The organism is Streptococcus sp. Marseille-Q6488 (genome assembly GCF_946902925.1).
Classification (GTDB): domain Bacteria; phylum Bacillota; class Bacilli; order Lactobacillales; family Streptococcaceae; genus Streptococcus.
In genome coordinates, this window is record NZ_CAMPPZ010000009.1 from 114,461 (window position 1) to 223,352 (window position 108,892).

Annotated in this window: 104 protein-coding genes and 2 pseudogenes; 88 read left to right on the forward strand and 18 right to left on the reverse strand. The window is 40.4% G+C overall.

The window, feature by feature from the left end; all coding sequences use genetic code 11:
• Nucleotides 1-152 precede the first annotated feature (152 nt).
• Complete coding sequence (gene sstT / locus OVN23_RS05140; RefSeq protein ID WP_173262016.1) at nt 153-1,358, reverse strand: serine/threonine transporter SstT; 1,206 nt, start codon at nt 1,356-1,358, stop codon at nt 153-155.
• 138 nt (nt 1,359-1,496) lie between these two features.
• Between sstT and OVN23_RS05145 the strand changes: the two genes are divergently transcribed.
• The 29 genes from OVN23_RS05145 (at nt 1,497) to OVN23_RS05285 (ending at nt 31,618) form a co-directional block, all read left to right on the forward strand.
• Nucleotides 1,497-2,057: a mechanosensitive ion channel family protein gene (locus OVN23_RS05145; protein WP_172922536.1), complete on the forward strand. Its 561-nt coding sequence runs from the start codon at nt 1,497-1,499 to the stop codon at nt 2,055-2,057.
• A gap of 60 nt (nt 2,058-2,117) precedes the next feature.
• A complete protein-coding gene (locus OVN23_RS05150; RefSeq protein ID WP_173226867.1) occupies nt 2,118-3,023 on the forward strand; it encodes a magnesium transporter CorA family protein in 906 nt (301 codons plus the stop codon).
• 17 nt (nt 3,024-3,040) lie between these two features.
• Nucleotides 3,041-3,568 (forward strand): YqeG family HAD IIIA-type phosphatase, encoded by a 528-nt coding sequence (locus OVN23_RS05155; protein WP_173226865.1) that lies wholly within the window; start codon nt 3,041-3,043, stop codon nt 3,566-3,568.
• A gap of 2 nt (nt 3,569-3,570) precedes the next feature.
• Complete coding sequence (gene yqeH, locus OVN23_RS05160) at nt 3,571-4,677, forward strand: ribosome biogenesis GTPase YqeH (RefSeq protein WP_267240734.1); 1,107 nt, start codon at nt 3,571-3,573, stop codon at nt 4,675-4,677.
• A gap of 212 nt (nt 4,678-4,889) precedes the next feature.
• Entirely contained in the window at nt 4,890-5,201 is a 312-nt protein-coding gene (gene yhbY, locus OVN23_RS05165) for a ribosome assembly RNA-binding protein YhbY (protein ID WP_000060169.1), read from the forward strand.
• 50 nt (nt 5,202-5,251) lie between these two features.
• On the forward strand, nt 5,252-5,881 hold the full coding sequence (locus OVN23_RS05170; RefSeq protein WP_173219938.1) for a nicotinate-nucleotide adenylyltransferase: 630 nt from the start codon (nt 5,252-5,254) through the stop codon (nt 5,879-5,881).
• Entirely contained in the window at nt 5,881-6,474 is a 594-nt protein-coding gene (gene yqeK / locus OVN23_RS05175) for a bis(5'-nucleosyl)-tetraphosphatase (symmetrical) YqeK (RefSeq protein ID WP_173219935.1), read from the forward strand. The genes OVN23_RS05170 and yqeK overlap by 1 nt, the downstream gene beginning before the upstream one ends.
• Nucleotides 6,475-6,975: a cysteine hydrolase family protein gene (locus OVN23_RS05180; protein WP_173219932.1), complete on the forward strand. Its 501-nt coding sequence runs from the start codon at nt 6,475-6,477 to the stop codon at nt 6,973-6,975.
• Between the two features lie 12 nt (nt 6,976-6,987).
• Complete coding sequence (gene rsfS / locus OVN23_RS05185; protein ID WP_050230861.1) at nt 6,988-7,341, forward strand: ribosome silencing factor; 354 nt, start codon at nt 6,988-6,990, stop codon at nt 7,339-7,341.
• Nucleotides 7,342-7,450: 109 nt separating this feature from the next.
• Nucleotides 7,451-8,191 (forward strand): class I SAM-dependent methyltransferase, encoded by a 741-nt coding sequence (locus OVN23_RS05190; protein WP_319946281.1) that lies wholly within the window; start codon nt 7,451-7,453, stop codon nt 8,189-8,191.
• A gap of 9 nt (nt 8,192-8,200) precedes the next feature.
• Nucleotides 8,201-9,298 (forward strand): nucleotidyltransferase, encoded by a 1,098-nt coding sequence (locus OVN23_RS05195; RefSeq protein ID WP_173219926.1) that lies wholly within the window; start codon nt 8,201-8,203, stop codon nt 9,296-9,298.
• A 131-nt stretch (nt 9,299-9,429) separates the two neighbouring features.
• Nucleotides 9,430-9,684: a type II toxin-antitoxin system Phd/YefM family antitoxin gene (locus tag OVN23_RS05200; protein WP_000388572.1), complete on the forward strand. Its 255-nt coding sequence runs from the start codon at nt 9,430-9,432 to the stop codon at nt 9,682-9,684.
• A 3-nt stretch (nt 9,685-9,687) separates the two neighbouring features.
• Nucleotides 9,688-9,942: a Txe/YoeB family addiction module toxin gene (locus OVN23_RS05205; protein ID WP_173219923.1), complete on the forward strand. Its 255-nt coding sequence runs from the start codon at nt 9,688-9,690 to the stop codon at nt 9,940-9,942.
• Between the two features lie 215 nt (nt 9,943-10,157).
• Nucleotides 10,158-12,266 carry a type I restriction-modification system subunit M gene (locus tag OVN23_RS05210; protein WP_173219920.1) on the forward strand — a complete coding sequence of 703 codons (2,109 nt, stop codon included), beginning with the start codon at nt 10,158-10,160 and terminating at the stop codon, nt 12,264-12,266.
• The gene (locus OVN23_RS05215) at nt 12,259-13,509 is read left to right on the forward strand and encodes a restriction endonuclease subunit S (protein WP_173219917.1); all 1,251 of its coding nucleotides are present in this window, start codon (nt 12,259-12,261) and stop codon (nt 13,507-13,509) included. Before OVN23_RS05210 ends, OVN23_RS05215 begins: the two co-directional genes overlap by 8 nt.
• On the forward strand, nt 13,509-14,414 hold the full coding sequence (locus OVN23_RS05220; protein ID WP_173219914.1) for a hypothetical protein: 906 nt from the start codon (nt 13,509-13,511) through the stop codon (nt 14,412-14,414). The genes OVN23_RS05215 and OVN23_RS05220 overlap by 1 nt, the downstream gene beginning before the upstream one ends.
• A 60-nt stretch (nt 14,415-14,474) precedes the next feature.
• Entirely contained in the window at nt 14,475-17,447 is a 2,973-nt protein-coding gene (locus OVN23_RS05225) for a type I restriction endonuclease subunit R (protein WP_173219912.1), read from the forward strand.
• 123 nt (nt 17,448-17,570) lie between these two features.
• Nucleotides 17,571-19,184: a ribonuclease Y gene (locus OVN23_RS05230; protein WP_173249593.1), complete on the forward strand. Its 1,614-nt coding sequence runs from the start codon at nt 17,571-17,573 to the stop codon at nt 19,182-19,184.
• A gap of 138 nt (nt 19,185-19,322) precedes the next feature.
• Nucleotides 19,323-19,949, forward strand: coding sequence for a guanylate kinase (gene gmk / locus OVN23_RS05235; RefSeq protein WP_000775041.1), 627 nt, complete (start codon nt 19,323-19,325; stop codon nt 19,947-19,949).
• Nucleotides 19,950-19,973: 24 nt separating this feature from the next.
• Nucleotides 19,974-20,288 (forward strand): DNA-directed RNA polymerase subunit omega, encoded by a 315-nt coding sequence (gene rpoZ / locus OVN23_RS05240; protein ID WP_000979235.1) that lies wholly within the window; start codon nt 19,974-19,976, stop codon nt 20,286-20,288.
• A gap of 65 nt (nt 20,289-20,353) precedes the next feature.
• A complete protein-coding gene (locus OVN23_RS05245; protein WP_267240748.1) occupies nt 20,354-22,750 on the forward strand; it encodes a primosomal protein N' in 2,397 nt (798 codons plus the stop codon).
• Between the two features lie 12 nt (nt 22,751-22,762).
• Nucleotides 22,763-23,698, forward strand: a complete 936-nt coding sequence (fmt, locus tag OVN23_RS05250; RefSeq protein WP_267240749.1) for a methionyl-tRNA formyltransferase — start codon at nt 22,763-22,765, stop codon at nt 23,696-23,698.
• On the forward strand, nt 23,691-25,004 hold the full coding sequence (gene rsmB, locus OVN23_RS05255; protein WP_173219900.1) for a 16S rRNA (cytosine(967)-C(5))-methyltransferase RsmB: 1,314 nt from the start codon (nt 23,691-23,693) through the stop codon (nt 25,002-25,004). Before fmt ends, rsmB begins: the two co-directional genes overlap by 8 nt.
• 14 nt (nt 25,005-25,018) lie before the next feature.
• Nucleotides 25,019-25,759 carry a Stp1/IreP family PP2C-type Ser/Thr phosphatase gene (locus tag OVN23_RS05260; RefSeq protein WP_000406237.1) on the forward strand — a complete coding sequence of 247 codons (741 nt, stop codon included), beginning with the start codon at nt 25,019-25,021 and terminating at the stop codon, nt 25,757-25,759.
• Nucleotides 25,756-27,735, forward strand: a complete 1,980-nt coding sequence (stkP, locus tag OVN23_RS05265) for a serine/threonine-protein kinase StkP (RefSeq protein WP_267240750.1) — start codon at nt 25,756-25,758, stop codon at nt 27,733-27,735. The genes OVN23_RS05260 and stkP overlap by 4 nt, the downstream gene beginning before the upstream one ends.
• 114 nt (nt 27,736-27,849) lie before the next feature.
• Nucleotides 27,850-28,608 carry a threonine/serine exporter family protein gene (locus OVN23_RS05270; protein WP_218764350.1) on the forward strand — a complete coding sequence of 253 codons (759 nt, stop codon included), beginning with the start codon at nt 27,850-27,852 and terminating at the stop codon, nt 28,606-28,608.
• A gap of 1 nt (nt 28,609) precedes the next feature.
• Nucleotides 28,610-29,059: a threonine/serine exporter family protein gene (locus OVN23_RS05275; RefSeq protein ID WP_000176934.1), complete on the forward strand. Its 450-nt coding sequence runs from the start codon at nt 28,610-28,612 to the stop codon at nt 29,057-29,059.
• Between the two features lie 112 nt (nt 29,060-29,171).
• The gene (locus OVN23_RS05280) at nt 29,172-30,344 is read left to right on the forward strand and encodes a hydroxymethylglutaryl-CoA synthase (protein ID WP_267240787.1); all 1,173 of its coding nucleotides are present in this window, start codon (nt 29,172-29,174) and stop codon (nt 30,342-30,344) included.
• Nucleotides 30,344-31,618, forward strand: coding sequence for a hydroxymethylglutaryl-CoA reductase, degradative (locus tag OVN23_RS05285; protein ID WP_267240751.1), 1,275 nt, complete (start codon nt 30,344-30,346; stop codon nt 31,616-31,618). Before OVN23_RS05280 ends, OVN23_RS05285 begins: the two co-directional genes overlap by 1 nt.
• Before the next feature lie 56 nt (nt 31,619-31,674).
• Here OVN23_RS05285 and OVN23_RS05290 read toward each other — a convergent pair whose 3' ends face one another.
• Genes OVN23_RS05290 through OVN23_RS05300 form a run of 3 tightly spaced genes read right to left on the reverse strand, consistent with a single transcriptional unit; the run spans nt 31,675 to nt 34,207 of the window.
• Nucleotides 31,675-31,800, reverse strand: a complete 126-nt coding sequence (locus tag OVN23_RS05290) for a hypothetical protein (RefSeq protein WP_033689216.1) — start codon at nt 31,798-31,800, stop codon at nt 31,675-31,677.
• A gap of 6 nt (nt 31,801-31,806) precedes the next feature.
• The gene (locus OVN23_RS05295) at nt 31,807-32,772 is read right to left on the reverse strand and encodes a LacI family DNA-binding transcriptional regulator (RefSeq protein WP_267240752.1); all 966 of its coding nucleotides are present in this window, start codon (nt 32,770-32,772) and stop codon (nt 31,807-31,809) included.
• Complete coding sequence (locus tag OVN23_RS05300) at nt 32,753-34,207, reverse strand: glycoside hydrolase family 32 protein (RefSeq protein WP_267240753.1); 1,455 nt, start codon at nt 34,205-34,207, stop codon at nt 32,753-32,755. Before OVN23_RS05300 ends, OVN23_RS05295 begins: the two co-directional genes overlap by 20 nt.
• Nucleotides 34,208-34,586: 379 nt before the next feature.
• On the opposite strand from OVN23_RS05300, the gene OVN23_RS05305 reads away from it, so the two are divergent.
• Both OVN23_RS05305 and scrK read left to right on the forward strand, forming a co-directional pair.
• On the forward strand, nt 34,587-36,473 hold the full coding sequence (locus tag OVN23_RS05305; RefSeq protein ID WP_267240754.1) for a sucrose-specific PTS transporter subunit IIBC: 1,887 nt from the start codon (nt 34,587-34,589) through the stop codon (nt 36,471-36,473).
• A gap of 149 nt (nt 36,474-36,622) precedes the next feature.
• Nucleotides 36,623-37,510: a fructokinase ScrK gene (scrK, locus tag OVN23_RS05310; RefSeq protein WP_000164310.1), complete on the forward strand. Its 888-nt coding sequence runs from the start codon at nt 36,623-36,625 to the stop codon at nt 37,508-37,510.
• A 319-nt stretch (nt 37,511-37,829) separates the two neighbouring features.
• Here the strand turns inward: scrK and OVN23_RS05315 are convergent, their stop codons facing one another.
• Together OVN23_RS05315 and OVN23_RS05320 are read right to left on the reverse strand one after the other, a co-directional pair.
• Nucleotides 37,830-38,447 (reverse strand): TVP38/TMEM64 family protein, encoded by a 618-nt coding sequence (locus tag OVN23_RS05315; RefSeq protein ID WP_267240756.1) that lies wholly within the window; start codon nt 38,445-38,447, stop codon nt 37,830-37,832.
• A gap of 360 nt (nt 38,448-38,807) precedes the next feature.
• Nucleotides 38,808-39,072 (reverse strand): annotated as a pseudogene (locus OVN23_RS05320) (IS30 family transposase); the annotation flags it as partial.
• 335 nt (nt 39,073-39,407) lie between these two features.
• Between OVN23_RS05320 and OVN23_RS05325 the strand changes: the two are divergent.
• From OVN23_RS05325 to OVN23_RS05335, 3 genes are all read left to right on the forward strand, one after another.
• Nucleotides 39,408-40,301, forward strand: coding sequence for an ABC transporter ATP-binding protein (locus OVN23_RS05325; RefSeq protein ID WP_267240757.1), 894 nt, complete (start codon nt 39,408-39,410; stop codon nt 40,299-40,301).
• Nucleotides 40,298-41,497, forward strand: coding sequence for an ABC transporter permease (locus OVN23_RS05330; protein ID WP_267240758.1), 1,200 nt, complete (start codon nt 40,298-40,300; stop codon nt 41,495-41,497). Before OVN23_RS05325 ends, OVN23_RS05330 begins: the two co-directional genes overlap by 4 nt.
• 273 nt (nt 41,498-41,770) lie before the next feature.
• On the forward strand, nt 41,771-41,953 hold the full coding sequence (locus tag OVN23_RS05335) for a hypothetical protein (protein ID WP_267240759.1): 183 nt from the start codon (nt 41,771-41,773) through the stop codon (nt 41,951-41,953).
• Between the two features lie 28 nt (nt 41,954-41,981).
• Here OVN23_RS05335 and OVN23_RS05340 read toward each other — a convergent pair whose 3' ends face one another.
• From OVN23_RS05340 to OVN23_RS05370, 7 genes and pseudogenes are all read right to left on the reverse strand, one after another.
• Entirely contained in the window at nt 41,982-42,677 is a 696-nt protein-coding gene (locus OVN23_RS05340; RefSeq protein ID WP_267240760.1) for an LrgB family protein, read from the reverse strand.
• Nucleotides 42,674-43,048: a CidA/LrgA family protein gene (locus OVN23_RS05345; protein WP_000781325.1), complete on the reverse strand. Its 375-nt coding sequence runs from the start codon at nt 43,046-43,048 to the stop codon at nt 42,674-42,676. Before OVN23_RS05345 ends, OVN23_RS05340 begins: the two co-directional genes overlap by 4 nt.
• Nucleotides 43,049-43,232: 184 nt before the next feature.
• A pseudogene (locus OVN23_RS05350) lies at nt 43,233-43,526 on the reverse strand (ATP-binding cassette domain-containing protein); the annotation flags it as partial.
• Nucleotides 43,527-43,753: 227 nt separating this feature from the next.
• The gene (locus tag OVN23_RS05355; protein ID WP_267240761.1) at nt 43,754-44,836 is read right to left on the reverse strand and encodes an N-acetylmuramoyl-L-alanine amidase family protein; all 1,083 of its coding nucleotides are present in this window, start codon (nt 44,834-44,836) and stop codon (nt 43,754-43,756) included.
• Between the two features lie 12 nt (nt 44,837-44,848).
• Nucleotides 44,849-46,069 (reverse strand): caspase family protein, encoded by a 1,221-nt coding sequence (locus tag OVN23_RS05360; protein WP_267240762.1) that lies wholly within the window; start codon nt 46,067-46,069, stop codon nt 44,849-44,851.
• A gap of 373 nt (nt 46,070-46,442) precedes the next feature.
• Nucleotides 46,443-47,525, reverse strand: a complete 1,083-nt coding sequence (locus OVN23_RS05365; RefSeq protein ID WP_267240763.1) for an N-acetylmuramoyl-L-alanine amidase family protein — start codon at nt 47,523-47,525, stop codon at nt 46,443-46,445.
• 12 nt (nt 47,526-47,537) lie between these two features.
• Nucleotides 47,538-48,776: a caspase family protein gene (locus tag OVN23_RS05370; RefSeq protein WP_267240764.1), complete on the reverse strand. Its 1,239-nt coding sequence runs from the start codon at nt 48,774-48,776 to the stop codon at nt 47,538-47,540.
• Between the two features lie 98 nt (nt 48,777-48,874).
• Between OVN23_RS05370 and OVN23_RS05375 the strand changes: the two genes are divergently transcribed.
• The gene (locus OVN23_RS05375) at nt 48,875-49,729 is read left to right on the forward strand and encodes a helix-turn-helix domain-containing protein (protein ID WP_267240765.1); all 855 of its coding nucleotides are present in this window, start codon (nt 48,875-48,877) and stop codon (nt 49,727-49,729) included.
• 107 nt (nt 49,730-49,836) lie between these two features.
• Here the strand turns inward: OVN23_RS05375 and OVN23_RS05380 are convergent, their stop codons facing one another.
• Genes OVN23_RS05380 through OVN23_RS05390 form a run of 3 tightly spaced genes read right to left on the reverse strand, consistent with a single transcriptional unit; the run spans nt 49,837 to nt 51,686 of the window.
• Nucleotides 49,837-50,604: a hypothetical protein gene (locus OVN23_RS05380; RefSeq protein WP_267240766.1), complete on the reverse strand. Its 768-nt coding sequence runs from the start codon at nt 50,602-50,604 to the stop codon at nt 49,837-49,839.
• Between the two features lie 16 nt (nt 50,605-50,620).
• Nucleotides 50,621-51,316: an ABC transporter ATP-binding protein gene (locus OVN23_RS05385; RefSeq protein WP_267240767.1), complete on the reverse strand. Its 696-nt coding sequence runs from the start codon at nt 51,314-51,316 to the stop codon at nt 50,621-50,623.
• A gap of 4 nt (nt 51,317-51,320) precedes the next feature.
• Nucleotides 51,321-51,686: a GntR family transcriptional regulator gene (locus tag OVN23_RS05390; RefSeq protein WP_000119147.1), complete on the reverse strand. Its 366-nt coding sequence runs from the start codon at nt 51,684-51,686 to the stop codon at nt 51,321-51,323.
• Nucleotides 51,687-51,825: 139 nt separating this feature from the next.
• On the opposite strand from OVN23_RS05390, the gene nrdR reads away from it, so the two are divergent.
• From nrdR to OVN23_RS05420, 6 genes are all read left to right on the forward strand, one after another.
• Nucleotides 51,826-52,299 carry a transcriptional regulator NrdR gene (gene nrdR, locus OVN23_RS05395; RefSeq protein WP_001203672.1) on the forward strand — a complete coding sequence of 158 codons (474 nt, stop codon included), beginning with the start codon at nt 51,826-51,828 and terminating at the stop codon, nt 52,297-52,299.
• Nucleotides 52,300-53,469: a replication initiation and membrane attachment family protein gene (locus OVN23_RS05400; protein ID WP_267240770.1), complete on the forward strand. Its 1,170-nt coding sequence runs from the start codon at nt 52,300-52,302 to the stop codon at nt 53,467-53,469. It begins immediately after the preceding gene.
• Nucleotides 53,470-54,366, forward strand: a complete 897-nt coding sequence (dnaI, locus tag OVN23_RS05405) for a primosomal protein DnaI (RefSeq protein ID WP_267240771.1) — start codon at nt 53,470-53,472, stop codon at nt 54,364-54,366.
• A complete protein-coding gene (locus tag OVN23_RS05410; protein ID WP_267240772.1) occupies nt 54,363-55,076 on the forward strand; it encodes an NADPH-dependent oxidoreductase in 714 nt (237 codons plus the stop codon). The genes dnaI and OVN23_RS05410 overlap by 4 nt, the downstream gene beginning before the upstream one ends.
• 13 nt (nt 55,077-55,089) lie before the next feature.
• Entirely contained in the window at nt 55,090-56,400 is a 1,311-nt protein-coding gene (der, locus tag OVN23_RS05415) for a ribosome biogenesis GTPase Der (protein WP_001207696.1), read from the forward strand.
• 81 nt (nt 56,401-56,481) lie between these two features.
• Nucleotides 56,482-56,832 (forward strand): hypothetical protein, encoded by a 351-nt coding sequence (locus tag OVN23_RS05420; protein ID WP_054367326.1) that lies wholly within the window; start codon nt 56,482-56,484, stop codon nt 56,830-56,832.
• Between the two features lie 221 nt (nt 56,833-57,053).
• On the opposite strand, the gene rgg1518 is transcribed toward OVN23_RS05420, so the two are convergent.
• Nucleotides 57,054-57,905, reverse strand: a complete 852-nt coding sequence (gene rgg1518 / locus OVN23_RS05425; protein ID WP_050973728.1) for an Rgg/GadR/MutR family transcriptional regulator Rgg1518 — start codon at nt 57,903-57,905, stop codon at nt 57,054-57,056.
• A 336-nt stretch (nt 57,906-58,241) separates the two neighbouring features.
• On the opposite strand from rgg1518, the gene OVN23_RS05430 reads away from it, so the two are divergent.
• The 34 genes from OVN23_RS05430 (at nt 58,242) to OVN23_RS05595 (ending at nt 92,285) form a co-directional block, all read left to right on the forward strand.
• Nucleotides 58,242-58,634 carry a hypothetical protein gene (locus OVN23_RS05430; RefSeq protein WP_000850412.1) on the forward strand — a complete coding sequence of 131 codons (393 nt, stop codon included), beginning with the start codon at nt 58,242-58,244 and terminating at the stop codon, nt 58,632-58,634.
• A gap of 21 nt (nt 58,635-58,655) precedes the next feature.
• The gene (locus tag OVN23_RS05435) at nt 58,656-59,447 is read left to right on the forward strand and encodes a hypothetical protein (protein ID WP_000701267.1); all 792 of its coding nucleotides are present in this window, start codon (nt 58,656-58,658) and stop codon (nt 59,445-59,447) included.
• Nucleotides 59,440-60,081 (forward strand): hypothetical protein, encoded by a 642-nt coding sequence (locus OVN23_RS05440; RefSeq protein ID WP_000475785.1) that lies wholly within the window; start codon nt 59,440-59,442, stop codon nt 60,079-60,081. Before OVN23_RS05435 ends, OVN23_RS05440 begins: the two co-directional genes overlap by 8 nt.
• 3 nt (nt 60,082-60,084) lie before the next feature.
• Nucleotides 60,085-60,735: an ATP-binding cassette domain-containing protein gene (locus OVN23_RS05445; protein WP_267240774.1), complete on the forward strand. Its 651-nt coding sequence runs from the start codon at nt 60,085-60,087 to the stop codon at nt 60,733-60,735.
• 10 nt (nt 60,736-60,745) lie between these two features.
• On the forward strand, nt 60,746-61,036 hold the full coding sequence (locus tag OVN23_RS05450) for a hypothetical protein (protein WP_000940698.1): 291 nt from the start codon (nt 60,746-60,748) through the stop codon (nt 61,034-61,036).
• A gap of 145 nt (nt 61,037-61,181) precedes the next feature.
• A complete protein-coding gene (gene secA, locus OVN23_RS05455; protein WP_267240775.1) occupies nt 61,182-63,695 on the forward strand; it encodes a preprotein translocase subunit SecA in 2,514 nt (837 codons plus the stop codon).
• An 80-nt stretch (nt 63,696-63,775) separates the two neighbouring features.
• Nucleotides 63,776-64,807, forward strand: a complete 1,032-nt coding sequence (locus OVN23_RS05460) for a 3-deoxy-7-phosphoheptulonate synthase (RefSeq protein ID WP_267240776.1) — start codon at nt 63,776-63,778, stop codon at nt 64,805-64,807.
• 1 nt (nt 64,808) lies between these two features.
• Nucleotides 64,809-65,840: a 3-deoxy-7-phosphoheptulonate synthase gene (locus OVN23_RS05465; RefSeq protein ID WP_050222442.1), complete on the forward strand. Its 1,032-nt coding sequence runs from the start codon at nt 64,809-64,811 to the stop codon at nt 65,838-65,840.
• Between the two features lie 44 nt (nt 65,841-65,884).
• Entirely contained in the window at nt 65,885-66,247 is a 363-nt protein-coding gene (gene acpS / locus OVN23_RS05470) for a holo-ACP synthase (RefSeq protein WP_000635003.1), read from the forward strand.
• Nucleotides 66,237-67,340, forward strand: coding sequence for an alanine racemase (alr, locus tag OVN23_RS05475; protein ID WP_267240777.1), 1,104 nt, complete (start codon nt 66,237-66,239; stop codon nt 67,338-67,340). Before acpS ends, alr begins: the two co-directional genes overlap by 11 nt.
• 18 nt (nt 67,341-67,358) lie before the next feature.
• Nucleotides 67,359-69,374: an ATP-dependent DNA helicase RecG gene (gene recG / locus OVN23_RS05480; protein ID WP_267240778.1), complete on the forward strand. Its 2,016-nt coding sequence runs from the start codon at nt 67,359-67,361 to the stop codon at nt 69,372-69,374.
• Nucleotides 69,375-69,953: 579 nt separating this feature from the next.
• A complete protein-coding gene (locus tag OVN23_RS05485; protein ID WP_173276530.1) occupies nt 69,954-70,934 on the forward strand; it encodes an acetylxylan esterase in 981 nt (326 codons plus the stop codon).
• A 618-nt stretch (nt 70,935-71,552) separates the two neighbouring features.
• The gene (locus OVN23_RS05490) at nt 71,553-71,780 is read left to right on the forward strand and encodes a hypothetical protein (RefSeq protein WP_050234264.1); all 228 of its coding nucleotides are present in this window, start codon (nt 71,553-71,555) and stop codon (nt 71,778-71,780) included.
• 288 nt (nt 71,781-72,068) lie between these two features.
• Complete coding sequence (locus OVN23_RS05495) at nt 72,069-72,257, forward strand: YSIRK-type signal peptide-containing protein (RefSeq protein ID WP_267240779.1); 189 nt, start codon at nt 72,069-72,071, stop codon at nt 72,255-72,257.
• A 164-nt stretch (nt 72,258-72,421) separates the two neighbouring features.
• The gene (locus tag OVN23_RS05500; RefSeq protein WP_319946280.1) at nt 72,422-75,400 is read left to right on the forward strand and encodes a sialidase domain-containing protein; all 2,979 of its coding nucleotides are present in this window, start codon (nt 72,422-72,424) and stop codon (nt 75,398-75,400) included.
• A gap of 1,051 nt (nt 75,401-76,451) precedes the next feature.
• Nucleotides 76,452-77,351, forward strand: coding sequence for an Rpn family recombination-promoting nuclease/putative transposase (locus OVN23_RS05505; RefSeq protein WP_173218885.1), 900 nt, complete (start codon nt 76,452-76,454; stop codon nt 77,349-77,351).
• A gap of 1,102 nt (nt 77,352-78,453) precedes the next feature.
• On the forward strand, nt 78,454-78,906 hold the full coding sequence (locus tag OVN23_RS05510) for a YhcH/YjgK/YiaL family protein (protein WP_164227051.1): 453 nt from the start codon (nt 78,454-78,456) through the stop codon (nt 78,904-78,906).
• Between the two features lie 18 nt (nt 78,907-78,924).
• Entirely contained in the window at nt 78,925-80,262 is a 1,338-nt protein-coding gene (locus OVN23_RS05515) for an ABC transporter substrate-binding protein (protein WP_267240780.1), read from the forward strand.
• A gap of 78 nt (nt 80,263-80,340) precedes the next feature.
• Nucleotides 80,341-81,225, forward strand: coding sequence for a carbohydrate ABC transporter permease (locus tag OVN23_RS05520; RefSeq protein WP_000237988.1), 885 nt, complete (start codon nt 80,341-80,343; stop codon nt 81,223-81,225).
• The gene (locus OVN23_RS05525; RefSeq protein ID WP_172925310.1) at nt 81,225-82,058 is read left to right on the forward strand and encodes a carbohydrate ABC transporter permease; all 834 of its coding nucleotides are present in this window, start codon (nt 81,225-81,227) and stop codon (nt 82,056-82,058) included. The genes OVN23_RS05520 and OVN23_RS05525 overlap by 1 nt, the downstream gene beginning before the upstream one ends.
• A gap of 6 nt (nt 82,059-82,064) precedes the next feature.
• Nucleotides 82,065-82,409 carry a hypothetical protein gene (locus OVN23_RS05530; protein ID WP_250849836.1) on the forward strand — a complete coding sequence of 115 codons (345 nt, stop codon included), beginning with the start codon at nt 82,065-82,067 and terminating at the stop codon, nt 82,407-82,409.
• Nucleotides 82,322-83,368 (forward strand): Gfo/Idh/MocA family protein, encoded by a 1,047-nt coding sequence (locus OVN23_RS05535; RefSeq protein ID WP_267240788.1) that lies wholly within the window; start codon nt 82,322-82,324, stop codon nt 83,366-83,368. The genes OVN23_RS05530 and OVN23_RS05535 overlap by 88 nt, the downstream gene beginning before the upstream one ends.
• A gap of 179 nt (nt 83,369-83,547) precedes the next feature.
• On the forward strand, nt 83,548-84,246 hold the full coding sequence (locus tag OVN23_RS05540; RefSeq protein WP_001135655.1) for an N-acetylmannosamine-6-phosphate 2-epimerase: 699 nt from the start codon (nt 83,548-83,550) through the stop codon (nt 84,244-84,246).
• A gap of 114 nt (nt 84,247-84,360) precedes the next feature.
• Entirely contained in the window at nt 84,361-85,689 is a 1,329-nt protein-coding gene (locus tag OVN23_RS05545; protein ID WP_267240781.1) for an ABC transporter substrate-binding protein, read from the forward strand.
• Between the two features lie 251 nt (nt 85,690-85,940).
• Complete coding sequence (locus tag OVN23_RS05550) at nt 85,941-86,807, forward strand: carbohydrate ABC transporter permease (protein WP_162278974.1); 867 nt, start codon at nt 85,941-85,943, stop codon at nt 86,805-86,807.
• A 15-nt stretch (nt 86,808-86,822) separates the two neighbouring features.
• Nucleotides 86,823-87,662 (forward strand): carbohydrate ABC transporter permease, encoded by an 840-nt coding sequence (locus tag OVN23_RS05555; protein ID WP_001192006.1) that lies wholly within the window; start codon nt 86,823-86,825, stop codon nt 87,660-87,662.
• A 272-nt stretch (nt 87,663-87,934) separates the two neighbouring features.
• Complete coding sequence (locus OVN23_RS05560; protein ID WP_050222347.1) at nt 87,935-88,387, forward strand: YhcH/YjgK/YiaL family protein; 453 nt, start codon at nt 87,935-87,937, stop codon at nt 88,385-88,387.
• A gap of 85 nt (nt 88,388-88,472) precedes the next feature.
• Nucleotides 88,473-88,637 (forward strand): hypothetical protein, encoded by a 165-nt coding sequence (locus tag OVN23_RS05565; RefSeq protein ID WP_173228713.1) that lies wholly within the window; start codon nt 88,473-88,475, stop codon nt 88,635-88,637.
• Between the two features lie 9 nt (nt 88,638-88,646).
• A complete protein-coding gene (locus OVN23_RS05570) occupies nt 88,647-88,841 on the forward strand; it encodes a hypothetical protein (protein WP_025169385.1) in 195 nt (64 codons plus the stop codon).
• A gap of 82 nt (nt 88,842-88,923) precedes the next feature.
• A complete protein-coding gene (locus OVN23_RS05575) occupies nt 88,924-89,568 on the forward strand; it encodes a YesL family protein (RefSeq protein ID WP_173228769.1) in 645 nt (214 codons plus the stop codon).
• Nucleotides 89,569-89,741: 173 nt separating this feature from the next.
• The gene (locus tag OVN23_RS05580; protein WP_267240782.1) at nt 89,742-90,659 is read left to right on the forward strand and encodes a dihydrodipicolinate synthase family protein; all 918 of its coding nucleotides are present in this window, start codon (nt 89,742-89,744) and stop codon (nt 90,657-90,659) included.
• Nucleotides 90,660-90,676: 17 nt separating this feature from the next.
• Complete coding sequence (locus OVN23_RS05585) at nt 90,677-91,561, forward strand: ROK family protein (protein WP_267240783.1); 885 nt, start codon at nt 90,677-90,679, stop codon at nt 91,559-91,561.
• 96 nt (nt 91,562-91,657) lie between these two features.
• Nucleotides 91,658-91,945, forward strand: coding sequence for a hypothetical protein (locus OVN23_RS05590; protein ID WP_173276629.1), 288 nt, complete (start codon nt 91,658-91,660; stop codon nt 91,943-91,945).
• Nucleotides 91,935-92,285 carry a type II toxin-antitoxin system RelE/ParE family toxin gene (locus OVN23_RS05595; protein WP_173276630.1) on the forward strand — a complete coding sequence of 117 codons (351 nt, stop codon included), beginning with the start codon at nt 91,935-91,937 and terminating at the stop codon, nt 92,283-92,285. The genes OVN23_RS05590 and OVN23_RS05595 overlap by 11 nt, the downstream gene beginning before the upstream one ends.
• Nucleotides 92,286-92,346: 61 nt before the next feature.
• Here the strand turns inward: OVN23_RS05595 and OVN23_RS05600 are convergent, their stop codons facing one another.
• Nucleotides 92,347-93,198, reverse strand: a complete 852-nt coding sequence (locus OVN23_RS05600; RefSeq protein ID WP_267240784.1) for a MurR/RpiR family transcriptional regulator — start codon at nt 93,196-93,198, stop codon at nt 92,347-92,349.
• Nucleotides 93,199-93,391: 193 nt separating this feature from the next.
• On the opposite strand from OVN23_RS05600, the gene pbp2b reads away from it, so the two are divergent.
• The 13 genes from pbp2b (at nt 93,392) to ileS (ending at nt 108,604) form a co-directional block, all read left to right on the forward strand.
• Entirely contained in the window at nt 93,392-95,449 is a 2,058-nt protein-coding gene (pbp2b, locus tag OVN23_RS05605; RefSeq protein WP_267240785.1) for a penicillin-binding protein 2B, read from the forward strand.
• A gap of 10 nt (nt 95,450-95,459) precedes the next feature.
• Nucleotides 95,460-96,056 (forward strand): recombination mediator RecR, encoded by a 597-nt coding sequence (gene recR / locus OVN23_RS05610; protein WP_000966754.1) that lies wholly within the window; start codon nt 95,460-95,462, stop codon nt 96,054-96,056.
• Between the two features lie 175 nt (nt 96,057-96,231).
• Nucleotides 96,232-97,275, forward strand: coding sequence for a D-alanine--D-alanine ligase (locus tag OVN23_RS05615; protein ID WP_000814698.1), 1,044 nt, complete (start codon nt 96,232-96,234; stop codon nt 97,273-97,275).
• Between the two features lie 83 nt (nt 97,276-97,358).
• Complete coding sequence (locus tag OVN23_RS05620) at nt 97,359-98,732, forward strand: UDP-N-acetylmuramoyl-tripeptide--D-alanyl-D-alanine ligase (protein WP_173253161.1); 1,374 nt, start codon at nt 97,359-97,361, stop codon at nt 98,730-98,732.
• 94 nt (nt 98,733-98,826) lie between these two features.
• Entirely contained in the window at nt 98,827-99,531 is a 705-nt protein-coding gene (locus OVN23_RS05625; RefSeq protein WP_173220112.1) for a TIGR02206 family membrane protein, read from the forward strand.
• 218 nt (nt 99,532-99,749) lie between these two features.
• A complete protein-coding gene (ftsA, locus tag OVN23_RS05630) occupies nt 99,750-101,123 on the forward strand; it encodes a cell division protein FtsA (protein WP_000090392.1) in 1,374 nt (457 codons plus the stop codon).
• A 16-nt stretch (nt 101,124-101,139) separates the two neighbouring features.
• Nucleotides 101,140-102,399, forward strand: a complete 1,260-nt coding sequence (gene ftsZ, locus OVN23_RS05635) for a cell division protein FtsZ (RefSeq protein WP_000144272.1) — start codon at nt 101,140-101,142, stop codon at nt 102,397-102,399.
• A 4-nt stretch (nt 102,400-102,403) separates the two neighbouring features.
• A complete protein-coding gene (locus tag OVN23_RS05640; protein WP_173220115.1) occupies nt 102,404-103,075 on the forward strand; it encodes a YggS family pyridoxal phosphate-dependent enzyme in 672 nt (223 codons plus the stop codon).
• A 9-nt stretch (nt 103,076-103,084) separates the two neighbouring features.
• Complete coding sequence (locus OVN23_RS05645; RefSeq protein ID WP_172931413.1) at nt 103,085-103,624, forward strand: cell division protein SepF; 540 nt, start codon at nt 103,085-103,087, stop codon at nt 103,622-103,624.
• Complete coding sequence (locus tag OVN23_RS05650) at nt 103,624-103,887, forward strand: YggT family protein (RefSeq protein WP_000576512.1); 264 nt, start codon at nt 103,624-103,626, stop codon at nt 103,885-103,887. The genes OVN23_RS05645 and OVN23_RS05650 overlap by 1 nt, the downstream gene beginning before the upstream one ends.
• Nucleotides 103,884-104,669 (forward strand): RNA-binding protein, encoded by a 786-nt coding sequence (locus OVN23_RS05655; RefSeq protein WP_050207847.1) that lies wholly within the window; start codon nt 103,884-103,886, stop codon nt 104,667-104,669. The genes OVN23_RS05650 and OVN23_RS05655 overlap by 4 nt, the downstream gene beginning before the upstream one ends.
• A gap of 8 nt (nt 104,670-104,677) precedes the next feature.
• Complete coding sequence (locus tag OVN23_RS05660) at nt 104,678-105,559, forward strand: DivIVA domain-containing protein (protein ID WP_310732657.1); 882 nt, start codon at nt 104,678-104,680, stop codon at nt 105,557-105,559.
• A gap of 252 nt (nt 105,560-105,811) precedes the next feature.
• Nucleotides 105,812-108,604 carry an isoleucine--tRNA ligase gene (gene ileS, locus OVN23_RS05665; protein ID WP_196314625.1) on the forward strand — a complete coding sequence of 931 codons (2,793 nt, stop codon included), beginning with the start codon at nt 105,812-105,814 and terminating at the stop codon, nt 108,602-108,604.
• Nucleotides 108,605-108,892: the final 288 nt, after the last annotated feature.

A 108,892-nucleotide genomic window follows, 5' to 3' on the forward strand; every position in this document is an offset into this window, starting at 1 on the left:
AATGAAAATCAAAGAGCAAACTAGGAAGCTAGTCGTAGGCAGTACTTGAGTACGGCAAGGCGAAGCTGACGTGGTTTGAATTTGATTTTCGAAGAGTATAAGTTAGAATAAAAGAGCAAAAGACAAAACCTGAGCAGGCTTGCCTTTATGAGTTATTTTTTACGGGCTGCTGCGTATTCGGCAACGGCGGTAAAGAGAACATCTGTAGAAGAGTTAAGGGCTGTTTCACATGAGTCTTGGATGACCCCAATCACAAATCCAACCCCAACAACTTGCATGGCAATATCGTTAGAAATACCGAAAAGGCTACAAGCAACTGGGATAAGAAGGAGGGAACCTCCAGCAATACCAGAAGCACCACAGGCTGAGATAGCTGCTACCACACTGAGGACAAAGGCTGTGGCAAAGTCAACAGGAATTCCAAGAGTATTAACTGCAGCAAGGGTCAAAACGTTAATGGTAATCGCTGCCCCTGCCATGTTGATAGTAGAACCAAGTGGGATAGAAACAGAATAGGTATCTGGGTTGAGTCCAAGGTCATGGCAGAGTTTCATATTGACAGGAATGTTAGCCGCAGAACTACGAGTGAAAAAGGCTGTCACACCGCTGACACGGAGGCAGTTCCAAACTAGAGGGTAAGGATTGCGTCTCATAAAGAAGAAGGCAATCAAAGGGTTGACCACAAGGGCGACAAAAAGCATAGTCGTTACTAATAGAACCAATAAAATACCGTAGTTGGCAAGGCTTCCGATTCCCTTGTCAGAAATGGTTTTAAAAACAAGACCAAGGATTCCAAATGGAGCCAGATTGATGATCCATTCGACAATTTTAGAAGTCACGTCAGCGATAGTTTTTAGTAATTCTTTACTATTTTTGCTGGCCTCTCTCATAGCAATTCCAAAAATGACTGCCCAAGATAGTATACCGATGTAGTTGGCAGTAAGCAGGGCGTTGACTGGGTTGTCAACCAGTTTGAGCAAGAGGTTGCTGAGGACCTGCCCAATCCCATCTGGTGGTGCAATTTCAGTATTGGCACTATTTAGGGTAATTTCAATAGGGACGATGAAACTAGCTACAACAGCTACAAGAGCAGCAGCAAAAGTTCCTAGGATATACAAGAAAACAACAGTTTTCATATTGCTATCTTGCCCCTTTTGATGTTGGGAAAGGGCATTGGCAACGAGGGCAAAGACTAGGATAGGAGCAACAGCTTTTAGACCTCCGACGAATAAATCCCCGAGTAGACCAATTCCTGAGAGATTAGGAAGGGTCAGTCCTAGGATTCCCCCACAAAGCATACCAATCAAGATACGCTTGACAAGGCTTGCCTTGTTCCAAGCATGAATGATTCTTTTCATAATAATCTCCTTTTTGTGTAGTGATTATGATTATAGTATAAATAATAGACAAAATCAAGAATTTTCTGTCTATTTTTTGAATATTTATGGAGAATGAGACTGATGAAAATATGGTATAATGAAATAAAGGAGTTTTATATGCAAAAATTTATTCAAGCTTATATTGAAAAGCTAGATGTGACAACCATTATCGAGAATATTCTAACCAAGGTCATTTCTCTTTTACTGCTTTTGATTGTATTTTATATTGCTAAAAAAATGCTTCATACTATGGTGCAGAGAATTGTCAAACCTTCTCTAAAAATGTCTCATCATGATGTCGGACGCCAAAAGACTATTGCGCGTTTACTAGAAAATGTGTTTAATTATACGCTATATTTCTTTTTACTCTACTGTATTTTATCGATTTTAGGCTTACCTGTATCTAGTTTGTTGGCTGGGGCTGGAATCGCTGGGGTGGCGATTGGGATGGGAGCCCAAGGCTTTCTATCTGATGTCATCAATGGCTTTTTCATCCTCTTTGAACGTCAACTGGATGTGGGAGATGAGGTCGTTCTGACAAATGGCCCCATTACTGTATCGGGCAAGGTCGTCAGCGTGGGAATTCGTACGACCCAGCTTCGTAGTGAGGAGCAAGCCCTTCACTTTGTCCCTAACCGAAATATCACGGTTGTTAGCAATTTCTCACGCACAGACTAGACCTGTTATTTTAAGTAATTTGTGGTACAATAGAAAGAGTTTAATAAAGGAGAAAAAAAGATGGTTTTAGAAAAGCAGTTGGGCAATGGTTGTATTTGGATAGACCTTGATGTGGATAAGATTAAAAATATGGAAGATCTTTCTGACATCTATGGATTGGACAAGGAAACCATTGAGTATGCTCTGGATAGAAATGAACGAGCTCATATGGATTATAACCGTGAAACGGAGACGGTAACCTTTATTTATAATGTTCTTGATTTAGAAAAAGACAAAGAATATTATGAAGCGATTCCCATGACCTTTATCGTCGAAAGACAACGAATGATTACCATCAGCAACCATAAGAATGCTTATGTCATTGATCAGATGTCAGCTTATCTGGATAGCCATGAGTCGCTTTCTATTTACAAGTTTCTCTTTGCTGGTTTAGAGATTATCAGTAACGCTTATTATCCTGTCATTGAAGAGATGGATAAAAGTAAGGACGAAATTAGTGCCTTGCTACGTCAAACTACAACAAAGAAAAATCTCTTCGCTCTCTCTGACTTGGAGACTGGTATGGTTTACTTGACAGCAGCAGCAAAACAAAATCGACTCCTCTTGGAACATATCCAGGGCCATGCTCTTTATCGGAGATTTAATGATGTCGAACGAGAGCAGTTTGATGATGCCATGATTGAAGCCCATCAGTTGGTGTCTATGACAGACTTGATTTCTCAAGTCTTGCAACAACTCTCAGCTTCTTACAACAACATCCTAAACAATAACTTGAATGATAGTTTGTCAATTTTGACTATTATCTCCGTCTTACTAGCAGTACTTGCGGTTATTACAGGTTTCTTCGGAATGAATGTTCCTCTACCATTTACAGAAGAGCCAAATGCTTGGATTTATATCTTAATGGCTAGCTTGATTTTATGGGCAGCCTTATCTCAATGGATGAAGAAAATTACTAGAAATTAAAAAGAAAAGGAGCCAGAATGGCGATTGAAAACTACATGCCAGATTTTGCTGTGGAAGCAGTTTATGATCTGACAGTTCCAAGCCTGCAGGCGCAGGGAATCAAGGCTGTTTTGGTCGATTTGGACAATACCCTCATTGCTTGGAACAACCCTGATGGGACGCCAGAGATGAAACAATGGCTACATGATCTTCGGGACGCGGGCATTCGCATTATCGTAGTCTCAAATAACACTAAGAAACGCGTCCAAAGAGCAGTTGAGAAGTTTGAAATTGATTACATTTATTGGGCCTTGAAGCCCTTCACATTTGGGATTGATCGTGCTATGAAGGAATTCCACTATGAGAAAAGTGAAGTGGTCATGGTCGGCGACCAGCTTATGACCGATATTCGAGCAGCCCACCGTGCTGGTATTCGCTCGATTTTAGTCAAACCCTTGGTCCAACATGACTCAATCAAAACGCAGATTAACCGAGCTCGTGAGCGCCGTGTTATGAAGCAAATAACGGAAAAGTACGGACCGATTACATATAAAAAAGGAATTTAACTATGGAAGAAATTCTCTGTATTGGTTGTGGAGCAACCATTCAGACGACAGACAAGTCTGGTCTTGGTTTTACCCCCCAGTCGGCACTTGAAAAAGGTTTGGAAACTGGCGAAGTCTATTGCCAACGTTGTTTCCGTCTCCGCCACTACAATGAAATTACGGATGTCCAGCTGACGGACGATGATTTCCTCAAGCTCTTGCATGAGGTGGGAGACAGTGATGCCTTAGTGGTCAATGTCATTGATATCTTTGATTTTAATGGCTCTGTCATCCCAGGCTTGCCACGCTTTGTATCGGGCAATGATGTCCTCTTGGTGGGAAATAAAAAAGATATTCTACCTAAGTCAGTTAAACCGGGCAAGATTAGCCAGTGGCTCATGGAACGTGCCCATGAAGAAGGGCTTCGTCCTGTTGATGTCGTCCTAACTTCAGCTCAAAATAAACATGCCATTAAGGAAGTCATTGACAAGATTGAACACTACCGTAAGGGCCGCGATGTCTATGTGGTCGGTGTAACCAACGTTGGAAAATCAACTCTTATCAATGCTATTATCCAAGAAATCACGGGTGACCAGAATGTCATCACGACTTCGCGCTTCCCAGGGACAACCTTGGATAAGATTGAGATTCCGCTTGACGACGGATCTTATATTTACGATACGCCGGGAATCATCCACCGTCACCAGATGGCCCACTACTTGACGGCCAAAAACCTCAAGTATGTCAGCCCTAAAAAGGAAATCAAACCTAAAACCTATCAGCTCAATCCTGAACAAACCCTGTTTTTAGGAGGTCTCGGACGTTTTGACTTCATTGCGGGTGAGAAGCAAGGTTTCACTGCCTTCTTTGACAATGAACTCAAACTCCATCGTACCAAGCTAGAAGGAGCTAGTGCTTTCTACGATAAGCATCTCGGAACACTTTTGACACCACCAAATAGCAAGGAAAAAGAAGATTTCCCAAGGCTAGTCCAGCATGTATTTAACATTAAGGAAAAGACAGATTTAGTCATCTCTGGACTCGGCTGGATCCGCGTAACAGGCACAGCAAAAGTCGCCGTCTGGGCACCAGAAGGCGTCGCCGTCGTCATACGAAAAGCAATAATTTAAAATAAAATCGCTGAGCGAACAAAGTGAGCTCATAAAAAGATAGTTATTGCCGTGGTGTCTTGCCAATCGATAGATTGGCAAGGGGCACAATTGAGACCAAGGCTCAATTGTGAGGTCAGGAAATCCATTTTTCAAAGATGAGATCTTTGGAAAATTAGTTCCGATCGTCCCTCACCACCTAAAATAACTATCAAAAAAACAAGGAAGAAATTATGTCATTAACATCAAAACAACGTGCCTTCCTCAACAGCCAGGCACACACTCTCAAACCCATCATCCAAATCGGGAAAAATGGTCTCAACGACCAAATCAAAACCAGCGTTCGTCAAGCTCTTGACGCCCGCGAATTGATTAAGGTAACTCTCTTGCAAAATACAGATGAAAATATCCACGAAGTCGCTGAAATCTTGGAAGAAGAAATCGGTGTGGATACAGTCCAAAAAATTGGACGCATCTTGATTTTATTTAAACAATCTAGCAAGAAAGAAAATCGCAAGATTTCTAAAAAAGTCAAAGAAATCTAAAAACCTACTCCAAATAACTGTTTTTACAGAGAAATAAAGGAGACTAGCCTATGGCAATTGAACTATTAACTCCCTTTACCAAGGTAGAGTTGGAGCCAGAAATCAAGGAGAAAAAACGCAAACAAGTCGGGATTTTAGGGGGCAATTTTAACCCCGTTCACAATGCCCATCTCATTGTTGCGGATCAAGTGCGCCAGCAGTTGGGACTAGATCAAGTTCTGCTTATGCCTGAATACCAACCTCCTCATGTAGATAAAAAGGAAACAATCCCTGAACACCATCGTCTCAAGATGCTTGAGTTGGCGATTGAGGGGATTGAAGGTCTGGACATTGAAACCATTGAGTTGGAGCGCAAGGGCATTTCCTATACCTACGACACCATGAAAATCTTGACAGAGCAACATCCAGATACGGATTATTACTTTATCATCGGTGCCGACATGGTGGACTATTTGCCTAAGTGGTATCGAATTGATGAACTGGTTGATATGGTTCAGTTTGTGGGAGTTCAGCGCCCACGCTATAAGGCTGGCACTTCCTATCCAGTTATCTGGGTGGATGTGCCTCTCATGGATATCTCATCTAGCATGGTGCGTGACTTCCTGGCCCAAGGTCGGAAACCCAACTTTCTCCTACCTCAGCCTGTGCTAGATTTCATCGAGAAGGAGGGGCTCTACTGATGGCCTATCAAGACTATATCAACTGCTCCCGTGAGGCTTTGTTAGAAAAAATGGCAGAGCTTCTACCTGAAAAACGCTTAACCCATTGTCTAGGTGTGGAGCGTGCAGCCATAGAACTGGCGGAGAGATTTGGAGTCGATGCCGAGAAAGCAGGCTTAGCAGGGCTCCTTCATGACTATGCTAAAAAGCTGTCAGATCAGGAATTTTTAGACTTGATTGACCGTTATCAGCTAGACCCTGACCTCAAAAACTGGGGCAATAATGTCTGGCATGGGCTGGTTGGTATCTACAAGATTCAAGAAGATTTGGATTTGCATGATACAGAAATCCTGCGAGCCATTGAAATCCATACAGTCGGTGCTGGTCAGATGACAGATTTAGATAAGGTCATCTATGTCGCAGACTATATCGAGCACAATCGAGCCTTTCCTGGAGTAGACCAGGCGCGTGAGATTGCAAGTCAATCGCTCAATAAGGCGGTGGCCTATGAAACAGCTCGTACCGTGGAGCATCTAGCTCATCAGGGATTTCCCATCTATCCCCAAACCCTTGAAACCTATAACGCCTTTGTGCACTATTTGAAAGAGGACTAAATGAAGACGGCTTTTATAATCATTGATGTTCAGAATATTTTAGTGGAAACCGGTTTTCAGACAAATAGTCTATTGGAAAAAATTTCTTATTTACAAAACCAGGCTAGAAGTAAGAATATCGAAATTATTTATGTTCAACATATTGAGAACGCTGAAGCTCAAACATCAGAAGATTGGCAGTTATCTGAGCTTTTAAACCGAAAACCTGATGAAAAGGTCTTTCAGAAGAAGTATAACAGTATTTTCAAAGAAACTGGTTTAAAAGAATATTTGGATAAACAGGGGATTGAAAAATTAGTTTTATGTGGTATGCAGACAGAATATTGTGTGGATACCTCTGTCAAGGTTGCTTTTGAATATGGCTATCAGCTTATTATTCCAGAAGGAACTTGCACAACGTTTGATGGGAAAGACATTCCAGCAGAAACGATAAATGAATTCTATGAGGGTATTTGGGAGGGGCGCTTTGCAGATGTCCTAGATTACAAACATATTTTCTAGAAAGAGGACTAAATGAACGAAAAAGAATTACTAGAACTAGTCGTGAAAGCGGCTGATGAGAAACGTGCGGAGGATATCCTTGCACTCGACGTACAAGATTTGACCAGCGTGACGGACTACTTTGTCATCACGAGCTCGATGAATAGCCGTCAGTTGGACGCTATTGCTGATAACATTCGTGAAAAAGTAGCCGAAGCTGGTGTTAAAGGCAGCCATGTCGAAGGCGATGCGGCAGGAGGCTGGGTCTTGCTAGACCTTGGTGGTGTCGTTGTGCATATCTTCTCAGAAGAAATGCGTGCCCACTATAACTTAGAAAAACTATGGCATGAGGCGAATTCAGTAGATATTTCAGAAGCTCTTGCTTAGAAGATGAACTCAGTTGTAGTCAACTGGGTTTCTTTGCTTATTTTAGAAAAATTGATAGAAAGGTAAAGAGCTAGTGGTGTTTGCCATTGAGGCTCTTGGTATCATGATTATGGCAACTTATGAAACCTTTGCGGCTGTTTACGATGTTGTGATGGATGATAGTTTATACGATAAATGGACGGATTTTTCGCTGCGTCATTTGCCTAAGACCAAGGAGAGAAAGAAACTCTTGGAACTGGCTTGTGGAACAGGAATTCAATCGGTGCGCTTCTCTCAGGCTGGTTTTGATGTGACTGGACTGGACTTGAGTGCTGATATGTTGAAAATTGCCGAAAAGAGAGCTGCTTCAGCCAAGCAAAAGATTGATTTCATTGAAGGAAATATGCTGGATTTGTCCAAGGCAGGTCAATATGATTTTGTCACTTGTTATTCGGACTCAATCTGCTACATGCAGGATGAAGTGGAAGTAGGGGACGTTTTTAAGGAAGTCTATAATGCTCTTAATGAAGACGGAGTTTTCATCTTTGACGTGCATTCGACTTACCAGACAGATGAAGTTTTTCCAGGCTATTCCTACCATGAAAATGCGGAAGATTTCGCTATGCTTTGGGACACCTATGAGGATTCAGCACCACATTCTATCGTACATGAGCTGACCTTCTTTATCAAGGAGGATGACGGTTCCTTTAGTCGTCACGATGAAGTGCATGAGGAGCGGACCTATGAGGTCTTGACCTATGATATTTTGTTGGAACAGGCTGGATTCAAGTCCTTCAAACTCTATGCGGACTTTGAGGACAAGGAGCCAACAGAAACTAGCACCCGTTGGTTTTTTGTGGCGCAGAAGTAGGAGATCACTATGACCATCACGGGTATTATCGCGGAGTTTAATCCTTTTCATAATGGACACAAATACCTGCTGGAACAGGCTGAAGGACTGAAAGTCGTGGCTATGTCTGGAAATTTCATGCAGAGAGGCGAGCCTGCTATTGTAGATAAGTGGACACGGACCCAGATGGCGCTGGAAAACGGAGCAGATCTGGTAGTGGAATTGCCCTTTTTAGTCAGTGTTCAGGCAGCTGATTTCTTCGGTCAAGGAGCTGTGGATATCTTGGCTCGCTTGGGCATTGATAATCTAGCTTTTGGGACAGAGGAAGTTCTGGATTACCAGGAAATCGCTGACTTATACACAGAGCAAGGTGCTGAGATGGAGAAATTTGTGGAAAATCTGCCTGATTCCCTTTCCTATCCCCAGAAAACCCAAGCCATGTGGAAGGAATTTGCTGGTCTTGATTTTTCAGGTAATACCCCCAATCATGTTCTTGCTCTCGCTTATGCCAAGGCGGTTGCGGGACGAAATATCAAGATGCATCCAATTCAACGTCAGGGGGCGGGTTACCATTCTGTGGATAAAGATGTGGACTTTGCCTCGGCTACAGCCCTCCGTCAGCACCAGAGAGATACAGATTTCTTAGAACGCTTTATGCCTTCTGTTGCTCTATTTGAGCAGGCTAATAAGGTGAGCTGGGAAGACTATTTTCCCTTGCTCCGCTATCAAATCTTATCAAATCTCGACCTAACCACCATCTATCAGGTCAATCAAGAAATGGCAGTGCGCATCAAGGATGCTATCAAGATAGCCCAATCTGTGGAAGACTTGGTTGAAGCGGTTGCGACCAAGCGTTACACCAAGGCGCGTGTCAGACGCCTCTTGACCTATATCTTGGTGCAAGCTAGAGAAGGTGACTTGCCAGAAGCCATTCATGTCCTTGGATTTACTGAAAAAGGCAGGCAACATCTCAAGTCTTTGAAAGGTCAGGTCAGTCTAGTCAGCCGAATTGGCAAAGAACCTTGGGATGTCATGACTCAAAAGTCAGACCAGATTTACCAACTAGGAAATCCAAGTATAGCAGACCAGAATTTTGGAAGAGTGCCGATAAGAATAGAAACAAACTAAGTCTACTGAAAGGTGGACTTTTTGAGATTTTTTACGAATAAATAGATAGAAAAGAAAATCTTGTACAAGTTCCTGACAATTTCTTTCTTTTTGTGTATAATAGTGGAAAAGAGGTAAAACGAGGTATGGTTATGGAAGCAGTTCTTTACTCAACATTCCGAAATCATTTAAAAGACTACATGAAGAAGGTCAATGATGAATTTGAGCCTTTAACGGTGGTTAACAAAAATCCAGATGAGGACATTGTAGTTCTTTCAAAGAGCGAATGGGACAGTATTCAGGAAACCCTGAGAATCGCTCAAAATAAGGAGTTATCAGACAAGGTTTTGCGAGGAATGGCTCAAGTCCGTGCTGGAAGCACTCAAGTCCATGTTATTGAGGAGTGAGGAATGCTGCTCAAGTTTACAGAAGATGCCTGGGTTGATTATTGCTACTGGCAAAATCAGGATAAGAAAACCCTAAAACGAATAAACAAACTAGTCAAGGATATTCAACGTGATCCCTTTACAGGAATAGGTAAGCCAGAACCACTCAAGTATGACTACCAAGGAGCCTGGTCACGTCGTATCGACGCAGAAAATCGCTTGATTTATATGATGGATGGAGATAGCGTGGCTTTCTTGTCCTTTAAAGATCATTACTAAGTCTACTGCGAAGTAGGCTTTTTATTTTTTAAATTTTTATTAGTAAGTTTAAGATAAAGTTTTTTGGAAAATGACAGAAGCCCTAGTACAAAAGACAAAAACTCAGTAAAGAAATTTAGTATATGAACTTCTATCTTTACCCTTGAATACGCTTTATAACTCGTATTTTGTGGTATAATGAAGAGAATTGTTAATAATAAAAACAGGGGAAGTAAATGTCTAATTTCAAAGAAAAATTACCACTATTCCAAGCAAATGACATCCAAATTTCTAATGATGTCAATACGGTTTGGTCTATCGCTAACACCCTTAGAGGAGCTTATCGAGCAGATAAGTATCGCGATGTCATCATTCCAATGTTTGTCCTGACTCGTTTAGAAGCTGCCTTGCTGCCAACCAAGGATCAGGTGGTAGCACAATACAAAGCAAATCCCAATACACCTGAGAAAGTGTTGGAGAAACTTTCAGGCTATCGTTACTACAATGTTAGTCCTTTTACGTTGGCAAATCTTCAAAACGATCCAAATGCAATCGAGGAGAATTTTCTAGCCTATCTGGATGGCTATTCCTATCGTGTCAAGGACATCATTGAAAACCTAAAATTTAAAGAGCAAGTCCGTACCCTAGCCCAGAGTGGTCGTCTTTTCACGGTTATTAAAAAGTTCTCTCAAATTGATTTGTCTCCAAGTTCAGTTGATTCTATGCGTATGGGATACATGTTTGAGGATATCATCCGCCGATTTTCTGAAAATGAGGAAGCGGGGTCTCACTATACCCCTCGTGAAGTTATCGCTCTGATGGTCAACCTACTCTTGATTGAGGCAGACGAAGAACTTTTTGTTGATAAAAAAGAGTTGAAAATACTAGACATGGCCGCTGGAACTGGGGGAATGCTGGCTACAGCTAAAAGCTATATCCGTCAGTTGAATACGGGAGCCACTGTCCGTCTCTTTGGTCAGGAAGTTTTGCCTGAAACCTTTGGGATTGGTCGTGCAGATATGCTAATTCGTCAGGAAGACTCTGATTATTTTGTGAAGGTGGATACCTTAAAAGATCCAGATCCTTTCCCAGATACTAAGATGAGCTTTGTCATCGCTAACCCTCCCTTTGGTCAAGCTTGGGGTGGTAAGGATGCGGATGATGGGGTTGAGGATGCAGTTAAGAAAGATCATCAACTCTTTGATAAAACAGAAGGTCGTCAAGGTCGTTTTGTTGCGACTCCAGGAACTGGAGATGCTCAACTACTCTTCCATCTTCATGCTCTTGCAAAATTAGAAGAAAATGGCCGTGCAGCCATCATTTCAAATGGGTCTCCCCTCTTTTCAGGTGGGACGTCATCGGGAGAAAGTCAGATTCGCCGTTATATCCTTGAGAATGATTTGCTAGAAGCTATAGTCGCCCTTCCAGGTCAATTTTTCTATAACACAGGAATTGGGATTTATATCTGGATTTATAATAAAAACAAGTCTCCTGAGCGCCAGAACAAGGTTCAGTTTATCGATGCGACGGAGGAGTTTATTCCTCTACGTAAATCTCTAGGTCAAAAACGCCGTGAGTTGTCCCAAGATAATATCCGTCAGATCCTTCACTGGTACGATGATTTTCAAGAAAATGACCATGTAAAAATCTTTGACAATCAAGAGTTTCTCTATCGAGAGTTTACAGTTATGCAACCTCTGCAACGTCGTGGCCATATAAGTGAAGAAACAATTGAGAAAGCGAAAAGTGTTCCTTTCCTAGCTAAACTATTTGATGAATACAAGTATCAAGAATTGCTAGAGATGGAACCACGTTCAGCCAAGGATGAGAAAAAATTACAGGATCTTGTAGCTGGTAAGATCAAGCAAGAAGCTATCCTGACAGCTCTTGCTAAGGGAAGCTCTGATAAGACCTATCCTAACTTTGAGAACTTTGCCCAAGTCATCAAGGACTTGCTGGGAGAGTTTAAGCTTACGCCTGCCAATGTCAATGCGCTAGCCTTAGCTATGAGTGAAATGGACAAAACAGCAGAAGTTATCCGAACCAAGAGGAAAGACAAGGCAAATGAGATTGCCGATGGGATTGTCTATGATAAGACCACCAAGGACAGTGAAATCGTTAAGCTGACAGAGGATGTGGAAACCTACTTTGCGCGTGAGGTCTATCCCCATGTACCTGACGCCCACTACTGGTTTGATGAGGAAAAGGGCTATGGAGCCGAGATTCCTTTTACCCGCTATTTCTATCACTACCAAGCACCAGAGAGTGCTGAGAAGTTATTGGCAGAGTTCTATGACTTGGAAGCAGAACTACAGACTCTCTTGGAGGAACTAAAACATGACTAGGATGAAAGAGAGTGGCATTGACTGGATCGGACAGATACCAGAAGAGTGGGAGATTTCTAAAATAAAATTCACAACACAGCTTAATGGTAGAATTGGTTGGCAAGGATTAACATCAGCTGAATATAAAGAAGAAGGACCATATTTAATTACTGGAACTGACTTTCACAATGGAACAATTAATTTTGAAACAGCTGTACATATTGATGAAAAACGTTGGTCAGAAGCTTCACAGATTCAAGTTGAAAATGGTGACTTACTAATTACGAAAGATGGTACGGTAGGTAAAGTAGCTATTATTTCAGGGCTTGATGATAAAGCTTCGTTAAATAGTGGTGTGTTAAGAATCCAAACAATTGATGAGATTGATAGAAAATTTTTATACTATGTTTTATTATCAGATGAATTTTGGATGTGGTTTAACTATACAAATTCAGGGGCTAGCACCATTTTACATTTGTATCAAAATGTATTTGATGAATTCACTTTTACATTTCCTCAAAAAAATGAACAACAAAAAATTGCTGATTTTCTAGATAAGAAAACCGCCCAGTTAGATAAAGCTAAAGCATTACTGGAGGAGCAGATTCAAAAGCTCAAAGATTACCGCTCTAGCTTGATTTATGAGACTGTCACAAAAGGACTGGATAAAACAGTCCCAATGAAAGATTCGAGTATCGACTGGATTGGAGAGGTGCCTGAAGGGTGGGGAGTGAAACGATTAAAATATTTGGTAGAAATTTCAACTGGAACAAGTAACACTCAAGATAGGACTGTAGAGAGCGAAGGATATCCTTTCTTTGTTAGATCTCAAAATGTTGAAAAACTTCCGACATATACTCATGATACAGAGGCTATTTTAACAGCTGGTGATGGGGTAGGAGTAGGGAAAGTTTTCCATTATTATAAGGGGAAATTTACTGCTCATCAAAGAGTGTATATTTTATCAAATTTTAAAAATATTGAAAGTAAATTTTTATTTTACTATGTATCAATTAATTTAAAAAATGAAGTATCATTAGGGGAAGCAAAATCAACTGTAGATTCTATACGAATGCCTATGTTATCGAATTTTATGGTATCAATACCTTCATCTACCGAACAACATAATATTTCTAATTATTTAGATTGTGAAATTAAGCGAATTCAGGCAATGATTGAAATCAAACAAAATCAAATTGAAAATATTGATAAACAACGACAAACTCTTATTTATGATTATGTGACAGGGAAGAGGAGGGTGTAATGGATACAGAAATAGGAGAATATAGTTATTCTATTCGATGGATTTTTGAGGATTCTAAAAAACATGAGTTAGATGCTAAGACACTATTAAAATCTGAACAAAATTTAGCTGATTTTTTATATGAAATAACCAATCAATTTGGTCTCTCAATTGAAATTAGAGCATTGGCGAGAGATAAAGGCAGTTTTAAATCGGAGTTTAAAATTTTATGGAAAAAGAATCTAGACAAAATTTTTATAGCTGGTATTACGTCTATTATTTCAATAAGTCTTACTGCTTTTTTTCAACAAGTTCAAGAACCTAAAAGTACAACGTTAGATCGTGAAAAATTAGTACTTGATTTACAAGAAAAAATAAATAAGGGAGATCTGACACTAGAGCAGGCAAAGATATACATTGAAGAATTTTCTAGCCTTGCTAAGTACAAAAATGCTTTTTTTAAAGCAAATAAAATTGATAAAGAGATTTCAGAAATCGAGATAACACAAGAAGGAAAAGTAACCAGTAATATAGGTAGTGGCGAATTTGATAATTACATTTCTAATAATCAGACTAGTGAGACAGTTATTTACGATGCTAAAGTTTATATTATATCTCCTGTGTTAGTAGCTGGTGTAACAGAAAAGTGGACAGGTGAGTATGAAGGGGATAAAATACGTTTTAGTGTCAAAGACAAGGACTTTTTAGAAAAATCACAAAACAAAGTTATTTCGTTCAACACAGGTTTTTTCATAAGATGTAAATTACGAAAGATTGATAAAAGTATTGCTGGTAAGGAGCAGTGTGCATGGGAAGTTCTGGAAGTTACTCATTATGCTGTAGATGATGAACATGTCGTCGAATTTGAACACCGTATAAAATCTAAGAATAAAGAAATTTCTGGTCAAATGACCTTATTTGACTGATAGAAATTTGATTGGAATGTATCGAATAATATAATTTTAAAATCAAGAAAGTGAGAAACTATGGCAAATTTGGGCTTAAAGGAGCGCTATGATTTCCAGCAGTGGATTATCAAAGACTTGAAAGAAAAAAATGGCTATATCCAGCGGGACGCTACTTGCTACGATCCTAGATTAGCCATGGATGTGGAACTCCTGTGGGATTTTCTGATGGAGACCCAGGAGGAGACCATGGACTATCTCCTTAAAAAACTGAGTAAGGAGACAATCGTCAATCTGATTAATAAAGAAATCGTCAAGGGTGGCTTTTTATTCGCCTTAAAAGAGGGAATCTTTATTGAAAATAAACAACTTCGTCTTCTTTATCGTAAACCTGCGACTAGTTTTAATGAAAAGACTGTTCAACAATACCAAGCCAATTGTCTATCTGTTATGGAAGAAGTGGTTTATGAGGAGAGCGACCGCATTGACCTTGTTATCTTTATCAATGGATTAGCACTATTTGCTATCGAACTTAAGTTTAATCCCAGTGGTCAGTCTGTACAGGATGCTATCAGGCAGCTCAAGGGACGCAATCCTAAGAATCGTCTTTTCCGTTTTGAACAGGGAGTCTTGGCTTCCTTTGCAGTGGATACCCTAGAAGTCTATATGACGACGCAATTGAAAGGACAAGAAACCTATTTTCTACCTTTTAATGTGGGGAAAGGGGAAGGTATTGAGATGGGAAGTGGCAACCCTCACAACCCTGATGGTGTCGATACAGACTACTTGTGGCTTGATGTCTTGACCAAGGATAGTATTCTCCAGTTAATAGAGAGTTTTATCTTTTTTGAGATGGATAAGCATAAAAAGAAGACCCTGATTTTCCCGAGATACCATCAGCGAAGAGCAGTTAGCCGTCTCCTAGAGGACATGAAAGTCAACCATACTGACAGTAATTATCTGATTCAGCATTCGGCTGGTTCTGGTAAAACCAATACCATAGCATGGTTGGCTCATAGTTTGGTATCGCTCCATGATGAACAAAATCAAAATATTGTGGATACTGTATTAATCGTTACAGACCGTATCGTAGTTGACCGTCAATTACAAGAAGCGGTCAAGGAAATCTCCCACAAGCCTGGAGTGGTCAAGGTAATGGGCGACAAAGAAACCTCCAGTGACTTAGCGGATGCGATTGCAGGAAATACAAAAATCATAGCTACGACTATTCATAAGTTTGCCCAAATCAACCAATCTAACTGGATGTCTGTAGGGAATACTGCGAAAAAGAAATTTGCCATCCTGATTGATGAAGCTCACAGTTCAACGACAGGATCCTATATGAGTTCGGTTAGTCAAGTCTTGACAGAAACAGATACAGAAGATGGAACTATCGATGAGATTCAAGAAGTAAGTGTTGCGGACGCTATCGAGAAGGAGATTGCTCGGACAGGTAAGCAGGACAATGTCTCAATCATTGCCTTCACTGCAACTCCCAAGGCGACAACTCTACAGCTATTTGGTACAACACAAGCAGATGGTTCTAAAGCTCCTTTTGATGTTTATAGTATGAAGCAAGCTATTGAGGAAGGTTTTATTCTAGATGTTTTAGATAACTATACGACTTATAAGACCTATTACAAGCTCAATAAAGCAGTCGAAGAAGATCCTGAGCTAAAAACGACTCTTGCCAAGCGTAAGATTGCAAAGTTTGTAGAATTATCTGATGAAAATATCAATCAAAAGGTTGAAATTATCATGGATCACTTTATCAGTCATGATATTATGGCTGAATTGGGTGGTCAAGGTAAGGCTATGATTGTGACTTCGGGTCGTGAGGCAGCAGTTAAGTATCAATTGGCCTTTCAAAAGTACTTCAAAGACCACAGTATCACCAGTATTGGAACCCTGATTGCCTTTTCTGGCAAGGTTGATTACCAAGGTAGTGAATATACTGAGTCGCAAATGAATCAGGTCAAGGAAGATTATTTGAAAGATCATTTTGATACGGAGGACTACCAAATCCTGATTGTGGCAAATAAGTATCAGACAGGGTTTGATCAACCAAAACTGGTTGCTATGTATGTGGATAAAAAGTTGCGAAGTGTTGCTGCGGTGCAAACATTGTCTCGTTTGAATCGTATCTATAGAGGCTACAACAAGAAGACCTTTATCCTTGATTTTAAAAATACTTATGACGATATTCGCTCAGCTTTTTCTCCCTACTACCGTGAGACTATTTTAGCAGATACAGTCACACCTAGCGATGTCTTGACCTTGGATCGGAAAATTGATGAGTATGGTATTTTGGACAGTGATGTTGTTCATGAGTTTAATCAATTCTTATACCAAGAAAAGAGAAACAGCAGAGAAAAACAAAAGATGGTTTCTCTGTTAAATCAAGGTTATGATAGAGTTAGACGGTTTGATGAGAAAGAACAACTTTCTATTCGAAAGGTTATTCGAGGTTTTCTTAGAATGTATACTTTCTTGATTCAGGCAACTGCTTATCAAAATGAAGTTCTGCACGAACGTTATAATTATCTGCAAAGCCTTGTCAAGATGATTGATGTTCGCATTGGAGGAAATGATTTTACAATAGCAGATAAGATCGTAGTGGACTATATGAAACATAAGCAAACAGGTTCTTTCAGGTCAGTTTCTGAATTGGAATATCATCCAGAGTTAATACTTACCAAGCCAAGTACTGGAGGTGTTACGACTGACCAGGAGAAGCGTTTATCTGAAATCTTAGATGAAATTAACGAACAGTTGGATTTGGATATTGATCACCAAGTCGGTCTAAGTGGAGCGGTATCCATTCGTGAATTGATGAAAAAGAATCCGAGACTAAAGCAATCTGCTCGTGTCAACTCCAGAGAAGACTTCGTTTTTGCTTTTGAAGAAGAGATTGACAATGCTCTCATAGAAGGATACTCTCAGAGTCAAGATTTATTTGGTGCTCTATTAAATAATGATTCTTTCAAGAAGAGATTAGCAGATATATTTATTGATGATGTGTTCAAAAGTTTGAAGGGATCCGAAGAAGTGTAATCCTAAAATTCAGACTAATTTCCCCAAAACATATTCTATTTTAGGTTTGTGAAAATCACTTTTTTATGGTAGAATGTAAAAGAATGTATGTCATTCGGAATAACAATAAAATGAGGTAAAAACATGGAAATCATGTCGCTTGCGATTGCTGTTTTTGCCGTCATCATTGGTTTAGTCATTGGATATGTCAGCATCTCAGCTAAGATGAAATCATCTCAGGAAGCTGCGGAGTTGATGCTTTTAAATGCTGAACAAGAAGCAACTAATTTACGTGGACAAGCTGAGCGTGAAGCGGATTTACTTGTTAATGAAGCTAAGCGTGAAAGCAAGTCTCTTAAAAAAGAAGCACTATTGGAGGCCAAAGAAGAAGCCAGAAAATACCGTGAAGAAGTGGACGCTGAATTCAAATCAGAACGTCAAGAACTCAAACAAATCGAAAGTCGTTTGACAGAGAGAGCTACTAGCCTTGACCGTAAGGACGACAATTTGACGAGTAAAGAACAAACACTTGAACAAAAAGAACAAAGTATTTCTGATAGAGCGAAAAACCTTGATGCGCGTGAAGAGCAATTAGAGGAAGTCGAAAGACAAAAAGAAGCAGAACTAGAGCGTATTGGTGCCCTGTCTCAGGCAGAAGCACGAGATATTATCTTGGCTCAGACAGAGGAGAACTTGACCAAGGAGATTGCCAGCCGTATTCGTGAAGCTGAGCAAGAGGTCAAGGAACGTTCTGACAAAATGGCCAAGGACATCCTGGTTCAAGCTATGCAACGTATTGCTGGTGAATATGTAGCGGAGTCAACAAACTCAACAGTTCATCTACCAGACGATACTATGAAGGGACGCATTATTGGTCGTGAAGGTCGTAACATTCGTACCTTTGAAAGTTTGACAGGGGTCGATGTGATTATCGACGATACACCAGAAGTGGTGACCTTGTCAGGATTTGACCCGATTCGTCGTGAGATTGCCCGTATGACTATGGAAATGTTGCTCAAAGATGGTCGTATCCACCCAGCTCGTATCGAAGAGTTGGTTGAGAGAAACCGTCAAGAGATCGACAATAAAATCCGTGAATACGGTGAGGCCGCTGCCTATGAGATTGGTGCGCCAAACCTTCATCCAGACTTGATGAAGATTATGGGTCGTTTGCAATTCCGCACTTCTTATGGACAAAATGTTTTGCGTCATTCGATTGAGGTTGCTAAGTTGGCTGGTATTATGGCCAGTGAGCTTGGTGAAAATGCGGCTCTTGCCCGTCGTGCTGGCTTCCTTCACGATATCGGGAAAGCCATTGACCGTGAGGTTGAAGGTAGCCACGTTGAAATCGGTATGGAATTGGCTCGTAAGTATAAGGAACACCCAGTTGTGGTCAATACGATTGCTAGCCACCATGGCGATGTTGAAGCTGAGAGCGTGATTGCAGTGATCGTCGCTGCAGCAGATGCCTTGAGCGCAGCCCGTCCAGGTGCTCGTAGTGAGTCTCTTGAAAGCTACATCAAACGTCTTCATGATTTGGAAGAAATTGCTAACGGCTTTGAAGGAGTACAAACTAGCTTTGCCCTTCAAGCAGGACGTGAAATTCGTATCATGGTCAATCCAGGACAAATCAAGGACGACAAAGTCACAATCTTGGCTCACAAAGTTCGTGAGAAAATTGAAAACAATCTCGATTACCCAGGAAATATCAAGGTAACCGTGATTCGCGAGCTTCGTGCAGTAGATTATGCTAAATAAATAAGAAAGAGCAGTTGAAAAATTACTGCTTTTTTGTTACACTAGATAGAAAGACTGTAGAAGGATAGTTTGTGTAAAATGCTACTATCTGAAGGAAAATTTTATTTTATTTTTACAGACTGACTAAAAGGAGACACAATGGCAGACCGAGGCTTACTAATCGTTTTTTCTGGTCCTTCAGGGGTTGGAAAAGGAACGGTTAGAAGAGAGATTTTTGAGAGTTCTGAAAACCAATTTCAATACTCTGTATCGATGACGACACGCGCACAACGTCCTGGAGAAGTGGACGGTGTTGACTATTTCTTCCGTACTCGTGAAGAGTTTGAAGAGCTGATTCGTCAAGGACAGATGTTGGAATACGCAGAATATGTCGGCAACTACTATGGAACTCCTCTGACCTATGTCAATGAAACCTTGGACAAGGGAATCGATGTTTTCCTTGAAATTGAGGTTCAGGGCGCTCTTCAGGTCAAGAAAAAGGTTCCAGATGCTGTCTTTATCTTCCTGACACCACCAGATTTGGATGAATTGCAAGATCGTTTGGTAGGACGTGGAACAGACAGTGCAGAAGTAATTGCTCAGCGAATCGAAAAAGCCAAGGAAGAAATTGCCCTCATGCGTGAGTATGATTATGCGATCGTCAACGATCAGGTGCCCCTAGCTGCTGAGCGTGTCAAACGTGTGATCGAAGCAGAACACTTCCGTGTGGATCGTGTCATTGGTCACTATCAGGAGATGTTACCAAAATCTCCAACTACTCGATAAAATTTAGAAAATAGGTACAAGTAAATGATGTTAAAACCCTCTATTGATACCTTGCTCGACAAGGTTCCTTCAAAATATTCACTCGTAATCTTGGAAGCAAAACGTGCCCACGAATTGGAAGCAGGTGCGCCAGCAACTCAAGGTTTCAAGTCTGAAAAATCAACTCTTCGCGCTTTAGAAGAAATCGAATCAGGAAACGTTACAATTCACCCAGATCCAGAAGGAAAACGTGAAGCAGTGCGTCGCCGTATCGAAGAAGAAAAACGCCGCAAAGAAGAAGAAGAAAAGAAAATCAAAGAGCAAATCGCTAAAGAAAAAGAAGATGGTGAAAAGATTTAAGGTTGGGGGGACTCAATCTTATTTTTTCTATTGCAAGAATGTACTGACAAGGAGGAGGTGAGAAGATGACCCTAGCTAAGATTATCGTAGATGTGCCCTTGATGCAGACGGACCAGCCCTATAGTTACAGAATTCCTGAGGAATTTGAGGGAATGTTGGAAGTTGGAATGCGGGTACATGTGCCTTTTGGTAAGGGGAATCGCCTGATTCAAGGAATTGTTCTTGGTTTGAAGTCTCAATCAGAAGGAGAAGAGATAGAGCAAGATTTAAAAGATATTGCCGAGGTGCTGGATTTTTCTCCTGTTCTCACGCAAGAACAACTCTGGCTGGCTGAGGAGTTACGCAAGTCCGTCTTCTCTTACAAGATCTCCATCCTCAAGGCTATGTTACCGGGATTTCTGAACTCTAGCTATGACAAGATTCTCTATCCTATGGCAGGTCTGAGTCAGGAAGACCGAGAGCGCTTGTTTGGTTCAGAAGATTCGCTTGCCTTTTCTTCTCTGGATTTAGCTAAGCAAGCTGAAATGATGCGTTTGACTAGAAAAGGACTGCTTGGGCTAGAATATCAGGCAATTGATCAAAAGAAGGTCAAGACCCAGTCTTGGTATGAGGTGAATCTTGCTCAATTAGAAGATGTCGAGATTTCTGCACGTGCCAAGAAAAAGTTAGAATTGAGAGATTACTTGCTTTCTCATCCTGAGAGTGCTTCCTTGGCTAGTTTGCTAGAGTTCTATTCGAGGGACCAAGTTAACTTCTTTGTGGAACAAGGTGCTGTGACCATAGTTCAAAAGGAAGTTCAACGTTCGGCTGCTTATTTTGAAGGCATTGAGGCAAGTCAGCCTTTGGAGTTGAATCCAGAGCAAAGACAGGCGCGTGATGCAGTTGTCAGTGCGATTGGCAGTCATCAGCCTCCCTTCCTCCTTCAAGGGATTACAGGAAGTGGGAAGACCGAGGTTTACTTACAAATAATCCAAGGAGCCTTGGACAAGGGCAAAACAGCTATTTTGCTGGTGCCTGAGATTTCCTTGACTCCGCAAATGACAGAGCGTTTTATTGCACGTTTTGGAGGCAAGGTAGCCATTCTTCACTCAGGCCTATCCAATGGTGAAAAGTACGACGAATGGCGCAAGGTGGAGAGAGGTCATGCCCAAGTTGTGGTTGGCGCCAGATCGGCCATCTTTGCTCCGCTGAAAAATCTAGGTGTTATGATTATCGATGAGGAGCATGAAGCGACTTATAAGCAGGACAGCAATCCACGCTACCATGCCAGAGAGGTGGCTATTTTACGGGCACAGTGTAATCAAGCGGCTTTAGTCCTTGGTTCTGCAACGCCGAGCTTAGAGAGCCGTGCGAGGGCTGGCAAAGGCGTCTATCAACACTTACATCTAACCCAACGTGCCAATCCTTTGGCTAGGATCCCTGAGGTTCAAGTGATTGACTTTCGTGACTATATCGGACAAAACGAGACGTCAAACTTTACGCCTCCTTTGCTAGAAGCCATCCAAGACCGTCTGGCTAAAAAAGAGCAGGTGGTTCTCATGCTCAATCGTCGTGGTTATTCTAGCTTTGTCATGTGTCGGGAGTGTGGGACGGTGGATACGTGTCCTAACTGTGACATTTCCTTGACCTTGCACATGGATACCAAGACCATGAACTGCCATTATTGTGGTTTCTCGAAGGACATTCCTCAGGCCTGCCCTAACTGTAAGAGTCGCAGTATTCGTTACTACGGGACGGGAACTCAGAAGGCCTATGACGAGCTGGCAGAGCTTTTTCCTCAGGCACGCATTCTGCGCATGGATGTGGATACGACTCGCAAGAAAGGGAGTCATCAAGCTCTGCTTGACCAGTTTGGACAAGGGGAAGCGGATATTTTACTAGGTACTCAGATGATTGCCAAGGGATTGGATTTTCCCAATGTGACCCTAGTCGGAGTGCTCAATGCGGATACAGCCTTGAATCTGCCTGATTTCCGTTCTTCTGAGAGAACCTTCCAGCTCTTGACTCAGGTGGCAGGCCGTGCAGGCCGGGCTGAAAAAGCTGGTCAGGTCCTGATTCAGTCTTACAATCCTCAGCACTACGCTATTCGATTTGCCAAGGATCAGGACTACGAAGGCTTTTACGCTTATGAAATGGGAATCAGACGACAACTTGGTTATCCACCTTACTATTTCACGATTGGCATTACCCTTTCTCACAAGAAAGAAGAAGAGGTTGTCAAACGTGCCTATGAAGTTATGAACATTTTGCGATCAGGCTTGTCAGAGACCAGTCACATTCTGGGGCCAACGCCCAAACCCATTGCCCGTACCCACAACCTCTATCATTACCAGATTTTAATTAAATACCGTTTAGAAGATGAGCTGGGGCCGACCCTCAATCAGGTTTTGGCCCTGACTCAAGAACGGGAAAATAGTGAGCTCCGTCTCAGCATTGACCATGAGCCACAGCAATTTTTATAAGAAGGAGAAGATATGACAAAATTAATCTTTATGGGGACACCCGACTTTTCAGCAACAGTTTTAAAAGGGCTTTTGACAGATGACCGTTACGAAATTCTAGCCGTTGTGACCCAACCAGACCGTGCTGTCGGTCGTAAAAAAGTGATCCAAGAAACCCCAGTCAAGCAGGCTGCCAAAGAGGCAGGACTTCCTATCTACCAACCTGAAAAACTATCTGGAAGTCCAGAGATGGAAACTATTATGCAGCTAGGAGCAGATGGAATTGTGACTGCTGCTTTTGGGCAGTTTCTCCCAAGTAAACTCCTTGATAGCATGCACTTTGCGGTCAATGTTCACGCCTCCCTTCTTCCAAAACACCGAGGTGGTGCGCCTATCCATTACGCCTTGATTCAAGGGGATGAGGAAGCTGGCGTGACCATTATGGAAATGGTTAAGGAAATGGATGCAGGGGATATGATTTCTCGTCGCAGTATTCCTATCACAGATGAGGACAATGTTGGAACCTTGTTTGAGAAATTAGCTCTTGTTGGTCGTGACTTGCTTTTGGATACTTTGCCTGCCTACATTGCTGGTGACATCAAACCGGAACCGCAGGATCCGAGTCAGGTTACCTTCTCTCCAAATATCAAGCCAGAGGAAGAAAAACTGGACTGGAACAAAACCAATCGTCAACTCTTTAACCAAATCCGAGGCATGAACCCCTGGCCTGTTGCCCATACTTTCCTTAAGGGTGACCGCTTTAAGATTTATGAAGCCCTACCAGTAGAAGGTCAGGGAAATCCAGGAGAGATTCTCTCTATCGGCAAGAAAGAATTGATTGTCGCAACGGCAGAAGGGGCTCTATCCCTCAAACAAGTTCAGCCTGCTGGTAAACCTAAGATGGACATCGCTTCCTTCCTCAACGGAGTTGGACGGACATTGACTGTAGGAGAACGATTTGGTGACTAAAGTAGAAACGGCTAGAAGTTTAGCCCTAGCAGTATTAGAGGATGTTTTTATCAATCAAGCATACTCAAATATCGCCTTAAATAAACACCTCAAGGGGAGTCAGCTCTCTGCAGCAGACAAGGGCTTGGTAACCGAGTTGGTCTATGGAACGATAACCCGTAAACTGACTCTGGAATGGTACCTATCCCACTTTATCGAAGACAGAGACCAGTTAGACAGCTGGCTTTATGTCCTGCTTCTCATGAGTGCCTACCAGCTTCGCTATTTGGATAAGATTCCAGACCATGCTGTGGTCAATGAAGCAGTAGAATTGGCCAAAGTCCGTAAAAAAGGCAGTGAAAAATTGGTCAATGCCCTCCTTCGTCGTATCTTGCGTGAAGGCTGGCCAGATATTGCTAGCATCAAGCGAAAAAACAAGCGTGATTCCATTGCCTATTCTCTCCCGGTTTGGCTAGTTGCCAAGCTCAAGGAAGAATACGGAGAAGAGCGAGCACAAGCTATTTTTGAAAGCCTTTTGGTGCGAAACAAGGCCAGTATTCGTGTAACAGACCTAAGTCGAAAAGAGGAAATCCAAGCCTTGTTGGAGGCTAGTGATTCGTCCTTGTCTTCTTCTGGTCTGGTTAAGGAGCAGGGGCATTTTGCAGGCCATGATTTGTTTTCAGAAGGGGCTATAACCATCCAAGACGAATCCAGTCAATTGGTTGCTCCGACGCTTGATTTAAAAGGTGATGAACGAGTGCTTGATGCCTGTGCGGCTCCGGGTGGAAAAACAGCCCATATAGCCTCTTATCTCACGATAGGTCAGGTCACTGCTCTGGACTTGTACGACCACAAGTTGGATTTAATCCAAGAAAATGCCCAACGTTTAGGAGTTGCAGATCGGGTTCAAAGGCAAAAATTAGATGCCAGAAAGGTGCATGAGTTTTTTGGTCAGAATTCCTTTGATAAGATTTTGGTGGATGCTCCTTGTTCAGGAATCGGTCTTTTGCGCCGAAAACCAGACATCAAATACAATAAAGAAACGGCAGATTTCGCGTCATTACAGGAAATTCAGCTAGAAATATTAGGTAGTGTTTGTCAAACACTAGGCAAAGGTGGTATAATAACTTATAGTACCTGTACTATTGTCTCAGAGGAGAATTTTCAAGTCGTTGAAGCGTTTTTAGAAAGTCATCCTGAGTTCGAGCAGGTAAAGCTAGAACATGAATGTAAGGATATCATGAAAGACGGCTGTATCCTCATTACACCTGAATTGTATGGAAGTGATGGATTCTTCATCAGTCAATTTCGCAAGATATCGGATTAGGAAGGAACTGACACATGGAAATTTCATTATTAACAGATGTTGGTCAGAAACGGACAAATAACCAAGACTATGTCAACCACTATGTCAATAGAGCTGGACGTACCATGATTATTTTAGCTGATGGGATGGGAGGTCATCGCGCAGGGAATATCGCTAGTGAAATGGCGGTAACAGACCTAGGTATAGCTTGGGTCGATACCCAAATCGATACAGTCAATGAAGTGCGTGAATGGTTCGCCCATTACCTAGAAATTGAAAATCAAAAGATTCACCAGCTTGGTCAGGATGAAGCTTACAGAGGCATGGGAACTACTTTGGAAGTCCTTGCTATTATTGATAATCAGGCTATCTATGCTCATATTGGTGATTCGCGTATCGGCTTGATTCGTGGAGAAGAATACCATCAGTTGACGAGCGACCATTCCTTGGTCAATGAGTTGCTCAAGGCTGGTCAATTGACACCAGAAGAGGCAGAAGCTCATCCTCAAAAAAATATTATCACCCAGTCTATCGGGCAAAAAGATGAAATTCAGCCTGATTTTGGGACAGTTATCCTTGAGTCAGGTGACTATCTCTTGCTCAATAGTGACGGCTTGACCAACATGATTTCAGGCAGTGAGATTCGTGATATTGTAACCAGTGATATTCCTTTAGCAGATAAAACGGAGACACTTGTTCGTTTTGCTAACAATGCAGGAGGTTTAGACAACATTACGGTTGCCCTTGTTTCTATGAACGAGGAGGATGCAGAATGATCCAAATCGGCAAGATTTTTGCCGGACGCTATCGGATTGTCAAACAGATTGGTCGAGGAGGCATGGCGGATGTCTACCTAGCCAAAGACTTAATCTTAGATGGGGAAGAAGTGGCAGTGAAGGTTCTGAGAACCAACTACCAGACGGACCCGATAGCTGTAGCTCGTTTTCAGCGTGAAGCGAGAGCTATGGCAGATTTAGACCATCCTCATATCGTTCGGATAACAGATATTGGTGAGGAAGACGGTCAACAGTACCTAGCTATGGAGTATGTGGCTGGACTTGACCTTAAACGCTATATCAAGGAACACTATCCTCTTTCTAATGAAGAGGCCGTCCGTATCATGGGACAAATTCTTCTCGCCATGCGTTTGGCTCATACCAGAGGAATTGTTCACAGGGACTTGAAACCTCAAAACATCCTCTTGACACCAGATGGGACTGTCAAGGTTACAGACTTTGGGATTGCAGTAGCCTTTGCTGAGACGAGTCTGACTCAGACTAACTCGATGCTGGGTTCAGTTCATTACTTGTCACCAGAGCAGGCGCGTGGTTCGAAGGCGACTGTACAAAGTGATATCTATGCCATGGGGATTATTTTCTATGAGATGCTGACAGGTCATATTCCTTATGACGGGGATAGTGCGGTGACCATCGCCCTCCAGCATTTCCAGAAACCACTGCCGTCCGTTATTGCTGAGAATCCATCTGTGCCCCAGGCTTTGGAGAATGTTGTTATCAAGGCAACTGCTAAGAAATTGACAGATCGCTATAAATCAGTTGCTGAAATGTATGTGGATTTGTCTAGTAGTTTGTCTTATAATCGTCGTAATGAACCAAAGCTGGTCTTTGACGATGCGACTAAGGCGGACACCAAGACTCTACCAAAAGTATCCCAGAGCACCTTGACCTCGATTCCTAAGGTTCAAGCGCAGACAGAACACAAACCAATCAAAAAAACAAGTCAGGCTGTGACAGAGGAAACTTACCAACCACAAGCACCGAAAAAACGTAGATTTAAGATGCGTTACCTGATTTTTTTGGCCAGCATTGTATTGGTGGCAGCTTCTCTTATTTGGATACTATCCAGAACTCCTGCAACCATTGCCATTCCAAATGTGGCAGGTCAGACAGTTGCGGAAGCCAAGGAAACGCTCAAGAAAGCCAATTTTGAGATTGGCGAGGAGAAGTCAGAGGCCAGTGAAAAGGTGGAAGAGGGGCGGATTATCCGTACAGATCCTGGCGCTGGAACTGGTCGAAAAGAAGGAACGAAAATCAATTTGGTTGTCTCATCAGGCAAGCAATCTTTCCAAATTAGTAATTATGTCGGCCGGAAATCCTCTGATGTCATAGCGGAATTAAAAGAGAAAAAAGTTCCAGATAATTTGATTAAAATTGAGGAAGAAGAGTCGAATGAGAGTGAGGCTGGAACGGTCATGAAGCAAAGTCTACCAGAAGGTACGACCTATGACTTGAGCAAGGCAACTCAAATTGTTTTGACAGTAGCTAAAAAAGCTACGACGATTCAATTAGGGAACTATATTGGACGGAACTCTACAGAAGTAATCTCAGAACTCAAGCAGAAGAAGGTTCCTGAGAATTTGATTAAGATAGAGGAAGAAGAGTCCAACGAAAGCGAACCAGGAACGATTATGAAACAAAGTCCAGGTGCAGGTATCCCTTATGATTTGAGTAAACCTACTCAAATCGTCTTGACAGTAGCTAAAAAAGTTACAAGTGTTGCCATGCCGAGTTACATTGGTTCCAGCTTGGAGTTTACTAAGAATAATTTGATTCAAATTGTTGGGATTAAGGAAGCCAATATAGAAGTGGTAGAAGTGACGACAGCGCCTGCAGGTAGTGCAGGAGGCATGGTTGTTGAACAAAGTCCTAGAGCAGGTGAAAAGGTAGACCTCAATAAGACAAGGGTCAAGATTTCAATCTACAAACCTAAAACAAGTTCAGCTACTCCTTAAAATCAGATGGATAATCAAAATGAGTAATCAATCTTTGTCATGTTTTCATGGCAAAGATTTTTTTTGACTCCGGATTTGTGATAGAATAGAAGAAGTTGATAAAAGGAGGAAAGCATGGAAGAATCAAAAGAATTAAACGCTGTTATCGATGTGATTATGCTAGCAGGAACCATTCTCCTTAAAAGTGGTTCAGAGATTCATCGTGTAGAAGATACCATGATTCGTATTGCGCATTCGCAGGGGATTGTGGATTGCAATGTTCTTGCCATGCCTGCTGCTATCTTTTTCTCCATTGAAAACACCAATATTTCGCGCATGAAGCGCGTGACCTCCTCTTCTTATAACATCGAAAAAGTTTGCGATGTCAACCAGATTTCTCGTCAACTGGTTGGGGGGCGGATTGATTTAGAGACAGCCTTCAAGCAATTGACGGCTTTGCAAGCCCAACCCCTTCCCTATACTAAGTTGCAGGTAACTCTGGCTGCGACCTTAAGTGCTCCTTTCTTTTCGGTTATGTTTAGTGGAAATATCTACGACGCACTTGGGGCAGGAGTGGCGACCTTATTTGGTTTTGCCTTTTCCCTTTATGTGGAGAAGTTTATCCGAATTCCCTTTGTGACAGCCTTTGCTGGAGCCTTTGTCTTTGGGATGATTGCCCAGTTTTGGGCTCGCTACACAGGCTTTCCTTCAACGGCAGATTTGATTATAGCTGGTGCGGTCATGCCGTTTGTTCCAGGAATTGCCTTGACCAATGCGGTTCGTGATATTATGACCAACCACATAAACTCTGGTATGAGCAAGATGTTTGAATCCCTACTCATTACCCTTGCTTTAGGGGCAGGAACTTCTGTCGCCTTGGTATTGATGAACTAATATGACACTAACAACCTTTTTATTACAAGCAGTGGCAAGTCTTCTTGCTATTATCACTTTTTTAATCGTACTCAATGTGCAACGCTCTATGCTCTTACCTGGAGGGATTTTGGGCATGGTTGTCTGGCTAATCTATCTCTTGCTCAAGGAACCGACCAATGTTATTGTTGCTACCTTCATTGCCGCCATTATCGGTTCTTGTGTCAGCCAGATTTTAAGTATTCTTTATAAGACTCCTGCTGTGGTCTTTATCTTGGCCATCTTGGCACCCTTGGTTCCGGGTTATCTCTCCTATCGGACAACTGCCTTTTTTGTGACAGGAGACTATAATAAAGCGCTGGCAAGTGCGACCTTGGTTGTCATGCTGGCTTTGGTGATTTCCATTGGAATGGCTAGTGGAACAGTGATTCTTAGACTTTATTCTTACTTACGAAAACAGCATAAAAGTTAGATTCATAAGAGGCTTGATTTGGTGAATCAAGTCTTTTTTCTCTCTTTTATTGCCATTTGTGATAAAATAGTACTGAACGATTTTTTACATGAATGATAAAACAGAGGTAAATATGACAATCGGTATTGATAAGATTGGTTTTGCGACCAGTCAATATGTCTTGAAGTTACAAGACTTAGCAGAAGCGAGGGGCATTGACCCTGAAAAATTAAGCAAAGGACTCTTACTCGAGGAATTGAGTATTGCGCCCCTAACTGAGGATATTGTGACCTTGGCGGCTAGTGCAAGTGACTCTATTTTAACTGAGCAAGAAAGACAAAAAATTGACATGGTCATTGTGGCGACCGAGTCAGGAATTGACCAGAGTAAGGCTGCGGCCGTCTTTGTGCATGGCTTGCTGGGCATCCAGCCTTTTGCTCGTAGTTTCGAGATTAAAGAAGCCTGCTATGGAGCGACAGCTGCCCTTCATTATGCCAAATTGCATGTGGAAAATTCTCCAGAGTCCAAGGTCTTGGTCATTGCCAGTGATATTGCCAAATACGGTATTGAAACTCCAGGAGAACCCACTCAGGGTGCTGGAAGTGTGGCCATGTTGATTACACAAAATCCACGCATGATGGCCTTTAATAATGACAATGTAGCTCAGACTCGTGACATCATGGATTTCTGGCGTCCAAATTACTCAACAACTCCTTATGTAAATGGTGTCTATTCTACCCAACAATATTTGGATAGTTTGAAAACGACTTGGATTGAATACCAAAAACGCTACCAGCTTACTTTAGATGATTTTGCGGCTGTTTGTTTCCATTTGCCTTACCCTAAATTAGCGCTAAAAGGCTTGAAAAAAATCATGAATAAGAACCTACCCCAAGAGAAAAAAGACCTCTTGCAAAAGCATTTTGACCAGTCTATTCTCTACAGTCAAAAGGTGGGGAATATCTACACAGGTTCACTTTTCCTTGGACTTTTGTCTCTCTTGGAAAATACAGAGAGCCTGAAAGCTGGAGATAAAATTGCTCTTTATAGTTACGGAAGTGGTGCTGTGGCTGAGTTCTTCAGTGGTGAATTGGTTGAAGGATATGAAGCATATCTAGATAAAGACCGCTTGAACAAGCTCAACCAACGAACTGCCCTATCCGTTGCAGAATATGAAAAAGTCTTCTTTGAGGAAGTAGAGTTAGATGAAACAAATTCTGCCCAGTTTGCTGGCTATGAAAATCAAGATTTTGCCTTGGTTGAAATTGTTGACCACCAACGCCGTTATAGCAAGGTTGAAAAATAATGAAGATAAGTTGGAATGGATTTTCTAAAAAATCATACCAAGAGCGCCTCGAGCTGTTAAAAGCTCAGGCGCTCCTTAGTCCTGAGAGACAAGCGAGTCTGGAGCAGGATGAACAGATGAGTGTGACTGTGGCAGACCAGCTGAGTGAGAATGTGGTGGGAACTTTTTCACTGCCTTATTCGCTGGTTCCAGAGGTTCTAGTTAACGGTCAGGAATACACAGTTCCCTATGTGACAGAAGAACCCTCAGTGGTTGCTGCGGCCAGCTATGCCAGCAAAATCATCAAGCGAGCAGGTGGTTTTACTGCGCAAGTCCATAAGCGCCAAATGATTGGGCAGGTAGCTCTTTATCAAGTTGCTAATCCTGAACAAGCCCAAGAAAAGATTGCAAACAAAAAGACTGAGCTCTTGGAACTTGCCAATCAAGCCTATCCTTCTATCGTTAAACGCGGGGGTGGGGCGCGCGATCTACATATAGAACAGATTGAAGGCGAAACAGACTTTCTCGTTGTTTATCTCCATGTCGATACCCGAGAAGCTATGGGTGCTAATATGCTCAACACCATGCTAGAAGCCTTGAAACCAGTCTTAGAAGAACTCAGTCAGGGACAGAGTCTCATGGGGATTCTTTCTAATTACGCGACCGATTCTCTGGTGACTGCAAGTTGTCGCGTCGCCTTTCGATATTTGAGCCGTCAAAAGGATCAAGGACGAGAGATTGCGGAGAAAATTGCATTGGCTAGTCAGTTTGCGCAGGCTGATCCTTACCGAGCTGCTACTCATAATAAAGGGATATTTAACGGTGTTGATGCAATTTTGATTGCCACTGGTAATGACTGGCGTGCTATTGAGGCAGGAGCTTATGCTTTTGCCAGTCGAGACGGACGCTACCAAGGTCTTAGTCAATGGACGCTGGACCTTGAAAGAGAAGAATTGGTTGGTCAAATGACTCTTCCTATGCCTGTAGCAACCAAGGGCGGCTCTATTGGTCTCAACCCTCGTGTAGCCCTCAGTCATGAACTACTGGGAAATCCTTCTGCCAAAGAATTAGCCCAGATTATCGTGTCTATCGGGCTTGCCCAAAATTTTGCGGCCCTCAAAGCCTTGGTGAGTACAGGGATTCAGCAAGGCCACATGAAATTGCAGGCTAAATCCTTAGCTCTCCTAGCAGGTGCTAGTGAATCCGAGGTAGCTCCCCTAGTTGAGCGTCTGATCGCAGATAAAACCTTTAACCTAGAGACTGCCCAGCGTTATCTAGAAAACTTAAGATCATAAAAAACTCAGACAGATCGGTCTGAGTTTTCTTGTGCTTATACTCTTCGAAAATCTCTTCAAACCACGTCAGCTTCGCCTTGCCGTAGATATATGTAACTGACTTCGTCAGTCTTATCTACAACCTCAAAGCAGTGCTTTGAGCAGCCTGTGGCTAGCTTCCTAGTTTGCTCTTTGATTTTCATTGAGTATTAAATACTTTTTCCTGGTAATAATGTAACTGGTAAGAAGTAACCGGTTGTTGCGACTTCCTTGCCTTCGATCTTCTGCAAGAGGAGGTCAACAGTGAGGCAGGCTATCTCTTCCAAAGGTTGCTTGATAGTAGCTAGTTGAGGATAGTAATTCTCGATAAAGTAAGTCCCATCATATCCGATGACCTTGAGCTCTTCAGGGACAGAAATGCCTAGTTCCTGAGCAATTTTAATGACTAGAATAGCTGTCAAATCATCTGAAGCAAAAATGGCATCTGGTTTCTGACGAGTCAAGATATTTTTGATTTCCATTTCTTTTCTGACTGGAGAAAAGTCACTGGAAACATTGATAATAGGAGCTTTTGGGAGTACAGATGCAAAACCAGCGTGGCGTAGTCCAGTTGGAGAATTTGAATTGTCATTCCCTGTAATCATGATGATAGACTGGGCACCTGTCTTGACTAAGGTCTGGGCAGCAAGAACTCCACCAGCATAGTTGTCAGAGGAAACGACAGGAATGTCTGGCGATAGGTTTCGGTCAAAGGAAATAATCGGCGCTGTCACACGATTGTAGTCTTCGATTCCCAAGTTGTGACTACCCGAAATGATGCCGTCCACCTGATTGGCTCCTAACATTTCGATGTATTCACGTTCCTTCTCAGAATCGTGCTCACTGTTGCAGATGATGGTCTTATAACCATTTTTGAAGAGTTGGTGTTCCAGCTTATCAATCAATTCTGCATAGAAAACGTTAGAAATATTGGGGAAAATCAAACCGATTAACTTAGCTGATTTTCCTTGTAGACTGCGAGCTAGGTTGTTGGGTTTATAGCCCAATTCTCGCATGGCTTCATTGACTTTTTGAATGGTTTTCTCAGAGAGATACCCTTTTTTATTGATAACCCGAGAAACGGTAGTAGGGCTGACGCCTGCAAGTTTGGCGACATCAGTTAGTTTTGCGACCATAATCTAATTCATAGTAAGTTCCAGTTGGGTTTCCAGATTTGATGAGGATACCATTTTGGTCCGCATGTGGGAAGACACGACCAGAAAATACTTTTTCTCCTTTATTGATGAAAATTTCAAAGACAGAGTTATCGATGAAGATTGTAGCAGTAGTAGCCTGATTCTCGATAGGGCAAGAACGTGTAGTTCCAAATTCTTGGGCATACTGTTCACCAGCCTGGCTACGATCCACTGTCACTTGACCATTTACAAGGTCAAAGTTGATGGAAAGTCCCTTGCCTTCTTGATCAGCAAGTAAGACAATCTCGCTCTGGCTATTGGCTTCCAAGTTGAGTTCGAGTTCGTAAGTGTTCTTGGTTTGGGCACGGTTTGAGAAAGGTTCGTCAGAAGCACGAAGGTCCTTGATAGCTGCGACGGGGTATTGGTAGAGTTTGCCGTCTTTGATAGTGAGTTCCTTGACCAAAGAGAAGGTTCCTTGGTGGTCAAAACGGTCAGATGGATATGAAACATCAGGCAAGCCAAGCCAGCTAACAGCTAGAGCACGTCCATCAGGAGCGTTGAAGGCTTGAGTTGCATAGGCTTCGAAACCATAGTCCATGTTTTGAAGTTGAGATACATCTACCATTTTAGCATTTTCAGGGTTAAAGGAAGTCCCGATCTTATACATATTTGGAAAGATATTATCGTAGTCTAGAACTTTCTTATCCAATCCTTGTGGGCAGTAGAGAAGGACAGGTTGCTCCTCTACAAAGACCAGATTTGGACATTCCATCATGTAGGCAGTGCGGTCGTTAGCAAAGTCAAGGTCGCCAACAGCTTGCCAGTTTGTATAGTCGTTGTCAACAGCCTTGTAGAGACGGACGAAGCCTTTTTTCTCCAAGTCCTGTCCACCGACGATGGCATAGTATTGACCTTTAAAATTAAAAATTTGCGGGTCGCGGAAGTGGTCAGTAGAGTCTGCTGGCTGGTCAATCAAGATCTTGTCAATCTTGGTAATCTTACCATCCTTATCCATCAAAGCTCCAATCTGGTAAGGGTGACGGATCCAGTTTTCATCGCGAACATTTCCTGTATAAAATAGGAACAAGTTATCGCCAAACTGCATGGCAGAACCAGAGTAGGCACCGTGGCTATCTAATGGAGTATCAGGCAAAACTTTGACTCCAGTTTCTGTGAAATGAACCAAGTTCTCACTTTCCAATTGAACCCAAGATTTCAAACCGTGGGCTGCACCAAAAGGAAAGTTCTGATAAAAAACAATCCACTTTCCATCAAAGTAAGAAAAGCCATTTGGGTCGTTAAGAAGTCCTGTTTTTGGCTCAACATGATAATGAGTATGCCATGGAGATTGTGCCATATTTTCTTTAATATTCTTAATTTCTTCTTGCGTCCAATCTTGATAAAGTCTGTAACGACGCTCAGTTGTCCATTCCATTCTTCTATTCCTCCAAAAATCTTATCACTTTTAATAGTAACCGTTTTCGGAAAAAAAAGCAAGACTTTTATGTTAAAAAAGAGAAAAAACTGTCAAACGTTTATCATAAAATAAATGCAGGAAATCAATCAAATTTTCACAAAAATATGAAAGAGAATGAAATAAAACCCTTTTAACCAAGATTTTAAACTTATTTTTTTAAGGAACACCTGATAAAACAGTCAAAATCAATCAATCTAAAGCGAGCAAACTAAGTGGATAGAATATTTTTTCTGCAAAACGCTTGACATATTTCTAAAACATGATAAAATAATAGTCGTAGGGCGAATAAAATCGCTTTCAAACAAGAACAAAATTTTATATAAGGAGATTTTTGCAAATGAACAATCAGGAAATTGCAAAAAAAGTCATCGATGCCTTGGGTGGACGTGAAAATGTCAACAGTGTAGCTCACTGTGCGACTCGTCTTCGTGTCATGGTCAAAGATGAAGGAAAAATCAATAAAGAAGTGATTGAGAACTTGGAAAAAGTTCAAGGTGCTTTCTTTAACTCAGGTCAATACCAAATCATCTTTGGTACTGGTACAGTAAACAAAATGTACGATGAAGTTGTTGCACTTGGTTTACCAACATCATCTAAAGATGACATGAAAGCAGAAGCTGCTAAACAAGGGAACTGGTTCCAACGTGCTATCCGTACTTTCGGTGACGTTTTCGTTCCAATCATCCCAGTTATCGTAGCGACAGGTCTCTTCATGGGTGTGCGTGGTCTTTTCATTGCTCTTGAAATGCCACTTCCAGGAGACTTTGCAACTTACACACAAATCTTGACAGATACAGCCTTCATCATCTTGCCAGGTTTGGTTGTTTGGTCAACCTTCCGTGTATTCGGTGGTAACCCTGCCGTTGGTATCGTTCTTGGTATGATGCTTGTTTCTGGCTCACTTCCAAACGCTTGGGCAGTTGCTCAAGGTGGTGAAGTAACAGCTATGAACTTCTTTGGTTTCATCCCTGTTGTTGGTTTGCAAGGTTCCGTTCTTCCAGCCTTCATCATCGGGGTTGTCGGAGCTAAATTTGAAAAAGCTGTCCGCAAGGTCGTTCCAGATGTCATTGACCTTTTGGTAACACCATTCGTGACACTTTTGGTTATGTCTATCCTTGGACTATTTGTCATCGGACCAGTCTTTCACGTTGTTGAAAACTACATCCTTATCGCGACAAAAGCGATCCTTAGTATGCCATTTGGTCTTGGTGGTTTCTTGATTGGTGGGGTTCACCAATTGATCGTCGTGTCAGGTGTGCACCATATCTTCAACTTGCTTGAAGTTCAATTGCTTGCTGCTGACCATGCTAACCCATTCAACGCTATCATCACTGCTGCTATGACAGCTCAAGGTGCTGCAACTGTTGCGGTTGGTGTTAAAACTAAAAATCCAAAACTAAAAACACTTGCTTTCCCAGCTGCTCTTTCTGCCTTCCTCGGTATTACAGAGCCTGCTATCTTCGGGGTGAACTTGCGCTTCCGTAAACCATTCTTCCTCTCATTGATTGCTGGTGCAATCGGTGGTGGATTGGCTTCTATCCTTGGACTTGCTGGTAATGGTAGTGGTATCACCATCATCCCTGGTACAATGCTTTATGTTGGTAACGGACAACTTGCCCAATACCTTCTTATGGTAGCTGTATCATTTGCACTTGGTTTTGCTCTTACTTACATGTTTGGTTATGAGGATGAAAAAGAAGTTGCTACTGAAGCGGCGACAGAACGTTTGGTCCAAGAAGAAACAACTGGCAACATTCCAGCAGCTCTTCAAAATGAAACACTTGTAACTCCTATCGTCGGTGATGTTGTCGCTCTTGCTGATGTCAATGACCCAGTCTTCTCAAGTGGAGCTATGGGACAAGGTATCGCTGTGAAACCAAGTCAAGGTGTGGTTTATGCACCAGCTGATGCTGAAGTTTCAATCGCATTTCCAACAGGGCACGCTTTTGGTTTGAAAACAAGAAATGGTGCTGAAGTCTTGATCCACGTTGGTATCGACACTGTAACAATGAACGGTGAAGGTTTTGAAGCAAAAGTTGCTCAAGGTGACAAGGTGAAAGCAGGAGATGTTCTTGGAACATTTGACTCAAACAAAATCGCTGCAGCTGGTCTTGATGATACAACAATGGTTATCGTTACAAATACAGCTGACTACGCTTCAGTAGCTCCAGTCGCAACAGGTTCAGTTGCGAAGGGGGATGCTGTGATCGAAGTGAAAATCTAATCAATCCTCTCTAATGTGAAAACGAACAAATGACATGTTTGTTCGTTTTTGCTTGAATGGTAAGATTTACAGAGGAAAATCTAAAAAATAGAGAAATTTAGCCTTTCGAAATATGCTATAATAAAGAAAATAAAAACAAGAGGTTTATCATGACAAAATTATATGGAAGCTTGGAAGCGGGCGGTACAAAGTTTGTCTGTGCTGTCGGTGATGAAAACTTTAACGTTGTAGAAAAGACACAATTTCCAACAACAACTCCAATCGAAACAATCGATAAAACCATCGAGTTCTTCTCAAAATTCGATAACCTTGCTGGTCTTGCAGTTGGTTCATTTGGTCCCATTGATATTGATAAAAACTCAAAAACTTATGGCTTTATCACGACGACTCCAAAACCAAACTGGGCAAATGTGGACTTGCTTGGGGCTCTTCGTCGCGCCCTCAACGTGCCAATGTACTTCACAACAGACGTAAACAGCTCTGCTTATGGTGAAGTGGTTGCCCGTAACAATGCTGGTGGTCGTATCGAAAACTTGGTTTACTACACAATCGGTACAGGTATCGGTGCAGGTGTCATCCAACGTGGTGAGTTTATCGGTGGTGTGGGTCACCCTGAAATGGGTCATTATTATGTTGCTAGACACCCAATGGATATTGAAAAAGAGTTTAAGGGTGTTTGTCCTTTCCATAAGGGATGTCTGGAAGGCTATGCAGCTGGTCCAAGTTTGGAAGCTCGTACAGGTGTACGTGGGGAAAATATTGAACTCAACAACCCTGTTTGGGATGTTCAAGCCTACTATATCGCTCAAGCTGCGGTTAATGCGACAGTGACTTTCCGCCCAGACGTGATTGTCTTTGGTGGAGGGGTCATGGCTCAACAACACATGTTGGATCGTGTCCGTGAGAAATTTACATCTCTTCTCAATGGCTACCTACCAGTACCAGATGTGCGTGATTACATCGTGACGCCAGCAGTCGCAGGGAATGGTTCTGCCACACTTGGGAACTTTGTTCTTGCAAAAGAAGTTTCAAAATAAAGTACAAAATCCGCTTGGGAAACCAAACGGATTTTGTGGTTGAAAACAATAATTTTGAGCCTTTTCTTAAGTGATTACGGACGGTAGCGACTTTCTTCGAAATTCCATACCTAAACTTTGAGCCTAATGTCTCAAAGTTTCCGAACACCTGAAACCATTAGATTTCAGGTGTTTCTATCACGGCGGAAAGGCTAGGTAAGTCCTCGCCTGACTATCGAAAAATAGGCATGATTTCCATACCAAAGTATATTTAGTATCAAGCTATAATCAATCTACGCTCTAAAAATCCGCTTGGGAAACCAAACGGATTTTTTACGTGTCAAAGCATTTGCCAGAAAAAGTCAATAATATAGGTCAGACCGTAGGTATAAACCACGAGGGTAAAGGGCTTGGTCAGAATGATGATAGTCATATAGCGCTTGAAACTCATCTTGGTCAGGGCAGCCAACATACAGAGAAAGTCAGCTGGACTAATGGGCCAAATCATCATAAAAATAAAGAAACGGTCAAAACGATTGCCCTTATCCAACCAGCCGATATACTTGTCGTAGGTGCGCTTGCTGACGACAGACTGGACAAAGGCGGCCCCATAGAGGCGCACCAGATAAAAGATAATGGCACAGCCAATCACGATGCCGATATAGTTGTAGATAGTCCCGATGATGTGACCGTAGATAAAGACGCCAGCCACCGAGGTCAAGGCCCCAGGAATGATAGGGACGACTGTCTGTAAAATCTGTAAAAAGATAAAGAGAGGTGGCCCCCAGATACCTGCCTGCTGGATAAAGGCAGAGAGGGTTTCCTTAGACTGTAAAACCCCAGCCTGATAAGCCCAAATACAGAAAATCAAACTCCCAACCCCACCGACAATCGATGAGATGTTGATAACTCGCTGCAGAAGGGGAGAAACAGCTTTCATTTGTTTATTCTGTGACATGTGAACTCCTCGTAGATAGTATAACTCTACTATACCATATTTTGGAGGAGAAAGGGGGAATGAGTGATTTTGCTGAGAAATAGATGGGAATACAGGCTTTCGAGGCTTAGAATAGGCCTGCTTCCTAAAGTTTACATGTATTCTAAGTCTCGAATAGCTTATCTGAGATAATTTTGAGGCATTCGAGCTTTCAAATAGTCATCTTCTCTAAAGTTTAGATGTATTCTGAAGCTAGAAAGATTAAAATATAAAAGTAATAAGAGTCTCTCTCTGATGGACGTAATTTATGTCTAGTATGAATCCTTTGAATCGTTAGTTAATTTTAATATTGATCAGTTCTGAAATAATTACTAAATATAGTTAGATGGTGAATGAATTATTGCTAAATTTCAAGTTCAAGTTAGCCATCCAGAAGTCTTCTCTGGGGGACTTGTAGTTCAAGCATTTTTTAGGATAGTTGTTAATCCAATTTTCGATGAATGCGATTTCTTTGGGAGTCGTTTTCTTAGTTCCCTTAGGCTTAGGTAACCATTTACGAATGAGCTTGTTGTGATTTTCATTAGATCGCATAGTAGATATGTTCCTTAGAAAACACATCAGACAAGCGGTTGAATTCCGTTCCGTCCATTAGTAGATAAAGGATTACTCCTGCTTGAAATGACAGATGAACTGGTTTCTTATAAAAAATGTTGTCTGAAATTATTCGCCTTTTTCCAGAAGTTTTAGAGGAAGAGAACTTTATGGGGAAAAAGGAGTTACTCAAATAACAATTCAGGATCAAAAATAGACAGTTGAGGAGCAGAGTGGATAAATTAAGTTTGCTACTGTATAATGGATTTATCACTAAAAACGCTCCAGGCCATATTTTACATAGCATTAGTCTTCTAAAAATGGACAGAAATCATTGTAAAGGCTATCAAAAAAGAGTATAATGAGTGAAAGAAATTTCGGAGGTTAAAGATGCTAGAAGTAAGAAGTCTAGAGAAAAGTTTTGGATCCAAGCAAGTTTTGTTTGGTATTGACTTTCAAGCGCGACCAGGTCGTATTTTGGGATTAGTCGGGAAAAACGGTGCTGGGAAGACAACAATTTTCCACAGTATTTTGAAGTTTTTAGAATATCAAGGAGAAATCAGTCTGGATGGTCAGGATATTCGTCAGGAAACCTACGCTCGGATTGGCTATCTGCCTGAAGAACGCAGTCTCATGCCTAAATTGACAGTCCTTGAACAAGTTCGCTACTTGGCGACTCTAAAAGGCATGGATGCCAAGGAGGTCAAGGAAAAACTCCCTCAATGGATGAAGATGTTGGAAGTGAAAGGGAAGCTGACTGATAAAATTAAGAGTCTGTCAAAAGGAAATCAGCAGAAGATTCAGCTCATCATTACTCTGATTCATGAACCAGACTTGATTATCTTGGATGAGCCTTTCAGTGGATTGGACCCGGTCAATACAGAATTGCTCAAGCAAGTCATTTTTCAAGAAAAAGAACGTGGGGCAACCATTATCTTTTCTGACCATGTCATGACCAATGTTGAGGAACTTTGTGACGATATTCTGATGATCCGAGATGGCCGTGTGGTCTTGCATGGACCAGTTCAGGATGTCCGAAATCAATACGGGAAAACACGTCTCTTTGTTTCAAGTGAACGAAGCAAGGAAGAATTGGAAAAACTTCCTCATGTTAAACAGGTGAGCTTGACCAAACAAGGCAGTTGGAAATTGATTTTGGAGGATGAGAGCGCTGGAAGGGAACTTTTCCCAATCTTGACTCAGGGGCAATATATCGCAACCTTTGATCAACAAGCGCCAACAATTGATGAAATCTTTAAACTAGAATCAGGGGTGGAAGTATGAGAAATATGTGGGTTGTAATCAAGGAAACCTATCTTCGACATGTCAAATCGTGGAGTTTCTTCTTTATGGTGATTTCACCGTTCCTCTTTTTAGGAACCTCTGGAGGAATTGCTTATCTCCAAGGCTCTTCAATGGCTAAAAATGATAAAGTGGCAGTAGTGACAACAGTGCCATCTGTAGCAGAAGGATTGAAGAATGTAAATGGTGTTAATTTTGACTACAAAGACGAAGCAAGTGCCAAAGAAGCGATTAAAGATGAAAAATTAAAAGGTTATCTGACTATTGACCAAGAAGATAGTGTCTTGAAGGCCGTTTATCATGGCGAAACGTCGCTTGAAAATGGAATTAAATTTGCAGTTACAGGTACACTCAATGAACTGCAAAATCAGCTTAATCGTTCAACTGCCTCCTTGTCTCAGGAGCAGGAAAAACGCTTAGCGCAGACAGTTCAATTCACAGAAAAGATTGATGAAGCCAAGGAAAATAAAAAAATGATTCAAACCTTTGCGGCCGCAGGGCTTGGTTTCTTCCTTTATATGATTTTGATTACCTATGCTAGTGTCACTGCTCAGGAAGTGGCTAGCGAGAAAGGAACCAAAATTATGGAGGTGGTCTTCTCTAGTATCCGAGCTAGTCATTATTTCTACGCTCGCATGCTGGCTCTGCTTCTTGTGATTTTGACCCATATTGGCATTTACGTCGTGGGTGGACTTGCTGCCATTCTTCTCTTTAAAGACCTACCAATCTTGGCACAATCTGGTATTTTAAACCATATAGGAGAGGCTTTCTCGCTCAACACCTTATTGTTTGTCTTGGTTAGCCTCTTTATGTACGTTGTTTTAGCAGCCTTCCTAGGTTCTATGGTTTCTCGTCCTGAGGATGCAGGAAAAGCCTTGTCGCCTTTGATGATTTTGATTCTAGGTGGTTTTTTTGGAGTGACAGCTCTAGGTGCAGCTGGTGACAATCTCATCTTGAAGATTGGTTCATATATTCCCTTTATTTCGACTTTCTTCATGCCATTTAGAGCTATTAATGGTTATGCAAATGGCCTAGAAGCTTGGATTTCGCTTGCTATTACGATTGCTTTTGCAGTAACTGCAACAGTCTTTATCGGACGTATGTATGCTAGTCTCGTTCTGCAAACAGATGATTTAGGACCTTGGAAAACCTTTAAACGTGCCTTATCTTATAAATAGAAGAGCCTCGCGAAAGCGAGGTTTTTAAAGGTGAAAAGAGTGGAATCACGAACCTAATTATGCACACATTATGTAAACAGGTTGCTTGAAAACTCAATTGTATAGTGAACTGAATCTGGAATAGGATAATATTGCTTCTAAAACATTCTTATAAATTGATTTGAATTCCAAAATCCCATCGTTCCGTTCTTATTTCATTTTGCGATATAGTGAAAGGAAATAAGTCAGCTCACAAAAAATGCATACTACCAGGATTTTTCAAGACTTAGTAGTATGCGTTTTTTGATTGTGAAGACTTTTCATCCAGCCTCTTTATGTGATAAAGTATCGTTAATAGTCAATAAAAATCAGACTGGGAAGTTAGCGGAAGGCTCCTCGAAATATAGTTTTGAGGTTGTGGATAGAACTGACGAAGTCAGCTCAAAATACTGTTTTGAGGTTGCAGATGGAAGTTGACGCGGTTTGAAGAGATTTTCGAAGAGTATTAACTCAATATCAAACTGGCTACGATAGGGCTGACAAAGACATAGAGAATACCAGTGATACCGATAGCCAAACCACCCATAGCTCCTGCTACAGAGCCGTATCGGAAGGCTGTCCCTGTTCCGACTGCATGGCCTGTCCCACCGAGGGAAAGACCAACAGCTACTGGGTCGTCAATTTTCAACCACTTCAAAAGGGTTGGTCCGATGACACTGGTTAAAATCCCAGTCGCCACTACAACCACCAAGGTCACAGTAGTCAGACCTTGCAATTTTTCTGTAATTCCCACTGCCATGGCGGTTGTTACTGACTTAGGAAAGAGAGAAATGGCTAAGAAAAAGTCCATGCCAAAAATCTTAGCCACAAGGGCTGTGAAAGAGGTGTTGACCACTACCGCTAGCAGACTACCAAAGAGAATACTCCGAGCATGGTGCTTCATCAAGTGAAAACTCTTGTAAAGCGGAATCCCTAGAGCCACTGTCGATGGGACAATCAAGTTGTTCAGATAAACTCCACCTTGGTAGTAATCTTGGTAAGAAATACCCGTCACTTTCAGAAAGATAATAATGAAAACAGCTGATAAAAGCAAGGGCGTTGTCAATGGATGAGGAAAACGTCTGTAAATCAGCATTCCCACTAGATAAGCTAGGATAGATAGGGCAAGCCCAAACAGGGGATTGGAAACAAATTCACTCATTTGGCATCTCCTTTCTCATAATCTCCCTCAAACCGTCTCTTGATGAACTGAACTACCAAGGCTATGAGGATAATATTGATGACTGCTGCAAAAAAGACAATCAAAACAATAGGCAAGAGATAGGGAGCAATCACATCAAACTTCTCCATGATTCCCACTGCTGGCGGCAAAAAGAGAATGGTCATATTGGCTAGCAAGAAATTCCCCACCATATTGACATGCCTAGTTCTCAGCCACTTGAATTGTAGGGCTAGAAAGAGAATAATCAAACCGATAATACTGCCTGGGATGGGCAAGTGAAAGAAACTAGAGATTCCCTCTCCGATTAGAGAAATCACAAAGAGAATCATTAATTGAACATATAATTTCATCCTAAACTCCACGAAATAGACTTCTTGCATACCAGTTTACTCTTTTTTCAGAAAATTTCAAGGAAATACATAAAGGTTAATGAAAATTAAAGAATAAACTAGGAAGTCAGCCGCATGTTGCTCAAAGCAAAGTCTTGGGTTTGTAGGTCAAACTGACATAGTTTGAAGCGATTTTCGAAGAATATTACTTTTCTTTGCTTAAGTGAATGACTTGGTCGTAGTGTTTTAAGTCTTCTTCCGTGTAGTGGTGAATGACTTCAATGACTGTTTGAGGTAGGGAGAAGAGTAAATCGCTAATTTTTCTGCTATTTTCCGAGTCAAGATTGGCCTTAATTTCATCTGCTAAGATGAGTTGGCTATCATGGTAGAGAGCGCGAGCGATTTCTAGGCGTTGTTTCTCGCCACCAGATAGACTATCATTACTGAGTGTTCGATTTTTCAAATGTTCTAATCCCGTTTTTTTGAGGATATGATTTAGCGTTTGCTTTTATCTTAAATACTTCATATAAAAATGTAAATTTTTGGGGGATATGCAATTAAATGAAAATATCGTACTGACACAGATTAAAACAAAAAGCGAACAAAACAGAATTCGTTGTTTCGATTCGCTTTTTGTATTATTATCTAAATTTTTCTTGTAGTTCTGATAACATTTAGTTTGAGCAGGTACACTAATAACTGATGGAATAAAATGTGTACTTTAGATTATTTCCAAGCGCCACTGGCATCTACATAGTAACCATCTGGTGTGTAGGTATTGTGAAGCATCTTACCTGATGAAGCAAGGTAATACCAAGAGCCGCTATCTTTTACCCAGCCTGTTGCCATAGAACCTGAGTCTCTTAGATAATACCAAGAGCCACTATCTTTGAACCAACCTGTCGCCATAGAACCTGAGTCTCTTAGGTAATACCAAGAGTGATTATCATATAGCCAGTCACTAGCAATCATGGCTCCTGATGATTTAAAGGCATACCAGTTGCCACCTTGATAGAGCCAAGTTTGATTGAACATGACTCCTTTATCATTCATAAAGTACCAAGTTCCCTTGTCCTTAACCCAAGCATTTTTAACTAATTGCCCTTGTTTTTGATAGTACCAGCTTTCACTGTAATTCTTTTTTAGCCAACTTTCTGCTTTTAGAATCGGATAAAGTATTTTGAAGGCTCCTCCCCCTCTGTAGGAATGACTGATAACTCCTGGTTTTTGAAGTTTCAATTCTACATAGTCGTCTTCCCAAGCAAACACTTTTTGACCATTGAGAGTCTCTGGTAAGGTAGCAGTGTAGGTCTTAGTTTGATAGTCCCATTTTGCATCAAGGTAGGTGTGTTGATCATTTGATTCGTCAATACGGAAGTAACCACTCTTTCCGCCATCATTATATACATCATCTACTACTTTAGTGGACCAGGTCTTTACTTCATTTCCGCTCTTGGCTTCTACCTTGATATCTCCTCTATAGCCATAAGGTACATAGAAATTCAGGTAACGCCCCTCTACCCCCATCATAGACTTGTCCTTTTCTTGACCTAGGAAATTGACAGTTTGATCTTGACCATTGAGACTGACCGTCCACTCGATTTTCTCGGTTTTTGGCAAATTCAAGACTTTGATATCTACTTCATTTCCATTGTCAAATCGAAGAATTTTGCCATCTTGATACTTAACCCCACCCTTGATAACCCACTCTTCTTTCAGCTCGAAGGCCTTTCCTGAATGAGGGAAAGCTAGTAAAGCTAAACCTGCTAGAGACAAACCAAATAGTGTGATTTTTTTTGATACTTTCATTTTCTTAACTCCTTATTTTTGGAATAAAACAAATTGACTGTTTTCTGGATAAACTTCAATATGTTGTTTATGATTTTGTTTTAAGACTTGTTCACGTGAGTAAGAATACAATTCGTTTAACGTGATTCTATTGTTATAATTTTGATCAGCAATTAAAGAACCTTGAGATTGCTGTACAGGGTTCCATCCTGAACCTAAAGACCAATATTTAGTTGCCAAACTTAAAGCTCCGCCGCTAGAGTATTCTGACGAACTTGATGAGCAGAGTACTAAAAATTTAGAGTCAATCATCTCACCTGCTTTTTCGCCACCATTCATATTAGAAAAACCTGATACAAATTCATCTAAATCAAAATATTTCGTAGAGGCTTCTTCATTGGCTTCACCTGTATTATCTTTAGAAATAATTGTCCCAGCGTGACAACAATCCAGCATAACCACAAACTTACCTTTATATTGTTTCAGTATAGATGCCAATTCCCAACCTGAAAATGTCTGACCATCGCTACCAAGATAGATTCTTCCGTCTCTTCCTCCATGACAGGTAAGGTAAAGATAGTTCACATCGCTTTCGCTAGAAGATTTGAAAAGTTCTTCCATTTTTGCAATAATCTCGGACTTGGTTTTATCTGGGAAACGAACAACTTTACTAAAGTTTTGGTTACTAAATACCTTTTCCATAGCATTAACGTCTTCGATAGGTACTGCTCTCGTTGATGTTTCACCAAGAACTAAAGCACGGCGATTAATCGTTTGTCTTGCCCCACTACTAGCAAAGAAATAAGTATCATCTCCAATATTGTGCCAACCTGTCTGCATAGCACCGCTGTCAGCTAAATAATATTGTTTCCCTTCGATAGTCTGTAGGCCAGTTTGCATGACACCGCTAGTATTTAAATAGTACCAACTACCAGAAATCAAACACCAGCCTGTTTTCATAGCACCACTATCATCTAGATAATACCAATTTCCATGCTCATTAAACCAACCTGTTTTCATCCAACCTTCACTATCAAAATAGTACCAGGTTTCATTGATCTTTTCCCACCCGTTTTTAGTGTAAGAACCGTCAGAATGTTTATACCACCAACGACCATTCGATTGAATCCAACTGCCATTAGAGTGACTATAAGCCTTGGGAGAAATAGATTCTTGAGCAGAAACTGGACTATTTACTGGTAGTGTTGTCACTAGGCTCAGTAAAGCAACTGATGACAATAAAATTTTTTTCATAATCATATTGTCCTTTCTGTTTTATTTTTGTATAATCATAATCATATCACAAATAAAAAAACAGGTTTTATTTTTTGCAGAAATGGAAGAGGAATACTATGGAAAATTTTGGAGCAGTTTTAAAGTGCTTGCCTTTTGTAGTATAATTGTCTTGCATCTCTGTGCCTTTCTTATGTTTTTGACTGAATAAAAGTCTAATAAGTAGGAGAGGTTCTTTTCCATAATTTCTCGAATAGAATACAAAAAGCGAACAAAACAGAATTCATTGTTTCGATTCGCTTTTTGTATTATTATCTAGATTTTTTGTAGCTCTGATAACATTTAGTTTGAGCATGTACACTAATAGTTGATGGAAAAAAATGTGTACTTTAGATTATTTCCAAGCGCCACTGGCATCTACATAGTAGCCATCTGGTGTGTAGGTATTGTGAAGCATCTTACCTGATGAAGCAAGGTAATACCAAGAGCCGCTATCTTTCACCCAGCCTGTTGCCATAGAACCTGAGTTGTTTAGATAATACCAAGATCCACTATCTTTGATCCAACCTGTCGCCATAGAACCTGAGTCTTTTAGGTAATACCAAGAGTGATTATCATATAGCCAATCACTAGCAATCATAGCTCCTGATGATTTAAAGGCATACCAGTTGCCACCTTGATAGAGCCAAGTTTGATTGAACATGATTCCTTTATCATTCATAAAGTACCAAGTTCCACTGTCCTTAACCCAAGCATTTTGAACTAGTTGACCTTGTTTTTGATAGTACCACTTTTCACCTTGATTATTTTTTAGATTTAGCCAGCTTTCTGATTTTATAATTGGATAAAGTTCTCTGAAGACTCCTCCATCATCATATTTATGACTGATAGTCCCTGGTTTTACAAGTTTAATATTACCATACTCCTCTGCCCAAGCATAGACTTTTTGACCATTGAGAGTCTCTGGTAAGGTAGCAGTGTAGGTCTTGGTTTGATAGTCCCATTTAGTATCAAGGTAGGTGTATTGATCATTTGATTCTTTAATATGGTAGTAGCCACTCTTTCCACCATTATATACGTCATCTACCACTTTAGTGGACCAGATTTTTACTTCATTTCCGCTTTTGGCTTCTACCTTGATATCTCCTCTATAGCCATAAGGTACATAGAAATTCAGGTAACGTCCTTCTTCTCCGATGGTTCTATCCACTTCTTGACTTAGGAAATTGACAGTTTGATCTTGACCATTGAGACTGACCGTCCACTCGATTTTCTCAGTTTTTGGCAAATCCAAGACTTTGATATCTACGCTATGGCCATTGTTAAATCGAAGAATTTTGTCATCTTGATACACAACTCCTCCTTTAACATGCCAAACTCCTTTAAGCTCAAATGCCTTTCCCGAATGAGGGAAAGCTAGTAAAGCTAGGCCAGCTAGAGATAAACCAAATAATGTGATTTTTTTTGATACTTTCATTTTCTTAACTCCTTATTTTTGGAATAAAACAAATTGACTGTTTTCTGGATAAACTGATACATGTTGCTCCTTGTTACTGCTGGATGCATCTTCAAGGACTAGAGGATAAGAGTATTGATACAGTTCCTCTAAAGTGATTTTTCCGTTAGTATTGGTGTCTGCCATAGGAGAAATCATTCTATTTTGAAGTGAATCCCAACCTGTACCCATTGCCCAGTATCTGGTGGCAAGACTACCTACTCCGACTGCACTATAGGACTCTTCATCCTTACAAGAGGCACATAGTACGAGGAACTTAGAATCAAGCATTTCACCATTCTTGCTTGCTAGATCTCCTGTTGAAAATCCTGCCAAAAATGCTTGTTCATCAAATTTTTCTTCAGACTTGGAGGCAACCTTTTTGTTTGGCTTACCTACATCTATAATTGTTCCTGAATAGCAACAATCCAGCATAACCACAAACTTACCTTTGTATTGTTTCAGTATAGATGCCAATTCCCAACCTGAAAAGGATGTTTTATCGCTACCAATGGCTATCGTCCCATCTTCTCTTCCATGACAAGTAAGGTAAAGATAGTTCACATCGCTTTCGCTAGAAGATTTGAAAAGTTCTTGCATTTTTGCAATAATCTCGGACTTAGTTTTATCTGGGAAACGAACAACTTTACTAAAGTTTTGGTTACTAAAAACCTTTTCCATAGCATTAACGTCTTCGATAGGTACTGCTCTCGTTGATGTTTCACCAAGAACTAAAGCACGGCGATTAATCGTTTGTCTTGCCCCACTACTAGCAAAGAAATAAGTATCATCTCCAATATTGTGCCAACCTGTCTGCATAGCACCGCTATCAGCTAAATAATATTGTTTTCCTTCGATAGTCTGTAGGCCAGTTTGCATGACACCGCTAGTATTTAAATAATACCAGCTACCAGAAACCCAACACCATCCCGTTTTCATAGCACCACTAGTATCTAGATAATACCAATTTCCATATTCATTAAACCAACCTGTTTTCATCCAACCTTCACTATCAAAATAGTACCAGGTTTCATTAATCTTTTCCCACCCGTTTTTAGTGTAAGAACCGTCAGAATGTTTATACCACCAACGACCATTCGATTGAATCCAACTGCCATTAGAGTGACTATAAGACTTGGGAGAAATAGATTCTTGTGCAGAAACTGGACTATTTACTGGTAGTGTTGTCACTAGGCTCAGTAAAGCAACTGATGACAATAAAATTTTTTTCATAATCATATTGTCCTTTCTGTTTTATTTTTGTATAATCATAATCATATCACAAATAAAAAAACAGGTTTTATTTTTTGCAGAAATGGAAGAGGAATACTATGGAAAATTTTGGAGCAGTTTTAAAGGATATCCGTATTTCAAAAAATTTTCGTCTTAAAGATTTGGCTTGTGATAAGATTAGTGAGTCAACTATTTCTCGTTTCGAAAATGGGATTACAAAATTATCTATTGATCATTTTTACATGTTGTTAAATCGCCTGGGGATATCATTTTCGGAATTTGAAGAATTAGTTCATTGCTATTATTCCAAAAAAGAATGCTTTTTTGAAGAATTAGAACATGCTGTAAACTCTTCAGATATCATTTTGTTACAAGAACTAATAAAGAAAATAGAGCTAAAACAAAAGCAGGAAAAAACTCTATGCAATTGTCACATAAAATTGATTGCTGAACAACAGATTAACCGGCTTGCAAATCTTCCTTATAATGCCTCTAAATGTAATGAGCTAATCAAGTATTTGCTTTCTGTAGATAATTGGATGGAGTATGAACTGAAAATTTTCTATAATTCGGTGTTTTTTATGAATACTAAGACCATAAGCTTACTATATAGAGCGGTAATCAAGAAAACACGACATTTTTTAAAAACAGATATGGGAACACATAGAGTAATTCCTTTATATTTATTTAATTTAGAATTACTATTAAAAAATAATTTGTTAGATAGCGCTCAATTTTTTATAGATGATTTAGAAAATTTACTGACCAGACAAGGATATTATTTTGAAAAGACTTATTTGCTTTTTTTAAAAGGTATTTATCTCATAAAAACGAATCAAGTAGAGTTAGGTAAAAAAGAATGTTCCAAAGCTATGAGAATATGTAAGGAATATAATGATAGTGTCACAATAGAGAAATTAAACAAGACCTTTAAATCAGATTTTATCATTTAATTGGTTAGAAGGATTCGTTTGTAAAATAAAGTTAGATAGAAAATGATATAAAAGAAAAAGGATAGCCTCTCTGTGATGAGATGTTATCCTTTTTGATTGTTATGAAACTATTGCAAATTAACCTTGTTTCTCAAGATGTAGTAGGTTCCGAGGTAAAAGATAGCTATGAAAATGAGTTCTTCAACAATGCCTACGCTTGCTCCCATATAGAAATTATCATTAAATCCTGCAAATGAACTGACATAGAAATTAGTACTAGTGTTGAAGAAGAGTTCAATAAATCCAATGACGATTTTGATACCAATGTAGGCTACAACAGCAAGTGCAGTACGATATTCGTTGAAAAGTTGTCCAATGGAAATGGCTAAGTAGATGCAGAGGATTTCTGAAATGGTATTTAGTAGGAAGGATACCCCCATAAGAGAGAGTTGAGGAAGGTATGTTCCTGCAAGTGGAATCAAGTCAGAAGTTGCAAACCAATTTGGAGCTGTTAAGGTCAAAATAACAAAAGCACTTAGAGCCAGTATAGCCGAGCTAAGTATAGACCAGATGAAGGCTCCGACTAATTTGGCTGTGATGATATAGTGCTCAGAAACTGGCAAGGTCAAAGTCAGATAGCCTTGTCGGTCATAGACACTACCTTTAAAGCGTTTAATGATTAAGAAAAGAGTTGAAATTCCAAGTGTAATCATCAAGCCACCAAAGACGAGGGCTAGAAAAATAAGTAAAACAGGTTGACTTTCTTTGACAGGCAGATTGTTATAGGTCTGTGCTTGTATCCCGATAAGGGCAGAAAGGACTAGCACAGCAGCGTAGAGGGCTAAATACCACTTGTTAACATTTTTAAATTCGTAGCGAACTAAATTCCAAAACATAAATAATCTCCTTTGCTTAAGCCTTAAATTCCTGACGGAAGAGTTGGTCAATGGATTCACCCGACTCATAGCGAATATCGTCTACATTGCCTTGACGAACGACTTTTCCGTCTTTGAGGAAGACAATTTCATCCAAGATTGGCTCGATATCTGAAATCAAGTGGGTAGAAATCAAAACGGTAGAAGTTGGGGAGTAATTGTTGATAATGGTATTGAGGATATAATCACGGGCTGCTGGATCCACCCCACCAATGGGTTCGTCCAAAACGTAGAGACGAGCATCACGGCTCATAACCAAAATCAGTTGGACCTTTTCCTTGTTCCCTTTTGATAGTTTCTTGAGACGACTATTTTCATCAATGCTCAGGTCTGCAAGTAGATGATGGGCGCGTTCAAGATTGAAATCTTTATAGAAGGTCTTGAAGTAGGTTAGGGCTTCTTTGACCTTCATTTGCTCATTGAGATAGGTCGTATCCGGCAAATAAGCTACGATAGCCTTGGTTGCTGGGCTTGGATCCATGTCGTTGATCAGGACACGTCCTTGATCTGGTTGCAAGAGGCCGTTGATTAGTTTGATCAAGGTTGTTTTTCCTGAGCCGTTTGGACCAAGAAGACCAACGATTTTTCCAGCTGGGATCTCAAGGGAAACATTTTCAAGGGCTGGTGTTGCTCCATATGATTTGGATACATTTTCAAATGCTAGTAATGACATAGGCTTAAACTCCTTTAATATAATCGCCGACTACGCCTGGTAGTTCTTCTTTTTCATAGCCAAAATGGGTCATGGAGGAAACGAAGTGTTCCAATTCTTCTTCCGATAATTGTTTGCGCGATTGGGCGATCAGCTCCTTATCCTCAGTCACAAATCGTCCAGTTGTTCGCTTGCTGTAGACAAATCCTTCTCGTTCAAGGTCTGACAAGGCTCTTTGGATGGTGTTGGGATTGACACCCGCCTCGCTCGCTAGCTCTCTCACGGTTGGAAGTTGTTGATTGGCTTCCAGTGTATGGGAAACAATCTGAAGCTTGATTTTCTCCATAATCTGTAAATAGATGGGTTTTTTGTTGTCAAATGTCCAGGACATCTTGGTCTCCTTTCTTTCATCCTTTTGTATTAATTAAATAATACAACAAAACAAAAAACTTGTCAAGCAAAAAGAAGAATTGTTTTGGGAATTGTTTAAAAAATGGTATAATGAAAAGAAAACGATAAGGAGGGAAAGGATGCGTTGTCCAAAATGTGGGGCTACCAAGTCAAGTGTTATCGATAGTCGCCAAGCAGAAGAAGGGAACACCATTCGTAGAAGACGTGAGTGCGATGAATGCCAGCACCGTTTTACAACCTACGAACGAGTAGAAGAAAGAACCTTAGTGGTTGTTAAAAAAGATGGCACACGGGAACAATTCTCCAGAGATAAAATCTTTAATGGGATTATCCGCTCAGCCCAGAAACGTCCTGTGTCAAGTGATGAAATCAACATGGTAGTCAATCGTATCGAACAGAAACTCCGTGGTCGAAATGAAAATGAAATTCAAAGTGAGGACATTGGTTCACTCGTCATGGAGGAGTTGGCTGAGTTAGATGAGATTACCTATGTGCGTTTTGCCAGTGTCTATCGTAGTTTTAAGGATGTTAGTGAGTTAGAGAGCTTGCTCCAACAAATCACCCAGTCCTCTAAAAAGAAAAAGGAAAGATAAATGAAGCCAATTGACCGTTTTTCTTATCTAAAGAATAATCGGGTGTCGCAAGATACCTCATCTCTGGTACAGTGCTACCTCCCGATTATCGGTCAGGAGGCACTGAGCCTTTATCTTTATACGATTAGTTTTTGGGATAATGGTAGAAAGGAATACCTCTTTTCAAGCATTCTCAATCATCTTAACTTTGGGATGGACAGACTTTTAAAATCTTTGAAAATCTTATCTGCTTTTAATCTCTTGACCCTCTATCAAAAGGGTGATACCTATCAGATAGTTATCCATGCTCCTCTTTCAAGTCAAGATTTCTTGGAGCATCCTGTTTATCGCAGACTTTTGGAGAAAAAGATTGGCGATGCAGCTGTGGAGGATTTGAAAGTTGAGAGTGCTGAGGGAGAAGAAATAGTTGTCTCACTCAATCAAGTCTTTCCAGACTTGGCAGAACTGGGAAGTCAAGAAGACCTTGGTCTCAAGAAGAAAGTGGCCAACGATTTTGACTTGGACCATTTTCGTCAGCTTATGGCTCGAGATGGGCTTCGTTTTGCGGATGAGCAGTCCGATGTCTTAAACCTCTTTGCCATTGCTGAGGAGAAGAAATGGACTTGGTTTGAAACTTATCAATTGGCCAAGTCAACAGCTGTTTCCCAGGTTATTTCAACCAAACGCATGCGGGAAAAAATCGCTCAAAAACCTGTTTCCTCTGACTTTAGTCCTAAGGAAGCAACCATTATCAAGGAAGCCAAAAGTAAAACGGCCTTGCAGTTTTTGGCAGAAATCAAGCAAACACGCAAGGGGACCATTACCCAAACAGAAAGAGAACTCTTGCAACAGATGGCTGGCTTGGGCTTGCTGGATGAAGTCATCAATATCATTCTCTTGTTGACTTTTAATAAGGTAGATTCGGCAAATATCAATGAGAAATATGCCATGAAGGTAGCCAATGACTATGCCTATCAAAAGATTCATTCGGCAGAAGAGGCAGTCTTACGCATCCGTGAGCGAGGGCAGAAGAGTCAGGCTCAAAAAAGCAGTAAACCGAGTCCTACCAAGTCCAATGTACCCAAGTGGAGCAATCCAGATTATAAAAATGAAACCAGCGAGGAAACTCGTCTGGAACTAGAACGTAAGAAACAAGAACTATTAGCTCGATTAGAAAAAGGAGGAGATTAGATGGAAAGTGTCGGAGACGTACTCAAACGTCAACCTAGCCGTTTTCATTATCAAGATTTGGTCCAGAAAATCATGAAGGACCCTGATGTTGCGGCCTTTATCCAGCAAGAAAACCTCAACACAGAGGAATTGAATCGCAGTATCTCCAAATTTAATCAATACATTACCGAGCGTGACAAGTTTCTCCGTGGTGATACGGATTATATTGCCAAAGGCTACAAGCCTATTTTGGTTATGAATCATGGCTATGCGGACGTTTCTTATGAAGAAACTCCTGAACTAATCGCGGCGGAAAAAGAAGCGGCTATTAAGAACCGTCTCAAGTTAATCAATCTGCCAGCCAGTCTCAAGAAAGCTAGTCTGGCTCAAGTAGACTTGGATGATTTGGGTCGCTTGCCAGTTTTTGAAAAGCTATTAGCCTTCGTAGAGCAATATCCAGCTATTCGAAAAGGTCTTTACTTATATGGAGATTTTGGTGTGGGCAAAAGTTTTATGGTGGCTGCCTTAGCCCATGATTTGTCAGAAAAACGTGGTGTTTCCTCCACTCTCCTCCACTATCCTAGCTTTGTTATTGATGTCAAAAATGCTATCGGTGATGGTAATGTCAAGACCTTGGTAGATGAGCTTAAACTGTCTGAAGTCCTGATTTTAGATGACATTGGTGCCGAGCAATCAACAGCTTGGGTGCGTGACGAAATCCTCCAGGTCATTCTCCAATATCGCATGCAGGAAAATTTACCGACCTTTTTCACCTCCAACTTCAACTTTGAAGAATTGGAGCTGCATTTCGCTAAAGGGAAACATGGAAATGACGAAACCTGGGAAGCCAGACGGGTCATGGAACGCATCCGTTATTTGGCTGAGGAGACTCGTTTAGAAGGAGTAAACCGTCGATGACAGAAACGATTAAACTGATGAAAGCTCATAAGTCTGTTCGAAGATTTAAGGAGCAAGCCCTTCCTCAGGAAGACTTGACTGAAATCCTGACAGCGGCCCAAATGGCCTCGTCTTGGAAGAATTTCCAATCCTACTCTGTGATTGTGGTACGAAGTCAAGAAAAGAAAGATGCCTTGTATGAATTGGTGCCTCAAGAAGCTATTCGCCAGTCTGCTGTTTTCCTTCTCTTTGTCGGAGATTTGAACCGAGCAGAAAAGGGAGCACGACTTCATACGGATACCTTCCAACCTCAAGGGGTAGAAGGTCTCTTGATTAGTTCAGTCGATGCGGCTCTTGCTGGTCAAAATGCCCTGCTGGCAGCTGAAAGTTTAGGCTATGGCGGTGTCATTATCGGTTTGGTACGTTACAAGTCAGAAGAAGTGGCAGAGCTTTTTAACCTACCTGACTACACCTATCCTGTCTTTGGGATGGCGCTGGGTCTGCCAAATGAAGAACACGAAGTCAAACCTCGCTTGCCATTGCATCAGGTGGTATTTGAGGAAGAATATCAGGAACAAACAGTTGATGTGATTGAAGCTTATGACCGTGTACAGGCGGACTATGCTGGGGCGCGTGCTACCACAAGCTGGAGTCAGCGTCTAGCAGAACAGTTTGGTCAAGCAGAACCAAGCTCAACTAGAAAAAATCTTGAACAGAAGAAGTTATTGTAGAAAGTGAGAAATTATGGCCCTACCAACTATTGCCATTGTAGGACGTCCCAATGTTGGGAAATCAACCCTATTTAATCGGATCGCTGGTGAGCGAATCTCCATTGTAGAAGATGTCGAAGGAGTGACACGTGACCGTATCTATGCGACGGGTGAGTGGCTCAATCGTTCTTTTAGCATGATTGATACAGGAGGAATCGATGATGTCGATGCTCCTTTCATGGAACAAATCAAGCACCAGGCAGAAATTGCCATGGAAGAAGCAGATGTTATTGTCTTTGTCGTGTCTGGTAAGGAAGGAATTACTGATGCAGACGAATACGTAGCCCGTAAGCTTTATAAGACCCACAAACCAGTTATCCTAGCAGTCAACAAGGTGGACAATCCTGAGATGCGAAATGATATCTATGATTTCTATGCCCTTGGTTTGGGTGAACCACTGCCTATCTCATCTGTTCATGGTATCGGTACAGGGGATGTGCTAGATGCCATCGTAGAAAATCTTCCAAATGAATATGAAGAAGAAAATCCAGATGTCATTAAGTTTAGCTTGATTGGTCGTCCCAATGTTGGAAAATCAAGCTTGATTAACGCTATCTTGGGAGAAGACCGTGTCATTGCCAGTCCAGTTGCTGGAACAACTCGTGACGCCATTGATACCCACTTTACAGATACAGATGGCCAAGAGTTTACCATGATTGATACGGCTGGTATGCGTAAGTCTGGTAAGGTTTATGAAAATACCGAGAAATACTCTGTCATGCGTGCCATGCGTGCTATTGACCGTTCTGATGTGGTCTTGATGGTCATCAATGCGGAAGAAGGCATTCGTGAATACGATAAGCGTATTGCAGGATTTGCCCATGAAGCTGGTAAAGGGATGATTATCGTGGTCAACAAGTGGGATACACTTGAAAAAGACAACCACACCATGAAAAACTGGGAAGAAGATATCCGTGAGCAGTTCCAATACCTGCCTTACGCACCGATTATCTTTGTATCAGCTTTGACCAAGCAACGCCTCCACAAACTTCCTGAGATGATTAAGCAAATCAGCGAAAGTCAAAACACACGTATTCCATCAGCTGTCTTGAACGATGTCATTATGGATGCCATTGCCATTAACCCAACACCGACAGACAAAGGGAAACGCCTTAAGATTTTCTATGCGACTCAAGTGGCAACCAAACCACCAACCTTTGTTATCTTTGTCAACGAAGAAGAACTCATGCACTTTTCTTACCTGCGTTTCTTGGAAAATCAAATCCGCAAGGCCTTTGTCTTTGAGGGAACTCCAATCCATCTCATCGCAAGAAAGCGTAAATAAAAAAGTAGAATCTGGAATGACATTTCCAGATTTTTTTGATATAATAAAATAATAGAAAACGCTATCAAAAAGGAGGTGTCGATGAAACATTTGTTTAAATTTATAATCTTATTTCCCTGGTTTTACTTTTTCAGCTGGATTGAAAAGGATAATAGAGAAAGTAAATTTTTCCCAATTTTTTACTATTTTTACTGGTTTTACATTCCCCTCTATGCTCTTTTTAGCCTTGCTTGGGCAGTTGTTTCAGTTCTGTTTTTCAATATCGTCTTGAGAAATTTGACAGATATCAAGTTATGGGGCATTTGGTTTCTTTTTATTCTGCTAGCTATTGGTCTGAATAGGTTAACTTATTTCTGTTTCAAAAAAATGCTTCGCTTGAGACGAGAACTAGGGAAGTCTAAAGGCGTGAATAAAGGAAGGTGTAGGAACTAAAAAATGACTGTATCTATGATTTGTTTATGGAGCTATAGATACAGTCGTTTTTATTTTAATCGTGAAACCTGAGAGAAGTGTTCGTCTTGTATAGTGGATTGAATATGGAATAATACAATACAACTTATAAAACATTGGTATAAAATGCTTTAGATCCCCTGATTGATTCGTTCACATTCTATTCCAATCTACTACAATAAAACGATAAGAATTATTATAAATTATAGGTTTGAAAAATCATTAATTTCTTTTTCGAGTATTTTAACTAATGACTCTTCTTTGGTTAGTCGTAATAAGGTTATTCCTTTATCAATCAAATCGGAGTTATGTTGTAGTATTCCCAAGCGTACTTGAGAAAATCCAAGAATATCGTATATTTTTAATTCTTCTGCTAATACCAAAAGTTGTAGGGTGATTGTTTCACATTCTTTGAATAAATGATGTTGAAAATATACAGTGGAGAGATTGGCTAAAAAAGATGATAAAAATACTTTTGTTTCTCGGAAGTATTTATATTTCTCGATGGTTTTCATAATTCTATCAATAAGAAGGGGAAGATTTTCAGAAGGAAAGAAAAAGAGAATGGTTCCAAGTAATTTCAAATCACTAATGTACCATGTATCCATAGGTTCAAGATAGTCCCAAATTTCTTCATACAAATCTTTCAAGACGTGGTTGTTTTTGAATCCTTTAGTTCGTAACTCTGTGACAATTTTTGTATGACGATAGATATTTTGAATAGGAACATCGTGATGTGTCTTAAGATATTTTTGACACTTCTCAGTGAGTTCAACCATTTTTCTAGTATCTTGAAAAGTAGACGGATTTTGGCTCTCTACAATAATATCTCGCCTTTCACTAGGATGGTATTCGTTGCATATATACTTGAATTCTGCTAAGCTCATATCAATTTGTTCAAGAAGAAATACCATGTTTTCAAAACTGGGAATAACTTTACCGTGTTCAATATTTGTTAGAGTTGTTCGATGTATGACTTGTCCACATACATCTTGTTGGGTCAATCCTTTTGACTTTCGAATTTCTTTAAAAATTTGTCCATAATCCCATCTCATATTGTTCCTCCTAGGTAAATGTGAATATTTTCTACATTTATAAAAAACGTAGAAAAAGGTGGTATTATTATATCAAAAAGGAGGGAAAAAGTCATGGGCTTTAAAAAATATTTGAAGAATTTACCGAAAAACTCTGGATTTATTATATCTTTGATTTGGAGTTGGATTCAACTTATCTGGTTTGAAACGTGGTTTTGGGGATAAAGAAATTAGAGTCCATACATAATTAAGTAAAGGAGGAATTTGTATGATATACCATCGTTTAGAATAAGTCTATATTTAAAATAGAAGTTATAAGGAATCTTCTTGAATAAAAAATGAAAGGAAACAGAAAAAATGAAAACTAAAAAATTATTGAAAATGGTTATTCCTGTTTTAATGATAAGTGCTGTTGGAACTACTTTCGTAGAAGCAAATCAGATAGGTGCTTTTAGTAATTTTGTTATTACTACCAGTTATAAGAGAACAGGTTATTTGACCAAAGAAAATGAAGGTGCGGAATATATCATGAACTTAAATCCTTGTAGAAATTTACATCCCATGACTGTTAAGCATCGTATAGTAAATTCTAATGGAGAAGCTCGTAGTGGAGAATCGTTAACAACCTGTGGTACTCGTTCAACTCATGGTAATTGGGCAACGGTTGGCTATGTTTATGCAGCAGATATGGCAAGACAAAATTGGTGGGATTTATCAGCTGCCATTTCAGGTAGTTGGTCACCAAATTAATTCGTAAAGTAGGTATAATTTATGAAGATTCCTCTCTTAACTTTGGCAAGGCATAAATTTGTTTATGTCTTGCTTACTTTGCTTTTTCTTGCTTTGGTTTATCGTGATGTTTTGATGACTTATTTCTTTTTTGATATTCATGCGCCCGATCTAGCTAAATTCGATGGACAAGCAATTAAAAATGACTTATTAAAATCAGCATTAGATTTTCGTATTCTCCAGTTCAATCTAGGTTTTTATCAATCATTTATTATTCCAATCATCATTGTTTTGCTAGGTTTTCAATATATTGAGCTGAAAAATAAAGTTTTACGATTGAGTATTGGAAGAGAAGTGAGTTATCAAGGGTTAAAAAGAAAGTTGACTTTTCAACTTGCAAGTATCCCTTGTGTGATATATTTAGTGACTGTGCTGATAATTGCAATTTTAACTTATTTCTTTGGGACTTTTTCTCCTCTTGAATGGAATTCTCTATTTTCTGATGGGAGTAGTTTACAAAGGCTCCTAGATGGAGAGATAACAAGCTATTTGTTCTTTACTTGTGTCCTACTAATCGGTATTTTCATCAATGCAGTCTATTTTTTTAAAATAGTTGATTATTTAGGGAATGTGACTCGTTCGGCAATTGCCTATTTGATGTTTCTTTGGCTTGGTTCTATGATGCTCTATAGTATCTTGCCATACTATATGGTTCCTATGACGAGTTTGATGCAAGCTAGCTATGGGGATGTAAGTTTGATGAGACTCTTTACTCCTTATATCCTTTATATTGTCCCCTATATGGTACTTAAAAAATATGAAGATAATGTTTAAGAACTTTAACAATATTTGGCTAAAGAGAAAGATCGTTTTACTACTTCGTATAGTTCTGATGATGATTTTGATTAACTATCTATTGTCAATAGCGGTTCAAAAGCAGGATGTTTTTCTCTTTTTCAAGAGGGAATTGATTTCAATCTTTTCCTATAATGACTATTCTGAAGCGAATTTAGAAATCCCCAAACTCTTGTTAAATCTTTCGCTTTTCATGGTAGGATGGCTCTCTGTCATTTTACTTGAAACTGATTTGGCAGACCATTACCATCACTTGATCCGCTATCAATCAACCTCCTTTTTCGATTATACAAGGAAACGATTGGTTGTCATCTCTAAATTTTTTATTCAAGATTTATTTGTCTGGTTCCTTGGTTTACTTCCTCTAGGAATTCATTTCAAAACAGTCGCACTTTTCTTTTTACTTGCTCAGTTAATGATCTTGTACTTACTACTGTCTTATCTGATAGCACTTATTAGTGCGGGCGCTGGTTTTTCCTTTTTTCTCTATTTTTTAGCATTTGTGGGACAAGAATGGATGATGGATCATATTGTAACAGTGTATTTAGTACTCTTAAGTTTATTAGTTATGTTGATTGTTAGTCGCTTGGAAGAGAAATTTAAGAAAGGATAAACGATGAGACTTGAAATTATAAATGGACAGAAAATTTATGGGGAAAGACCTATTTTAAATGAGTTGAATCTGGTCTTTCAATCAGGAAATATTTATGGTCTTAAAGGTGATAATGGATCTGGTAAGACAGTTCTTTTAAAGATACTTGCTGGTTATATTAAGCTTGATAAAGGAAAAGTTCTTCAAGATGGGGAAGTCTATGGGATAAAAAATCATTATATTCAGGATGCAGGGGTTTTAATTGAAAAAGTCGAGTTTTTATCTCATTTATCCCTTAGAGAAAATTTGGAATTGTTAAGGTGTTTTTCATCTAAAGTTACGGAAAAAAGAATTGCCGATTGGATCCAATATTATGATTTACAGGAATTTGAAGACGTTGAGTACCGTCATTTATCCTTAGGAACGAAACAAAAAATGGCCTTGATTCAAGCCTTTATTGCCGAACCATCTATACTCTTTCTCGATGAACCTATGAATGCTTTAGATGAGAAGAGTGTGAGGTTAACCAAACAGGTCATTTTATCTTACCTGAAAAAAGAAAATAGTCTGGTTATCCTGACGTCACACATATCGGAAGATATTTCAGATCTTTGTACAGATGTATTAGTTGTCGAAAACGGACATATACAATATATAAAGGATATACAATCCTAGGAGGTAGCTTATGGCACATCTAAAATCATTTATTACACGCTATTCTAAGGTCTATATTGGTTTAGTTCTGTTGATCTGGATTGCTTTCTTCTTTCTTCCTTGGGGCAGTCCGATTCTGGGGGGGAAGATTGACCTCTTCAGCATACAGAAAGTCTTGCTAGTTTTTGGAATTCTGTCGATTTTGATGGCCTTGCTGTCCAAGAAAGTCAGTCTCTTTGTTTTTGGATTGATCTGCTGTTTTTCTCTTTGGATAAATCTATTTATCCTATTTGCGATTTTGCCGATTTTTGTTGGCAATTAAAGCATCATAAAAGTCAGAGAGGTTAGCTTGGAAACTAGCCTCTTTTTCCTTTTCAAAATGGGGATTCTTCCTTGAAAATAATCAGTAATTGTGCTAAAATTAAAAGAACATTCTAAAATATTCGGAATTTAAAGTAAGGAAAAACATGGCTAATATTTTAAAAACAATTATCGAAAATGATAAAGGAGAAATCCGTCGTCTGGAAAAGATGGCTGACAAGGTTTTCAAATACGAAGACCAAATGGCTGCTTTGACAGATGACCAACTAAAAGCAAAAACAGTTGAATTTAAAGAACGTTATCAAAATGGAGAATCGCTGGATTCATTGCTTTATGAAGCATTTGCGGTTGTCCGTGAGGGTGCCAAACGTGTCCTAGGTCTCTTCCCATATAAGGTTCAGGTCATGGGGGGAATCGTTCTTCACCATGGTGACGTGCCAGAAATGCGTACAGGGGAAGGGAAAACCTTGACTGCGACTATGCCCGTATACCTCAATGCCCTTTCAGGTAAAGGGGTTCACGTAGTTACGGTCAATGAATACTTGTCAGAACGTGATGCGACTGAGATGGGTGAATTGTACTCATGGCTTGGTTTGTCAGTAGGGATTAACTTGGCTGCCAAATCTCCAATGGAGAAAAAAGAAGCCTATGAGTGTGATATTACTTACTCAACCAACTCAGAAATCGGATTTGACTACCTTCGTGACAACATGGTCGTTCGCGCTGAAAACATGGTACAACGTCCGCTCAACTATGCCTTGGTCGATGAGGTTGACTCTATCTTGATTGACGAGGCTCGTACACCATTGATTGTATCAGGTGCTAACGCAGTTGAAACTAGTCAGCTCTACCATATGGCAGACCACTATGTAAAATCTTTGGACAAAGACGACTACATCATCGATGTGCAGTCTAAGACTATTGGTTTGTCTGATTCAGGGATTGACAAGGCTGAAAGCTACTTCAAGCTTGAAAACCTCTATGACATCGAAAACGTAGCTCTGACTCACTTTATCGATAATGCCCTTCGTGCTAACTACATCATGCTTCTCGATATTGACTATGTGGTGAGCGAAGAGCAAGAAATCTTGATTGTCGACCAATTTACAGGTCGTACCATGGAAGGTCGTCGTTATTCTGATGGATTGCACCAAGCTATTGAAGCTAAAGAAGGTGTGCCAATCCAGGATGAAACCAAGACATCTGCCTCAATCACTTACCAAAACCTTTTCCGTATGTACAAGAAATTGTCAGGTATGACGGGTACAGGTAAGACTGAGGAAGAAGAATTCCGTGAAATCTACAACATTCGTGTGATTCCAATCCCAACAAACCGCCCTGTTCAACGTATTGACCACTCAGACCTTCTTTATGCAAGTATCGAGGCTAAGTTTAAGGCGGTTGTCGAAGACGTTAAGGCTCGTTACCAAAAAGGTCAGCCTGTCTTGGTTGGTACAGTAGCGGTTGAAACTAGTGACTACATTTCTAAGAAATTAGTCGCAGCTGGCGTTCCTCACGAAGTCTTGAATGCCAAAAACCACTATAGAGAAGCCCAAATCATCATGAATGCTGGTCAACGTGGTGCTGTTACTATCGCAACCAACATGGCCGGTCGTGGTACCGACATCAAGCTTGGTGAAGGGGTTCGCGAATTAGGTGGACTTTGTGTGATTGGTACAGAACGTCATGAAAGTCGTCGTATCGATAACCAGCTTCGTGGACGTTCAGGTCGTCAAGGAGACCCAGGTGAGTCACAATTCTACCTATCTCTTGAAGATGATTTGATGAAACGTTTTGGTTCTGAACGCTTGAAGGGAATCTTTGAACGTCTCAACATGTCTGAAGAGGCGATTGAGTCTCGTATGTTGACGCGTCAGGTTGAGGCAGCGCAAAAACGTGTCGAAGGAAATAACTACGATACTCGTAAACAAGTCCTTCAATACGATGATGTCATGCGTGAACAACGTGAGATTATCTACGCTCAACGTTACGACGTTATCACTGCAGATCGTGACTTGGCACCTGAAATTCAGGCTATGATCAAACGCACGATTGGTCGTGTCGTTGATGGTCATGCGCGTGCAAAACAAGATGAAAAACTAGAAGCAATTTTGAACTTTGCTAAGTACAACTTGCTTCCAGAAGATTCTATTACGATGGAAGACTTGTCAGGCTTGTCTGATAAGGCCATCAAGGAAGAGCTCTTCCAACGTGCATTGCAAGTTTACGATAGTCAGGTTTCAAAACTACGCGATGAAGAAGCAGTCAAAGAATTCCAAAAAGTTTTGATTCTACGAGTGGTAGATAACAAGTGGACAGATCATATCGATGCCCTTGATCAATTGCGTAACGCGGTTGGACTTCGTGGCTATGCTCAGAACAACCCTGTTGTTGAGTATCAGGCAGAAGGTTTCCGTATGTTTAATGACATGATTGGTTCGATTGAGTTTGATGTGACACGCTTGATGATGAAAGCACAAATTCATGAACAAGAAAGACCACAGGCAGAACGCCATATCAGTACAACAGCGACTCGCAATATCGCTGCCCACCAAGCAAATATGCCAGAAGATTTGGATTTGAGCCAGATTGGACGGAATGAACTTTGCCCATGTGGTTCTGGTAAGAAGTTTAAAAACTGTCACGGTAAAAGACAATAAAATGAGATAGTTTAGAGACGGATACCTTGTGAAAAGTAAATTTTTACTTGGTATCCGTTTGCTTTATAAGGAGATGAGTTATGGTATTTACAGCAAAAAGTCCTAAAATAAATATTGAAGAAGTTCGTGCCTTGTCAAAATTAGAAGGTCAGGCTTTGGAGAGAAAATCACAGCGTGATCAAGAGCTAGAAGCCATTATACGTGGAGAAGACCAGCGAATTCTCTTGGTAATCGGGCCATGCTCATCTGACAATGAAGAAGCTGTCCTTGAGTACGCTAAGCGTTTGGCAGCTTTGCAAGAAGAAGTAGCAGACAGTATCTTTATGGTTATGCGTGTTTATACTGCCAAACCCCGTACCAACGGAGATGGTTATAAGGGCTTGATTCACCAGCCTAATGCGACAGAAGCCCCTAGCCTCATCAACGGAATCAAAGCCGTGCGCCATCTTCATTATCGTGTCATCACGGAAACAGGTATGACGACTGCTGATGAAATGCTTTATCCTGAAAATCTGCCGCTTGTAGATGATTTGATTTCTTACATGGCAGTTGGTGCCCGTTCAGTTGAAGACCAGCAACACCGCTTTGTGGCAAGTGGGGCAGGGTTTTCAACAGGGTTTAAAAATCCAACATCTGGAAATCTCAATGTTATGTTTAATGGGATTTATGCTGCTCAAAACAAACAAAGTTTCCTTTTCCTAGGAAAAGAAGTGGAAACAACTGGGAACCCGCTTTCGCACGCCATTCTTCGCGGTGCTCTTAATGAATATGGAAAAAATATTCCCAACTACTATTATGACAATTTAATTGACACCATTGCCCAGTATGAGAAAATGGGCTTGGAAAATCCTTTTATCATCATTGATACCAATCATGACAATTCTGGCAAGCAGTATATGGAACAGATCCGAATTGTCCGCCAGACCTTGATTAACCGTGCTTGGAATGAAAAAATCAAGCAGTTCGTTCGTGGTTTTATGATTGAGTCTTATCTGGAAGATGGTCGACAAAATGAGCCAGAAGTATTTGGCAAGTCTATCACAGACCCTTGCCTGGGTTGGGATAACACAGAAGCCCTTGTCAGAGAAATTTACAAAACGTTAGGAGAATAAGATGGCATTTATTGAAAAAGGTCAAGAAATCGATATGGAAGTCATCAAGGCTGAAACCCAATTGTCTGCGGAAGCCTTGAGACTCAAGGAAAGCCGTGATAGAGAATTGGCAGACATTATTTCAGGGGAAGATGACCGTATTCTCTTGGTGATTGGTCCTTGCTCTTCTGATAATGAAGAGGCTGTCTTGGAATATGCTCGACGTTTATCCGCCTTGCAAAAGAGGGTAGCGGACAAGATTTTCATGGTTATGCGCGTGTATACTGCTAAGCCTCGTACTAACGGAGACGGCTATAAAGGGTTGGTTCACCAGCCAGATACTTCTAAGGCTCCAAGCCTGATTAACGGTTTGCAGGCTGTGCGCCAGTTGCACTACCGCGTGATTACAGAGACTGGTTTGACGACGGCAGATGAGATGCTTTATCCGTCAAATCTAATCTTGGTGGATGACTTGGTCAGCTACCATGCTGTTGGAGCTCGTTCTGTGGAAGACCAAGAGCACCGTTTTGTGGCTTCTGGGATTGATGCACCAGTAGGGATGAAAAATCCAACCTCTGGAAATTTGGGTGTTATGTTTAATGCCATCTATGCTGCTCAAAACAAGCAAACCTTCCTTTATCATGGGCAGGAAGTTGAGACTTCAGGTAATCCTTTATCCCATGTCATCCTCCGTGGAGCAGTTAACGAGTATGGCAATTATATGCCGAATTACTACTATGAAAACCTACTCCAAGCCATTGAACGCTATGAGACAATGGGACTTGAAAATCCTTTTATCCTCATCGACACCAACCATGATAACTCAGGCAAGCAGTATATGGAGCAGATTCGAATTGTTCGCCAGACCTTGCAAAATCGTGATTGGAATGAGAAAATTAAAAAGACAGTTCGAGGATTTATGATTGAATCTTACCTAGCAGATGGTCGTCAAAACCAACCAGAGGTCTTTGGTTGCTCTATTACTGACCCTTGCCTAGGTTGGGAAAATACAGAGGCCTTGGTAGAAGAGATTTATGCTACCTTGACAAAATAAGTGAAAAGGATGGAGTTGGGGAATCTCAACTCCTTTTGATGAGAATGATAGTTGGACACGGAATTGACATCGAAGAATTGGCTTCGATAGAAAGTGCAGTTACACGACATGAAGGATTTGCCAAGCGCGTGCTGACAGCCAAGGAAATGGAACGGTTTAACAGTCTTAAAGGGCGCAGGCAAATCGAATATTTGGCTGGTCGCTGGTCGGCTAAGGAGGCCTTTTCCAAGGCTATGGGAACTGGTATTGGAAAACTCGGTTTTCAGGATTTGGAAGTCTTGAATAATGAACGCGGGGCGCCTTATTTTAGTCAGGCACCATTTTCAGGAAAGATTTGGCTGTCTATCAGCCACACAGATCAGTTTGTGACAGCCAGTGTCATTTTGGAGGAAAATCATGAAAGCTAGTCCACATAGACCAACCAAGGCTCTGATTCATCTGGGAGCTATTCGACAAAATATTCAGCAAATGGGGGCTCATATCCCTCAAGGAACGCTCAAGTGGGCAGTGGTCAAGGCCAATGCTTATGGTCATGGAGCTGTTGCTGTTGCGACGGCTATTCAAGATGATGTTGATGGCTTTTGCGTTTCCAATATCGATGAAGCCATTGAACTCAGACAAGCTGGACTCAGCAAGCCAATCCTCATTTTAGGAGTTTCTGAACTAGAAGTTGTTTCTCTTGCTAAAGAATATGACATTACCTTGACGGTGGCTGGACTGGAGTGGATTCAAGCACTTTTAGATAAGGAAGCGGACCTAACTGGATTGACAGTTCACCTCAAGATTGACTCAGGCATGGGACGGATTGGTTTTAGAGAGACTAGTGAGGCTGAGCAGGCTCAAGACTTGCTCAGACAACACGGTGCTGGTGTTGAAGGAATCTTTACCCACTTTGCTACTGCAGATGAGGAATCAAATGCCTACTTTAATGAACAGTTAGAACGGTTTAAAACTATTTTGGCCAGTATGAAAGGTCTTCCAGAGCTGATCCATGCCAGCAATTCTGCAACGACTCTTTGGCATTCAGAGACTATTTTCAATGCGGTTCGTATGGGAGATGCCATGTATGGTTTAAACCCAAGCGGAGATGTCTTGGATTTGCCTTATGATTTGATACCGGCCTTGACCTTGGAGTCGGCTCTGATCCATGTCAAGATAGTTCCAGCTGGAGCTTGCATGGGTTACGGGGCGACATATCAAGCGGATAGTGAGCAAGTCATCGCGACGGTACCAATTGGCTATGCGGATGGTTGGACACGAGATATGCAAAATTTCTCTGTCTTGGTAGATGGCCAAGCTTGCCCAATTGTCGGCAGGGTTTCGATGGACCAAATCACCATTCGTCTGCCTAAGCCTTACCCACTCGGAACTAAGGTAACCTTGATTGGCTCCAACGGTGACAAGGAAATCACTGCAACTCAGGTAGCTGCCTACCGCGGAACCATTAACTATGAGGTGGTTTGTCTCCTCAGCGACCGCATTCCGAGAGAATATTATTAGAAAAGAAAGGAGTGGAGCATGAATCTACATCAACCCTTGCATGTCTTGCCTGGTGTGGGACCAAAGTCAGCAGAAAAATACGCCAAACTAGGAATTGAAAATTTGCAAGACCTCTTGCTCTACTTTCCTTTCCGTTATGAAGACTTCAAAACTAAGCAAGTGCTGGAACTGGAAGATGGGGAGAAGGCAGTCCTATCTGGTCAAGTCGTGACTCCTGCTAGTGTCCAGTATTATGGTTTCAAGCGCAATCGCCTGCGCTTTAGCCTCAAGCAGGGAGAAGTCGTTTTTGCGGTGAATTTCTTTAACCAGCCCTATCTAGCAGATAAGATAGAGTTGGGAGCAACCCTTGCTGTCTTTGGAAAATGGGACCGCGCCAAGGCTAGTCTGACTGGGATGAAGGTCCTAGCTCAGGTGGAAGATGACCTCCAACCTGTTTATCGCTTGGCTCAGGGAATCAGTCAAGCCAGTCTGATCAAGGTTATTAAGACAGCCTTTGATCAGGGACTGGACCTCTTGATTGAGGAAAATCTGCCCCAGTCCTTTCTGGACAAATACAAACTCATGTCCCGTTGTCAGGCAGTCCGAGCTATGCATTTTCCTAAGGATTTGGCAGAATACAAGCAGGCTCTTCGCCGTATCAAGTTTGAGGAACTCTTTTATTTCCAAATGCAGTTGCAGACGCTCAAGTCTGAAAATAGAGTTCAGGGAAGCGGTCTGGTTCTGAATTGGTCTCAGAAAAAAGTGACAGCAGTCAAGGAAAGCCTTCCTTTTGCCTTGACCCCAGCTCAAGAAAAAAGTTTGCAGGAAATTTTGATCGACATGAAGTCCGACCACCACATGAATCGTCTCCTACAAGGAGATGTGGGGAGCGGAAAAACGGTAGTCGCTGGCTTGGCTATGTTTGCGGCAGTGACGGCTGGCTACCAATCAGCCCTAATGGTACCAACAGAAATCCTTGCAGAGCAACACTTTGAGAGTTTACGGAACCTCTTTCCAGAATTGAAACTGGCTCTCTTGACAGGTTCCTTAAAAGCTGCAGAAAAGAGAGAAGTCTTGGAGACTATTGCCAAGGGTGAGGCTGATTTGATTATCGGAACCCACGCTTTGATACAAGATGGGGTGGATTATGATCGCCTTGGTTTGATTATTATCGATGAGCAGCACCGTTTTGGTGTAGGGCAACGGCGTGTTCTGAGAGAAAAAGGGGACAATCCAGATGTACTCATGATGACAGCGACTCCCATTCCACGAACCTTGGCTATCACAGCCTTTGGAGATATGGATGTTTCCATTATTGACCAGATGCCAGCAGGACGGAAGCCTATTGTAACACGTTGGATCAAGCATGAGCAACTACCTCAGGTTTTGACTTGGTTAGAGGGAGAAATTCAAAAAGGTTCTCAAGCCTATGTCATCTCTCCCTTGATTGAAGAATCAGAAGCTCTGGATCTGAAAAATGCTATTGCCTTATCAGAAGAGTTGACGGCTCATTTTGCAGGTAAGGCAGAGGTGGCTCTTTTACATGGTAAGATGAAGAGTGATGAAAAAGACCAGATTATGCAGGAGTTCAAAGAGCGAAAAACGGATATTCTAGTTTCAACGACGGTTATCGAGGTCGGGGTCAATGTTCCAAATGCGACCGTTATGATTATCATGGATGCCGATCGGTTCGGGCTCAGCCAGCTTCACCAGCTCAGAGGTCGTGTGGGTCGGGGAGATAAGCAGTCTTATGCAGTTCTCGTTGCCAATCCCAAGACTGATTCTGGGAAAGACCGCATGCGCATCATGACAGAAACGACCAATGGATTTGTTCTTGCTGAGGAAGATTTGAAAATGCGTGGTTCTGGTGAGATTTTTGGAACCAGACAGTCAGGACTTCCAGAATTCCAAGTGGCTGATATTATCGAAGATTTTCCGATTTTAGAAGAAGCCAGAAAGGTTGCTAGCTACATTAGTTCGATAGAAGGCTGGCAAGAGGATCCAGAGTGGCGCATGATTGCCTTTCATTTGGAAAAGAAAGAACATCTAGATTAAGCTTTCTCTAAGGAAAACTTAAGCTAGCTTTCAGGTTTGGCCCTTATACTAGAGTCATCAAAAAGAAACGAGGACTCTCAGATGACAGTAACGATTAAAGTAAATTACCAAACTACTTTCCAAAAGAAAGAAGCAACAAACTAAGATTGAATAAAGGAAGAAGAGCGTAACTGCTCTTTTTTCGTTACACAGAAGCTTGGCAAGAGGATCCAGAGTGGCGCATGATTGCTCTTCATCTGGAAAAGAAAGAACATTTAGATTAAGCTTTCTCTAAGGAAAACTTAAGCTAGCTTTCAGGTTTGACCCTTATACTAGAGTCATCAAAAAGAAACGAGGACTCTCACATGACAGTAACGATTAAAGTAAATTACCAAACTACTTTCCAAAAGAAGGAAGCAAAAAACTAGTATAAACAGAAGAGAGAGCGAAATGCTCTTTTTTCGTTTCTAAAACTACTTTCAGCCCATCATCCTAAAAGTAAAGAATCTAAATTCACTTTCTATTTACCCTTCTTTCTTGCATTGATTACATAGATATGCTACAGTTGTGATAGTGATTACAAAATAAAAGGAGCATGCTATGAAAAATCCGGCTTTATTAGAAGAAATGAAGACCTATCTAGGAAGAGATGGGGTCCCAGAAGACTTTGATGTTTTCTGGGATGGGGAAGTGAAAAAAGTTTCCACGCTTCCAGCCTACCAGTTGGAGGAAAGAGATTTTCACATCCCTCAAGTCAAGTGCTATGAGTTAACTTTTGAAGGAAGCAATGAAGGCAAGATCTATGCATGCGTCGTTCTTCCAAAGAGTGAGGAGAAGGTTCCTCTAATCTTCCATTTTCATGGTTATATGGGACGTGGTTGGGATTGGACCGACATGCTGGCCTTCACCGTAGCTGGTTACGGTGTTGTTTCCATGGACGTTCGAGGCCAGTCAGGTTACTCGCAAGACGGCTTGCGTTCTCCTCTAGGGAATACCGTTAAGGGGCATATCATCCGTGGTGCTGTGGAAGGTCGGGATCATCTCTTTTATAAGGATGTTTATCTGGACATTTACCAGTTGGTTGAAATTATTGCTAGTCTGCCTCAGGTGGATGAGAAGCGACTTTCCAGCTATGGTGCCTCTCAAGGAGGGGCTTTAGCTCTGGTTGCAGCAGCGCTCAATCCTAGAATTGAGAAAACTGTTGCGATCTATCCTTTCTTGTCAGACTTCAGACGAGTCCTTGAGATTGGGAATACCAGTGAGGCCTATGACGAACTTTTCCGTTATTTCAAGTTTCACGACCCCTTCCATGAAACAGAGGAGGAAATCATGGCGACTCTTGCCTATATCGATGTGAAAAATCTTGCTCATCGTATCAAGGGTGAAGTTAAGATGATTACAGGCTTGGACGACGATGTTTGCTATCCCATTACCCAGTTTGCGATTTATAATCGTCTGACCTGCGATAAAACCTATCGTATCATGCCTGAGTATGCCCACGAAGCCATGAATGTTTTTGTCAATGACCAGGTTTATAACTGGCTCTGTGGGAGTGAGATTCCTTTTAAATATCTAAAATAAGGAGTCGACTCTAAGCACAAAATCTTAAAAATCACAAACACGCATAGTATCAGGTATTGAACAAGCTTGATACTATGCGTTTTATCATGGAAATATTTATAGAATTTTTTGTTGCTAGCTTTGTCAAATTGCTTAAAATAATTTTTTTCAGAAAGCAAAAGCCGATACCTATCGAGTAGAGTAGTTCTTGCTATCGTCAGGCTTGTCTGTAGGTGTTAATACTTTCCAAAAATCTCTTCAAACCACGTCAGCTTTCATCTGTAACCTCAAAACAGTGTCTTGAGCATCATGCGGCTAGCTTCTTAGTTTGGTCTTTGATTTTCATTGAGTATAAAAACAGATGAGTCTCTGTTTTCTTTTTATGGACTATAAATGTTCAGCTGAAACTACTTTCAAGGACATTATTATATAAAAGAGTTTCTTGAAACTAAAATCTATTATATCACACTATATTGAAAGCGTTTTAAAAATGAGGTATAATAAATTTGCTAACACTTATAAAAAGTGATAGAATCTTATCTTTATGTATATTTAAAGATAGATTGCTGTAAAAATAGTAGCAGCTATGCGAAATGACAGATAGAGAGAAGGGATTGAAGCTTAGAAAAGGGGAATAATATGATATTTAAGGCATTCAAGACAAAAAAGCAGAGAAAAAGACAAGTTGAACTACTTTTGACAGTTTTTTTCGACAGTTTTCTGATTGATTTATTTCTTCACTTATTTGGGATTGTCCCCTTTAAGTTGGATAAGATTCTGATTGTAAGCTTGATTATATTTCCCATTATTTCTATAAGTATTTATGCCTACGAAAAGCTATTTGAAAAAGTGTTCGATAAGGATTGAGCAGGAAGTATGGTATAAATAGCATAGGCTGATGTCCAATAATTTGCTTATAAAGAGATATTTTAGTTTAATTGCAGCGGTGTCCTGGTAGATAAACTAGATTGGCAGGAGTCTGATTGGAGAAAGGAGAGGGGAAAATTGACACCGATTTGAGATAGTTTGTTTAGTTCATTTTTGTCATTTAAATGAACTGTAGTAAAAGAAAGTTAAGAAAAGACAAACTAAGTGTATTTTCTGGAGTAAATGTCTTATTTCAGAAATCGGGATATAGATATAGAGAGGATCAGTATGAATCGGAGTGTTCAAGAACGTAAGTGTCGTTATAGCATTAGGAAACTATCGGTAGGAGCGGTTTCTATGATTGTAGGAGCAGTGGTATTTGGAACGTCTCCTGTTTTAGCTCAAGAAGGGGCGAGTGAGCAACCTCTGGCAAATGAAACTCAACTTTCGGGGGGGGGGGGGGGAGCTCAACCCTAACTGATACAGAAAAGAGCCAGCCTTCTGAGGAAGGAGAAAATATAACTCTTCCTGCAGAGCATGTAGAGTCTGTTTCAGAGACTGAACTTTCTGGCAATGAGCAAGAACAAGAAAGGGAAGATAAGCAAGAAGAAAAAATTCCAAGAGATTACTATGCACGAGATTTGGAAAATGTCGAAACAGTGATAGAAAAAGATGACTTAGAGACGAATGATTCAAATGGAAAAAGAGTAGACTTGTCTGATGAATTAGAGAAAGTAAAGGGACTCCAAAATGCAACTGTTCATGTGGAGTTCAAACCGGCTGCTGATAGTCCTAGTTTTTACAATCTCTTTTCTGCTTCCAGTACAACTAAAATAAATGAATACTTTACAATGGCAATCAATAATGGGACAGCTTTGATAGAGGGACGTGGAGCTGATGGTAGTCAATTTTATGGAAGTTATACAGATGCGCCTTTGAAGATTAGACCAGGCAAGTATAATTCGGTTACTTTTACTGTTGAAAGACCAAGAAAGGATAGTCCAAATGGTCAGGTTCGTCTTTATGTGAATGGTGTATTATCTCGTACGAATAAAAAGTCAGGAAAATTCCTGGCAGACATGCCAGATGTGGATAAACTCCAGTTAGGTGCAACTAATAGAGCAGGAGAACTGAAGTGGGGCTCAAATCTTTCTATTCGTAATCTGACTGTATACAATCGTGCTCTAACTCCAGAGGAAGTCAAAAAACGTAGCCAGTTATTTGATGTAACAGATATTGAACCGTCACTTCCTGAAGGGGCAGTCTTGACAGAAAAGCAAGAGTTGTTTATGAGTGGTGTCAATGATAAGCCAAATAGTGAAGGAATTAAGAGTTATCGGATTCCAGCTTTGCTACGTACGGATAAAGGAACATTACTAGCAGGAGCAGATCAGCGTCGTCTCCACCATTCTGATTGGGGAGATATTGCTATGGTCGTTAGGAGAAGTGAGGATGGGGGAACTACTTGGCAGCCAACCTTAACCTTGACCAATCTGCGAGACAATCCAGAAGCAAAAGATCCACAGGCACCATCTCCACTTAATATCGATATGGTCTTGGTTCAAGATCCTACCACAAAGAGAATTTTTTCAATCTATGATATGTTCCCAGAAGGGCGGGCGGTATTTGGAATGCCAAACAAACCTCAAAAAGCTTATCAACAAGTTGGAGATAAGCACTATCAATTACTATATAAACAAGGGGAAAATCAAGCATATACTGTTCGAGAAAACGGAGAAGTATATGATGCAAATAATCAAAAAACAGATTATCGCGTTGTAGTGGATCCAAAAGAAGAAGCCTACAGAGATAAGGGCGACCTCTATAAAGGAGAAGTGCTTCTTGGGAATATTTACTTTGCTCAGTCTGCTAAAAATCCATTTCGTGTAGCCTACACTAGTTATTTATGGCTTTCCTATAGTGATGATGATGGGAAAACTTGGTCGCAACCAAGAGATATTACACCATCAATTCGCCAAGATTGGATGAAATTTTTAGGAACAGGTCCAGGTACAGGAATTGTGCTTAGAACAGGAGAGCACAAGGGTCGTATCTTAGTTCCTACTTATACCACCAATGCTATCTCCCATCTAAGCGGATCCCAGTCTTCTCGTTTGATTTATTCAGATGACCATGGAGAAACATGGCAGGCTGGAGCTGCTGTCAATGATGATAGGACAGTAGGCGGAAGGAAAATTCATTCCTCAACTATGAATAATAGTCCTGCCCAAAATACAGAGTCAGTTGCTGTACAGTTAAATAATGGTGATGTGAAACTCTTTATGAGAGGATTAACGGGTGATTTACAGGTTGACACAAGTAAAGATGGTGGGCAAACTTGGGACAAAGAAATCAAGAGATACAATCAGGTTAAAGATGTTTATGTCCAAATGGCTGCTATTCACACCATGCACGAAGGAAAAGAATACATCATTTTAACCAATTCAGGAGGACCTAAACGGACGAATGGAATGGCTCATTTGGCTCGTGTAGAGGACAACGGAGACTTGACTTGGTTACATCATAGACCAATTCAAAAAGGAGAGTTTGCCTATAATTCGCTTCAAGAATTAGGAAATGGTGAGTATGGTATCTTGTATGAACATACTGAAAAAGGACAGAATGCCTATACCCTATCATTTAGAAAATTTAACTGGGAATTTTTAACAAAAGATCCGGTATATCCAACGAGTGTAACTATCAGGGAAGTTCGTAAATTGGAAACAGAAGAAGAGGATGCAGAACAAGGCATCTTAGCTATGCAATTTGATTCTGAGGTACTAGTGAATTCTATTCCGACTTTGACTTTAGCGAATGGACACAAAGCTACCTTCTTGACCCAGGCAGATCAAAAAACTCTACTTTTCACCTTTAATAAAGAAGATGCAGGTCAAGAAATTACAGGTCTACTGGCCGGTAGAATTGACAGTATGCATGATTTACCAGTTACACTAGCTGGTAGTAGAATTCCTGAAGATACGAAAGAAAATCCTGTCGAGACCATGAATACAGTAAGAGAAGATGTATCTGAGGAGATGACAGAAAGGAAGTCAGAGAAGAATCAAGTGTCTATGGAGCCTTCAGGCAGAATGGTAGCAAACTCTCCTCTTACTTCTCTTGCTCCTCGTTATCTCCAATCTTATGTAGGAGATGTTACTTTAACTCCTCTTAAAACTGAGATTAAAGTTCCAGTAACGACTGGTTGGAAGCAAGAAAATGGTGCGTGGTATTTTTATACATCTGCTGGTGAAGTGGTGAAAGGCTGGCTTCAGGAAGCGGGTAAATGGTACTACTTGAGTTCTACTGGTGCGATGGCAACTGGTTGGGTGAAAGATGGTAACCAATGGTATTATTTGAGTGAGAGTGGAGCAATGTCTACTGGCTGGGTTGAATCCAGCGGTGTGTGGTACTATCTCAATGCTAATGGTTCAATGGCAACTGGTTGGATAAAAGATGGAGACCATTGGTACTATCAGGAATCATCTGGTGCAATGAAGGTAAATCAATGGTTCCAAGTTGGAGACAAATGGTACTATGTCAATGAAAGCGGAAGATTAGCTGTTAATACCATAGTGGATGGTTATAAAGTTAACTCCAATGGGGAGTGGGTCAACTACTAGAACCTTGGATGTTGATGAATAACTGAGACATGTTTTGTCCGTCATAGAGATAAAAAGTTTATTTAGATAGTTTTCGTAGAAATTTCTACTTTAAGAAAAAGTCAATTTAGATGAGCTCTTATTGCCGGGTAAATGCCTTGCTAGTCGTAAATAAACTGTATATTTCCGACTTACTTAGGACTGGATACCACTAGTCGCAACTTAACAGTTCGCTTTAAGTGTTAAAATGCATATAGCTAGTTATTGGTTATATGCGTTTTTGTTCTTGATTATTTTATTTCTGTCTTGGAATATAGGTAAAATTATAGTAAAATAAAATTCTGTAAATCATGTTGGTAGATATACAGGAAGAAGAGTGTATTGTTGACAATACAGCACATAGAATCCAACATGTCCTTATACTCAAAAAATCAAAGAGCAAATTAGGAAGCTAACCGTAGCCTGCTCAAAATACCGTTTTGAGGTTGTAGATAGAACTGACGAAGTCAGCTCAAAACACCGTTTTGAGGTTGCAGATAGAACTGACGAAGTCAGTAACATATACATACGGCACGACAAGGCTGACATGGTTTGAAGAGTATGGAACAATCATAACTTATTTGAAGATTTTAAAAGATTGTAAGCTATTATATCTGGATAAATAAGTATTAGAAACTAAAGTGAGGAAAAAGATGTTTTTTATATTTAAAAGGTTTAGGAAAATTTCGTATCGCTAACACCAGACGGCTATAGAGTGAACGAGTACGGGGAATGGATCAACTGAACTTGCTTTATGGCATATTGACGAGCAAGCTAGTAGTATAAAAAAACATTAGAATTAATAGTCTAGGAAGTGGTAAGGATTTTCTAAAATGGTTGATTTTGTAATCTTTTTTGTAAAATATAGTCTTTAATAAATAATATGAGTAAAATTCATCTCTTTGAAAGTGATTAGGGGTAATAGTTTTTAACTTTCTCACTTCTTTTATCTTTCTTTTCCGAATAAATAGATAGGAGCACCAAATCTAGCAAACCTAGATTAAAAATGTGCTATAATAGAAGGAGGAAAAGGATGATTCTAAGACATCCGGGCATTAGCCCGACCAATGACTTGGTTGCTAAGAAAATTTTCAGCAACCCAGAAATCACTTGTCAATTTATTCGCGATATGCTGGACTTGCCAGCCAAAAATGTAACCATTTTAGAGGGAAGCAATATTCACGTTTTGCCTTCCCTACCCTACTCGGCACAGGATTTCTATACCAGTATAGACGTCTTGGCAGAGTTAGACAATGGGACACAAGTTATTATTGAGATTCAGGTACATCATCAGAATTTTTTCATCAATCGCCTGTGGGCTTACTTGTGTAGTCAGGTCAATCAAAATCTCGAAAAAATTCGTCAACGAGAAGGTGATACCCACCAGAGTTACAAGCATATCGCACCAGTATACGCTATCGCTATCGTGGACAGTAATTATTTTCAAGATGACTTAGCTTTTCATAGCTTTAGCATGCGCGAGGATACGACAGGTGAGGTCTTAACCATCACAAATAACGGTCAAGCAAACCATCTAGTCAAGATGGCATTCTTGGAATTAAAAAAATACAGAGAAACCAGCAAAGATAGCATTCGCAAACCGTGGTTGGAGTTTTTTGGGAACAAACCCTTTACCCAGCGCCCCGAGCGAGCCATCAGCCAAGCAGATCAACTGCTGGACTACAAGAGCTGGTCCGAGGAGGACAGGAAAATGTTTAGTCAACTACGTATGCGAGAAGAACAAGCCTTGTTAGCACAGGACTATGCCTTGGAACAAGCTGAAGAAAAAGGGTTGGAGAGAGGTCGGGCAGAAGGACTTGAACGTGGAAAACTTTTTGCCTTTCTGGATATGGTTCGCCAAGGACTTCTGACTTCCGAGGTTGCCAGTCAGCAGTTGGGTATGTCAGTATCTGAGTTTGAGGCGTTGTTGTAAGATCAGCAATAATAGACAAGAAAACCATCTGGTTAAGATGGCATTCTTGGAATTAAAAAACTCTAGGCACAAAATCTTAAAAAACACAAACACGCATAGTATCAGGTATTGAACAAGCTTGATACTATGCGTTTTATAGTGCATTGAATCTATATTAGGACACTACAATTCTTAAATCATTGTTAGAAATTAGTTTGAATTTTCCAATCAATTTATTCGATTTTTACATCATTGCATTATATCATGCGACTATTAACCTTGTTTTCTCCTAAAATTGACTTTCTTGTTTTTTTATCTTGTCCACTCGAAACAGGTCTTGCAAGAAATCTACTTATTTTTGAAAGTACTTTTAATGTAGTTGATATAGTTAAAAAGATTTGAAACTAAATTCCAAATTAGAAAAAGGCTTGAAATACTAAAAAAAAAAAGTATACTCTAATTGAAAACGGTAACAAAACTAATTTAGAGTATTTCTCTCTTAAAAGTTCTTGGTGAAACGAGATGTAGAAAGGAGATTTAGCCAAAGAGTCTATTAGTGCTAGAATAATAGATTAGAATTATTTTAGAAAAACTAATACTCAATGAAAATCAAAGAGCAAACTAGGAAACTAGCCGCAGGCTGTACTTGAGTACGGCAAGGCGACGTTGACGCAGTTTGAATTTGATTTTCGAAGAGTATAAGTGAGCAGCTTATAAATTCAATTCCCCAAATAGATTCATACTAGTATCTTTTGCAAAAAATAAAGGGCGACTTCCTTCATGAATATCAATTTCATCTATAAGGAAGGTAGCTAATTGAACTAACTTATTTATTCTGTTTGTCGCTAGAAAAATCAGACCTCCTTGTGAAGATTGAGGAGATACTGAATGAAAATCAAAGAGGAAACTAGCAAGCTAGTAGCAGATTGCCCAAAACACCGCTTTGAGGTTGTAGATAAGACTGACCTATATAATCCAAGGTGAAGCGACTGTGGTTTGAAGAGATTTTCAAAGAGTATAGGCTAGAGAGTAGTGTTTTTATGTCCTTCTAGTAGAAAATGCTAGACAGAAGAATGGGGAACTTGGATAGGAAAAATAGATTGAGAAAGGAGGTTAAAAAGAGATGATTATTACAAAAATTAGCCGTTTAGGAACTTATGTGGGAGTAAATCCACATTTTGCAACATTGATAGATTTTCTAGAAAAAACAGGACTAGAAAATTTAACAGAAGGTCCGATTGCTATCGATGGTAATCGATTGTTTGGGAATTGCTTTACTTATCTAGCAGACGGTCAAGCAGGAGCCTTCTTTGAAACTCACCAAAAATATTTGGATATTCATTTAGTTTTGGAAAACGAAGAAGCCATGGCTGTTACGTCGCCAGAAAATGTAAGCGTTACCCAAGAGTATGATGAAGAGAAGGATATTGAATTATACACAGGGAAAGTGGAACAGTTGGTTCAGTTGAGAGCTGGCGAATGTCTCATCACTTTTCCAGAAGATTTACATCAACCCAAGGTTCGTATAAATGATGAACCTGTGAAAAAAGTTGTCTTTAAAGTTGCGATTTTTTAATGTAGAAAGGGAAGAACGATGAAAAAAATGAGAAAATTTTTATGTCTAGCTGGAGTTGCGCTAGCAGCCGTTGCCTTGGTAGCTTGTTCAGGAAAAAAAGAAGTTACAACTAGTACTGAACCACCGACAGAATTATCTGGTGAGATTACAATGTGGCACTCCTTTACTCAAGGACCGCGTTTAGAAAGTATTCAAAAATCAGCAGATGCTTTCATGCAAAAGCATCCAAAAACGAAAATCAAGATTGAAACATTCTCTTGGAATGACTTCTATACTAAATGGACTACAGGTTTAGCAAATGGGAATGTGCCAGATATCAGTACAGCTCTTCCTAACCAAGTAATGGAAATGGTCAACTCAGATGCTTTGGTTCCGCTAAATGATTCTATCAAGCGTATTGGACAGGATAAATTTAACGAAACTGCCTTAAATGAAGCAAAAATCGGAGATGATTACTACTCTGTTCCTCTTTATTCACATGCACAAGTTATGTGGGTTAGAACAGATTTGTTAAAAGAACATAATATTGAGGTTCCTAAAACTTGGGATCAACTCTATGAAGCTTCTAAAAAATTGAAAGAAGCTGGAGTTTATGGCTTGTCTGTTCCGTTCGGAACAAATGACTTAATGGCAACACGCTTCTTGAACTTCTACGTACGTAGTGGTGGAGGAAGCCTCTTAACAAAAGATCTTAAAGCAGATTTGACAAGTCAACTTGCTCAAGATGGTATTAAATACTGGGTTAAAATGTATAAAGAAATTTCACCTCAAGATTCTTTGAACTTTAATGTCCTTCAACAAGCTACCTTGTTCTATCAAGGAAAAACAGCATTTGACTTTAACTCTGGCTTCCATATTGGAGGCATCAATGCCAACAGTCCTCAACTGATTGATTCGATTGATGCTTATCCTATTCCAAAAATCAAAGAATCTGATAAAGACCAAGGAATTGAGACCTCAAACATTCCAATGGTTGTTTGGAAAAATTCAAAACATCCAGAAGTTGCTAAAGCATTCTTAGAATCACTTTATAATGAAGAAGACTACGTTAAATTCCTTGATTCAACTCCAGTAGGTATGTTGCCAACTATTAAGGGGATTAGCGATTCTGCAGCCTATAAAGAAAATGAAACTCGTAAGAAATTTAAACATGCTGAAGAAGTAATTACTGAAGCTGTTAAAAAAGGTACTGCTATTGGTTATGAAAATGGACCAAGTGTACAAGCTGGTATGTTGACTAACCAACACATTATTGAACAAATGTTCCAAGATATCATTACAAATGGAACAGATCCTATGAAAGCAGCAAAAGAAGCAGAAAAACAATTAAACGATTTATTTGAGGCTGTTCAGTAGATGTAAAAGACTAGAAAATAGGTGGGCTAGTGAGCTGAAAAGCCCTAGCCCAATCTTGTAAAAGAAGGGAGAAGGAGAATGGTTAAAGAACGTAATTTAACTCGCTGGATATTTGTTTTGCCAGCTATGATTATCGTAGGATTACTCTTTGTTTATCCGTTTTTCTCGAGTATTTTTTATAGCTTTACCAATAAGCATTTGATTATGCCCAATTACAAATTTGTTGGTTTAGCTAACTATAAAGCTGTGCTATCAGATCCCAACTTCTTTAATGCGTTCTTTAATTCAATTAAGTGGACCGTTTTCTCATTAGTTGGTCAAGTTTTAGTAGGGTTTGTATTGGCTTTAGCTCTTCACAGAGTACGCCACTTCAAGAAATTATATAGGACCTTATTGATTGTTCCTTGGGCATTTCCTACCATCGTTATTGCCTTTTCTTGGCAGTGGATTCTAAACGGGGTTTATGGCTACTTACCTAATCTAATCGTAAAATTAGGTTTAATGGAACATACACCTGCATTTTTGACAGATAGTACATGGGCATTTCTATGTTTGGTGTTTATCAACATTTGGTTTGGAGCGCCGATGATTATGGTCAATGTGCTTTCGGCATTGCAGACAGTACCAGAAGAACAATTTGAGGCTGCTAAGATAGATGGTGCTTCAAGTTGGCAGGTGTTCAAGTTTATCGTCTTTCCACATATTAAAGTGGTTGTAGGACTTCTAGTTGTTTTGAGAACTGTATGGATCTTTAATAACTTTGACATTATCTACCTCATTACTGGTGGTGGACCAGCCAATGCTACAACGACGCTCCCAATTTTTGCTTACAACCTAGGTTGGGGAACTAAATTATTGGGTCGTGCCTCAGCAGTTACAGTATTGCTCTTTATCTTCTTGGTGGCGATTTGCTTTATCTACTTTGCTATCATCAGTAAGTGGGAAAAGGAGGGTAGAAAATAATGAAGAAGAAATCCGGTATTTATTTAGATGTTCTCTCACATGTACTCTTGATTGGTGCGACTATTGTTGCAATTTTCCCATTGGTATGGATTATCATATCTTCTGTCAAGGGTAAAGGGGAATTAACTCAGTATCCAACACGATTTTGGCCTGAACAATTTACATTAGATTATTTCACTCATGTTATCAACGATTTGCACTTTATTGATAACATTCGAAACAGTTTAATCATTGCCTTAGCTACAACCGTTATTGCGATTATTATTTCTGCTATGGCAGCCTATGGTATTGTTCGATTCTTCCCTAAATTGGGAGCAATCATGTCAAGATTACTCGTCATTACCTACATTTTCCCACCAATTCTGTTAGCAATTCCCTATTCAATTGCCATTGCTAAAGTTGGGTTAACAAATAGTTTATTTGGCTTGATGATGGTTTATCTATCTTTTAGTGTTCCATATGCAGTTTGGCTCTTAGTTGGATTTTTCCAAACAGTTCCAATTGGAATTGAAGAAGCAGCTCGAATTGATGGTGCAAATAAATTTGTTACTTTTTATAAAGTTGTGCTACCGATTGTAGCACCAGGTATTGTAGCAACAGCTATTTATACATTTATCAATGCTTGGAATGAATTCCTGTATGCTTTGATTTTGATTAACAATACAGGAAAGATGACAGTAGCAGTAGCCCTTCGATCACTTAACGGTTCAGAAATTTTAGACTGGGGAGATATGATGGCTGCATCTGTTATTGTAGTTCTTCCATCAATCATTTTCTTCTCAATTATCCAAAATAAGATTGCAAGTGGATTGTCAGAAGGATCTGTGAAGTAATACTCAATGAAAATCAAAGAGCAAACTAGGAAACTAGCCGCAGGTTGCTCAAAGTACAGCTTTGAGGTTGCAGATAAAACTGACGAAGTCAGCTCAAAACACGTTTTTGAGGCTGTAGATGAAGCGACGTTGACGCGGTTTGAAGAGATTTTCGAAGAGTATAAGTTAAAATTAGAAAGTTTATTCAATAATAAAGGAGAAAAAACATGGTTAAATACGGTGTTGTTGGAACAGGATATTTTGGAGCTGAATTGGCTCGCTATATGCAAAAGAATGATGGAGCAGAGATTACTCTTCTCTATGATCCAGATAATGCAGAGGCAATTGCAGAAGAATTGGGAGCAAAAGTAGCAAGCTCCCTAGATGAGTTGGTTTCTAGCGATGAAGTAGATTGTGTTATCGTCGCAACTCCAAATAATCTTCATAAGGAACCGGTTATTAAGGCTGCACAACATGGTAAAAATGTTTTCTGTGAAAAACCAATTGCGCTTTCTTATCAAGATTGTCGCGAGATGGTAGATGCGTGTAAAGAAAACAATGTAACCTTTATGGCAGGACATATTATGAATTTCTTTAATGGTGTTCATCACGCAAAAGAACTCATTAATCAAGGAGTGATTGGAGACGTTCTATATTGTCACACTGCTCGTAATGGTTGGGAAGAACAACAACCGTCCGTATCATGGAAAAAAATTCGTGAAAAATCAGGTGGTCACTTGTATCACCACATCCATGAGTTGGATTGTGTTCAATTCCTTATGGGTGGCATGCCTGAAACTGTAACTATGACAGGTGGAAATGTAGCCCATGAAGGTGAACATTTCGGTGATGAAGATGATATGATTTTTGTCAATATGGAATTTTCTAATAAGCGTTTTGCCTTGTTAGAATGGGGTTCAGCTTATCGTTGGGGTGAACATTATGTCTTAATCCAAGGAACGAAAGGTGCTATCCGCTTAGACTTATTCAACTGTAAAGGAACTCTTAAGCTAGATGGACAAGAAAGCTATTTCTTGATTCACGAATCTCAAGAAGAAGATGATGATCGTACTCGTATCTATCATAGTACAGAGATGGACGGAGCAATTGCTTATGGTAAACCAGGTAAACGTACTCCATTATGGCTATCATCTGTCATTGATAAAGAAATGCGCTGTCTGCATGAGATTATGCAAGGAGCTCCAGTATCAGAAGAATTTGCAAAACTATTGACAGGTGAAGCTGCTCTAGAAGCAATTGCTACTGCAGATGCTTGTACCCAGTCTATGTTTGAAGATCGCAAAGTAAAATTGTCAGAAATTGTAAAATAAATTTTGGTATTCTCCTATTATAGGCCAACTTGCTCCTCTGAAAGTACTTTTAGAGGAGCTGTTTGACTTGGCTAGTTTTTGAAACTGAAATCTATTATACTACAAACTCTTGAAAACGTTTTATTTTTGAGGTATAATAATCTCATAGAAACAAAGAAAAAGGAAAAGGAGGAAAGAGGATGCCACAGATTAGCAAAGAAGCCTTGATTGAGCAAATCAAAGATGGAATCATCGTTTCTTGTCAGGCTCTTCCTCATGAACCGCTTTATACAGAAGCGGGAGGGGTGATTCCCTTGCTGGTCAAAGCGGCTGAGCAAGGTGGAGCAGTCGGTATCCGAGCCAATAGTGTTCGCGATATCAAGGAAATTAAGGAAGTCACCAAACTTCCGATTATTGGGATAATCAAACGAGATTATCCGCCACAAGAACCCTTCATCACGGCTACTATGAAAGAAGTTGATGAATTGGCAGAACTGGACATCGAGGTGATTGCTCTGGATTGTACCAAGCGTGAACGCTACGATGGTTTGGAAATTCAAGAGTTCATTCGTCAGGTCAAGGAGAAATATCCTAACCAGCTCTTGATGGCGGACACCAGTACTTTTGAAGAAGGATTGGCAGCGGTCGAAGCAGGAATTGACTTTGTCGGAACAACCTTATCAGGCTACACATCCTACAGTCCAAAAGTAGACGGCCCAGATTTTGAACTCATCAAAAAACTCTGCGATGCCGGTGTAGATGTCATTGCAGAAGGGAAAATTCATACACCAGAACAAGCCAAACAAATCCTTGAATATGGAGTGCGAGGTATCGTTGTTGGTGGCGCTATTACTAGACCAAAAGAGATTACAGAACGCTTTGTTGCTGGTCTCAAATAACACAATCTTAAAACAGAGGAGAGTGGTGGATGAGTAGGATGGAATGAAATCGCATACAAGAAATAAAGAACTCATTATCCAAGTTGGATACGCTTATTACATAGGAGAATACAGATGAAATTTAGAAAATTAGCTTGTACAGTACTTGCGAGTGCTGCGGTTCTTGGTCTTGCTGCTTGTGGCAATTCTGGCGGAAGTAAAGATGCTGGCAAATCAGGTGGTGACAGTGCCAAAACAGAAATCACTTGGTGGGCATTCCCAGTATTTACCCAAGAAAAAACTGGTGACGGTGTTGGAACTTATGAAAAATCAATCATCGAAGCTTTTGAAAAAGCCAATCCAGATGTAAAAGTGAAATTGGAAACCATCGACTTCAAGTCAGGTCCTGAAAAAATCACAACAGCTATCGAAGCTGGAACAGCTCCAGACGTACTCTTTGATGCACCAGGACGTATCATCCAATACGGTAAAAACGGTAAATTGGCTGAGTTGAACGATCTTTTCACAGATGAATTTGTTAAAGATGTCAACAATGAAAACATCGTACAAGCAAGTAAAGCTGGAGACAAGGCTTACATGTATCCAATTAGTTCTGCTCCATTCTACATGGCAATGAACAAGAAAATGTTAGAAGATGCTGGAGTGGCAAACCTTGTAAAAGAAGGTTGGACAACTGATGATTTTGAAAAAGTATTGAAAGCACTCAAAGACAAGGGTTACACACCAGGTTCATTGTTCAGTTCTGGTCAAGGGGGAGACCAAGGAACACGTGCCTTTATCTCTAACCTTTATAGTGGTTCTGTAACAGATGAAAAAGTTAGCAAATATACAACTGATGATCCTAAATTCGTCAAAGGTCTTGAAAAAGCAACTAGCTGGATTAAAGACAATTTGCTCAATAATGGTTCACAATTTGACGGTGGGGCAGATATCCAAAACTTTGCCAACGGTCAAACATCTTACACAATCCTTTGGGCACCAGCTCAAAATGGTATCCAAGCTAAACTTTTAGAAGCAAGTAAGGTAGAAGTGGTAGAAGTACCATTCCCATCAGACGAAGGTAAACCAGCTCTTGAATACCTTGTAAACGGATTTGCAGTATTCAACAATAAAGACGACAAGAAAGTTGCAGCATCTAAGAAATTCGTTCAATTTATCGCGGATGACAAAGAATGGGGTCCAAAAGACGTTGTTCGTACAGGTGCCTTCCCAGTTCGTACATCATTTGGCAAACTTTATGATGACAAACGCATGGAAACAATCAGCAGCTGGACTCAATACTACTCACCATACTACAACACTATTGATGGATTTGCTGAAATGAGAACACTTTGGTTCCCAATGTTGCAATCTGTATCAAATGGTGACGAAAAACCAGCGGACGCTTTGAAAGCCTTCACTGAAAAAGCGAACGAAACAATTAAAAAAGCTATGAAACAATAGTCCTTAGTTATTCTATAAAAAGTAGTTTTTTAAAGAACCTAAGAGTGTATACCCCCTTTTCCCTCTACACAGATAGTGTAAGAAAAGGGGGGCTTTTGTTTAAAATGTAAGAAATTGTCACGAAATTAAAATGAAGTTCTTACATAAGCGAATCATAAAAAATTTCATTTTGATTTTAAAACAGTTCAAGAAAGTCAAAAAATATTCTATTTGAAAGAGAGGTGCCTACTGTGAAAGTCAATAAAATCCGTATGAGGGAAACAGTGATTTCCTATGCTTTCCTAGCACCAGTGTTGTTCTTCTTTATTATCTTTGTTTTAGTACCAATGATTATGGGCTTCATCACAAGTTTCTTTAACTACTCTATGACTAGTTTTGAATTTGTGGGCTTAGATAACTATGTCCGTATGTTTAAAGATCCTGTCTTTACAAAATCTCTGATTAACACAGTTATTTTGGTTGTTGGCTCTGTACCGATTGTTGTTCTCTTTTCGCTCTTTGTAGCGTCACAGACCTACCATCAAAATGCTATTGCCAGATCTTTTTACCGTTTCGTCTTCTTCCTTCCAGTTGTAACAGGTAGTGTTGCCGTAACGGTTGTATGGAAATGGATTTATGATCCGCTATCAGGTATCTTAAACTTTGTTTTGAAATCTAGTCATATCATCACTCAAAATATTTCATGGCTGGGCGACAAGCACTGGGCATTGCTGGCGATTATGATTATCCTCTTGACAACGTCTGTTGGTCAACCGATTATCCTCTACATCGCAGCTATGGGGAATATTGACAATTCATTGGTTGAAGCAGCTCGTGTTGACGGTGCAACTGAATTTCAAGTTTTCTGGAAGATTAAATGGCCAAGCCTTCTTCCAACAACTCTTTATATCGCAATCATCACGACAATCAACTCCTTCCAAGTTTTCGCCTTGATTCAATTGTTGACATCTGGTGGGCCAAACTACTCTACAAGTACCTTAATGTACTACCTGTACGAAAAAGCCTTCCAATTGACAGAATACGGATATGCCAACACCATCGGTGTCTTCTTGGCAGTCATGATTGCGATCGTAAGCTTTGTTCAATTTAAGGCGCTCGGAAACGACGTAGAATACTAAAGAAAGGAGACAGCTATGCAATCTACAGAAAAAAAACCATTAACAGCCTTTACTGTTATTTCAACAATCATTTTGCTCTTGTTGACTGTGCTGTTCATCTTTCCATTCTACTGGATTTTGACAGGGGCATTCAAATCACAACCTGATACCATTATGATTCCGCCACAATGGTTCCCTAAAATGCCAACCATGGAAAACTTCCAACAACTTATGGTGCAGAACCCTGCCTTGCAATGGATGTGGAACTCAGTATTTATCTCATTGGTAACCATGTTCTTAGTTTGTGCAACCTCATCTCTAGCAGGTTATGTATTGGCTAAAAAACGTTTCTATGGTCAACGCATTCTCTTCGCTATCTTCATCGCTGCTATGGCGCTTCCAAAACAAGTTGTCCTTGTACCATTGGTACGTATCGTCAACTTCATGGGAATTCATGACACTCTTTGGGCAGTTATTTTGCCTTTGATTGGATGGCCATTTGGTGTCTTCCTTATGAAACAATTCAGCGAAAATATCCCTACAGAGTTGCTCGAATCAGCTAAGATTGACGGTTGTGGTGAGATTCGTACCTTCTGGAGCGTAGCCTTCCCAATTGTGAAACCAGGATTTGCGGCTCTTGCAATCTTTACCTTCATCAATACTTGGAACGACTACTTCATGCAGTTGGTAATGTTGACTTCACGTAACAATTTGACTATTTCACTTGGGGTTGCGACCATGCAGGCTGAAATGGCAACCAACTATGGTTTGATCATGGCAGGAGCTGCCCTTGCTGCTGTTCCAATCGTAACAGTCTTCCTAGTCTTCCAAAAATCCTTCACACAGGGGATTACTATGGGAGCGGTCAAAGGATAATACTCTGCGAAAATCGAATTCAAACTACGTCAGCGTCACCTTGCCATACTTAAGTATTGCCTGCGGTTAGCATCCTAGTTTGTTCTTCAATTTTCATTGAGTACAGGAAAATCAATCTATTAAGCTAAAGAAGTATATTTTATAGATCAAAAGAATATAGAGGTTATAAGTGTCTACAAAATGGAGGGTATGCAGTTACTTTATGAAGTTTTGTCAGACACTTATCAACTTAAGAATGGTTTTAGTTAACTATCAGAAACGAAGGAAAGAGTATGATTTTTGACGATTTGAAAAATATCACCTTTTACAAAGGAATTCATCCCAATCTTGACAAGGCAATTGATTATCTTTATGAACATCGTAAAGATTCATTCGAGTTAGGAAAATATGATATTGATGGTGACAAGGTCTTTCTAGTTGTTCAAGAAAATGTCCTAAATAAAGCTGAAAATGACCAGTTTGAACATCACAAGAACTATGCAGACTTGCATTTGTTGGTAGAAGGGCATGAATATTCTAGCTACGGTTCACGTATCAAAGATGAAGCAGTAGCATTCGACGAAGCGAGTGATATTGGCTTTGTTCATTGTCATGAACACTACCCACTCTTGTTGGGTTATCACAATTTTGCGATTTTCTTCCCAGGAGAGCCACATCAACCAAATGGTTATGCAGGTATGGAAGATCAAGTTCGCAAATATCTCTTTAAAATTTTGATTGATTAAAAATAGGATGAATTGTCTTTTTGTAAATCTTTGACAATAATCTACCATGAAATTGGTCTTTTTGAGGTAGAGAAATGAGGTCTTATTGTCAGTATCTTTATTCAGAAATGCTATTGGTATGGCAGGATTGAAGTTCAGCAAAGTCTTTATGGCTGCGGGAGCAAGAGTAGGATTACTGACCAAGATTTATGGAAGGATTTTACAAATAGCTGTGAATCTAGTTGATGTATATGGTTGTATAAACTTTTAAAACGAGAGAATGAAAGCACTTTGTATTTTTTTATTGAATATGTTAGCTTGGACAGTGCTTGCAATGATAGTCCGTGGAGGGCTAGATGGATTTAATGAGCATACTTGGAGTACTATTTTAATTGCTTCGCTGTCCGGGATATATATAGATTATATGTCCATAGATAAAAATAGAAAAAAGTCCAAAAGAAAAAAGAAAAAATAGCTTTGTTCATGGTAGGGACTTATGAAAGCTTTACTGATAAAAAAGAAAATAGTTTACAAAGAAAAATGATGGGGGAGCAAAGATGTCACAAAAAGGAAGAAGTCTCATCAAGGCAGCATTTGATACAGACAACTTTCTCATGCGAATTAGTGAGAAGGTTTTAGATATTGTAACAGTCAATCTTCTCTTTGTAGTAACTTGTTTGCCAATCGTAACGATTGGAGTGGCTAAAATCAGCCTCTACGAGACCATGTTCGAAGTTAAGAAGAGCAGACGTGTTCCAGTTTTTAGAACCTATCTAAGAGTTTTCAGGCAAAATCTGAAACTAGGTTTTCAGTTGGGGATGTTAGAATTAGGAATTGTATTTCTAACTCTTTCAGATCTATATCTTTTCTGGGGTCAAACAGCTCTGCCCTTCCAATTGGTGAAAGCTATTTGTCTAGGTATTCTGATTTTTCTTACTATTGTGATGTTGGCTAGCTATCCAATCGCTGCGCGCTATGACCTATCTTGGAAAGAAATTCTCCAAAAAGGATTGATGTTGGCTAGTTTTAATGCTCCTTGGTTTATCTTGATGATCGCAATTATCTTTTTGATTTTGATGATTCTATATCTATCAGCCTTTACCCTTCTATTGGGAGGATCAGCTTTTATTCTCTTTGGTTTTGGACTTCTTGCTTTTTTACAAGTAGGAGTGATGGAAAAGCTATTTGCTAAGTATGAGTAAGGGTTGCAATTATTTCTGAAACTACTTTCAAAGGCTCCAAACGCTATTCTATAAGCGAGAAACTAAAATCTAAGTGCCTACAAGATATTGAAAGCCTTTTCGGTAAAGTGTATACTAAAGAAGTAAAGAAAGAATCTGCTTTAGCAGAAAATAAAAATAATAGGAGAAAATCTATGTCAGATTTGAAAAAATACGAAGGTGTCATTCCAGCCTTCTACGCATGTTATGATGAACAAGGAGAAGTAAGCCCAGAACGTACGCGTGCCTTGGTTCAATACTTCATTGATAAAGGTGTTCAAGGTCTCTATGTCAATGGTTCTTCTGGCGAATGTATCTACCAAAGCGTTGAAGACCGTAAGTTGATTTTGGAAGAAGTTATGGCAGTTGCCAAAGGTAAATTAACTATTATTGCCCACGTTGCTTGCAACAATACCAAAGATAGTATGGAACTTGCTCGCCATGCAGAAAGTTTGGGTGTAGATGCCATTGCAACGATTCCACCAATTTACTTCCGCTTGCCAGAATACTCAGTTGCTAAATACTGGAATGACATTAGTGCTGCAGCACCAAACACAGACTATGTTATCTACAACATTCCTCAATTGGCAGGTGTTGCTTTGACTCCAAGCCTTTACACTGAAATGTTGAAAAATCCACGTGTTATCGGTGTTAAGAACTCTTCTATGCCAGTTCAAGATATCCAAACCTTTGTGAGCCTTGGTGGAGAAGACCATATCGTCTTTAACGGTCCAGATGAGCAGTTCTTAGGTGGCCGTCTCATGGGTGCTAAGGCTGGTATCGGTGGTACTTACGGTGCTATGCCAGAACTCTTCTTGAAACTCAATGAGTTGATTGCTGACAAAGACTTGGAAACAGCGCGTGAATTACAGTATGCTATCAACGCTATCATTGGTAAACTGACTGCTGCACATGGAAATATGTACGGTGTGATTAAGGAAGTCTTGAAGATCAATGAAGGCTTGAATATTGGTTCTGTTCGTTCACCATTGACACCAGTGACTGAAGACGATCGTCCAGTTGTAGAAGCAGCTGCAGCCTTGATTCGTAAAACCAAGGAGCGCTTCCTCTAATCCATAAGGAGGTATTTATGACACACTATGTTGCAATTGATATCGGTGGAACCAACATCAAATATGGTTTGATCGACCAAGAAGGCCAACTTGTTGAATCGCATGAAATGCCAACAGAGGCGCATAAGGGTGGACCTCATATCTTACAAAAGACCAAAGATATTGTAGCCAGCTATTTAGAAAAAGGCCCAGTAGCAGGTGTTGCCATTTCTTCTGCAGGAATGGTGGATCCTGATAAGGGTGAGATTTTCTATGCTGGGCCTCAAATCCCTAACTACGCAGGAACCCAGTTCAAAAAGGAAATCGAGACTAGCTTTGCGATTCCTTGTGAAATTGAGAATGACGTCAACTGTGCAGGTCTGGCTGAGGCAGTATCTGGTTCAGGCAAGGGAGCGAGTGTCACCCTTTGCTTGACCATTGGAACAGGTATCGGAGGTTGCTTGATTATGGATGGAAAAGTCTTCCATGGATTTAGCAATTCAGCCTGCGAAGTTGGTTATATGCATATGCAGGATGGAGCGTTCCAAGATTTGGCTTCTACGACAGCCTTGGTGGAGTATGTAGCAGCAGGTCATGGAGATCCAGTTGACCAGTGGAATGGTCGTCGTATCTTTAAGGAAGCTACAGAAGGCAATAAACTCTGCATGGCTGGTATTGACCGCATGGTAGACTATCTAGGAAAAGGTCTGGCAAATATTTGCTATGTTGCCAATCCAGAAGTGGTCATTCTAGGTGGTGGTATCATGGGGCAAGAGGCTATCCTCAAACCGAAAATCCGCACAGCCTTGAAGGCAGCCTTAGTACCAAGCCTAGCTGAAAAAACACGATTAGAATTTGCCCATCACCAAAATACAGCAGGGATGTTGGGTGCCTACTATCATTTCAAGACAAAACAATCCTAGTTTGGCTGAGCCAAACTAGGATTTTCTAATCAAATTCCCTTGACTTTCTTTATAATCGTGAGATAATAAATAAAATATATAAAGGAGTTATATAAAATGTCTATAGCAAATCCAAATAAAATTGTGACCTTCCAAGCTAATAGAGAATTAGTAAATGATGCCATGGAAGTGTTAAAAGAAAAAAATCTCTCTCTTTCATCGGCACTTAGATTATTTTTAAAGAATGTTGCCGTAACAAATGAAGTAGATTTACTGAGTGAAGAGGAATTAGAGAAGGAGTATTTGTTTAGACAATTACAAGCAGAAGTTCAAGAAAGTTATGCCAAGATTGAGGCTGGAAATTACTTGACAGATGAGGATGTCGTGACACGCTATGGATTATAAAAAATATCGGATTTTGTATTCTCCTAAAGTGATTGATAGTCTGGATAAAATATATCAGTATATAGCAGAGGAAATCGGTTCTGTAGAGGCTGCGAGACGAAAAGTGGCGAGTATTAGAAAAGATATTAATCGGCTAGAAATTTTCCCCCAAGCTGGATTTGATGCCGATGAAAAATTTGGTAAGAAATTAGATCCTCGCTACCAAACGCGAGGATTGACCTTGAGTAAGGATTACATCGTATTATATACAATTGTTGAGGATACCGTCAGACTTGCTTATTTACTCCCTTCAAAAAGTGATTACATGAAATTATTCAAGGCTAAGTCAAGATATGACTAATTCATAATCTTGAAGAGGTATGTTTGGTGATGAATAAAAATCCTAGTCTGGTTTAACCAAACTAGGATTTTCTGACACGTTTTTGTCTACGATAGCCGTTGAGTTTTTTATTTTCCCAATAGCTGTTAAATATTTTCTCCTTGCTTTCGCGATTGATTTCCAAAAAGTAGGCATAAATCAAATCGATAAAGAAGAGCATAGGAAGTTGAGCGGATATTCGTTGGATATAGGAAGGCTGGCTGTGGGTGGCTACAAGAACAGTCTCTGTGTAGGTCTGGCTATCTTTACTGGGAACACTTGAAAAGAGTACAGTCTTTGCCCCCATCTCCTTGGCATCTAATAAACTGTCTAAAATAGAGGGAGTTGTGCCAGAAAGTGAGAAACCAAGTACGAGACAATTTTCGTCCATAATGCTGGTTGTCCAGGCAAAGCCGTCTTGATCGGTCAATGCCTCGCAGACCACACCTAGACGCATGAAGCGCAATTTCATTTCACGAGCAACAAGGCCAGAACTCCCTGTTCCGAAGAAGTAGACACGCTCAGCATCTTCGATTAATTGGGCAATTCGTTCTAGTTGGATTTCGTCAATCAAGTCTTGTGTTTGTTCCCTCATGTTGCTATAACTTCTGAGGACTCGTTTGGTCAGTGGACTGTGCTTGGAGACTTGGTTGGCTTGATTTTCTGCCTGATGTTGGTATTGGAAAATAAATTCTCGGTAGCCAGTAAAGCCACACTTTTTAGCAAAGCGAGTTAGTGCAGCCTGAGAGATATGTAATTTTTGAGTGACCTGTTGGGAAGATAAATCATCTGTAATCGTTTCAGCTTGCAAAAAATAGCGAGCGATTTCTTGCTCTAGGTCTGTCATTTCTTCAAAATGTGAATCAATGACAGTTGCGATATCTGGTTTGTCCATAGGGAAGGCTCCTTTAAATGAGTCGTATTGGAAAAAGGCTAGATTATTGAACTTTTACATTCATTATAACATATAATATAGGGATGAATAAATAAAAACGTATCTTACTGTAAAAACGAAAAAAAGCTTCTTACTTTTCCATAATTTTCTGCTCAAATTGTGGTACAATTAAGAGTAAGACTTTAAGTTAGAAATGAGACTGATTTGTATGAGAAAATTTAACAGCCATTCGATTCCGATTCGGCTTAATTTATTGTTTTCAATCGTCATTTTACTCTTTATGACCATTATTGGTCGTTTGTTGTATATGCAGGTTTTGAACAAGGATTTTTACGAAAAAAAGCTAGCCTCAGCTAGTCAGACCAAGGTCACAACCAGTTCTGCTCGTGGGGAAATTTATGATGCTAGTGGAAAACCTTTGGTAGAAAATACGTTAAAGCAGGTTGTTTCCTTTACGCGTAGCAATAAAATGACGGCTACAGACTTAAAAGAAATAGCTAAAAAGTTACTAACTTATGTGAGCATCAGTTCGCCAAATTTGACAGAACGCCAGCTGGCTGATTACTATTTGGCTGATCCTGAAATCTATAAAAAAACAGTGGAGGCTCTCCCAAGTGAGAAACGCTTGGATTCAGATGGCAATCGCCTATCCGAATCAGAACTGTATAACAATGCGGTCGATAGTGTCCCAACAAGTCAACTAAACTATACAGAGGATGAAAAGAAAGAAATCTATCTTTTTAGTCAGTTAAATGCTGTTGGAAACTTTGCGACAGGAACCATTGTGACAGATCCTCTAAATGATTCTCAGGTGGCTGTTATTGCCTCTATTTCAAAGGAGATGCCTGGCATTAGTATTTCTACTTCTTGGGATCGAAAGATTTTGGAAACTTCCCTTTCTTCTATAGTAGGGAGTGTATCCAGTGAAAAAGCTGGTCTCCCAGCGGAAGAAGCAGAAGCCTATCTTAAAAAAGGCTATTCTCTAAATGATCGGGTTGGAACCTCCTATTTGGAAAAGCAATATGAAGAGACCTTACAAGGAAAACGCTCGGTAAAAGAAATCCATCTGGATAAATATGGCAATATGGAAAGCGTGGATACAATTGAGGAAGGTAGTAAGGGAAACAATATCAAACTGACCATTGATTTGACCTTCCAAGATAGCGTGGATGCTTTGCTAAAAAGTTATTTCAATTCAGAGTTGGGAAATGGTGGAGCTAAGTATTCTGAAGGTGTGTATGCAGTCGCCCTTAATCCCAAAACAGGTGCTGTTTTATCCATGTCAGGGATCAAACATGACTTGAAAACAGGCGAGTTAACATCGGATTCCTTGGGAACGATAACCGATGTCTTTGTCCCAGGTTCGGTTGTAAAAGCGGCAACTATTAGTTCTGGTTGGGAAAATGGTGTTTTATCAGGAAACCAAACCTTAACAGATCAGCCTATTGTTTTCCAAGGTTCAGCTCCAATTTATTCTTGGTATAAATTGGCATATGGATCTTTTCCTATTACAGCTGTGGAAGCCTTGGAGTATTCTTCTAATGCCTATATGGTTCAAACGGCTTTGGGCATTATGGGTCAGACCTATCAACCCAATATGTTTGTTCTAACTAACAATTTAGAATCCGCCATGGGGAAACTTCGCTCGACATTTGCGGAATATGGTCTTGGAGCCTCAACAGGCATTGACCTTCCAGATGAGTCAACTGGTTTTATACCAAAAGAGTATAATTTTGCTAATTACATTACCAATGCCTTTGGTCAGTTTGATAACTATACGCCGATGCAGTTGGCTCAGTATGTAGCAACTATTGCAAATGATGGTGTTCGTGTGGCTCCTCGTATTGTTGAAGGCATTTATGGAAATAATGATAAGGGAGGCCTAGGCGACTTGATTCAGCAACTGCAACCGACAGAGATGAATAAGGTCAATATATCCGACTCCGATATGAGTGTCTTGCACCAAGGTTTTTATCAGGTTGCTCATGGGACTAGCGGATTGACAACTGGACGTGCCTTTTCAAATGGTGCCTTGGTATCTATTAGCGGAAAAACGGGTACAGCCGAAAGCTATGTGGCAGATGGTCAGGAAGCAACCAATACCAATGCGGTAGCCTATGGCCCATCTGATAATCCCCAAATCGCTGTTGCAGTGGTCTTTCCTCATAATACCAATCTAACAAATGGTGTAGGACCTTCCATTGCGCGTGATATTATCAATCTGTATCAAAAATACCATCCAATGAATTAGAAAGGAAATTATGCTTTATCCAACACCCATTGCCAAGCTGATTGACAGTTATTCCAAGTTACCAGGTATCGGGATTAAGACGGCTACGCGTCTGGCCTTTTATACGATTGGGATGTCTGATGATGATGTCAATGAATTTGCAAAAAATCTCCTTTCTGCTAAGAGAGAATTGACCTACTGTTCCATTTGTGGACGTTTGACAGACGACGACCCTTGCTCTATCTGTACCGATCCGACTCGTGACCAGACAACGATTTTGGTGCTAGAGGATAGTCGGGATGTGGCAGCCATGGAAAACATCCAAGAATACCATGGCCTCTATCATGTCCTGCATGGCCTTATTTCTCCTATGAATGGTATCAGTCCAGATGATATCAATCTCAAGAGTCTCATGACTCGTCTGATGGATAGTGAGGTTTCAGAAGTAATCGTAGCAACCAATGCCACAGCAGATGGGGAAGCGACTTCCATGTATCTTTCCCGCTTACTCAAGCCAGCTGGGATTAAGGTCACTCGCCTGGCACGAGGCCTTGCTGTGGGAGCAGATATCGAGTATGCGGACGAAGTGACCCTCTTACGGGCTATTGAAAATCGAACAGAGTTGTAAGTGTAGACAAATTTACGAACTCCATTCATTTATAAAAAATCAAGGAGGCTGAAAATCGTTCCTATCGGCCTCTTTTTGTATAGTGTGATGGGTAGTATCAGGTTCAAATTTTAAAAAAACAAGCAAATATGATATACTAAAGAGCGAGTATTCTAGTAGAATTAGGACAAATGATATGAAACAAACGATTATTCTTTTATACGGTGGACGGAGTGCGGAACGCGAAGTCTCTGTCCTTTCAGCTGAGAGTGTCATGCGTGCGGTCAATTACAACCGTTTCACAGTTAAGACTTTCTTTATCAGTCAGTCAGGTGACTTTATCAAAACACAGGAATTTAGTCAGACTCCGGGGCAAGAGGACCGTCTCATGACCAATGAAACCATTGATTGGGATAAGAAAGTTGCACCAAGTGCCATCTACGAAGAAGGGGCAGTTGTCTTTCCAGTTCTTCACGGTCCGATGGGAGAAGATGGTTCTGTTCAAGGATTCTTGGAAGTTTTGAAAATGCCGTATGTCGGCTGTAATATCTTGTCATCTAGTCTTGCCATGGATAAAATCACGACCAAGCGTGTGTTAGAATCTGCTGGCATTGCCCAAGTTCCTTATGTGGCTATCGTTGAAGGCGATGATGTGACTGCTAAAATCGCTGAAGTGGAAGAAAAATTGGCTTATCCAGTCTTCACCAAACCGTCAAACATGGGGTCTAGTGTCGGTATTTCTAAGTCTGAAAATCAAGAAGAACTTCGTCAGGCTTTGGAACTTGCCTTTCAATATGACAGCCGTGTCTTGGTAGAGCAAGGAGTAAATGCCCGTGAAATTGAGGTTGGCCTCTTGGGTAACTACGATGTCAAGAGCACGCTACCTGGAGAAGTTGTCAAGGACGTTGCCTTTTATGACTACGATGCCAAGTATATTGATAACAAGATTACTATGGATATTCCTGCCAAAATCAGTGATGATGTGGTAGCTGTCATGCGTCAAAATGCAGAAACGGCCTTCCGTGCCATTGGTGGCCTCGGTCTCTCTCGTTGCGATTTCTTCTATACAGATAAGGGAGAGATTTTTCTAAACGAGCTTAATACCATGCCAGGTTTCACCCAGTGGTCAATGTATCCACTGCTTTGGGACAATATGGGAATCAGCTACCCAGAACTAATCGAGCGTTTGGTTGACCTTGCCAAGGAAAGTTTTGACAAGCGCGAAGCGCATTTGCTATAAAATGAAAGAGAGGGTAGGAGCCAGAACCATCACTGCAAGGTGATCATAGTTCTCGGACTTCGACCCTTTTTAAAGGAGTAGAAATGAAATTAACAATCCATGAAGTGACTCAAGTTGTAGGAGCTAAAAATGATATCAGCATCTTTGAGAACACCCAGTTAGAGAAGGCTGAGTTTGACAGTCGCTTAATCGCGACGGGGGACTTGTTTGTGCCCCTCAAAGGTGCGCGTGACGGTCATGACTTTATCGAAACAGCTTTTGACAATGGCGCTGCTGTAACCCTGTCTGAGAAAGAGCTTGCAAATCATCCTTACATTTTAGTAGACGATGTGTTGACTGCCTTTCAACAACTAGCTGCCTACTATCTTGAGAAAATGGCTGTTGATGTCTTTGCAGTTACAGGTTCAAATGGCAAGACAACGACCAAGGATATGTTGGCGCACTTGCTATCAACAACCTACAAAACCTACAAAACACAAGGCAATTACAATAACGAGATCGGCCTTCCCTACACAGTTCTTCATATGCCTGAAGGAACAGAAAAGTTGGTTTTGGAGATGGGGCAGGATCACTTGGGCGATATTCATCTCTTGTCTGAGTTGGCTCATCCAAAGACAGCCATCGTGACCTTGGTTGGAGAAGCCCATTTGGCCTTTTTCAAAGACCGTTCGGAGATCGCTAAAGGGAAAATGCAAATTGCAGATGGTATGGTATCGGGTTCCTTGCTTTTGGCACCAGCTGACTCCATTGTAGAGGACTACTTGCCAACAGATAAAAAGGTAGTCCGTTTTGGGCCAGGAGCAGAGTTGGAAATTACAGACTTGATTGAGCGCAAGGACAGTCTGACCTTTAAGGCTAATTTCTTGGAACAAGCCCTCGATTTGCCAGTGACTGGTAAGTACAATGCCACCAATGCTATGATTGCGTCCTATGTTGTCCTACAAGAAGGGGTTTCAGAGGAGCAAATTCGTCAGGCCTTCCAAAATCTTGAATTGACGCGTAATCGTACCGAGTGGAAGAAAGCAGCCAATGGAGCAGATATCCTATCAGATGTGTATAATGCCAACCCAACTGCTATGAAGCTGATTTTAGAGACTTTCTCTGCCATCCCAGCCAATGAAGGTGGCAAAAAAATTGCTGTCTTGGCGGATATGAAGGAACTTGGTGACCAGTCTGTTCAACTCCATAACCAGATGATTTTGAGTCTCTCTCCAGATGTGCTTGATACCGTGATTTTCTATGGAGAAGACATTGCTGAATTAGCCAAATTGGCCAGTCAAATGTTCCCAATTGGCCACGTTTACTACTTCAAGAAAACAGAAGACCAAGACCAATTTGAAGACCTAGTCAAGCAGGTCAAGGAAAGTCTAGGAGCCCACGACCAAATCCTACTCAAAGGCTCCAATTCTATGAATCTAGCCAAATTGGTAGAAAGTTTAGAACATGAAGACAAGTGATTTTGTCAAACATTTACGTATTTCTAAATCCATTTTTCTTAAGTAGCATGGTATAATAAAATGCAGGAAAATTTTGAATCATGAGGAAGACTAAATGAATTTATGGGATATTTTTTTTACAACTCAGGCAACCGAGCCGCCCAAATTTGACCTTTTTTGGTATGTCAGTATATTTACACTCTTGGCTTTGATCTTTTATACAGCCTATCGTTATCGTGAAAAGAAGGTTTACCAACGATTTTTCCAGATTTTACAGGCCGTTCAGTTAATCCTACTTTATGGTTGGTACTGGGTCAATCATATGCCACTATCAGAAAGCTTACCCTTTTACCATTGCCGTATGGCCATGTTTGTGGTACTTTTGCTTCCTGGTCAGTCCAAATATAGGCAGTATTTTGCATTACTAGGAACATTTGGGACATTAGCAGCCTTTGTTTATCCAGTGTCAGATGCCTATCCTTTCCCCCATATCACCATTTTATCCTTTATTTTTGGGCATTTAGCACTCTTGGGGAACTCTCTGGTTTATCTCTTGAGACAGTATAATGCGCGATTGCTGGATGTGAAGGGGATTTTTCTCATGACCTTTGCATTAAATGCTTTGATTTTTATGGTCAATTTGGTAACAGGTGGAGATTACGGATTCTTGACAAAACCGCCATTGGTTGGAGATCACGGCTTAGTGGCTAATTATTTAATCGTTTCTCTGGCCCTGTCAGCAGCGATTACGTTGACAAAGAAAATTTTAGAACTATTTTTAGAACAAGAAGCAGAAAAAATGATTGCAAAGAAAGCTTAACACAGAGCTTTCTTTTTTTGTCTTAGAGAGTTTTTACAAGCAGCTTACAAAATAAGAATTTCTGAACATAGAAACTCAAAAAATGGCTGGGAAATTTAGGAAAAAAGCAAGCACGATTAAATTTTTTGTGTTATAATATTCTGTGAATAGCTATGCCTATGTTTAGCTATGGAATAATACGAAGTGCGAAACTTGGAAGATAGAGAGGATGCGATGTAATGGCTAGAGAAGGCTTTTTTACAGGTCTAGATATTGGAACAAGCTCTGTCAAGGTGCTTGTGGCCGAGCAGAGAAATGGTGAATTAAATGTAATTGGCGTGAGTAATGCCAAAAGTAAAGGTGTAAAGGATGGAATTATTGTTGATATTGATGCAGCAGCAACTGCTATCAAGTCAGCCATTTCCCAAGCAGAAGAAAAGGCAGGTATTTCGATTAAATCAGTGAATGTCGGCTTGCCTGGTAATCTTTTGCAGGTCGAACCAACTCAAGGGATGATTCCAGTAACATCTGATACCAAGGAAATTACGGATCAAGATGTTGAAAATGTTGTCAAATCAGCTTTGACAAAGAGTATGACACCTGACCGTGAAGTCATTACCTTTATTCCTGAAGAATTTATTGTGGATGGTTTCCAAGGGATTCGTGACCCACGTGGCATGATGGGGGTTCGCCTTGAAATGCGTGGCTTGCTTTATACAGGCCCTCGTACTATCTTGCACAATTTGCGTAAGACGGTTGAGCGTGCAGGTGTTCAGGTTGAAAATATTATCATTTCGCCACTAGCAATGGTTCAATCAGTTTTGAACGAAGGTGAACGTGAATTTGGTGCTACAGTGATTGATATGGGGGCAGGTCAAACGACTGTCGCTACAATCCGCAACCAAGAACTCCAATTCACACATATTCTCCAAGAAGGTGGAGATTATGTAACTAAAGATATCTCCAAGGTTTTGAAAACCTCTCGCAAATTAGCAGAAGGCTTGAAACTGAATTACGGGGAAGCCTATCCGCCTCTTGCAAGCAAAGAAACCTTCCAAGTAGAAGTTATTGGAGAAGTAGAAGCAGTCGAAGTGACGGAAGCCTACTTGTCAGAAATTATTTCTGCACGAATCAAGCACATCCTTGAACAAATTAAGCAAGAATTAGATAGAAGACGTCTATTGGAGCTCCCTGGTGGAATTGTCTTAATCGGTGGAAATGCTATTTTACCGGGTATGGTAGAATTGGCTCAAGAAGTCTTTGGCGTTCGTGTCAAACTCTATGTTCCAAACCAAGTTGGTATCCGTAATCCAGCCTTTGCGCATGTGATTAGTTTATCAGAATTTGCTGGACAATTGACAGAAGTCAATCTTTTGGCTCAAAGAGCGGTCAAGGGTGAAGTTGCTCTGACTCATCAACCAATTAGTTTTGGGGGAATGATACAGAAAACAGCTCAGTTTGTACAATCAACGCCTGTTCAACCAGCTCCTGCTCCAGAAGTAGAGCCGGTGGCGCCTACAGAACCAATGGCGGATTTCCAACAAGCTTCACAAAATAAACCGAAATTAGCAGATCGTTTCCGTGGCTTGATCGGAAGCATGTTTGACGAATAAAGAGGAAAAATAAATTATGACATTTTCATTTGATACAGCTGCTGCTCAAGGTGCAGTGATTAAAGTAATTGGTGTCGGTGGAGGTGGTGGCAATGCCATCAACCGTATGGTCGACGAAGGTGTTACAGGCGTAGAATTTATCGCAGCAAACACAGATGTACAAGCATTGAGTAGTACAAAAGCTGAGACTGTAATTCAGTTGGGACCTAAATTGACTCGTGGTTTGGGTGCAGGAGGTCAACCTGAGGTTGGTCGTAAAGCTGCTGAAGAAAGCGAAGAAACACTGACGGAAGCTATCAGTGGTGCAGATATGGTCTTCATCACTGCTGGTATGGGAGGAGGTTCTGGAACTGGAGCTGCTCCTGTTATTGCTCGTATCGCCAAAGATTTAGGTGCTCTTACAGTTGGTGTTGTGACACGTCCTTTCGGTTTTGAAGGAAGCAAGCGTGGACAATTTGCTGTAGAAGGAATCAATCAACTTCGTGAGCATGTAGATACTCTATTGATTATTTCGAACAACAACTTACTTGAAATTGTTGATAAGAAAACACCGCTCTTGGAGGCTCTTAGCGAAGCGGATAACGTTCTTCGTCAAGGTGTTCAAGGGATTACTGATTTGATTACTAATCCAGGATTGATTAACCTTGACTTTGCCGATGTGAAAACGGTGATGGCAAACAAAGGGAATGCTCTTATGGGTATTGGTATCGGTAGTGGAGAAGAACGTGTTGTTGAAGCAGCGCGTAAGGCAATTTACTCTCCACTTCTTGAAACAACAATTGATGGAGCAGAAGATGTGATTGTCAACGTTACTGGTGGTCTTGATTTAACCTTGATTGAAGCAGAAGAGGCTTCACAAATTGTGAACCAAGCAGCAGGTCAAGGAGTGAACATCTGGCTCGGTACTTCAATTGATGAAAGTATGCGTGATGAAATTCGTGTAACAGTTGTCGCAACAGGTGTTCGTCAAGACCGCGTAGAGAAGGTTGTTGCTCCACAAGCTAGACCTACTACTAACTACCGTGAGACAGTGAAACCAGCTCATTCACATGGCTTTGATCGTCATTTTGATATGGCAGAAACAGCTGAATTGCCAAAACAAAATCCACGTCGTTTGGAACCAACTCAAGCATCTGCTTTTGGTGATTGGGATCTTCGCCGTGAATCGATTGTTCGTACAACAGATTCAGTCGTTTCTCCAGTTGAACGCTTTGAAGCCCCAACATCACAAGATGAAGATGAGTTGGATACACCTCCATTTTTCAAAAATCGTTAAGTAAATGAATGTAAAAGAAAATACAGAACTTGTTTTTCGAGAAGTCGCAGAGGCGAGTCTGAATGCTCATCGCGAGAGTGGCTCAGTCTCTGTCATTGCAGTTACCAAGTATGTAGATGTACCGACAGCGGAAGCCTTGCTTCCGCTAGGTGTTCATCATATCGGTGAAAATCGTGTCGATAAGTTTCTGGAAAAATATGAAGCTTTAAAAGATCGAGATGTGACTTGGCATTTGATTGGTACCTTGCAAAGACGTAAGGTGAAAGATGTCATTCAATACGTTGATTATTTCCATGCCTTGGATTCAGTCAAGCTAGCAGAGGAAATTCAAAAAAGAAGTGACCGAGTCATCAAGTGTTTTCTTCAAGTAAATATTTCTAAAGAAGAAAGCAAACACGGTTTTTCGAGAGAGGAACTGCTGGAAATCTTGCCAGAGTTAGCCAGACTAGATAAGATTGAATATGTTGGTTTAATGACGATGGCACCTTTTGAGGCTAGCAGTGAGCAGTTGAAAGAGATTTTCAATGCGACCCAAGATTTACAAAAAGAAATTCAAGAAAAACAAATTCCAAATATGCCTATGACCGAGTTAAGTATGGGAATGAGTCGTGATTATAAAGAAGCGATTCAATTCGGTTCCACCTTTGTTCGTATAGGTACATCATTTTTTAAGTAGGAGAGAACCATGTCTTTAAAAGATAGATTCGATAGATTTATAGATTATTTTACGGAGGATGAGGATTCAAGTCTCCCTTATGAAAAAAGAGATGAGCCTGTGTTAACTCCAGTAAATTCTTCACAGGAACCGGCTCTCCCAATGCATCAACCTTCACAGTCTGCTGGTGCAAAAGATAGCAATATCACCAGACTTCATGCAAGACAACAGGAATTGGCAAATCAGAGTCAGCGTGCAACGGATAAGGTCATTATAGATGTTCGTTATCCTAGAAAATATGAGGATGCAACAGAAATTGTTGATTTATTGGCAGGAAACGAAAGTATCTTGATTGATTTTCAATATATGACTGAAGTGCAGGCTCGTCGTTGTTTGGACTATTTGGATGGAGCTTGTCATGTTTTAGCTGGAAATTTGAAAAAGGTAGCATCTACTATGTATCTGTTAACACCAGTGAATGTTATTGTGAATGTAGAAGATATTCGTTTACCAGATGAAGAACAAAATGGTGAGTTTGGCTTTGATATGAAGCGAAATAGAGTACGATAATGATTTTTTTAATTCGTATGATTTATAATGCAGTAGATATTTACTCCCTGATTTTGGTGGCCTTTGCTGTCATGTCTTGGTTTCCAGGCGCCTACGAATCAAGTTTAGGTCGTTGGATTGTAGCGTTGGTAAAACCAGTGCTTGCTCCCTTGCAACGCCTGCCTTTACAGATAGCGGGTCTTGATTTATCTGTTTGGGTTGCGATTGTTTTGATTCGATTTTTAGGAGAAAACCTAGTCCGTTTTCTGGCGATGATAGGATGAATAAAGGGATTTACCAGCATTTCTCCATAGAAGATCGTCCATTTCTTGACAAGGGAATGGAATGGATAAAGAAGGTAGAAGATAGCTATGCTCCTTTTTTAACTCCTTTTATCAATCCTCATCAGGAGAAGCTATTAAAGATTTTGGCCAAAACTTATGGTCTTGCTTGTAGCAGTAGTGGGGAGTTCGTCTCGAGTGAGTATGTTCGAGTTTTATTATACCCAGATTATTTCCAACCAGAGTTTTCAGATTTTGAAATATCTCTCCAGGAAATAGTGTATTCCAATAAATTTGAACACTTAACGCATGCTAAGATTTTAGGGACAGTCATCAATCAATTAGGGATTGAACGGAAACTTTTTGGAGATATCCTAGTAGATGAAGAACGGGCGCAGATTATGGTCAATCAGCAATTTCTTCTTCTCTTTCAAGATGGATTAAAGAAAATTGGCCGTATACCCGTTTCGCTGGAGGAACGTCCTTTCACCGAGAAAATAGATAAGCTAGAGCAGTACCGAGAGCTGGATTTATCTGTGTCTAGTTTCCGATTAGATGTTCTTTTATCAAATGTTTTAAAACTATCTAGGAATCAAGCAAACCAGTTGATTGAAAAGAAACTTGTCCAAGTAAATTATCATGTGGTAGACAAATCAGATTATATTGTTCAAGTTGGAGACTTGATTAGTGTAAGAAAATTTGGGCGCTTGAGATTGCTTCAAGATAAGGGACAAACAAAAAAAGAGAAGAAAAAAATAACCGTCCAGTTATTATTAAGTAAGTGAGGAATAGAATGCCAATTACATCATTAGAAATAAAGGACAAAACCTTTGGAACTCGATTCAGAGGTTTTGATCCAGAAGAAGTCGATGAATTTTTAGATATTGTGGTTCGTGATTACGAAGATCTTGTTCGTGCGAATCATGATAAAGATTTGCGTATTAAGAGTTTAGAAGAGCGTTTGTCTTACTTTGACGAAATGAAAGATTCATTGAGCCAGTCTGTATTGATTGCCCAAGATACAGCTGAGCGAGTGAAACAGGCGGCGCATGAACGTTCAAACAATATCATTCATCAAGCAGAGCAGGATGCGCAACGCTTGTTGGAAGAAGCTAAATATAAGGCAAACGAGATTCTTCGTCAAGCAACTGATAATGCTAAGAAAGTTGCTGTTGAAACCGAAGAATTGAAGAACAAGAGTCGTGTCTTCCACCAACGTCTTAAATCTACAATTGAGAGCCAGTTAGCTATTGTTGAATCTTCAGATTGGGAAGATATTCTCCGTCCAACAGCTACTTATCTTCAAACCAGTGATGAAGCCTTTAAAGAAGTGGTTAGCGAGGTACTTGGAGAACCGATTCCAGCTCCAATTGAGGAAGAACCAATTGATATGACACGTCAGTTCTCTCAAGCAGAAATGGCAGAGTTACAGGCTCGTATTGAAGCAGCCAATAAAGAATTGGCTGAATTTGAAGCTCAGACTAAACAGGAAGTGGAAGCTCCAACTCCTGTAGTGGGTCCTCAAATGGAAGAAGAACCTGCTCAACCAGTTGGTCCAATGTATGAAGAACCAGAAGTAGCTCCAGTGCATCCGTCAGATCCATCACCAGCTACAGAAACTGTTGATTCAGCACCAGGATTTGCAGCACCGCAAGAATCCGTTACAATTTTATAAGAAATATTCTGAGAACAATATCTTATCTTTATATTTTCAGCGAGCAGGAGATGGTGTGAGTCCTGTAATCCCTATTGATAAGATTATCCTCTCAAAAACTCAAGTCTGAAGTTAGTAGGATTTGACGTTCCCCACGTTACGGGATAAGAGGGAGAAAGACTAAATCTTTTTCCGAATAAAGGTGGTACCACGATTTTCGTCCTTTTTGGCAGTCGTGGTTTTTAATTTGTGATTATTTATAAAGGAGATACCATGAAACTCAAAGATACCCTTAATCTTGGAAAAACAGCTTTCCCAATGCGTGCAGGCCTTCCTACCAAAGAGCCAGTTTGGCAAAAGGAATGGGAAGATGCAAAACTTTACCAACGTCGTCAAGAATTGAACCAAGGAAAACCTCATTTCACCTTGCATGATGGCCCTCCATACGCCAACGGAAATATCCACGTTGGACACGCTATGAACAAGATTTCAAAAGATATCATTGTTCGCTCAAAATCTATGTCAGGTTTTTACGCACCATTTATCCCAGGTTGGGATACTCATGGTCTGCCAATCGAGCAAGTTTTGGCAAAACAAGGTGTCAAACGTAAAGAAATGGACTTGGTTGAGTACTTGAAACTTTGCCGTGAATACGCTCTTTCTCAAGTAGATAAACAACGTGAAGACTTTAAACGTTTGGGTGTTTCTGGTGACTGGGAAAATCCATATGTGACTTTGACTCCTGATTATGAAGCAGCTCAAATCCGTGTATTTGGTGAGATGGCTAATAAGGGTTATATCTACCGTGGTGCAAAACCAGTTTACTGGTCATGGTCATCTGAGTCAGCCCTTGCTGAAGCAGAGATTGAATACCATGACTTGGTTTCGACTTCCCTTTATTATGCCAACAAGGTAAAAGATGGCAAAGGTGTTCTAGATACAGAGACTTATATCGTAGTCTGGACAACAACTCCATTTACTATCACAGCTTCTCGTGGTTTGACTGTTGGAGCGGATATTGATTACGTCTTGGTTCAACCTGCTGGTGAAGCTCGTAAGTTTGTCGTTGCTGCAGAATTATTGACTAGCTTGTCTGAGAAATTTGATTGGGCTGATGTTCAAGTTTTGGCAACTTACCGTGGTCAAGAACTCAACCACATCGTAACAGAACACCCATGGGATACAGCTGTAGATGAGTTGGTTATCCTTGGTGACCACGTTACCACTGACTCTGGTACTGGTATTGTCCATACAGCCCCTGGTTTTGGTGAGGACGACTACAATGTTGGTATTGCTAATGGTCTTGAAGTCGCAGTGACTGTTGACGAACGTGGTATCATGATGAAGAATGCTGGTCCTGAGTTTGAAGGCCAATTCTACGATAAGGTTGTACCAACTGTTATTGAAAAACTTGGCAGCCTCCTTCTTGCCCAAGAAGAAATTTCTCACTCATATCCATTTGACTGGCGTACTAAGAAACCAATTATCTGGCGTGCAGTTCCACAATGGTTTGCTTCTGTATCAAAATTCCGTCAAGAAATCTTGGATGAAATTGAAAAAGTAAAATTCCACTCTGAATGGGGGAAAGTGCGTCTTTACAACATGATTCGTGACCGTGGTGACTGGGTTATCTCTCGTCAACGTGCTTGGGGTGTTCCGCTTCCTATCTTCTACGCTGAAGATGGTACAGCTATCATGACTGCTGAAACTATTGAACACGTGGCTCAACTCTTTGAGGAACATGGTTCAAGTATTTGGTGGGAACGTGATGCTAAGGACCTCTTGCCAGAAGGATTTACTCATCCAGGTTCACCAAATGGTGAGTTCAAAAAAGAAACAGATATCATGGACGTTTGGTTTGACTCAGGTTCATCATGGAATGGAGTTGTAGTAAACCGTCCTGAGTTGACTTACCCAGCAGATCTTTACCTAGAAGGTTCTGACCAATACCGTGGTTGGTTCAACTCATCACTCATCACATCTGTTGCCAATCATGGTGTAGCACCTTACAAACAAATTCTGTCACAAGGATTTGCCCTTGATGGTAAAGGTGAGAAGATGTCTAAATCTCTTGGAAATACCATTGCTCCAAGCGATGTTGAAAAACAATTCGGTGCTGAAATCTTGCGTCTCTGGGTAACAAGTGTTGACTCAAGCAATGACGTGCGTATCTCTATGGATATCTTGAGCCAAGTTTCTGAAACTTACCGTAAGATTCGTAACACTCTTCGTTTCTTGATTGCCAATACATCTGACTTTAACCCAGCTCAAGATACAGTCGCTTACGAAGAGCTTCGCTCAGTTGATAAGTACATGACTATTCACTTTAACCAGCTTGTCAAGACCATTCGTGATGCTTACGCAAACTTTGAATTCTTGACAATCTACAAGGCCTTGGTGAACTTTATCAACGTTGACTTGTCAGCCTTTTACCTTGATTTTGCTAAGGACGTTGTTTACATCGAAGGTGCTAAATCATTGGAACGCCGTCAAATGCAGACTGTCTTCTATGACATTCTTGTGAAAATCACGAAACTCTTGACTCCAATCCTTCCTCACACTGCGGAAGAAATCTGGTCATATCTTGAGTTTGAAGCCGAAGACTTCGTTCAATTGTCAGAATTGCCAGAAGCGGAAACTTTTGCTAATCAAGAAGAAATCTTGGATACATGGGCAGCCTTCATGGACTTCCGTGGACAAGCTCAAAAAGCCTTGGAAGAAGCTCGTAATGCAAAAGTAATCGGTAAATCACTTGAAGCACACTTGACAGTTTATCCAAACGAAGTTGTGAAAACTCTACTCGAAGCAGTAAACAGCAATGTGGCCCAACTTTTGATCGTGTCTGAGTTGACCATGGCAGAGGGACCAGCTCCGGAAGCTGCCCTTAGCTTCGAAGATGTAGCCTTCACAGTTGAACGTGCTGCTGGTGAAGTATGTGACCGTTGCCGTCGTATCGACCCAACAACAGCAGAACGCAGCTACCAGGCAGTTATCTGTGACCACTGTGCAAGCATCGTAGAAGAAAATTTTGCGGAAGCAGTCGCAGAAGGATTTGAAGAGAAATAAGATGAAAAGTCTCTATGCGTCTAGTATATAAAAATGAGTTATTCCAAGTTTATAATCTCTCTTGTGAGATGCTAAAGTTTGATGAGAATTGGTTTTGCTAATATTAGGAGAAAGTAAGTATGCTAAAATTGCAAGATTGTTTTTCTTGCGATTGTTTAAACTAGTGAGGAAAAATAAACATTATGAGACAAACAAATGTTAGAGGAAGCTTGTCCCTCCGTGGCTTTAGAAAATTGAGAACTGGTGCAATTGTTGCGACAGGTGTGATTTTGCTAGGTCTGGGCTTTT

Coding starts and splice junctions, on each gene's coding strand:
- sstT (WP_173262016.1), bottom strand. CDS start 1,358: ATGAAAAGAATCATTCATGCTTGGAACAAGGCAAGCCTTGTCAAGCGT.
- OVN23_RS05145 (WP_172922536.1), top strand. CDS start 1,497: ATGCAAAAATTTATTCAAGCTTATATTGAAAAGCTAGATGTGACAACC.
- OVN23_RS05150 (WP_173226867.1), top strand. CDS start 2,118: ATGGTTTTAGAAAAGCAGTTGGGCAATGGTTGTATTTGGATAGACCTT.
- OVN23_RS05155 (WP_173226865.1), top strand. CDS start 3,041: ATGGCGATTGAAAACTACATGCCAGATTTTGCTGTGGAAGCAGTTTAT.
- yqeH (WP_267240734.1), top strand. CDS start 3,571: ATGGAAGAAATTCTCTGTATTGGTTGTGGAGCAACCATTCAGACGACA.
- yhbY (WP_000060169.1), top strand. CDS start 4,890: ATGTCATTAACATCAAAACAACGTGCCTTCCTCAACAGCCAGGCACAC.
- OVN23_RS05170 (WP_173219938.1), top strand. CDS start 5,252: ATGGCAATTGAACTATTAACTCCCTTTACCAAGGTAGAGTTGGAGCCA.
- yqeK (WP_173219935.1), top strand. CDS start 5,881: ATGGCCTATCAAGACTATATCAACTGCTCCCGTGAGGCTTTGTTAGAA.
- OVN23_RS05180 (WP_173219932.1), top strand. CDS start 6,475: ATGAAGACGGCTTTTATAATCATTGATGTTCAGAATATTTTAGTGGAA.
- rsfS (WP_050230861.1), top strand. CDS start 6,988: ATGAACGAAAAAGAATTACTAGAACTAGTCGTGAAAGCGGCTGATGAG.
- OVN23_RS05190 (WP_319946281.1), top strand. CDS start 7,451: ATGGCAACTTATGAAACCTTTGCGGCTGTTTACGATGTTGTGATGGAT.
- OVN23_RS05195 (WP_173219926.1), top strand. CDS start 8,201: ATGACCATCACGGGTATTATCGCGGAGTTTAATCCTTTTCATAATGGA.
- OVN23_RS05200 (WP_000388572.1), top strand. CDS start 9,430: ATGGAAGCAGTTCTTTACTCAACATTCCGAAATCATTTAAAAGACTAC.
- OVN23_RS05205 (WP_173219923.1), top strand. CDS start 9,688: ATGCTGCTCAAGTTTACAGAAGATGCCTGGGTTGATTATTGCTACTGG.
- OVN23_RS05210 (WP_173219920.1), top strand. CDS start 10,158: ATGTCTAATTTCAAAGAAAAATTACCACTATTCCAAGCAAATGACATC.
- OVN23_RS05215 (WP_173219917.1), top strand. CDS start 12,259: ATGACTAGGATGAAAGAGAGTGGCATTGACTGGATCGGACAGATACCA.
- OVN23_RS05220 (WP_173219914.1), top strand. CDS start 13,509: ATGGATACAGAAATAGGAGAATATAGTTATTCTATTCGATGGATTTTT.
- OVN23_RS05225 (WP_173219912.1), top strand. CDS start 14,475: ATGGCAAATTTGGGCTTAAAGGAGCGCTATGATTTCCAGCAGTGGATT.
- OVN23_RS05230 (WP_173249593.1), top strand. CDS start 17,571: ATGGAAATCATGTCGCTTGCGATTGCTGTTTTTGCCGTCATCATTGGT.
- gmk (WP_000775041.1), top strand. CDS start 19,323: ATGGCAGACCGAGGCTTACTAATCGTTTTTTCTGGTCCTTCAGGGGTT.
- rpoZ (WP_000979235.1), top strand. CDS start 19,974: ATGATGTTAAAACCCTCTATTGATACCTTGCTCGACAAGGTTCCTTCA.
- OVN23_RS05245 (WP_267240748.1), top strand. CDS start 20,354: ATGACCCTAGCTAAGATTATCGTAGATGTGCCCTTGATGCAGACGGAC.
- fmt (WP_267240749.1), top strand. CDS start 22,763: ATGACAAAATTAATCTTTATGGGGACACCCGACTTTTCAGCAACAGTT.
- OVN23_RS05260 (WP_000406237.1), top strand. CDS start 25,019: ATGGAAATTTCATTATTAACAGATGTTGGTCAGAAACGGACAAATAAC.
- stkP (WP_267240750.1), top strand. CDS start 25,756: ATGATCCAAATCGGCAAGATTTTTGCCGGACGCTATCGGATTGTCAAA.
- OVN23_RS05270 (WP_218764350.1), top strand. CDS start 27,850: ATGGAAGAATCAAAAGAATTAAACGCTGTTATCGATGTGATTATGCTA.
- OVN23_RS05275 (WP_000176934.1), top strand. CDS start 28,610: ATGACACTAACAACCTTTTTATTACAAGCAGTGGCAAGTCTTCTTGCT.
- OVN23_RS05280 (WP_267240787.1), top strand. CDS start 29,172: ATGACAATCGGTATTGATAAGATTGGTTTTGCGACCAGTCAATATGTC.
- OVN23_RS05285 (WP_267240751.1), top strand. CDS start 30,344: ATGAAGATAAGTTGGAATGGATTTTCTAAAAAATCATACCAAGAGCGC.
- OVN23_RS05290 (WP_033689216.1), bottom strand. CDS start 31,800: ATGAAAATCAAAGAGCAAACTAGGAAGCTAGCCACAGGCTGCTCAAAG.
- OVN23_RS05295 (WP_267240752.1), bottom strand. CDS start 32,772: ATGGTCGCAAAACTAACTGATGTCGCCAAACTTGCAGGCGTCAGCCCT.
- OVN23_RS05300 (WP_267240753.1), bottom strand. CDS start 34,207: ATGGAATGGACAACTGAGCGTCGTTACAGACTTTATCAAGATTGGACG.
- OVN23_RS05305 (WP_267240754.1), top strand. CDS start 34,587: ATGAACAATCAGGAAATTGCAAAAAAAGTCATCGATGCCTTGGGTGGA.
- scrK (WP_000164310.1), top strand. CDS start 36,623: ATGACAAAATTATATGGAAGCTTGGAAGCGGGCGGTACAAAGTTTGTC.
- OVN23_RS05315 (WP_267240756.1), bottom strand. CDS start 38,447: ATGTCACAGAATAAACAAATGAAAGCTGTTTCTCCCCTTCTGCAGCGA.
- OVN23_RS05325 (WP_267240757.1), top strand. CDS start 39,408: ATGCTAGAAGTAAGAAGTCTAGAGAAAAGTTTTGGATCCAAGCAAGTT.
- OVN23_RS05330 (WP_267240758.1), top strand. CDS start 40,298: ATGAGAAATATGTGGGTTGTAATCAAGGAAACCTATCTTCGACATGTC.
- OVN23_RS05335 (WP_267240759.1), top strand. CDS start 41,771: ATGCGTTTTTTGATTGTGAAGACTTTTCATCCAGCCTCTTTATGTGAT.
- OVN23_RS05340 (WP_267240760.1), bottom strand. CDS start 42,677: ATGAGTGAATTTGTTTCCAATCCCCTGTTTGGGCTTGCCCTATCTATC.
- OVN23_RS05345 (WP_000781325.1), bottom strand. CDS start 43,048: ATGAAATTATATGTTCAATTAATGATTCTCTTTGTGATTTCTCTAATC.
- OVN23_RS05355 (WP_267240761.1), bottom strand. CDS start 44,836: ATGAAAGTATCAAAAAAAATCACACTATTTGGTTTGTCTCTAGCAGGT.
- OVN23_RS05360 (WP_267240762.1), bottom strand. CDS start 46,069: ATGAAAAAAATTTTATTGTCATCAGTTGCTTTACTGAGCCTAGTGACA.
- OVN23_RS05365 (WP_267240763.1), bottom strand. CDS start 47,525: ATGAAAGTATCAAAAAAAATCACATTATTTGGTTTATCTCTAGCTGGC.
- OVN23_RS05370 (WP_267240764.1), bottom strand. CDS start 48,776: ATGAAAAAAATTTTATTGTCATCAGTTGCTTTACTGAGCCTAGTGACA.
- OVN23_RS05375 (WP_267240765.1), top strand. CDS start 48,875: ATGGAAAATTTTGGAGCAGTTTTAAAGGATATCCGTATTTCAAAAAAT.
- OVN23_RS05380 (WP_267240766.1), bottom strand. CDS start 50,604: ATGTTTTGGAATTTAGTTCGCTACGAATTTAAAAATGTTAACAAGTGG.
- OVN23_RS05385 (WP_267240767.1), bottom strand. CDS start 51,316: ATGTCATTACTAGCATTTGAAAATGTATCCAAATCATATGGAGCAACA.
- OVN23_RS05390 (WP_000119147.1), bottom strand. CDS start 51,686: ATGTCCTGGACATTTGACAACAAAAAACCCATCTATTTACAGATTATG.
- nrdR (WP_001203672.1), top strand. CDS start 51,826: ATGCGTTGTCCAAAATGTGGGGCTACCAAGTCAAGTGTTATCGATAGT.
- OVN23_RS05400 (WP_267240770.1), top strand. CDS start 52,300: ATGAAGCCAATTGACCGTTTTTCTTATCTAAAGAATAATCGGGTGTCG.
- dnaI (WP_267240771.1), top strand. CDS start 53,470: ATGGAAAGTGTCGGAGACGTACTCAAACGTCAACCTAGCCGTTTTCAT.
- OVN23_RS05410 (WP_267240772.1), top strand. CDS start 54,363: ATGACAGAAACGATTAAACTGATGAAAGCTCATAAGTCTGTTCGAAGA.
- der (WP_001207696.1), top strand. CDS start 55,090: ATGGCCCTACCAACTATTGCCATTGTAGGACGTCCCAATGTTGGGAAA.
- OVN23_RS05420 (WP_054367326.1), top strand. CDS start 56,482: ATGAAACATTTGTTTAAATTTATAATCTTATTTCCCTGGTTTTACTTT.
- rgg1518 (WP_050973728.1), bottom strand. CDS start 57,905: ATGAGATGGGATTATGGACAAATTTTTAAAGAAATTCGAAAGTCAAAA.
- OVN23_RS05430 (WP_000850412.1), top strand. CDS start 58,242: ATGAAAACTAAAAAATTATTGAAAATGGTTATTCCTGTTTTAATGATA.
- OVN23_RS05435 (WP_000701267.1), top strand. CDS start 58,656: ATGAAGATTCCTCTCTTAACTTTGGCAAGGCATAAATTTGTTTATGTC.
- OVN23_RS05440 (WP_000475785.1), top strand. CDS start 59,440: ATGTTTAAGAACTTTAACAATATTTGGCTAAAGAGAAAGATCGTTTTA.
- OVN23_RS05445 (WP_267240774.1), top strand. CDS start 60,085: ATGAGACTTGAAATTATAAATGGACAGAAAATTTATGGGGAAAGACCT.
- OVN23_RS05450 (WP_000940698.1), top strand. CDS start 60,746: ATGGCACATCTAAAATCATTTATTACACGCTATTCTAAGGTCTATATT.
- secA (WP_267240775.1), top strand. CDS start 61,182: ATGGCTAATATTTTAAAAACAATTATCGAAAATGATAAAGGAGAAATC.
- OVN23_RS05460 (WP_267240776.1), top strand. CDS start 63,776: ATGGTATTTACAGCAAAAAGTCCTAAAATAAATATTGAAGAAGTTCGT.
- OVN23_RS05465 (WP_050222442.1), top strand. CDS start 64,809: ATGGCATTTATTGAAAAAGGTCAAGAAATCGATATGGAAGTCATCAAG.
- acpS (WP_000635003.1), top strand. CDS start 65,885: ATGATAGTTGGACACGGAATTGACATCGAAGAATTGGCTTCGATAGAA.
- alr (WP_267240777.1), top strand. CDS start 66,237: ATGAAAGCTAGTCCACATAGACCAACCAAGGCTCTGATTCATCTGGGA.
- recG (WP_267240778.1), top strand. CDS start 67,359: ATGAATCTACATCAACCCTTGCATGTCTTGCCTGGTGTGGGACCAAAG.
- OVN23_RS05485 (WP_173276530.1), top strand. CDS start 69,954: ATGAAAAATCCGGCTTTATTAGAAGAAATGAAGACCTATCTAGGAAGA.
- OVN23_RS05490 (WP_050234264.1), top strand. CDS start 71,553: ATGATATTTAAGGCATTCAAGACAAAAAAGCAGAGAAAAAGACAAGTT.
- OVN23_RS05495 (WP_267240779.1), top strand. CDS start 72,069: ATGAATCGGAGTGTTCAAGAACGTAAGTGTCGTTATAGCATTAGGAAA.
- OVN23_RS05505 (WP_173218885.1), top strand. CDS start 76,452: ATGATTCTAAGACATCCGGGCATTAGCCCGACCAATGACTTGGTTGCT.
- OVN23_RS05510 (WP_164227051.1), top strand. CDS start 78,454: ATGATTATTACAAAAATTAGCCGTTTAGGAACTTATGTGGGAGTAAAT.
- OVN23_RS05515 (WP_267240780.1), top strand. CDS start 78,925: ATGAAAAAAATGAGAAAATTTTTATGTCTAGCTGGAGTTGCGCTAGCA.
- OVN23_RS05520 (WP_000237988.1), top strand. CDS start 80,341: ATGGTTAAAGAACGTAATTTAACTCGCTGGATATTTGTTTTGCCAGCT.
- OVN23_RS05525 (WP_172925310.1), top strand. CDS start 81,225: ATGAAGAAGAAATCCGGTATTTATTTAGATGTTCTCTCACATGTACTC.
- OVN23_RS05530 (WP_250849836.1), top strand. CDS start 82,065: ATGAAAATCAAAGAGCAAACTAGGAAACTAGCCGCAGGTTGCTCAAAG.
- OVN23_RS05535 (WP_267240788.1), top strand. CDS start 82,322: ATGCAAAAGAATGATGGAGCAGAGATTACTCTTCTCTATGATCCAGAT.
- OVN23_RS05540 (WP_001135655.1), top strand. CDS start 83,548: ATGCCACAGATTAGCAAAGAAGCCTTGATTGAGCAAATCAAAGATGGA.
- OVN23_RS05545 (WP_267240781.1), top strand. CDS start 84,361: ATGAAATTTAGAAAATTAGCTTGTACAGTACTTGCGAGTGCTGCGGTT.
- OVN23_RS05550 (WP_162278974.1), top strand. CDS start 85,941: ATGAGGGAAACAGTGATTTCCTATGCTTTCCTAGCACCAGTGTTGTTC.
- OVN23_RS05555 (WP_001192006.1), top strand. CDS start 86,823: ATGCAATCTACAGAAAAAAAACCATTAACAGCCTTTACTGTTATTTCA.
- OVN23_RS05560 (WP_050222347.1), top strand. CDS start 87,935: ATGATTTTTGACGATTTGAAAAATATCACCTTTTACAAAGGAATTCAT.
- OVN23_RS05570 (WP_025169385.1), top strand. CDS start 88,647: ATGAAAGCACTTTGTATTTTTTTATTGAATATGTTAGCTTGGACAGTG.
- OVN23_RS05575 (WP_173228769.1), top strand. CDS start 88,924: ATGTCACAAAAAGGAAGAAGTCTCATCAAGGCAGCATTTGATACAGAC.
- OVN23_RS05580 (WP_267240782.1), top strand. CDS start 89,742: ATGTCAGATTTGAAAAAATACGAAGGTGTCATTCCAGCCTTCTACGCA.
- OVN23_RS05585 (WP_267240783.1), top strand. CDS start 90,677: ATGACACACTATGTTGCAATTGATATCGGTGGAACCAACATCAAATAT.
- OVN23_RS05590 (WP_173276629.1), top strand. CDS start 91,658: ATGTCTATAGCAAATCCAAATAAAATTGTGACCTTCCAAGCTAATAGA.
- OVN23_RS05595 (WP_173276630.1), top strand. CDS start 91,935: ATGGATTATAAAAAATATCGGATTTTGTATTCTCCTAAAGTGATTGAT.
- OVN23_RS05600 (WP_267240784.1), bottom strand. CDS start 93,198: ATGGACAAACCAGATATCGCAACTGTCATTGATTCACATTTTGAAGAA.
- pbp2b (WP_267240785.1), top strand. CDS start 93,392: ATGAGACTGATTTGTATGAGAAAATTTAACAGCCATTCGATTCCGATT.
- recR (WP_000966754.1), top strand. CDS start 95,460: ATGCTTTATCCAACACCCATTGCCAAGCTGATTGACAGTTATTCCAAG.
- OVN23_RS05615 (WP_000814698.1), top strand. CDS start 96,232: ATGAAACAAACGATTATTCTTTTATACGGTGGACGGAGTGCGGAACGC.
- OVN23_RS05620 (WP_173253161.1), top strand. CDS start 97,359: ATGAAATTAACAATCCATGAAGTGACTCAAGTTGTAGGAGCTAAAAAT.
- OVN23_RS05625 (WP_173220112.1), top strand. CDS start 98,827: ATGAATTTATGGGATATTTTTTTTACAACTCAGGCAACCGAGCCGCCC.
- ftsA (WP_000090392.1), top strand. CDS start 99,750: ATGGCTAGAGAAGGCTTTTTTACAGGTCTAGATATTGGAACAAGCTCT.
- ftsZ (WP_000144272.1), top strand. CDS start 101,140: ATGACATTTTCATTTGATACAGCTGCTGCTCAAGGTGCAGTGATTAAA.
- OVN23_RS05640 (WP_173220115.1), top strand. CDS start 102,404: ATGAATGTAAAAGAAAATACAGAACTTGTTTTTCGAGAAGTCGCAGAG.
- OVN23_RS05645 (WP_172931413.1), top strand. CDS start 103,085: ATGTCTTTAAAAGATAGATTCGATAGATTTATAGATTATTTTACGGAG.
- OVN23_RS05650 (WP_000576512.1), top strand. CDS start 103,624: ATGATTTTTTTAATTCGTATGATTTATAATGCAGTAGATATTTACTCC.
- OVN23_RS05655 (WP_050207847.1), top strand. CDS start 103,884: ATGAATAAAGGGATTTACCAGCATTTCTCCATAGAAGATCGTCCATTT.
- OVN23_RS05660 (WP_310732657.1), top strand. CDS start 104,678: ATGCCAATTACATCATTAGAAATAAAGGACAAAACCTTTGGAACTCGA.
- ileS (WP_196314625.1), top strand. CDS start 105,812: ATGAAACTCAAAGATACCCTTAATCTTGGAAAAACAGCTTTCCCAATG.